79 protein-coding genes, 3 tRNA genes and 4 pseudogenes (1 of these 86 running past the window's edge) are annotated in these 115,343 nt (G+C 66.4%); 59 read left to right on the plus strand and 27 right to left on the minus strand.

The features are described from left to right. Nucleotides 1-110: 110 nt before the first annotated feature. Nucleotides 111-1,034: pseudogene (locus tag H7J89_RS17255) on the plus strand (IS256 family transposase); the annotation flags it as partial. 395 nt (nucleotides 1,035-1,429) lie between these two features. Here the strand turns inward: H7J89_RS17255 and H7J89_RS17260 are convergent. Together H7J89_RS17260 and H7J89_RS17265 are read right to left on the minus strand one after the other, a co-directional pair. Continuing rightward, a complete protein-coding gene (locus tag H7J89_RS17260) occupies nucleotides 1,430-2,200 on the minus strand; it encodes an aspartyl/asparaginyl beta-hydroxylase domain-containing protein (protein ID WP_264044919.1) in 771 nt (256 codons plus the stop codon). Between the two features lie 151 nt (nucleotides 2,201-2,351). Then, complete coding sequence (locus tag H7J89_RS17265) at nucleotides 2,352-5,429, minus strand: peptidase domain-containing ABC transporter (protein WP_264044920.1); 3,078 nt, start codon at nucleotides 5,427-5,429, stop codon at nucleotides 2,352-2,354. Between the two features lie 490 nt (nucleotides 5,430-5,919). On the opposite strand from H7J89_RS17265, the gene H7J89_RS17270 reads away from it, so the two are divergent. From H7J89_RS17270 to H7J89_RS26005, 5 genes and pseudogenes are all read left to right on the plus strand, one after another. Beyond that, complete coding sequence (locus H7J89_RS17270) at nucleotides 5,920-6,924, plus strand: zinc-dependent alcohol dehydrogenase (protein WP_264045061.1); 1,005 nt, start codon at nucleotides 5,920-5,922, stop codon at nucleotides 6,922-6,924. A 141-nt stretch (nucleotides 6,925-7,065) separates the two neighbouring features. Beyond that, nucleotides 7,066-8,826, plus strand: coding sequence for a carbamoyltransferase family protein (locus H7J89_RS17275; protein ID WP_264044921.1), 1,761 nt, complete (start codon nucleotides 7,066-7,068; stop codon nucleotides 8,824-8,826). 97 nt (nucleotides 8,827-8,923) lie between these two features. Further along, on the plus strand, nucleotides 8,924-9,133 hold the full coding sequence (locus H7J89_RS17280) for an MbtH family protein (RefSeq protein ID WP_264044922.1): 210 nt from the start codon (nucleotides 8,924-8,926) through the stop codon (nucleotides 9,131-9,133). Nucleotides 9,134-9,200: 67 nt separating this feature from the next. Next, nucleotides 9,201-26,204 (plus strand): annotated as a pseudogene (locus H7J89_RS25955) (non-ribosomal peptide synthetase); the annotation flags it as partial. Between the two features lie 162 nt (nucleotides 26,205-26,366). Beyond that, nucleotides 26,367-27,557 (plus strand): annotated as a pseudogene (locus H7J89_RS26005) (thioester reductase domain-containing protein); the annotation flags it as partial. Nucleotides 27,558-27,563: 6 nt separating this feature from the next. Here the strand turns inward: H7J89_RS26005 and H7J89_RS17300 are convergent. The 3 genes from H7J89_RS17300 to H7J89_RS17310 all read right to left on the minus strand — a co-directional run bounded on the left by H7J89_RS17300 (nucleotide 27,564) and on the right by H7J89_RS17310 (nucleotide 32,216). Beyond that, nucleotides 27,564-28,955: an aminotransferase class III-fold pyridoxal phosphate-dependent enzyme gene (locus tag H7J89_RS17300; protein ID WP_264044923.1), complete on the minus strand. Its 1,392-nt coding sequence runs from the start codon at nucleotides 28,953-28,955 to the stop codon at nucleotides 27,564-27,566. Nucleotides 28,956-29,027: 72 nt separating this feature from the next. Then, nucleotides 29,028-30,281 carry an amidohydrolase family protein gene (locus H7J89_RS17305; protein WP_264044924.1) on the minus strand — a complete coding sequence of 418 codons (1,254 nt, stop codon included), beginning with the start codon at nucleotides 30,279-30,281 and terminating at the stop codon, nucleotides 29,028-29,030. 153 nt (nucleotides 30,282-30,434) lie between these two features. Further along, nucleotides 30,435-32,216 (minus strand): carbamoyltransferase C-terminal domain-containing protein, encoded by a 1,782-nt coding sequence (locus H7J89_RS17310; protein WP_264044925.1) that lies wholly within the window; start codon nucleotides 32,214-32,216, stop codon nucleotides 30,435-30,437. Between the two features lie 477 nt (nucleotides 32,217-32,693). Here H7J89_RS17310 and H7J89_RS17315 point away from each other — a divergent pair, with 477 nt between their 5' ends. Beyond that, nucleotides 32,694-33,962 carry a glycosyltransferase gene (locus tag H7J89_RS17315; protein ID WP_264045067.1) on the plus strand — a complete coding sequence of 423 codons (1,269 nt, stop codon included), beginning with the start codon at nucleotides 32,694-32,696 and terminating at the stop codon, nucleotides 33,960-33,962. A 221-nt stretch (nucleotides 33,963-34,183) separates the two neighbouring features. Beyond that, the gene (locus H7J89_RS17320; RefSeq protein WP_264044927.1) at nucleotides 34,184-35,776 is read left to right on the plus strand and encodes a GMC oxidoreductase; all 1,593 of its coding nucleotides are present in this window, start codon (nucleotides 34,184-34,186) and stop codon (nucleotides 35,774-35,776) included. Here the strand turns inward: H7J89_RS17320 and H7J89_RS17325 are convergent. The 3 genes from H7J89_RS17325 to cmrA form a co-directional block, all read right to left on the minus strand. After that, the gene (locus tag H7J89_RS17325) at nucleotides 35,773-36,225 is read right to left on the minus strand and encodes a hypothetical protein (protein WP_264044930.1); all 453 of its coding nucleotides are present in this window, start codon (nucleotides 36,223-36,225) and stop codon (nucleotides 35,773-35,775) included. The genes H7J89_RS17320 and H7J89_RS17325 overlap by 4 nt on opposite strands. 75 nt (nucleotides 36,226-36,300) lie before the next feature. After that, on the minus strand, nucleotides 36,301-36,474 hold the full coding sequence (locus H7J89_RS17330; protein WP_264044932.1) for a hypothetical protein: 174 nt from the start codon (nucleotides 36,472-36,474) through the stop codon (nucleotides 36,301-36,303). A 2-nt stretch (nucleotides 36,475-36,476) separates the two neighbouring features. After that, nucleotides 36,477-37,283, minus strand: coding sequence for a mycolate reductase (gene cmrA / locus H7J89_RS17335; protein ID WP_264044934.1), 807 nt, complete (start codon nucleotides 37,281-37,283; stop codon nucleotides 36,477-36,479). A 74-nt stretch (nucleotides 37,284-37,357) separates the two neighbouring features. Here cmrA and H7J89_RS17340 point away from each other — a divergent pair, with 74 nt between their 5' ends. Continuing rightward, on the plus strand, nucleotides 37,358-38,698 hold the full coding sequence (locus H7J89_RS17340) for an MFS transporter (RefSeq protein ID WP_264044935.1): 1,341 nt from the start codon (nucleotides 37,358-37,360) through the stop codon (nucleotides 38,696-38,698). 5 nt (nucleotides 38,699-38,703) lie between these two features. Here H7J89_RS17340 and H7J89_RS17345 read toward each other — a convergent pair whose 3' ends face one another. Both H7J89_RS17345 and H7J89_RS17350 read right to left on the minus strand, forming a co-directional pair. Further along, complete coding sequence (locus tag H7J89_RS17345) at nucleotides 38,704-39,486, minus strand: MmpS family transport accessory protein (RefSeq protein ID WP_264044937.1); 783 nt, start codon at nucleotides 39,484-39,486, stop codon at nucleotides 38,704-38,706. 63 nt (nucleotides 39,487-39,549) lie between these two features. Then, nucleotides 39,550-40,206 (minus strand): SACE_7040 family transcriptional regulator, encoded by a 657-nt coding sequence (locus H7J89_RS17350; protein WP_264044939.1) that lies wholly within the window; start codon nucleotides 40,204-40,206, stop codon nucleotides 39,550-39,552. 191 nt (nucleotides 40,207-40,397) lie between these two features. On the opposite strand from H7J89_RS17350, the pseudogene H7J89_RS17355 reads away from it, so the two are divergent. From H7J89_RS17355 to H7J89_RS17395, 9 genes and pseudogenes are all read left to right on the plus strand, one after another. Further along, nucleotides 40,398-40,649 (plus strand): annotated as a pseudogene (locus H7J89_RS17355) (CoA-transferase); the annotation flags it as partial. Between the two features lie 2 nt (nucleotides 40,650-40,651). Next, a complete protein-coding gene (locus tag H7J89_RS17360; RefSeq protein ID WP_264044941.1) occupies nucleotides 40,652-42,238 on the plus strand; it encodes a carboxyl transferase domain-containing protein in 1,587 nt (528 codons plus the stop codon). 5 nt (nucleotides 42,239-42,243) lie between these two features. After that, nucleotides 42,244-44,250, plus strand: a complete 2,007-nt coding sequence (locus H7J89_RS17365; RefSeq protein WP_264044943.1) for an acetyl/propionyl/methylcrotonyl-CoA carboxylase subunit alpha — start codon at nucleotides 42,244-42,246, stop codon at nucleotides 44,248-44,250. Then, nucleotides 44,247-45,413, plus strand: coding sequence for an acyl-CoA dehydrogenase family protein (locus H7J89_RS17370; RefSeq protein ID WP_264044945.1), 1,167 nt, complete (start codon nucleotides 44,247-44,249; stop codon nucleotides 45,411-45,413). The genes H7J89_RS17365 and H7J89_RS17370 overlap by 4 nt, the downstream gene beginning before the upstream one ends. Next, the gene (locus H7J89_RS17375; RefSeq protein ID WP_264044946.1) at nucleotides 45,410-45,907 is read left to right on the plus strand and encodes a MaoC family dehydratase; all 498 of its coding nucleotides are present in this window, start codon (nucleotides 45,410-45,412) and stop codon (nucleotides 45,905-45,907) included. Before H7J89_RS17370 ends, H7J89_RS17375 begins: the two co-directional genes overlap by 4 nt. After that, nucleotides 45,904-46,725 (plus strand): HpcH/HpaI aldolase/citrate lyase family protein, encoded by an 822-nt coding sequence (locus H7J89_RS17380; RefSeq protein WP_264044947.1) that lies wholly within the window; start codon nucleotides 45,904-45,906, stop codon nucleotides 46,723-46,725. The genes H7J89_RS17375 and H7J89_RS17380 overlap by 4 nt, the downstream gene beginning before the upstream one ends. A gap of 203 nt (nucleotides 46,726-46,928) precedes the next feature. Then, the gene (gene pdhA, locus H7J89_RS17385) at nucleotides 46,929-48,029 is read left to right on the plus strand and encodes a pyruvate dehydrogenase (acetyl-transferring) E1 component subunit alpha (protein WP_264044950.1); all 1,101 of its coding nucleotides are present in this window, start codon (nucleotides 46,929-46,931) and stop codon (nucleotides 48,027-48,029) included. Further along, nucleotides 48,030-49,079: a 3-methyl-2-oxobutanoate dehydrogenase subunit beta gene (bkdB, locus tag H7J89_RS17390; RefSeq protein ID WP_264044952.1), complete on the plus strand. Its 1,050-nt coding sequence runs from the start codon at nucleotides 48,030-48,032 to the stop codon at nucleotides 49,077-49,079. After that, on the plus strand, nucleotides 49,076-50,239 hold the full coding sequence (locus H7J89_RS17395; protein ID WP_264044954.1) for a dihydrolipoamide acetyltransferase family protein: 1,164 nt from the start codon (nucleotides 49,076-49,078) through the stop codon (nucleotides 50,237-50,239). The genes bkdB and H7J89_RS17395 overlap by 4 nt, the downstream gene beginning before the upstream one ends. 4 nt (nucleotides 50,240-50,243) lie before the next feature. Here H7J89_RS17395 and H7J89_RS17400 read toward each other — a convergent pair whose 3' ends face one another. From H7J89_RS17400 to H7J89_RS25770, 3 genes are all read right to left on the minus strand, one after another. Then, nucleotides 50,244-50,528, minus strand: a complete 285-nt coding sequence (locus H7J89_RS17400) for an Mtp family mycobacterial-type pilin (protein WP_264044956.1) — start codon at nucleotides 50,526-50,528, stop codon at nucleotides 50,244-50,246. Between the two features lie 102 nt (nucleotides 50,529-50,630). Continuing rightward, complete coding sequence (locus H7J89_RS17405; RefSeq protein ID WP_264044958.1) at nucleotides 50,631-51,401, minus strand: enoyl-CoA hydratase; 771 nt, start codon at nucleotides 51,399-51,401, stop codon at nucleotides 50,631-50,633. A 396-nt stretch (nucleotides 51,402-51,797) separates the two neighbouring features. Then, on the minus strand, nucleotides 51,798-52,244 hold the full coding sequence (locus H7J89_RS25770) for a hypothetical protein (protein WP_308205131.1): 447 nt from the start codon (nucleotides 52,242-52,244) through the stop codon (nucleotides 51,798-51,800). Nucleotides 52,245-52,532: 288 nt separating this feature from the next. On the opposite strand from H7J89_RS25770, the gene H7J89_RS17415 reads away from it, so the two are divergent. The 4 genes from H7J89_RS17415 to H7J89_RS17430 all read left to right on the plus strand — a co-directional run bounded on the left by H7J89_RS17415 (nucleotide 52,533) and on the right by H7J89_RS17430 (nucleotide 56,317). Then, on the plus strand, nucleotides 52,533-52,784 hold the full coding sequence (locus tag H7J89_RS17415) for a hypothetical protein (RefSeq protein ID WP_264044962.1): 252 nt from the start codon (nucleotides 52,533-52,535) through the stop codon (nucleotides 52,782-52,784). 81 nt (nucleotides 52,785-52,865) lie between these two features. Further along, nucleotides 52,866-53,558 carry a type 1 glutamine amidotransferase domain-containing protein gene (locus H7J89_RS17420; RefSeq protein ID WP_264044964.1) on the plus strand — a complete coding sequence of 231 codons (693 nt, stop codon included), beginning with the start codon at nucleotides 52,866-52,868 and terminating at the stop codon, nucleotides 53,556-53,558. A 120-nt stretch (nucleotides 53,559-53,678) separates the two neighbouring features. Beyond that, nucleotides 53,679-55,142: a biotin carboxylase gene (locus H7J89_RS17425; protein ID WP_264044966.1), complete on the plus strand. Its 1,464-nt coding sequence runs from the start codon at nucleotides 53,679-53,681 to the stop codon at nucleotides 55,140-55,142. Then, on the plus strand, nucleotides 55,139-56,317 hold the full coding sequence (locus H7J89_RS17430; RefSeq protein WP_264044968.1) for a serine hydrolase domain-containing protein: 1,179 nt from the start codon (nucleotides 55,139-55,141) through the stop codon (nucleotides 56,315-56,317). Before H7J89_RS17425 ends, H7J89_RS17430 begins: the two co-directional genes overlap by 4 nt. A gap of 14 nt (nucleotides 56,318-56,331) precedes the next feature. On the opposite strand, the gene H7J89_RS17435 is transcribed toward H7J89_RS17430, so the two are convergent. Continuing rightward, a complete protein-coding gene (locus tag H7J89_RS17435) occupies nucleotides 56,332-56,613 on the minus strand; it encodes a hypothetical protein (RefSeq protein WP_264044970.1) in 282 nt (93 codons plus the stop codon). Between the two features lie 585 nt (nucleotides 56,614-57,198). Here H7J89_RS17435 and H7J89_RS17440 point away from each other — a divergent pair. Beyond that, nucleotides 57,199-58,125 (plus strand): cyclopropane mycolic acid synthase family methyltransferase, encoded by a 927-nt coding sequence (locus tag H7J89_RS17440; protein WP_264044972.1) that lies wholly within the window; start codon nucleotides 57,199-57,201, stop codon nucleotides 58,123-58,125. 76 nt (nucleotides 58,126-58,201) lie between these two features. Here H7J89_RS17440 and H7J89_RS17445 read toward each other — a convergent pair. Then, a tRNA-Arg gene (locus H7J89_RS17445) sits at nucleotides 58,202-58,275 on the minus strand. A gap of 187 nt (nucleotides 58,276-58,462) precedes the next feature. On the opposite strand from H7J89_RS17445, the gene lipQ reads away from it, so the two are divergent. From lipQ to H7J89_RS17470, 5 genes are all read left to right on the plus strand, one after another. Beyond that, on the plus strand, nucleotides 58,463-59,710 hold the full coding sequence (gene lipQ, locus H7J89_RS17450; RefSeq protein ID WP_264044974.1) for an esterase LipQ: 1,248 nt from the start codon (nucleotides 58,463-58,465) through the stop codon (nucleotides 59,708-59,710). Nucleotides 59,711-59,860: 150 nt separating this feature from the next. Then, the gene (locus H7J89_RS17455; protein ID WP_264044976.1) at nucleotides 59,861-61,330 is read left to right on the plus strand and encodes a WS/DGAT/MGAT family O-acyltransferase; all 1,470 of its coding nucleotides are present in this window, start codon (nucleotides 59,861-59,863) and stop codon (nucleotides 61,328-61,330) included. Next, nucleotides 61,327-63,069: an HAD-IB family hydrolase/lysophospholipid acyltransferase family protein gene (locus H7J89_RS17460; RefSeq protein WP_264044977.1), complete on the plus strand. Its 1,743-nt coding sequence runs from the start codon at nucleotides 61,327-61,329 to the stop codon at nucleotides 63,067-63,069. The genes H7J89_RS17455 and H7J89_RS17460 overlap by 4 nt, the downstream gene beginning before the upstream one ends. Next, a complete protein-coding gene (locus H7J89_RS17465; RefSeq protein ID WP_264044979.1) occupies nucleotides 63,066-65,414 on the plus strand; it encodes a glycerol-3-phosphate 1-O-acyltransferase in 2,349 nt (782 codons plus the stop codon). Before H7J89_RS17460 ends, H7J89_RS17465 begins: the two co-directional genes overlap by 4 nt. Before the next feature lie 29 nt (nucleotides 65,415-65,443). Continuing rightward, nucleotides 65,444-67,474 (plus strand): bifunctional copper resistance protein CopD/cytochrome c oxidase assembly protein, encoded by a 2,031-nt coding sequence (locus H7J89_RS17470; protein ID WP_264044981.1) that lies wholly within the window; start codon nucleotides 65,444-65,446, stop codon nucleotides 67,472-67,474. A gap of 84 nt (nucleotides 67,475-67,558) precedes the next feature. Here H7J89_RS17470 and H7J89_RS17475 read toward each other — a convergent pair whose 3' ends face one another. Next, nucleotides 67,559-68,806, minus strand: a complete 1,248-nt coding sequence (locus H7J89_RS17475) for an HNH endonuclease signature motif containing protein (protein WP_264044984.1) — start codon at nucleotides 68,804-68,806, stop codon at nucleotides 67,559-67,561. 228 nt (nucleotides 68,807-69,034) lie between these two features. On the opposite strand from H7J89_RS17475, the gene H7J89_RS17480 reads away from it, so the two are divergent. The 5 genes from H7J89_RS17480 (at nucleotide 69,035) to H7J89_RS17500 (ending at nucleotide 77,341) form a co-directional block, all read left to right on the plus strand. Then, nucleotides 69,035-69,541: a single-stranded DNA-binding protein gene (locus H7J89_RS17480; protein WP_264044986.1), complete on the plus strand. Its 507-nt coding sequence runs from the start codon at nucleotides 69,035-69,037 to the stop codon at nucleotides 69,539-69,541. A 91-nt stretch (nucleotides 69,542-69,632) separates the two neighbouring features. After that, a complete protein-coding gene (ettA, locus tag H7J89_RS17485) occupies nucleotides 69,633-71,309 on the plus strand; it encodes an energy-dependent translational throttle protein EttA (RefSeq protein ID WP_264044988.1) in 1,677 nt (558 codons plus the stop codon). A 121-nt stretch (nucleotides 71,310-71,430) separates the two neighbouring features. Continuing rightward, complete coding sequence (locus H7J89_RS17490) at nucleotides 71,431-76,272, plus strand: NAD-glutamate dehydrogenase (protein WP_264044991.1); 4,842 nt, start codon at nucleotides 71,431-71,433, stop codon at nucleotides 76,270-76,272. Beyond that, on the plus strand, nucleotides 76,269-76,682 hold the full coding sequence (locus H7J89_RS17495) for an acyl-CoA thioesterase (RefSeq protein ID WP_264044993.1): 414 nt from the start codon (nucleotides 76,269-76,271) through the stop codon (nucleotides 76,680-76,682). Before H7J89_RS17490 ends, H7J89_RS17495 begins: the two co-directional genes overlap by 4 nt. Further along, complete coding sequence (locus H7J89_RS17500; protein ID WP_264044995.1) at nucleotides 76,670-77,341, plus strand: DUF8185 domain-containing protein; 672 nt, start codon at nucleotides 76,670-76,672, stop codon at nucleotides 77,339-77,341. Before H7J89_RS17495 ends, H7J89_RS17500 begins: the two co-directional genes overlap by 13 nt. Before the next feature lie 53 nt (nucleotides 77,342-77,394). Here the strand turns inward: H7J89_RS17500 and H7J89_RS17505 are convergent, their stop codons facing one another. The 4 genes from H7J89_RS17505 to H7J89_RS17520 form a co-directional block, all read right to left on the minus strand. Next, entirely contained in the window at nucleotides 77,395-78,408 is a 1,014-nt protein-coding gene (locus H7J89_RS17505; RefSeq protein ID WP_264045068.1) for an FAD/NAD(P)-binding protein, read from the minus strand. A 100-nt stretch (nucleotides 78,409-78,508) separates the two neighbouring features. Beyond that, nucleotides 78,509-79,129: a DUF5134 domain-containing protein gene (locus H7J89_RS17510; protein ID WP_264044997.1), complete on the minus strand. Its 621-nt coding sequence runs from the start codon at nucleotides 79,127-79,129 to the stop codon at nucleotides 78,509-78,511. 178 nt (nucleotides 79,130-79,307) lie between these two features. After that, nucleotides 79,308-80,876, minus strand: a complete 1,569-nt coding sequence (locus tag H7J89_RS17515; RefSeq protein WP_264044999.1) for a glycoside hydrolase family 13 protein — start codon at nucleotides 80,874-80,876, stop codon at nucleotides 79,308-79,310. Nucleotides 80,877-80,905: 29 nt separating this feature from the next. Continuing rightward, the gene (locus H7J89_RS17520; RefSeq protein WP_264045000.1) at nucleotides 80,906-81,301 is read right to left on the minus strand and encodes a globin; all 396 of its coding nucleotides are present in this window, start codon (nucleotides 81,299-81,301) and stop codon (nucleotides 80,906-80,908) included. 142 nt (nucleotides 81,302-81,443) lie between these two features. Here H7J89_RS17520 and H7J89_RS17525 point away from each other — a divergent pair, with 142 nt between their 5' ends. The 3 genes from H7J89_RS17525 to H7J89_RS17535 all read left to right on the plus strand — a co-directional run bounded on the left by H7J89_RS17525 (nucleotide 81,444) and on the right by H7J89_RS17535 (nucleotide 82,849). Further along, a complete protein-coding gene (locus H7J89_RS17525) occupies nucleotides 81,444-82,091 on the plus strand; it encodes an HNH endonuclease (RefSeq protein ID WP_264045002.1) in 648 nt (215 codons plus the stop codon). 76 nt (nucleotides 82,092-82,167) lie between these two features. Further along, the gene (gene ctaJ / locus H7J89_RS17530; protein WP_264045070.1) at nucleotides 82,168-82,395 is read left to right on the plus strand and encodes an aa3-type cytochrome oxidase subunit CtaJ; all 228 of its coding nucleotides are present in this window, start codon (nucleotides 82,168-82,170) and stop codon (nucleotides 82,393-82,395) included. After that, entirely contained in the window at nucleotides 82,382-82,849 is a 468-nt protein-coding gene (locus H7J89_RS17535; protein ID WP_066958388.1) for a DUF5130 domain-containing protein, read from the plus strand. Before ctaJ ends, H7J89_RS17535 begins: the two co-directional genes overlap by 14 nt. Nucleotides 82,850-83,013: 164 nt before the next feature. Here H7J89_RS17535 and pepN read toward each other — a convergent pair whose 3' ends face one another. Then, on the minus strand, nucleotides 83,014-85,590 hold the full coding sequence (gene pepN, locus H7J89_RS17540; RefSeq protein WP_264045007.1) for an aminopeptidase N: 2,577 nt from the start codon (nucleotides 85,588-85,590) through the stop codon (nucleotides 83,014-83,016). A 105-nt stretch (nucleotides 85,591-85,695) separates the two neighbouring features. Between pepN and H7J89_RS17545 the strand changes: the two genes are divergently transcribed. The 3 genes from H7J89_RS17545 to H7J89_RS17555 all read left to right on the plus strand — a co-directional run bounded on the left by H7J89_RS17545 (nucleotide 85,696) and on the right by H7J89_RS17555 (nucleotide 87,745). Next, nucleotides 85,696-86,319, plus strand: coding sequence for an Rv2466c family mycothiol-dependent reductase (locus tag H7J89_RS17545; RefSeq protein ID WP_067211527.1), 624 nt, complete (start codon nucleotides 85,696-85,698; stop codon nucleotides 86,317-86,319). A 138-nt stretch (nucleotides 86,320-86,457) separates the two neighbouring features. Next, nucleotides 86,458-86,937, plus strand: coding sequence for a ribose-5-phosphate isomerase (locus H7J89_RS17550; RefSeq protein ID WP_264045010.1), 480 nt, complete (start codon nucleotides 86,458-86,460; stop codon nucleotides 86,935-86,937). Nucleotides 86,938-86,944: 7 nt separating this feature from the next. Beyond that, nucleotides 86,945-87,745, plus strand: coding sequence for an Fpg/Nei family DNA glycosylase (locus tag H7J89_RS17555; RefSeq protein ID WP_264045012.1), 801 nt, complete (start codon nucleotides 86,945-86,947; stop codon nucleotides 87,743-87,745). 21 nt (nucleotides 87,746-87,766) lie between these two features. On the opposite strand, the gene H7J89_RS17560 is transcribed toward H7J89_RS17555, so the two are convergent. Beyond that, nucleotides 87,767-88,945, minus strand: a complete 1,179-nt coding sequence (locus H7J89_RS17560; protein ID WP_264045014.1) for a serine hydrolase domain-containing protein — start codon at nucleotides 88,943-88,945, stop codon at nucleotides 87,767-87,769. Between the two features lie 32 nt (nucleotides 88,946-88,977). Beyond that, nucleotides 88,978-89,048, minus strand: a tRNA-Gly gene (locus tag H7J89_RS17565). Between the two features lie 148 nt (nucleotides 89,049-89,196). Here H7J89_RS17565 and H7J89_RS17570 point away from each other — a divergent pair. The 4 genes from H7J89_RS17570 to clpP2 all read left to right on the plus strand — a co-directional run bounded on the left by H7J89_RS17570 (nucleotide 89,197) and on the right by clpP2 (nucleotide 92,107). After that, nucleotides 89,197-89,273, plus strand: a tRNA-Pro gene (locus tag H7J89_RS17570). Nucleotides 89,274-89,339: 66 nt separating this feature from the next. Continuing rightward, nucleotides 89,340-90,749: a trigger factor gene (gene tig / locus H7J89_RS17575; protein ID WP_264045016.1), complete on the plus strand. Its 1,410-nt coding sequence runs from the start codon at nucleotides 89,340-89,342 to the stop codon at nucleotides 90,747-90,749. A 126-nt stretch (nucleotides 90,750-90,875) separates the two neighbouring features. Beyond that, nucleotides 90,876-91,466 (plus strand): ATP-dependent CLP protease proteolytic subunit ClpP1, encoded by a 591-nt coding sequence (gene clpP1 / locus H7J89_RS17580; RefSeq protein WP_066958374.1) that lies wholly within the window; start codon nucleotides 90,876-90,878, stop codon nucleotides 91,464-91,466. After that, nucleotides 91,463-92,107 (plus strand): ATP-dependent CLP protease proteolytic subunit ClpP2, encoded by a 645-nt coding sequence (clpP2, locus tag H7J89_RS17585; protein ID WP_067948328.1) that lies wholly within the window; start codon nucleotides 91,463-91,465, stop codon nucleotides 92,105-92,107. The genes clpP1 and clpP2 overlap by 4 nt, the downstream gene beginning before the upstream one ends. Before the next feature lie 9 nt (nucleotides 92,108-92,116). Here clpP2 and mmuM read toward each other — a convergent pair whose 3' ends face one another. Then, nucleotides 92,117-92,992, minus strand: coding sequence for a homocysteine S-methyltransferase (gene mmuM, locus H7J89_RS17590; protein WP_372513792.1), 876 nt, complete (start codon nucleotides 92,990-92,992; stop codon nucleotides 92,117-92,119). A gap of 319 nt (nucleotides 92,993-93,311) precedes the next feature. On the opposite strand from mmuM, the gene clpX reads away from it, so the two are divergent. From clpX to proB, 15 genes are all read left to right on the plus strand, one after another. Then, complete coding sequence (gene clpX / locus H7J89_RS17595) at nucleotides 93,312-94,592, plus strand: ATP-dependent Clp protease ATP-binding subunit ClpX (protein ID WP_066958367.1); 1,281 nt, start codon at nucleotides 93,312-93,314, stop codon at nucleotides 94,590-94,592. A 295-nt stretch (nucleotides 94,593-94,887) separates the two neighbouring features. Continuing rightward, nucleotides 94,888-96,861 carry a 2-oxoacid:acceptor oxidoreductase subunit alpha gene (locus H7J89_RS17600; protein WP_264045019.1) on the plus strand — a complete coding sequence of 658 codons (1,974 nt, stop codon included), beginning with the start codon at nucleotides 94,888-94,890 and terminating at the stop codon, nucleotides 96,859-96,861. Continuing rightward, the gene (locus H7J89_RS17605; protein ID WP_264045021.1) at nucleotides 96,858-97,949 is read left to right on the plus strand and encodes a 2-oxoacid:ferredoxin oxidoreductase subunit beta; all 1,092 of its coding nucleotides are present in this window, start codon (nucleotides 96,858-96,860) and stop codon (nucleotides 97,947-97,949) included. Before H7J89_RS17600 ends, H7J89_RS17605 begins: the two co-directional genes overlap by 4 nt. A gap of 1 nt (nucleotide 97,950) precedes the next feature. After that, nucleotides 97,951-98,556, plus strand: coding sequence for a molybdenum cofactor guanylyltransferase (gene mobA, locus H7J89_RS17610; RefSeq protein WP_264045023.1), 606 nt, complete (start codon nucleotides 97,951-97,953; stop codon nucleotides 98,554-98,556). A 1,056-nt stretch (nucleotides 98,557-99,612) separates the two neighbouring features. Further along, the gene (locus H7J89_RS17615; RefSeq protein WP_264045025.1) at nucleotides 99,613-100,131 is read left to right on the plus strand and encodes a transglycosylase family protein; all 519 of its coding nucleotides are present in this window, start codon (nucleotides 99,613-99,615) and stop codon (nucleotides 100,129-100,131) included. A gap of 79 nt (nucleotides 100,132-100,210) precedes the next feature. Beyond that, on the plus strand, nucleotides 100,211-101,467 hold the full coding sequence (locus H7J89_RS17620) for a saccharopine dehydrogenase family protein (protein WP_264045027.1): 1,257 nt from the start codon (nucleotides 100,211-100,213) through the stop codon (nucleotides 101,465-101,467). Nucleotides 101,468-101,532: 65 nt separating this feature from the next. Beyond that, nucleotides 101,533-104,187: a valine--tRNA ligase gene (locus tag H7J89_RS17625; RefSeq protein ID WP_264045029.1), complete on the plus strand. Its 2,655-nt coding sequence runs from the start codon at nucleotides 101,533-101,535 to the stop codon at nucleotides 104,185-104,187. A 10-nt stretch (nucleotides 104,188-104,197) separates the two neighbouring features. Further along, the gene (folC, locus tag H7J89_RS17630; RefSeq protein ID WP_264045031.1) at nucleotides 104,198-105,643 is read left to right on the plus strand and encodes a bifunctional tetrahydrofolate synthase/dihydrofolate synthase; all 1,446 of its coding nucleotides are present in this window, start codon (nucleotides 104,198-104,200) and stop codon (nucleotides 105,641-105,643) included. After that, nucleotides 105,640-105,990, plus strand: a complete 351-nt coding sequence (locus H7J89_RS17635; protein ID WP_264045033.1) for a DUF4233 domain-containing protein — start codon at nucleotides 105,640-105,642, stop codon at nucleotides 105,988-105,990. Before folC ends, H7J89_RS17635 begins: the two co-directional genes overlap by 4 nt. Before the next feature lie 71 nt (nucleotides 105,991-106,061). Continuing rightward, nucleotides 106,062-106,472 (plus strand): nucleoside-diphosphate kinase, encoded by a 411-nt coding sequence (gene ndk / locus H7J89_RS17640; protein ID WP_264045035.1) that lies wholly within the window; start codon nucleotides 106,062-106,064, stop codon nucleotides 106,470-106,472. Nucleotides 106,473-106,802: 330 nt separating this feature from the next. Then, nucleotides 106,803-109,646 (plus strand): ribonuclease E, encoded by a 2,844-nt coding sequence (gene rne, locus H7J89_RS17645; protein ID WP_264045037.1) that lies wholly within the window; start codon nucleotides 106,803-106,805, stop codon nucleotides 109,644-109,646. Between the two features lie 213 nt (nucleotides 109,647-109,859). Continuing rightward, nucleotides 109,860-110,171, plus strand: coding sequence for a 50S ribosomal protein L21 (gene rplU, locus H7J89_RS17650; protein WP_007169506.1), 312 nt, complete (start codon nucleotides 109,860-109,862; stop codon nucleotides 110,169-110,171). 15 nt (nucleotides 110,172-110,186) lie between these two features. Continuing rightward, a complete protein-coding gene (gene rpmA / locus H7J89_RS17655; RefSeq protein WP_085240239.1) occupies nucleotides 110,187-110,441 on the plus strand; it encodes a 50S ribosomal protein L27 in 255 nt (84 codons plus the stop codon). A gap of 96 nt (nucleotides 110,442-110,537) precedes the next feature. After that, nucleotides 110,538-111,980 carry a GTPase ObgE gene (obgE, locus tag H7J89_RS17660; protein WP_264045047.1) on the plus strand — a complete coding sequence of 481 codons (1,443 nt, stop codon included), beginning with the start codon at nucleotides 110,538-110,540 and terminating at the stop codon, nucleotides 111,978-111,980. Nucleotides 111,981-112,038: 58 nt separating this feature from the next. Then, entirely contained in the window at nucleotides 112,039-113,142 is a 1,104-nt protein-coding gene (gene proB / locus H7J89_RS17665) for a glutamate 5-kinase (RefSeq protein WP_372513791.1), read from the plus strand. Nucleotides 113,143-113,147: 5 nt separating this feature from the next. Here the strand turns inward: proB and H7J89_RS17670 are convergent, their stop codons facing one another. The 3 genes from H7J89_RS17670 to H7J89_RS17680 all read right to left on the minus strand — a co-directional run bounded on the left by H7J89_RS17670 (nucleotide 113,148) and on the right by H7J89_RS17680 (nucleotide 114,823). Continuing rightward, nucleotides 113,148-113,579, minus strand: a complete 432-nt coding sequence (locus H7J89_RS17670; RefSeq protein WP_264045049.1) for a DUF5313 domain-containing protein — start codon at nucleotides 113,577-113,579, stop codon at nucleotides 113,148-113,150. A 23-nt stretch (nucleotides 113,580-113,602) separates the two neighbouring features. Next, nucleotides 113,603-114,094 (minus strand): MarR family winged helix-turn-helix transcriptional regulator, encoded by a 492-nt coding sequence (locus H7J89_RS17675; protein ID WP_264045051.1) that lies wholly within the window; start codon nucleotides 114,092-114,094, stop codon nucleotides 113,603-113,605. Between the two features lie 78 nt (nucleotides 114,095-114,172). Beyond that, nucleotides 114,173-114,823, minus strand: coding sequence for a TetR/AcrR family transcriptional regulator (locus H7J89_RS17680; RefSeq protein WP_264045053.1), 651 nt, complete (start codon nucleotides 114,821-114,823; stop codon nucleotides 114,173-114,175). 105 nt (nucleotides 114,824-114,928) lie between these two features. On the opposite strand from H7J89_RS17680, the gene H7J89_RS17685 reads away from it, so the two are divergent. Next, a protein-coding gene (locus tag H7J89_RS17685; RefSeq protein WP_264045055.1) for a cytochrome P450 crosses the window boundary here: on the plus strand, nucleotides 114,929-115,343 show its beginning. 863 nt of this gene lie beyond the right edge of the window; the window shows 415 of its 1,278 coding nt (coding positions 1-415); its start codon is at nucleotides 114,929-114,931; its stop codon lies beyond the right edge, outside the window.

The following is a 115,343-nucleotide window of genomic DNA, read 5'->3' on the forward strand; positions in this document are numbered from 1 at the left end:
ACCACCGACGACGCCGTCAACTCGCCCTGGGCCGGTTGACCCCCGTCGAATTCGAAGCAATCATGACCCCACCGGCCGATCAGGCCGCGTAACTGGACATGTCACCTATTCGTGCAGCAGACCCCAACGGCTCACGGCCGCGCACACTGACTACGGTCGCCGGGGACCTGGAGCTACGCATCCCCAAGCTGCGCTCGGGGTCGTTCTTCCCGGCGTTGTTGGAGCGCTGACGCCGGGTCGATCAGTGCCTGTTCGCCGTGGTGATGGAGGCCTACCTGCACGGCACCTCCACCCGCAAGGTCGACGACCTGGTCAAAGCGCTGGGCGCCGACAGCGGGATCTCCAAAAGCGAGGTCTCCCGGATCTGCAAGGACCTCGACACCGAGGTCGCTGCGTTCCGGGACCGTCTCCTGGGTGAGCAGCGCTTTCCGTATGTGTTCCTCGACGCCACCTACTGCAAGGCGCGCGTGAATCACCGGGTGGTGTCCCAGGCGGTGGTCATCGCCACCGGGGTGGCCGCTGATGGGCGCCGCGAAGTCCTCGGCTTCGAGGTCGGCGATTCCGAGGACGGGGCGTTCTGGACGGCGTTTCTGCGGTCGCTGAAATCGCGCGGCCTGGCCGGGATGCAACTGGTCATCTCCGATGCCCACGCCGGCCTGAGGGCCGCCATTGAGGCAGTCCTCATCGGCTCAAGCTGGCAGCGTTGCCGGGTACATTTCCTGCGCAACCTGCTGGCCCAGGTGCCCAAGGGCTCCGCGGAGATGGTCGCCGCGGCGATCCGCACGATCTTCGCCCAACCCGACGCCGAGCACGTCCGCGAGCAGCTCGACACCATCGCCGGCATGCTCGGCCGCCAATTCCCCAAAGTCGAGACCATGCTGCGCCAGGCCGCCGAGGACATCACCGCGTTCGCGGACTTCCCGGCCGCGCACTGGAAGAAGATCTGGTCGACCAATCCCCTGGAGCGGCTGAACAAGGAGATCAAACGCCGCACCGACGTCGTCGGAGTGTTCCCTAACCCTGCCGCTCTGCTTGGCGGTTTGCTGCGGCGGTTGCGGCTTTCGAGGCGAGGGGCGCGACCATGAAATGTGTCGGGGCAACCTGGACGCGTCAGAGGGGTGGATGGCGGCCCGTCAGCGCCAGCAGTAGGGGAGAGGTCTCCGATCGCCGTCGCAATTTAAGAGATTTCGGAGCGGTAGGTTGACTGCGGTCACTCTAAGACGCCACCGAAGCCGGCGCTGAGCGCCCACGCCGGCCGGCCTGTCAGCCACCGCGCCCGTATCTCGAATGCCCGTGCCGGGGCCAGGGGAGGTCGACCCAGCGTCAAATCACGATCGGTACGAGGCGGCCGTGGTGGGGCTTTCGACCCGACTACAGTTGCACTGCAACGCATTTCGATTTGGATGATTTTCAACTTTGTTGCGCCAATTTACGGGCCGTACAAAAGACGCCTGCCGAACATGATCGCCCGCCTCTCGGTATCGGAGAGATCGGGATGCCAGACATCGAAGATCAGTACCAACCGCGTTCCGGTACCTTCGTGCCAAATTTCATGTTCAAACGAGTCATCGAAGATGATCACTTTGCTTTCAATCCAAGTGCGAGTTTCGCGCCCCACTCGAATGGAACACCCGGGAGGAACCTTCAATCCGAGGTGGCACCGCAGTCGAGCGTTGTTCGGGCCACAATGCGCCGCGAGATGTGTCCCGCCAGTAACGGCGGCACAAGAAACCAGCCCTGCGGTGTCAACACCTGGTATCCGGGCTACGGCGGCCGTCGTGACCGGCGCCAAAGCCCATGCATCCTCGTTTCGGGCGCCTTCTACATAAAGGCGATGGGACGTCCATGATCCCGTCTCCGCTATCCAGCGATCGCGCGGGTTATAGACTTCCGCGAAGACGTTACGCGCGAAGAGATCCGACATCTCGGCCGCAATTGTTGGTGCGTCTGCCTCAAGCGCGGGTACCCAATCGAATTGCGATGGATCGTGCCAGGCGCGAGCGTCCAGTCCGGGGTAGAACGTCAAGGGCTGTTGAAGCGGATCGGGTGGCTTTACTGGCAGATTACATCCGGTCCGTAAACCGGCTTCGACGAGTGCCGCCGCACGGATTTCATCGGCATTCGACGAAAAGTGTTGTCGTACTTGTGCACTGATCAATGCAATTCGGTCGTGCCCGGAATCAACCGTTTGCTCGGACATGTCGACTCCTATTATGTCGGACCAAAGAGCTCAGGCCCATTACAACGCGGCAACGTCAGGCTACGCTACGTCGCCGGCGTCGGTGCTGGCATTCTCGTCGCCGATCCGGGGTGCTGTCGACGCATTCGGGACGCCCGTGGGCATGGCCCGCTCACATGCCGAGTTGCTGGCTACACAGGTAGTAGTACAAGCCCTGGCGCGCCATCAACTCGTCATGTGTGCCACGCTCGACGAGCCGGCCCTGCTCGAGCACCAGGATCACGTCGGCGTCCCGCACCGTACTGAGCCGATGTGCGATCACAAACGAGGTGCGTCCCTGGAGCAGCTGGTCGAGATTCTGTTGGACCGCCCGTTCTGATTCGGTGTCGAGCGCGCTGGTGGCTTCGTCGAAGACCAGTACCGGAGGACGGTGATAGACCGCCCGCGCTATCGCGATCCGTTGACGCTGTCCGCCGGACAGCAAAAGGCCGGATTCGCCGATGCGGGTTTGGTAACCCAAGGGCAGGCGCTCGATGAACGCCGCGGCACTGGCCGCGCGTGCCGCCCACAGCACCCGCTCGGGATCAGGCTGCTCGGTGCCGAAAGCGATGTTTTCGGCGATCGTCGCGTCGAACATGTGATTCTCTTGCAGCACGACGCCGATCTGGCGTCGGAGATCGCGCAGGTTCAGGCCGGTCAATTCGTGACCGTCGTAGAGGATCGTTCCCCCGGTCGGTTCGAGCAGTCCGCACAGGCACTTGACGAGCGTGGTTTTGCCCGACCCGCTCCGGCCGACGATGCCAACCCTGGAGCCGGGCCGTACCTCGAAGTCGATCGCGTCGAGCACTCTTGTTTGAGCCGGCCCGGGATAGTGGAAACTCAAGTCCCGGAACTGAATATGGCCCGAAACGTATTTCACTGGCGCCAAAGCCGAATGATCCGCACCCTGCTCGGGCGTCCGCTCGAGCACATCGTTGAGGCGACCGAGTAGAACCACCATCTGCTGCAGCATGTCCCACGACAAAACGACCGTCACCAGGGGTTGATTGCTGAGCAGAACCAAAGCGTTGAAGGAGATCAACCCTCCGACGGTGAGGTTTTGGTGTAATACCTGCAGTGCGCCGAGCCACAAAAAAAGAGCCAGCGACAGAAAAGAAATCAGCTGGACTGCGCCGTTGTACAGCATGAGCACGACATCGGCCCGGTAGATCTTGTCGGAAAGTTCGTCGAACTCGTTGAGCATTGTCCGGCGCAGCGATTCCTCGGCACCCATGGCCTTTACGGTCTCGATACCCCTGATCGAGTCGATTTGCCGGGACTGGTATTTGCTCCAGCATTCCTCGAGGCCTTCGTAAGCCGGCAGCAGGCGAGCCTGCGCGTACCACATTAATAATCCGTACAGCGGAAGGGCGCTGAGCAGGTATACGAGCGTCAGACGCCAACTGAATGCCCACATGACCGCGACCGCGACCACAACCTGGGTAATGGCGGAGAGGCACCCTACGGCCCTGTTGATCGAGATCTCGCGCACCAACTGCAAGCCGCTGAGCCGCCGCCCGATGTCGCCGATGCGCCGGGCCCGGAAGTAGGTCATCGGCAGTGCCAGCAGCACCTGGGAAAGCGTGTTCAGCGAATCCCGGTCCACACGCACCGCGATGCGGCTGATCAACAGCCTCTGAACGATCGTGACCACGACGGATAAGAACAGCGCGCCGAACATGGCCAGCACCAGCTCGCTGAGCAGCCCGATGTCGTGTAGGTGGATCACCTTGTCGACGACGACCTTGCTCAACACCGGGATGAGCATCGAGCCGGCAGCCGAGAGGAACGCCAGCGCCAATGCCACGAGCAGCGTGCGCCGGTAGGGCTTGAAGAATCGGATATACCAGCTGACCGGCGAACGCTGCTCGGGGACCTCCATCAGCGCTTCGGTGGGCGCGATCAAGGCCGCGTAGCCCGACCAATTTGCCTCTACTTCGGCTCGCTCCAACCGGCGACGGCCGCGCGCCGGGTCCACCACCCACGCGTGCCGCGCATCGATGTGAAAGAGGACGACCCAGTTGTTATTGGTCAAATGCATCATCGCCGGCAGCGTCATCGAGTCCAGTCGATCCTCGGATACCTTTGCCGCGGACACCTTGAACCCGAGCGCCTTCGCGCCTTGGCTGATGCCCGACAGGCTGGTCCCGTCGACTGAGGTGTGAACAACCTCCCGCACGTGCGCCAACGACACCTTGCGGCCGTAGTACCTGCAGATCATCGCCAGGCAGGTGGCACCGGCCTCGGTGGAATCGTTCTGCAGAATCAAGGGAAAGCGGCGGATTCGTTTGCGGTGCCGGGCGAAGTCGTCGAACTGCTCGATTTCGCTGTCGCCCTCCGCCCACCATGGGTCCGCGGTCGCAGCGGCACGAGGAAGCTCTTCGCTCAGGACATCGGGTCCAGCGGCATCCGCCGGCAGCACCTCCTCAGCGAAATCAGGCGGGACGTGCGCGGAGCGGCGGTAGTCGTAGGCAGAGACACGCTGCTCGACGCCTTCTCGAAACTCGGGGAATTTGGCAGCGAGCTGGGCGAACAAATCCGGCTCCACCGCCCACAACTCGCAATCGGTGACTGCCTCGACGCTGGCGCTGCGCGCCGTGCCGCGCAGCAGCGACACCTCGCCGAAGAAATCTCCAGGGCGTAGATCCGGTGGCTGTTCGCGGGTGCAGTCGTCATCGGTATGAGCGCGCAGCCGGCCGTGGCGGATGATGTACATCGGGCCCGCCGGGTCGCCCTGGCGGATTATCAGCTCGCCGGCGCTGTGTGCTTCGGGGACCAGCCCGCACAGCAGCGCACGCATTCCGTCTGGGGGAAGGTCACCGAACGCGGCGTATCGGCCGAGGAAATCGCGCAACTCGCGGCGCCGCACGTCAAGTTGAACGTAGCGGCCCACCTCTGGCTCGGTATGGACCAAGGCCTGGAATTTCTCACGGTCCAGCCGCAGCGCCTGGACCGGGCTGGTGGCACGCACCGTGGCCGTACGGTGACGCTCGGGATCCAGGAGGCATCGTTCGCCGAACATGTCGCCAGAGCACAGAACGTCGAGCGGTAAATCTTTGCCGTGCTCACCGGTCTTGATCACCTGCGCGGTTCCGGACTGAATGACGAACATTGCGTCGGCGCGATCGCCTTCGGCGACGATCACCTCGCCGAAGCCGAAGCTCACTGGAGTAAACGACGGCTCCACCAGTTGACGAACATCTGCAGGCATCAATTCCAGCAATGGGACCCGTCGCAGGTTCGGCGGGGCGGTTGGCGTCAGCGGGCGATCAGAGACGGCCATAGCGGTTCACGGGCCGTCGGCCCCCGTCGGGCGGCGTGCCCGCTATCTCTTCGTGGAGATGCATCATGACCTCCCAAGTCCGTGTCCGCGCGTACGCGGCAACTTCCGCGCGCCAGTCATTGATCTGGACGTCTCGCGGCAAGAGCTAATTGACAAACTTGTCAACGATCAGCAATCGATGGTGACCTCCCGCGGCGATCAGCACATTGTGCCAGGCGCTGCAAATCCTCGGGGGTCGCTTGGAGATATAACTCACATCTCCGACACTTCTCGTAGCGCGCCCCGCTCGGCAAACGCGAGGGTAAGCTGGGCGCGGCCATTGGCACCGTTCGACGGGTCGCCGCAACCTCAGACCCTTACAGACCCCTAACGCCTGTAACAGACGTTTCACCCGGAAGGAATGCGCAGGGTGACGGAGATGTGGGCGGTGGTCAAGCAAGGGCCTTCCGTCCAGAGGTGTCGAGTGCCGATCCCTGAGCCGCAACCGGGAGAGCTACTCCTCCGGGTCGCAGTGGCGGGTGTATGCCGCACCGATGTCTACGTCGCTCAGGGAAGGATGTCGTCTGCCAACCCCCTGATTCTCGGGCACGAGCTAGCAGGCGTCGTCGCCGCTGCCGGGCGGGGCGACCATGGGTTCGCCGCAGGAGACCGGGTTACCGTGATGCCAGCCATCCCCTGCGGAGCGTGTCTGCGATGCACCAGCGGCATGCCAGAATGCTGCCCGCACCACGAATTTCTCGGAGTTGGCCGGGATGGAGCCTTCGCGGAGTACATGGCGGTGCCGGCTCAGGTGGTGCATCATCTTCCCGAGAAGATGTCCTTCAGGGAAGGCGCCTACACCGAACCGGTATGTGCCTCACTTGCAGTGCTGAAAGCCCAAATCCGGCCGGGAGATCGCGGCTTGATCTATGGAGACAACCGGATTGCGGAGCTGACTCGGCGAGTGCTTTCGGCGACCGGTTTTCCCGCGATTGAGACGCACCGAATGGATTCATCGGCACCGCTGGAAACCGATACCTACGACTTCGTCATCGAAACCCAACCCATCGCGCAAGCCTTCGACGACATCATCCGGGTCTTGCGTCCCGGAGGTCGGATCATTCTCAAGAGTCGGCCTCCCACCCCCGTGGCGATCGACCTTGCGGCGGCCGTGCGCAAGGAGGTGATACTCGAAGCGGTGTCCTACGCGACCTTCGCTGAATCCCTTGATTTCCTGACTCGCCACGACGTCGCCGACCTCTTCGGGGAGGTTCACCCATTGGAAGACTTCGCCACCGTGCTCGCCGCTGATGACGTTGGCGAGGACCTCAAGAGATTTCTGGCCCCCGATCCCGTCGATGCCGAGTGGACGCCGGTGCGCCTCGCAAGGGAGAAGGCGGCTCTCAGCGTCGACGAACCGGCGTTGTCGACGCCGTCCTCCTAATCCGCCTGCGGCTCAGATGATCTCGGCTACTGCGCCTCGACCAACTGGTCTTTGGTTTGACCACGAAAATCGTCGAGCATCGCCTGACATTTCTGCATCACGTGCTTGGGCACTGAACAGCGACGCGCAGGAATACTTGGCATGAATATCTTGGGAATCAGCGGCTTTGAGAATTCGATGCCGTTCAAGCGAGCCCATTGGCCCTCGCTCGACGAACGCGAGTATCGGATCTCCCAGGGCCACGATGCCGCTGCGGCCCTGGTGGTCGACGGGCGGGTCATCGCCGCCGCGGCAGAGGAGCGGTTCAATCGGGAGAAGCACAGCGCGCGGTTCCCTCTCCGGGCAATCGACTATTGCCTCTCGGAGGCCGGCCTGGCGCTCGAGGATGTCGATGAGTTGGCACACGGCTTTGACTACGAACCCTTCCAACCACTCTTCTCGCTCGACCCGGACGCCGCGGACCTGTACCGCGAAGTCTATTGTCGTGAAGCGCTTCTGCGTCTCGTCGAACGAGACCTACCGGGCTTTCCTGTGGAGCGCGTCCATCACGTCGGCCACCACCTCGCACATGCGGCGAGTTCGTATTTCACGTCCGGGTTCGATGAATGCTTGGTCGTCGTCATCGACGGAATGGGTGAGGTCGTCAGCGCCACCGTCTATCGAGCGAGGGCGAGACGGCTAGAGAAGCTTCATGAGATTTCAGCGGCTCATTCGATCGGGATCCTGTACTCGCTCGTGACGCTCCACCTCGGCTTCAATTTCGGTGCTGACGAGTACAAGATCATGGGGTTGGCACCCTATGGCGATCCGGAACGGTTCCAAGCGTTCTTCGAACAGGCAATTGACCTTCGTCCGAACGGTTCCATTCGCATCCCCCCGCTCGCACTCAACCGGTCCCGCGAAGAGCGGGAGAATCACCTGGCCACCCGTCGTCATCTCACCGAGCATCTAGGTCCGCCGCGGATGCCAGACGACCCGATCACCGACGACCACCGGGACGTCGCCGCAGGCCTACAGGCCGGTCTCGACCGGGCGATTGAGCATCTCTGCGGGCACTTCGGCCGCCAGACGGGGTTGCGCAAGCTGGCCATGGCCGGTGGTGTCGCACTCAACTGTACGTCCAATGGAAAACTGCGTCGGTCCGGCCTCTTCGATGACATCTACATTCAGCCTGCCGCGGGCGACGATGGTTCCGCGCTCGGAGCGGCTCTCTACCGGACATCGCTGCGCGACGGGGGCCTTCCGAATCGACGCTTCCCGGTTCCGTTTCTCGGGCCCGCCCCGACCCCCGACGCGATCGAATCAACGATCGCGGAGGCCGGCGACCGGATCGAGGTCCAGCGATTCGATGGCCTCGAACCGGCCTGCGAGCGTGCCGCCGAGTTGATTCGTGACGGTCACGTCCTTGCGTGGTATAGGGGCCGGATGGAGTTCGGTCCGCGTGCCCTGGGCCACCGAAGCATCCTGGCGGATCCTGGCCACCCGGAGATGCGGGACCGGATCAACTTGATGGTTAAAATGCGGGAAGCGTTCCGGCCGTTCGCTCCTGCGGTGACGATCGAGCAAGTGGATCGCTGGTTCGAGGTTCCACCAATGACGGAGCTCGCGTACATGATTATTACCGCCGATGTCCGACAAGAACATCGAGCCCAACTTCCGGCGGTCACACACGTCAACGGTTCGGCTCGCGTACAAACCGTAAGCAAGCAAGACAATGCGTCGTTCCACACGCTGCTGGGCGCTGTCGGCCGCGCCACGGGCCGAGAGATGGTGCTCAACACGAGCTTCAACGTAAAGGGCCAACCGATTGTTAACACACCCACGGAAGCTATGGAAACTTTTCTGGGCACCGGAATCGAGTATCTGTTCCTGGAGAACATCCTGATAAGCCGCGCAAGATGAGCATGTCGAGTTCTACTATCTGGTAGTAAGTAACTCACACCCGGGGGGCGACTCGCATTGACGCGGCCAAGAGCCGACAACCGAACGGGAATAACCCTTGATTACCAATCCCTTCGATAACGACAGCGGCACGTTCCTTTTCCTGGTCAACGACGAGGAACAGCACAGTCTGTGGCCGTTGTTTGCGGATGTCCCGGCCGGCTGGAGCGTGGTGTGTGGCGAGGCCGGCCGACAGGACTGCCTGGACTTCATCGAACAGAACTGGACGGACATACGGCCGAAGAGCCTGCGCGAGAGACTCGCCTAGGTAACGCGAAAGCCTCGGACAAGTGAACCGACCGAACCCGGGAGAGTCGGATGACCCCGGTAATCTGGCGGTGTTGACCGAGCCGTGGGCGGGCTCCTCGATCCCGGAGCTGTGGACCGCTCAGGTGGCGCGCGCCCCGGAGGCACTGGCCCTGACGTTCGAGGGCCGTTCGATGACCTACCGGGAGCTCGAACGCGCCGCCAACCGGTTAGCGCATTTATTGGCCGCCCGCGGGGTGGGCCCTGGTGGGTGCGTGGCGCTGCTGTTCACCCGATCATCCGATGCCGTTGTGGCGATTCTGGCGGTGCTCAAAACCGGCGCGGCATACCTGCCCATCGATCCGGCGGTACCGGCGGCGCGGTTGGCATTTATCATCAACGATGCCAGGTCGGACGCCGCGGTCACAACCATTGGGCTCGCGAAACAACTGGACGGTCTGGGACTGAAGGTCGTCGATGCCAACGACCGGGCCGCGGCCGCCCAACCCGATACTGCGCCCCCGGCGCCGGCCCCCGACGACGTCGCCCACATCATCTACACCTCCGGAACCACCGGCACTCCTAAGGGAGTGGCGGTCACTCATCGCAACGTCACCCGTCTGTTCGAGTCACTTGACACGGGTGCGGAGCTGGCGGGACAGGTATGGACCCAGTGTCACTCTTATGCGTTCGACTATTCCGTGTGGGAAATCTGGGGCGCACTTCTGCACGGCGGGCGGCTGGTCGTGGTGCCCGAATCGGTGACCAGCTCACCGCAAGATTTTCATGCCCTGCTAGTCGCGGAAGAGGTGAGAATCCTCAGCCTAACCCCTTCTGCGGCAGGCATGTTAACCCCGCAAGGACTCGAGTCGCTGGGCGTATTAGTGGTCGCCGCCGAGGCGTGCCCGGCCGAACTGGTGGATCGCTGGGCTCCGGGCAGGGTGATGATCAACGGCTACGGCCCGACCGAAACCACCGTGTATGCCTCGATCAGTGCGCCGCTGGTGGCGGGCTCGAGACAGGTGCCGATCGGCTCGCCGGTGCCAGGCGCCGCATTGTTCGTCCTGGATGAGTCACTACAAGTAGTTCCGGCCGGGGTGGTTGGGGAGCTGTATGTGGCCGGACGCGGCGTTGGCGTGGGGTACTGGCGGCGAGCAGGACTGACCGGCTCACGATTTGTCGCCTGCCCCTTCGGACCGCCCGGAACCCGGATGTATCGCACCGGCGACCTGGTGCGCTGGGCCCCTGACGGGCAACTGCACTACCTAGGCCGTGCGGACGACCAAGTCAAAATCCGCGGATTCCGAATCGAACTCGAGGAGATACGCCTGGCGCTGGCGGACCTGGACGCGGTGCAACAGGCGGCGGTGATCGCTCGCGAGGATCGCCCAGGCGATAAACGCCTCGTCGCGTACATCACCGGAACAGCCAGACCCGCGCTGCTACGCGCGCGGCTCGCCGAACGCCTGCCCGCCTACATGATCCCCACCGCGGTCGTCGTGCTTGACGCTTTACCACTGACGCCCAACGGCAAACTCGACAGACGGGCCCTCCCGATACCCGACTACCAGGGCGCCGATCATTTCCGCGCGCCCACCACGCCCGCCGAGGAGATCCTCGCCGACATCTACGCTCAAGTCCTCGGGCTGCAACGCGTTGGCGTCGACGACTCATTTTTCGACCTCGGCGGTGATTCGCTGCAGGCGATGCGCGTTATCGACGCGGCGCAGGAGTCCCTCGGTGCGCATCTGACGGTCCGCCACCTGTTCGATGCGCCAGCGGTGCGCCAGTTGGCCCGACAGGTCAGTGAGGTGGACAGCGGCCGGCCGGCGTTAGCGCCAGTTGTTCGTCCTCGGGCGATTCCGCTGTCGTTCGCTCAGCGCCGGTTGTGGTTCCTGCGCCAGATGCAGGGACCCTCGCCGGTGTACAACACGCCGACCGCCTTTCGGATTCGCGGGGTGTTGGATGTGGACGCGCTGAGCGCAGCCCTCGACGATGTCGTCGCCCGGCACGAATCACTGCGAACAGTGTTTCCCGCCAGCGGTGGCATGCCGTCGCAGGAAGTGTTGCCGGCGCGGCCCGGGATGTGGCGGCGCGGCGACCCAGCAGTGGTCTCGGTGGCCGAGCAGGATGTCATCGGTGCGTTGGCGGCGCTCGCGACGTATCGATTTGACTTGGCGGCAGAGGTGCCGATTCGCGCGCAGATCCTGGCCGTCGGACCCGAGCAGTATGCGGTCGCAATTGTGGTGCACCACATCGCGTTTGACGGCTGGTCACTAACTCCGATGTTCCGCGACCTGAGCGCTGCGTATCGGGCGCGTTGTATGGGTGGTGGTCCGGGGTGGGCACCGTTGGAGGTGCAGTATGTGGATTACACACTGTGGCAGCGTGAGTATCTGGGTGAGCTTGGGGATTCGGGTAGCGCGATAGCTGCGCAGTTGGGATATTGGGAGCAGGCGTTGGCCGGGATGGCCGAGCGGATGGCGCTTCCCACGGATCGGCCGTATCCCGTGGTGGCCGACTATCGCGGGGCTCAGGTGGCGGTGGGTTGGCCGGCGGAGTTGCAGCAGCGGGTGCGCACGGTGGCCCGGGAGTACAACGCGACCAGTTTCATGGTGTTGCAGGCGGCGCTTCTGGTGGTGCTGGCCAAGCTCAGTGCCAGTTCTGATGTGGCGGTAGGGTTTTCCATCGCCGGGCGCCGCGATCCGGCCCTCGATGAGCTGGTCGGGTTCTTCGTCAATACGCTGGTGTTGCGCGTCGATGTGACCGGAGACCCCACCGTCGCCGAACTGCTGACCCAGGTGCAGCGACGCAGCCTGGCCGCCTATGAGCACCAAGACGTGCCCTTTGAAGTTCTCGTCGAACGCCTCAATCCCACCCGATCAGTGACCCACCAACCAATCGTCCAAGTCATGTTCACCTGGGCGAACTTCCCGGGGCAGAACGCCAATCCCGGCGCCGGGCTGGCCCTGGACGACCTACAGGTCATCCCGGTGCCGGTGGACACCGGCACCGCCCGGATGGATTTGCTGTTGATCCTGGGCGAGCGTTGGACCGAGGGCGGTGAGCCCGCCGGGATCGGCGGGGCGGTGGAATTTCGTACCGATGTGTTCGATGCGGCCAGCGTCGAAACGCTCGTCGAGCGTTGGCGGCAAATGTTGGTGGCCATGGTCGCCGATCCGCTACGGCGGCTGTCGTCGCTCGATGTGCTCCATGAGGCCGAGCACGCCCGGGTCACCAGGTGGGGCAATCAGGCGGTGTTGACCCAACCCGCGACCACGTCGGCGTCGATCCCGGTGTTGTTCACCGCCCAGGTGGCCCGCACCCCCCAGGCCCCCGCGCTGAGCTTTGCCGGGCGCACCATGACCTACCGCGAACTCGAAACCGCCGCAAACCGATTGGCCCACCTGCTCGCACCACAGGGCGCCGGCCGGGGTACCTGTGTGGCGCTGCTGGTGTCCCGCTCGGCCGAGGCGATCGTGGCGATCCTGGCGATCCTCAAAACCGGGGCGGCCTATCTGCCGATCGACCCGACACTGCCCAGCACCCGCATCGAATTCATGATCGATGACAGCGCACCGATCGCCGCGGTCACCAGCGCTGACCTCGCCGAGCGCCTCGACGGGTTCGGCCTGCCGATCATCGACGTCAACGACCCCGTCGCCCACAGCCAACCCGGCACCCCACCACCGCCACCGGCAGCCGGCGACATCGCCTACTTCATCTACACCTCGGGCACCACCGGTGTCCCCAAAGGCGTGGCCATCACTCACCACAACGTCACCGAGCTGTTGCAGTCTTTGGCCACCGACCTGCCGCGCAGCGCGGTGTGGTCACAGTGGCATTCCTATGCGTTCGACGTCTCGGTCTGGGAGATCTTCGGGGCACTGCTCAGCGGTGGGCGGCTGGTCGTCATCGGCGACGCGGTAGTGCGCTCACCCCACGACCTGCACGCGCAGCTGATCGCCGAACACATCACCGTGTTAAGCCAAACCCCCTCAGCCTTTTACGCGCTACTGCCCGAGCTGGCCTGCCGGTCCAGTCTGCACACCGTGATACTGGCCGGCGAACCCCTCGCACCCCAACACCTTCAGACCTGGCTGCACACCCACCCGAACCCACCGCGGGTGATCAACATGTACGGCACCACCGAAACCACCGTGCACGCCTCGTTCCGCGAAATCACCGACCACGACACCCACAGCGCCGCCAGCCCCATCGGAGTACCGCTGGCACACCTCAGCTTCGCTGTCCTCGACATGTGGCTGCACCCCGTACCCGTCGGGGTCATCGGCGAGCTATACATCGCCGGCACCGGCCTGGCCCACGGCTACTGGCGACGAACCGTGCTGACCGCATCACGATTCGTCGCCTGCCCCCACGGACAACCCGGCACCCGCATGTATCGCACCGGAGACCTGGTGCGGTGGCGCCCCGACGGACACCTGGACTACCTCGGCCGCACCGACGAGCAAGTCAAAATCCGCGGCTACCGCATCGAACTCGGCGAAATACGCGCTGCACTCGCCGCCCATCCCGCGGTGTCGGAGGCGGTGGTCATCGCGCATGACGCCACCGCCGCGACCAATGCTGTTGAGGGCGTTGGCGACAAGCTGTTGGCCGGCTATGTGGTGCTGGATCCGGAGCCGATGCTGGTCCGGGAGGCGGAGCGGGAAACGCAGTTGGTGCACCAGTGGCAGGGCGTGTACGACGACCTGTATTCCGAGGTGATGGTTGCCGCCGATGCACCGGACCTGGTGGGGGAGGATTTCGGGGGCTGGAACAGCAGCTACACCGGCGCACCGATCCCGCTAGACGAGATGCAGGAGTGGCGGGCGGCCGCCGTGGATCGGATTCGGGAACTGCGCCCGACCCGGGTGTTGGAGATCGGGGTGGGATCGGGGCTGTTGCTTGCGCCGCTGGCGCCGACATGCGCCGAGTACTGGGGCACGGACTTCTCCGCACCTACCATCGAGACCCTGCGAGCGGGCGTGGCTTCGCAGCCTTGGGGAGAGCGGGTCCGACTGCGGATTCAGCCGGCGCACATCGCAGATGGGCTACCCGAGGGCTATTTCGATGTGGTGGTGCTCAACTCGGTGATCCAGTACTTCCCGAGCGTGGGGTATCTGCTCGACGTGCTGGAGGTGGCTACCCGCATGCTGGCGCCGGGCGGGGCGGTGTTTGTCGGCGATGTGCGCAACCTGTCGCTGCTGGCGGCGTTCGCCACCGGAGTGCTGTGCGCGGAGTCCACCGCGGTCGGAGACACCGCCGCGGTGCTACGGGAACGGCTGCGCCGCGAAATGCTTGCCGTGCAGGAGTTGCTCGTGACGCCGGAGTTCTTTGCGGCCTTGCCACACCGCCTCACCGAGGTCGTCGCGGTGGACATCCAGCTCAAAAGGATGCGCGCGGTCAACGAGCTCAGCGGTTACCGCTACGACGTGGTGCTGCGCAAGGCGCCGATACCGGTGCGGTCGCTCGCGGACCTCCCCGCCGAGCCGTGGCAGCGGTTCGCGAGCCTGGCCACACTCGGCGACTATCTTCGGTCCGAGGAGCTGCCAGAGCTGCGGGTCACTGGGGTACCCCACGCCGGGATTGGGCCCGATGTGGCGCTGGCGCAAGCACTCTCGCAAGCCGGTGACAAGGTACCCGTCAGCCAGTTGCGTGCCGACATATCCGGATCGGATGCGGTGTTGCCGCACGAATGTCATTGGCTCGGCGACGAACTCGGATACGCGACGGCCGTTACCTGGTCATCGACCCCCGGCCTGGTCGACGTGCTCTATACCCACCGCGTCGAAACGCTTGATGATCCGCACCCGGCGCTTTCGGACCTCTACACGCCCAACACCGCCATAAGTTCTTTGACCGACTACGTCAACGACCCATCGGTGATCGAACGGGTAGCCGAGCTGCGTCGCTTCGTTGCCGCCCGACTGCCCGAATTCATGGTCCCGGCCGCCATTACGGTGATGCCGTCAATGCCGTTGACAGCCAACGGCAAGCTTGATCACCGCGCACTGCCGGCCCCGGAATTCCTCAGCTCCATCGCCTACCGGGCGCCGCGTAACCGACGCGAGCGAGTGCTGGCCGCATTATTCGCCGAAGTCCTCGGAGTGGCCCGAGTCGGCGTCGATGACGGGTTCTTCGACCTGGGCGGTCATTCACTTTCCGCCACGCGACTGGTGGCCCGAGTCCGGGCCGAACTGGGAATCGAGGTGTCGATCCGAGCGGTGTTCGACGCGCCCACCGTCGCCGGGTTGGCCGAATGGATCAGCGCGCATGCCGGGAAACGCGCGGGCGTGCCGTTAACGGCACGCCCGCGGCCCGCTGTGATCCCGCTGTCGTATGCGCAGAACCGCCTGTGGTTCCTCGATCAATTCGACGGACCCTCACCGGTTTACAACATCCCGGTGGCGTTACGCTTGTGCGGCCAGTTGGACGTCGAGGCGTTGGGTGCGGCGCTGGCCGACGTAGTCGGCCGGCACGAAAGTCTGCGCACAATTTTTCCGGCCGTCGAAGGGGTGCCCCAGCAATGTGTCATCGCCGCCGACGCGGCAGATTTCAGCTGGGACGTCATCCATGCGGTCGGATGGTCGGCGACCCAACTCAGCGATGCCGTGGGATCGGTCGTGCGGTATGCATTCGACTTAGTCTCCGAGATCCCCATCCGCGCCAGCCTTTTCACAGTTGCCGATCGCGAGCATGTGCTAGTCCTCAGCATGCACCATATTGCCGCAGATGGTTGGTCGCTGACTCCGATGTTCCGTGATGTCAGCGAGGCGTATCGCGCGCGTTGTGCAGGCCACGCCCCGGGCTGGTCGCCGTTGGCGGTGCAGTACGTCGATTACACGTTGTGGCAACGTGAACATCTCGGCGAGCCAGGGGATCCCGGCAGTGCCATCGCCGCGCAGCTGGCTTTTTGGAAGCAGGCTCTGGTCGGAGTGCCCGAACGGCTCGATCTTCCCACTGATCGGCCCTACCCGGCAGCGGCCGACTACCGCGGCACCAAGGCTGAAGTGGCGTGGCCGGCGGACCTGCAGCAGCGGGTGCTGAAGGTCGCCCGAGAGTACAACGCGACCAGTTTCATGGTGCTGCAGGCGGCGTTGGCGGTTGTGTTGGCCAAAATCAGCAGCAGTACCGATGTGGCGATCGGGTTTTCGATCGCCGGCCGTCGTGACCTCGCACTCGATGACCTGATCGGATTTTTCGCCAACACGTTGGTGTTGCGGGTCGACATGGCCGGAGATCCCAGCATGGCCGAGCTGTTGGCCCAGGTGCAACAACGCAGCCTGGCCGCCTACGAGCACCAAGACGTGCCCTTCGAAGTGCTCGTGGAACGCCTCAACCCCACCCGATCGCTTACCCATCAGCCACTGGTGCAGGTCATGTTGGCGTGGCAAAACCTGCCCGGGCAAGACAGTGATCCCGCCGCCGGGCTGGCGCTGGGAGATCATCTGCAAGTCACCACGATGCCGGTGGATACCCGCACCGCCCGAATGGATTTGGCATTCTCACTCGGCGAGCGCTGGGGTCCGGGAGGTGAGCCTGCCGGGATCGGCGGGGTAGTGGAGTTTCGCACCGACGTGTTCGACGCGGCCAGCATCGAAACGCTCATCGAGCGCTGGCGGCGGGTGCTCGCCGCCATCACCGCCGAGCCGACCCGGCGGCTGTCGTCCATTGATCTGCTCGACGATGACGAACACGCGCGCCTCGGTCAGTGGGGCAACCGGGCAGCGTTGGCCGGATCGGCGCCCTCTGCGGTGTCGATTCCGGTGTTGTTCGCCGCGCAGGTGGCCCGCACGCCCGACGCTTTGGCCCTGACATTCGAGGGCGACTCGATGACCTACCACGAACTGGACCAGGTCGCCAACCGGTTAGCGCAGCTTTTGGCTAGCCATGGCGCGGGCCCGGGGGCATGCGTGGCACTCCTTTTCGAACGTTCGGCGCAGGCGGTCGTCGCGATTGTGGCAGTGCTCAGGACCGGGGCAGCCTATCTGCCCATCGATCCAGCGCTAGCGGCTCCCCGGATCGAATTCATGGTTGCCGATGCCGCCCCGATCGCCGCAATCACCACCACCGACCTTGCCCATCGGCTGGACGGATGCAACCTTCCGGTCATCGACGTCAATGTTTTCGAGCACCCCGCCGCCAAGGCCCCGCCCGACGTCACACTACCGGCGCCGGCTCCCGACGACATCGCCTACGTGATCTACACCTCTGGGACCACCGGTGTACCCAAAGGGGTTGCTATCACTCACAACAACGTCACGCAGCTGATGGTTTACCTGAAAGAAAGCTTGTCGGCTGGTGGGCAGGTGTGGTCGCAGTGGCATTCCTATAGCTTCGACATCTCCGGCTGGGAAATCTTCGGCGCACTGCTCAGCGGTGGGCGGCTGGTCGTGATACCCGACTCGGTGGCCCGCTCACCGCATGATTTCCATGCCCTACTGGTGAGCGAGCAGGTCGACGTCCTATGTCAAACCCCGTCGGCGGTGCGGGCGCTTTCACCGGATGGGTTGGAGTCGGTGACCTTGCTGGTAGGGGGTGAGGCGTGCCCGCCCGATCTGGTGGATCGCTGGGCGCCCGGGCGCGTGATGATCAATGAGTACGGCCCCACCGAAACGACGATGTGGGTGAGTTTGAGTGCGCCTCTCGCGGCGGGGTCGGGTGTGGTGCCGATCGGTGCGCCGGTGCCCGGGGCGGCGTTGTTTGTGCTGGATAGTTGGTTGCGTCCGGTGCCGGCCGGAGTGGTCGGGGAGTTGTATGTGGCCGGTGCCGCAGTAGGCGTTGGGTATTGGCGCCGGCCGGGTTTGACAGGATCACGGTTTGTGGCCTGCCCCTTCGGGACGCCAGGAACACGCATGTATCGCACCGGGGACCTGGTGCGCTGGCGTCCCGACGGGCAGCTGCACTATCTCGGACGCGCCGACGAACAGGTCAAGATCCGCGGCTACCGCATCGAACTCGGCGAAATACGAGCCGCACTAACCGGGCTGGCCGGGGTGGACCAGGCGGCGGTAATCGCCCGCGAAGACCGCCCCGGCGACAAGCGTCTGGTCGGCTATGTCACCGGCACAGCCGACCCGGCATGTGCGAAAAGCGCTCTGGTAAAACTACTTCCGCCGTACATGATTCCGGCCGCCGTGGTGGTGATCGACACGATGCCCCTGACCGTCAATGGCAAACTCGACACCCGCGCCCTGCCGGCACCGGAGTATCAGGACAGCGATCGCTACCGCGCCCCGGGTAGCGCGGTCGAAGAGATCCTGGCCGGGATTTACGCCCAGGTGCTCGGACTCGAGCACGTCGGGGTGGACGAGTCGTTTTTCGAGCTGGGTGGCGACAGCATTTTGTCGATGCAAGTGGTGGCGCGGGCCCGGGCGGCCGGTGTGCTGTGCCGGCCGCGCGATGTTTTCGTCGAGCAGACGGTGGCGCGGCTGGCCCGGGTGGCCGACGTTGGCGACGGCGCAGCCGGCCTGATCGACGAGGGTGCTGCGTCCGATGTTACGCCCGCCTGGCTGACCCAGCAGCAGCTCGACGAGCTCCGTCAGGGCGACGACGTCGCGGACGTTTTGCCGCTGACCCCACTGCAACAGGGCCTGCTCTTTCATGCCAACACCGTGCAGGGCGATGACGGCGATTTATATTCGGTGCAACTGGATTTCACCGTTTCCGGCGCCATTGATCCCGACCGGCTACGCGATGCGGTGCATGCGCTGGTCCGCAGGTATCCAAACCTGGCCGCGCGATTCGTCGACCGGTTCGACGAGCCGGTGCAGATCATCCTGGCCGATCCCGTCGCGGGGTGGCAGTTCGTCGATCTCAGCGACAGCCGGCTTGATGTCGACGAGCAGATCTTGCGGATATGCGCCGCCGAACGAGCGGCCGTCTGCGACATCGGCGGTCGGCCCGCATTTCGGGTATCGCTGATCCGCATCGCATCAGAGCGCCACCGGTTGGTGTTGACCAATCACCACATCGTGCTCGATGGCTGGTCGCTACCGATCCTGCTGGGGGAGATCTTCGCCGGCTATCGCGGGCAGCGGCTCGCGCCGGCGGGGTCGTATCGGACATTTCTTTCGTACCTGGCCGACCGTGATCTTGACGCCGCCCGCACCGCCTGGCGCGAAGCGTTGGCCGGCTTCGACGTCCCGACTCTCGTAGATCCGCGGAACCGGTTGGGCCTGGGCGCTCGCGGTGTGGCATCGTTTCGGTTGTCCGCCAACAGCACTCAGGCCATGAGCGAGCTGGCGCGCTCGTGCCGCGCCACCGTCAACGCCGTGCTGAATGCTGCATGGGCGCAGCTGCTGACATCGCTGACCGGCCAGCATGACGTCGCATTCGGCACCACCGTCTCTGGTCGGCCAGCCGAACTGGCCGGTTCGGAAACGATGGTGGGACTGTTCATCAACACGGTGCCGGTGCGTGCGACGATCGGGCCGGGAACCACTACCGCAGACCTGCTGGAACAGCTGCAACGCGCCCACAACCACACCCTCGAGCACCAGCACTTGGCGCTGACCGAGATCCACCGCGTCACCGGTCAGGACAGATTGTTCGACACGCTTTTCGTGTACGAGAACTACCCGATCGACACCACCGCACTGCTTGGCGGCCAAGAAGTCACCGTCACCGACTTCGTCAGCCGCGACTCCACGCACTACCCGCTGACGGTCGCGGTCTTGCCGGGCACCGAATTCGAGTTTCGCCTGAAATTCCGCACCGACCTGTTCGACACCGACCGCATCGACGTGCTGATCCAGCGCTTCCGTCGGGTGTTAGCCGCAATGACGGCTGATCCCACGCGGCGGCTTTCGTCGATAGATCTGCTGGCTGGGCGTGAGCGCGCGCAACTGGATGAGTGGGGCAACCGGGCAGTGTTGACCCAACCCACGGTGACGGCCGCATCGATTGCGGAGCTTTTCGCCGCACAGGTGAACCGCACCCCAGATGCCGTCGCGCTGACCGCCGCGGCTCACTCGATGACCTACCTCGAGCTCGACAGGTCGGCTACCCGGTTGGCGCGCGTATTGGTCGCCCGTGGCGTAGGTCCGGGTAGCTGTGTGGCACTATTGTTTTCCCGGTCGGTCGAGGCGATCGTGGCGATCGTGGCGGTGCTCAAGATCGGGGCCGCCTATTTGTCGATCGACCCGATGTATCCCGACGGGCGGATCAGATTCATGATCGCCGATGCCGCACCCATTCTCGCGATCGCCGCTAGCGAGGTGGCCGATCGGCTCGACGGCCTCGACCTGCCGGTCATCGATATCGGTGACATCGGGGACGCCGCTCTCGACACCGCGCCACCGGCGCCCCGCCCCGACGACATCGCTTACTTTATCTACACCTCGGGCACCACCGGCGTCCCCAAAGGCGTTGCCATCACCCACCACAACGTCACACAGCTGATCGAGACGCTGCTCGAGCACGAACATGTGTCCCAACCCGCGGCCGTCTGGGCCCAAGGCCATTCCCATGGCTTCGATGTCTCGGTCAAGGAGATCTGGGGCGCGCTGCTGCGCGGCGGACGGCTGGTGGTGGTGCCCGAATCGGTGGCCAGCTCACCCCAGGACTTGCACACCCTGCTGGCAGCGGAACGGGTCAATGTGCTCACCTCGACCCCGCGTGGGCTGGCGGCGTTGTCGCCGCAGGGGTTGGAGTCGGTGACAGTGCTCGCGGTCGGCGGGGAGCCGTGCGCGGCCGAGCTGGTGAACCGGTGGGCGCCCGGTCGGACCGTGATCAACGCCTACGGCCCGACCGAGACCACGGTGCGTGCGTCCGGAAGTGCGCCGTTGGTGGCGGGCTCCGGGGTGGCGCCGATCGGCCGGCCGGTGCCGGGGGCGGCGTTATTTGTGCTCGACGCGTATCTGCGTGCAGTGCCGGCCGGTGTGGTCGGGGAGTTGTATGTCGCGGGGCGCGGCGTGGGTGTGGGGTACTGGCGGCGAGGAGGGTTGACCGGATCACGGTTTGTGGCTTGCCCGTTCGGGCCGCCCGGAACACGCATGTATCGCACCGGGGATCTCGTGCGCTGGCACGCCGACGGCCAACTCGAATATCTTGGGCGCGCGGATGAGCAGGTCAAAATCCGGGGCTACCGCATCGAACTCGGTGAGGTGCGCGCCACACTGGCCGCTTTGGCCGGGGTCACGCAGGCCGCGGTCATCGCCCGCGAGGACCGCCCCGGTGACAAACGCTTGGTCGGTTACGCAACGGGGACAGCACATTCCGGCGACATCCGCACCCAGTTGGCTGAGCGGCTGCCGGCGCACATGGTGCCGGCAGCGATCGTGATGCTCGACGTGCTACCGCTGACATCCAATGGCAAACTCGACACCCGCGCCCTGCCCGCGCCGGAATACCAGCATCGCGATCGTTACCGCGCCCCGGCGACCAACGCCGAAGAGGTTCTGGCCGGCATCTACTCCCAGGTACTCGGACTGCAGCGCGTCGGAGTCGACGACTCATTCTTCGAACTCGGCGGGGACAGCATCTTGTCGATGCAGGTGGTGGCGCGGGCGCGCACGGCCGGGTTGCTGTGTCGACCGCGGGATATTTTCGTCGAGCAGACCGTTGCGAAGCTGGCCCGGGTCGCCGGGTATGCCGGTGCCGAGAGCGACCCACCAGACGACGGTGTCGGTGAGGTGACGCCGACACCGATCATGTCCTGGTTGGCCGGCGTCGACGCCGCCGGCGTGACCGGCCCGGTCGCATGGTTCTGCCAGATGGCTTCCGTGTCGGCTCCGGCGGGTGTCTCCGAGGCCGACGTGGCAATCATGTTGCAAGCCTTGGTGGATCGACATGCCATGTTGCGGTTGCGGGTCGACGACGCCGGCGCAGGCAACTGGTCGTTGGCCGCACGGCCGCCCGGGTCGGTGACGGCGCGCGCCTGCCTGCACGCTGTGGTGACGTTGTCCGGCGAGGCGTTGATCGAGACGCGGTCGCGGTTGAATCCGGCCGCTGGGGTGATGCTCAGTGCGTTGTGGGTGACGTCCACGGCGCAATTGGTGTTGGTGATCCACCACCTAGCCGTTGATGCGGTGTCGTGGCGGATTCTGGTTGACGATCTGAATACGGCGTGGAGCCAATACCTTTCGACCGGCGCGGTGGATTTGCCGACGCCGGGCACCTCGTTTCGTCGGTGGGCGTCGATGCTGGCCCAGCAAGCACGCTCGGATACCGTGGTCGATCAGTTGGCGGCGTGGCGGGGGATCGCCGCGATACGTGGTGCAGTGGCCGCCGTCGATCCCGGGGCCGATACCCATGCCAGCGCCGGGCAACTGTCGGCGTCGCTGGACATCGACACCACCCGGATGCTCCTCGGAGAGGTCCCGGCGGCGTTTCATGCTGGGGTACAAGATATTTTGTTGATTGCGTTCGGGTTGGCGTGGGTGGAATTTTTGGGTGGCTGTGGCCCGATCACTCTCGACGTCGAGGGTCACGGCCGCGAGGAGGATCTGGCCCCCGGCGTGGACCTGTCGCAGACGGTCGGCTGGTTCACCGTCAAGTATCCGGTGTGTCTGGCGCTTGATCGGTTGCCGTGGCCCCACGTGCTGGCCGGGGACGCGGTGTTGGGGGCCGTTGTCAAGGGGGGCAAAGAGCAGCTTCGGGCGGTGCCTGACGGCCACACTTACGGGATGTTGCGCTACCTCAATGGCGAGGTGGATCTGGCCGGGCTCGATCCACCGATCGGGTTCAATTATTTGGGCCGTGCGGGCGGACCCCGAGATTCCTCGACGGCTGCCGACGGCTGGGAGATATCGCGGTCGGATACGTTGTTAGCCGAGGCGGCGCGTGCCGGGTGGCCGATGCCGTTGGGCCACACGGTGGGAGTCAACGCGGTCACCCTGGACACCGAAGCCGGCCCGCAGTTGCGGGCCACCTGGACGTGGGCCTCCTCGAAATTCGATGCTGTACAAGTAAAATCGCTGAGCCGGCTGTGGTTCGAAGCCCTGTCCGGGATCTGTGCGCATGTGCGCCGCGGTGGGGGCGGCTTCACCCCGTCGGATTTCACGCTGATCGGCGTGACCGCCGAGCGGCTCGAGACCCTGCAACGCACCTACGACATCGCGGACCTGTTGCCGTTGACGCCATTGCAGCACGGACTGCTGTTCCACACCAGTGAGCCGGACAACGGGGCCAATCCCTATGCGGTGCAAGTCGATATCACCCTGACCGGTCGGCTGGACGAGGATCGTCTACACGCCGCCGTCCAGGCCGTCGTTCGGCGCCACCCCAACCTTGCGGCCCGATTTGTCAACCAACGACTCGACGGACCGGTACAGGTCATCCTGAAGGATCCGGTATTGCCTTGGCGCTACGTCGATCTCGTCGGCGACGACGCCGACGCCGATGAGTGCATCGAGCGGGTCTGCGCCGCAGAACGTTCCGCGGTGTACGAGGTGGCCTACCAGTCGCCGCTGCGCGCGGTGCTGTTTCGAACCGACCAGGAGCGATATCGGTTGGTGCTGACCATCAATCACATCGTGTGCGATGGATGGTCCGGGCAGATCATCTTGCGCGAAATCTTTTCGGTTTACGATCGCCAGCCCGTGCCTGCCCCGGTCAGCTACCGCAGCTTCCTGTCCTGGCTGGCCGACCGGGATCGCGACGCCGCTCACGCAGCGTGGCGCGAGGCGCTGGCCGGCATCGACGGCCCGACACTGGTGGGTCGGCCGGATCGGTCGAGGCCGGGCGCCCGAGGTGCCGCATCGTTTCGGGTGCCCGCCGAGACCACGCAGGCCCTTGACGAGCTGGTCCGCGCCCGCCACACCACCGTCAACGTAGTCTTGCAGGGCGCCTTCGCGCAGCTCCTGACGTGGCTGACCGGTCGGCACGATGTGGTCTTCGGCAGCACGGTCTCGGGTCGGCCGGCCGAGCTCGCCGGGGCGGAATCGATTGTGGGCCTGTTGATCAACACGATCCCGGTGCGGGCCACCATCACACCGACCACCACCACCGAAGAACTACTCGACCAACTGCATGCGGCGCACGTCTTCACCCTCGAGCACCAAAGCCTCGGGTTGGCGGACATCCTGCGCAGCTCCGGTCACGCCGCCCTGTTCGACACCCTGTTCGTCTATGAGAACTATCCCGTCGACACGTCGGTGCCGCGCGGCGGTCGCGATCTGAGCGTCGCCGCGATCAGCGGCCGCGAATCCAATCACTACCCGCTCACGGTGGTGGCCCAGCCTGGCAGTGAGTTGGAGATTCATGTCGAGTACGCCACCGACGTGTTCGACACCGACAGCATCACGACGCTCATCGGGCGGTTCGAGAAATTATTGGTCGCGATGACCGCCGGTCCAACCCGGCTGCTGTCGTCGGTGGACCTGCTCGACGACGCTGAGCATGTTTGCCTGGGCCGGTGGGGTAATTGGGCGGTGTTGGCCGGGCCGGTGGCGGAGGACGGTCTCGGGGTGCTGTGGGCCGCGGCGGTGGATCGGGCGCCGGACGCGGTGGCGCTGTGTTGTGCGGACGCGTCGATGACCTACCGAGAGGTGGATCTGGCGGCGAGTCGGGTAGCGCAACGGTTGGCCTCGGATGGGGTGGGTCGGGGTGACTGTGTGGCGTTGGTGCTTCCCCGCTGCGCTGAGGCGATCGTCGCGATCGTGGGGGTGCTCAAAACCGGGGCCGCCTACCTGCCGATCGACCCCGCGGTGCCCGCGGCCCGGCTGGAGTTCATCCTCGACGACGCCGCCCCGAGCGCTGCGATCAGCAACACCGAGCTCACCGGACGCTTGAGCGGGTTCGGCGGTCTTGTCTTTGACGTCGCAGATATCGACGACCACGCGCTCGGCGAGCTACCCGAGATCGCGCTGGACGCAACGGGTCCCGAGGATATCGCGCACATCATCTACACATCCGGAACCACCGGGGTGCCCAAAGGAGTGGCGGTCACCCACCGCAACATCACCCAACTGTTCACCGCACTCGACCCGGGCTTCGAGTGGACCGGGCAGGTCTGGACGCAGTGCCACTCGTACGCTTTCGACTTCTCCGCGTGGGAGATCTGGGGTGCGCTGCTACACGGTGGACGCCTGGTGGTGGTGCCCGAAGCGGTGAGCGCCTCGCCACCGGACCTGGCCGCCCTGCTGGCCGCAGAACGCGTCAGTGTGTTCAGCCACACCCCTTCGGCGCTGGCGATGCTGCCCCCACCGAACCCGCCATCCCTGCCGGTGGTGGTGGTCGCCGCCGAATCCTGTCCCACCCACCTCGTCGAACGCTGGGCCCCGGGCCGGCTGCTGATCAACGGCTACGGCCCCACCGAAACCACCGTGTATGCCACCATCAGCGCACCCCTTACCCCTGGCACCGCCACGGTGCCGATCGGATCACCAGTCCCCGGGGCGGCGCTGTTTGTCCTCGATGCAGCATTGCGCCCCGTCCCGCCCGGCGTCGTGGGGGAGCTATACATCGGCGGACACGGCGTTTCGCTGGGCTACTGGCGGCGGCCCGCGCTCACCGGATCACGATTTGTGGCCTGCCCGTTCGGGCCGCCCGGCACCCGGATGTATCACACCGGAGACCTGGTGCGCTGGCGCCCGGACGGACAACTGGATTATCACGGCCGCGCCGACGAACAAGTCAAAATCCGCGGCTACCGCATCGAACTCGGCGAAATCCGCACCGCCCTCGCCAAACTCGACGGCGTCGACCACGCCGTCGTCATCACCCGCGAAGACCGCCCCGGAGACGAGCGCCTGATCGGCTACATCACCGGCACAGCGGAACCCGCCCAGCTGCGCGCCCAGCTAGCCCAACAGCTGCCGACCTACATGATCCCCGCCGCCATCGTCACGCTCGATGCCCTCCCGCTGACGCCCAACGGCAAACTCGACACCCACGCCCTACCCGCACCCGACTACCACCACACCCAGCACCACCAACTCCCCAGCACACCCACCGAAGAAATCCTCGCCGACATCTACGCCCAAATCCTGGGACTCCCACACGTCAGCACCACCGACTCCTTCTTCGACCTCGGGGGCGATTCGCTCACCGCGATGCGGGTGATCGCCACAATCAACCTGAGCCTCGACGCCCACCTTTCGGTCCGCCATCTTTTCGACGCGCCTTCGGTACAAGGCTTGAGCCAATGCCTCGCCGATGGCCTGAGTTTCACCTCCGTATGCGGCCTCGACGGTGCCGAACTGCGCGCCAGTGATCTCACGCTGGACAAGTTTATTGACGCCACGACGATCACCACCTCGTCGACGCTGCCAAGACCCCACGACGAGGTGCGGACGGTCCTGCTCACCGGCGCGACCGGTTTCCTCGGGCGCTACTTGGCACTTCAATGGCTGGAACGGATGGCCGCGGTCGGCGGGAAGCTGATCTGCCTGGTGCGCGCCGAGTCCCGGGAGCGGGCAAGGCGCCGACTGCGTGACGCCTTCGACAGCGGCGACCCCGAATTATTGCGGCATTTCCAGGAACTGGCGGCTGATCACCTGGAGGTGATCGCGGGTGACAAGGGTGAAACCAACCTGGGCCTGGACCACGAAACGTGGCAGCGCCTCGCCGAAACAGTCGATCTCATCGTCGATTCCGCGGCGGTGGTCAACCACGTGCTGCCCTACAGCCAGCTGTTCGGGCCCAACGTCGTGGGCACGGCCGAGCTGATCCGCATCGCGCTTACCGCAAAGATCAAGCCCTATGCGTTCGTGTCGACCGCCGACGTGGGTCGACAGATCGAGGCATCGGTGTTCACCGAGGACGCCGACATCCGGGCCATCAGCCCCATCCGCACAAGCGACAGCGGTTACGTCAGAAGCAAGTGGGCCGGCGAGGTGCTGCTGCGCGAAGCGAACGACCGGTGCGCGCTACCGGTCACGGTGTTTCGCTGCGGAATGATCCTGGCTCACGCCACGCACGTGGGCCAACTCAATGTGCCCGACAACTTCACCCGAATGCTGTTCTCCCTCTTGGTCACCGGCATCGCGCCGGCCTCGTTTTACCAACTCGACGCCGACGGCAACCGACAGCGCGCCCACTTCGACGGGCTGCCAGTGGAATTCGTCGCCGAGGCGATATCGAGTCTGGGCGCCAGTATGGTCGACGGATTCGAGGCCTACCACGTGATGAACCCGCACGACGACGGTATCGGATTCGACGAGTACGTCGACTGGCTGATCGACGCCGGCCACCCGATACGGAGGATCGACGACTTCGGGGAGTGGTTGCAGCGGATGGAGGCTGTCCTGAGCGCGTTACCGGAACGGCAGCAACGTCATTCGGTGCTGTGGAGATTGCCGATGCACAGCCCACATTCCCATCACTTGCAGCCCGAAGAGCCGATCTGCGGATCGCTTGGGTCGACGGATCGGTTCCACGCCGCAGTCAGAGACGCGAAAATCGGCCCTAACAAGGACAACCCAGACATCCCCCACGTCTCGGCGCCCAATATCGTCAAATACGTTGCCGACTTGAAACTGCTCGGACTGCTCTAGTCGACCTCACCAAAACCCGTCTTTCCGCAGCCCCGCAAGCGATTCGGTCACCGCGTCGCACACGGTGTCCATGATGTCCGCGGTGTGAGCGTAGGTGAAGAACGGATAGAGCAGTTCGGGGAGGTGGACACCCGCCGCACGCAGGTAGTAGGTCCACATGTACTCGGCGACGACGTTTCGGTCGGGATGACCGAATTCCGGAAAATAATCCGGCGACATGGCACCGAAGAACGGTCGCACGAGGGACTCGTACCGCCGCAGCACGATCGGATACCCCTCCTCGTCGCGCAGCCGCTCGAGGTGACCGGCGAATCGATCGGCGGCCGCGCTGATGCCTCCGTAGACCTCGTCCTGGTGATCACGAACGTATTCGAGCTGCGCCAGGCCGGCCGTGCACGCTACGACGTTGCCGCAGAAGGTTCCCAGGACGTGCGTTCGGGTCTGGATGTCGCGCGTGAGTTCGCCGGTTGTGACGGCCATTTTGATGATCTCGGACCGCCCCAGCGTCGCGCCGATGGGTAATCCGCCGCCAATAATCTTGCCGAATGTAGCCAGGTCCGGGGTGACGACTTCGTCGTCGACGGCCCCACCGAAGCGAAACCGAAACCCCGAGAGCGTTTCATCGAACACCAGCACGACGCCGTGTTCCATCGTCACTTGCCGCAGACCGACCAGGAACTCTCGATCGAGTCGCGGCCAACTCGATCGGATGGGCTCGACCATTACGCACGCCAAGTCCGAGGCACATTCGGAGATCGCGTCGAACGCTCGTTCGTCATACGGAAGCACCGTCGTCGACGACGCTACCGACGGCGCGACGCCCGGCATACTCGGCCGAGTCGAGCCATCGGGCAGCCTGGTTACAAAGACATCGTTGTGATGTCCGTGGTAGCTATGCTCGAACACCGCGACATCAGGCCGGCCGGTGAATGCCCGTGCGAGCTTGAGGGCATGCATGGTGGCTTCGGTGCCGGAGTTGCTGAGAAATCCGCCGTCCGCCCAGCGTACTGTGTCGAGAAGCAGACTCAGGAGTGCGGTCTCGACTTCGTTACCGGCCGCGACCGTAAAACCGTTGCCGAGCGTCGATCCGACAGCGCCGGTGACGACTTCGGACGAATGCCCAAGGAAGTTGACCCCCCTGCCACTGTCCAAATCGACGAATTCATTGCCGTCCAGATCAGTGATGAACGGACCGTGCGCCCGCGCGGCGATCATCGGGATGATGCGGGGCAGCCCGTCGACGAAATTACTGAAGACGCCCTTGCTGGCCCGCGCAACGCCAGCGGCGATGGTCTTCGGTTGCCGCTCCGTCAAGTCTTGAATGCAGTCGAGCGCCCGCGTCCGCGCGAGGAACTCGGTGGTGTTCTCCACGAACATCTCGGTGGTGGTCTTGACCATGGCATCTATCCTGCCTCGTTGCGCACCAGCTGTTTTCGGGTGCTTCCGCCGCCCCGGCTCAACCGAGTGCCGTCAGTCATGCCCGTCGTTCGCGGTCGCGCCAACAGGGCTGACGTGGGTCACGACGTCGACGTCGGTTGCCAGCGCCCGAAGATCTCCGACCCGGGCGCGCTCCTTGGGTATGTGCTGGAACGGGTCGAAAGAGTATGCGGCCATGGCGTTTTCGTGGGTGATCTTATTGATGACAGCGTCGTCGAGGTGTCCCATCGTCTCGATGACGTCCTCCGGGGCAAGGGGCCAGCTGCCGTCCGAGTGCGGGTAGTCCGATTCCCAGCAGAGCATGTCTTCGTTGAACCACCCCATGTTTTGCACACCGACCTTATCGCTGATGAAGCACGCGTAGATATGCCGTCTGAACACGTCGCCCGGGCCGTCGTAGCCCTTCGGCAACGTGTCACGGGTCCAACCCAGGTGACGATTCCGCACGTGTTCGGCGCGCCAGAGGAAGTAGGGCATCCAGCCCAGGTCGCCCTCCGTCAGCGAGAACTTGAGTTCGGGGAAGTCCTTGAAGAACTCGGCCCAGATGAGTTCGAGGAACGCGTAGATGCTCATCATCTGCGTGCCCGTCATGTTTACGCTCAACGGAGCACCCGTGGAAAACGTCGATTCGCGTCCTGATGACCCGACGTGCATGCACAGCACGGTCTTGTTCGCACAGGCAGCCTCGAACAGCGGATACCAGTACTTCTGGTGGATGCTCGGCAGGTTGAGCGCTTCGGGGTTCTCGGAGAACGCCACCGCGTGACAGCCCTTGTCCGCCAAGCGTTTTACCTCCTTGGCCGCCTCTTGGACGTCATAAAGCGGCAGGATCCCGCAGGGGATGAATCGGCCTGGGTGGGCACCGCACCATTCGTCGACGTGCCAGTCGTTGTACGCCTTGATCATGACCAGATTCACCTCGGGGTCTGGCCCCTTGCTGAGGGCCTCCCCGCAGAATCCGGGCCAGTTCGGCAAGTTGAGTCCGGCCAGCTGACCGCCGGCGTTCATGTCACGTACTCGTTCGTCGACGTCGAAGCAACCCGGTCGCATCTCGCCGTAGGTCGGTGCCTCGTCCGCGTACTCTTCTGTTGGCTTGCCCGCGGCCGCGTTGAGGCCCGTGGTCCAATCGCGGTAGTCGCCATAGCGCCATTCCCGCTTGCCGTCCGGCTTCTGTACGACGCGAGGGGCGTACTGCTTGAAGGCGGCGGGCACATGAGCGTCGAACATATCCGCCGGCTCGAAGATGTGGTCATCGACGCTGATCAAGATCAGATCATCTTTGTTCACGTGCGCTCCTCGGACGATCCGGTGATACCCGACTATAGACAGTGATGCCGATCACGGCATGACGATTTGCCACTTGCCGCGATCGCGCATCGACCAAGCCTTCGCGAAGTCAGTCCAATGGGTCGAGGCGTTCACCGTCCGGCTACCAATTGGTCAGCGCAACCCACGCTCGGCGGCCTTGCGTTTCCACGCCTCCTTCCACTCCGGCTCGGTGGCGCCAATCTGTCGGCCGTACGGAAGCTCATCAGGTGCGGCGGCCCAAGTGTCCGGCCCGGTGTTCGCTGACGAGTACAAGATGCCATCCGACCAGATATAAGCAGTGCGCCCCCATTCCATCGCCGACCCCACGTCGGGGAAAAACCCGCGCCCGTTGTAGTTAGCGCTGGTGTTGCACAACACGGGAATCCCCGACCGCGCAGCGAAGGCACGGACAATCGCCGTCGCCAGCGGTGCGGTGTGGTCGTCGACTGTTTGCAGCCGAGCAGTGCCGTCAACATGTCGGACTGCCGGTATCCGGTCCACCCAGTTGGGCCGGATGTGGTGGTCGAATAGCATGAACGGGTCGGCGCCGCCCGGGTCGAAGATCTCTGATGAGTACTCCTCCAAGCACATTGGAGCAACTGGCCGATACGACTCGCGACCCTTGATCTGGTTCAGGATGCCTTTGGTGCGCTCTTGACGGGGCGAGGCCAGAATGCTGCGGTGTCCTAACGCCCGGGGTCCTAGCTCGGCGCGGTCGGACAGCACGACCACCGGTTCCTCCGTTGTTGCCAGTAGGGCACCGAGCTCTTCAACCGAACATTTTTCGCCATGCCACCCGGGCCTCAGCTGGGTAGCTCTCAGTGCGGGTCCGCCGTAGACGCTCCACTCCAGCGGACCGAATGCGCCGCGGTGCATCAGCGACGCGCATGCGGTGCCAATCGCCGCGCCGCTGTCATTCGGAAACGGGGGCACCCAGACGGTGTCGAAGAGACCGCTGTCACGAATCGCGCTGTTCCACTTGATGTTCAGGGCGCTGCCGCCGGCGAAGCACAAAGTCCTCACCCGACCGTTAAGCGGCTTGACTGCATCCGCCAGCCGCTCGACCAGCAGCCGGGCGAGGGCTTCATGGAAGCTGGCCAGTACGGATGCATCATCAACGTCCATTCGGCGGATTGCCGGCTCAACCTCCTGGTAGAAGAGGTCGGTGCCGAAAATGTCCCAGCGGCCGTCCAGCGCATCCAGTGCCCGGCGAATCTCGCGGACCAGGGGTTCGCTGGCGGTGCCTAGTCCCGCATACGCCATGACCTTTCCACAATTGGACATCTGAACATGCCACTTCTTCACCTCGTCCCACTGCGGGTCGAGAACGAACGGGGGCACGTTGCGGCTGAAAAACTCGTAGATGCCGCCGAGTATGCCGAACAGCCAGCCACGGTAGTGCACCGTGCGCTCTACCGGATCCACGAGATACACGACCGGAAATGAATTGGCGTCCCAAACCAGTACAAGGGCGGGCAGGCGCTCAGCCGCCGCTGGACTGGTCAAATAGGCGCTGGCCAGATGTGACTCGACGTGACGATAGCTCTCATAGCTGCGCGGCCTGCCGGCCAGTGTCAGCGATGAACTGGGTTGATAACAGTGCAGGACCGGAGTGCTGTCGTCGGATTGCCGGAACGGGGCGGTATGGATCAGTTCGCGGCCGTCCGCGGTCCAGATCTGAAAGCCGTCGCCGACCCAGCCGTCCACCACGAACCGATTGACTTCGTCAACCCCATGCCCGAGTTGCTCGAAAAGATGCTCGATCAAACCGGCGTCAAACAAGGCATCGTGGCGCCAGCGGTTGTCGTGTTTCTCCACCTCGGTGGCCGCGACAAGCCGCGCCCCCGACGGAGTCGCCTCCACCAACGCCAAGCTGCCGTCATGCTCTAGCTTCAATCCACAGATCAATGCCATGCCGGACCGTCCGGTGCCAAATACGTTGCCCGCCGCATGATCACAGGTTTGCCGTCCTCAATCGCAGGGAGGCCCACATCTTCCGCCGACGTGTACCCTCAGCCAGATGGCACCCGTAGGAGCCTCGGTAGGTCCTCCGAGGATATCGTGGCAATCCACATCAGGCCCGACATTCGTCGACAAGGCCGGCGAAAGTATGTGAGCAAAATGAACGACGGGAAAAACTCGGGTTGCTGTGCCGGTCCCGCGAATCGGTCTCGTCTCCGACTTATTTGGGGGCCGGGGACTGCCGTGGCTACTCAATCGAACCCCCGGCGACAGGGCGCTTCACGGGGGATGGATCGCGGCCGACGTCACGACGCGACGACAGGCCTGACGTGTGATGTGAGCTGCACGCGACGATGATGCTGCCGGCGGATGCGAGGCTGCGAAGTCATCTGGCAGGACGCGCTGACAGGTGAAAGGCTTAGATTCGCGATGAGGTTTGTGCTGGCGATGTGGGGAACCCGCGGCGATGTCGAGCCCTGCTGCGCCATCGGTCGGGAGCTGCTGCGCAGGGGTCACGACGTGTGCATGGCCATCCCGCCAGACTTTGTTGGCTTCGTCGAGTCGACGGGGGTTGCGGCGGTCGCCTACGGGGCGGAGCCGCAATACTGGCTCGACGCCCACCGCAACTTTTTCCGCAATCTCCTCTACAACTTCTGGAGGATTCTGGATCTGCGCAGGTTATGGCGCGATGCTGCGGAGTCAGCTGTTTCGTGCTGGGGCGAAATGAGCACGGTGTTGGTATCGCTGGCGGACGGGGCCGACGTGATTCTCACCGGTATGGCGTATCAGGAAATCGCTGCAAACGTCGCCGAGTACTACGACATTCCCTTGTCGATCCTGCATTTCGCCCCGGTGCAACCCAACGGAAGGCTGCGGCCCTACTTGCCGGCATGGTTCGTCAGCTTTGTGACGACTGGGGCCGAATGGCTGATGTGGCCCACGCGGAAGAACGTCGAAGAAGCACAGCGTCGCGACCTCGGCTTGCCGAAGGAAACCAGGCCCGCATTTCGACGGATCATCGAACGCGCACAACTGGAAATCCAGGCTTACGACGAGATGTGCTTTCCCGGGCTGGCGGCCGAATGGGCGAGATGGAATGGCAGACGGCCCTTCGTCGGAGCGCTCACCCTGGAATTGCCGACGGATGACGACGAGGAGGTCGCGTCGTGGATTGCCGCGGGAACACCGCCCATCTACTTCGGGTTCGGCAGCGTAGCGATCGAATCGCCCTCTGACACGCTCGCCATGATCAGCGCTGCCTGCGCGCAGTTGGGCGAACGCGCGTTGGTATGCGCCGGCGGGACCGACTTCGGCGACCTCCCTCGATCCGGGCATGTCAAGGTGGTGGACACGGTGAACCACGCGGCCGTCTTTCCGTCCTGCCGCGCGGTCGTTCATCATGGTGGCGCAGGTACCACGGCCGCGGGCCTGCGCGCCGGGGTGCGCACAGTGGTCTTGTGGCGGGGCTTCGATCAGCCGCATTGGGGCGCCGTGGTCAAACGGCTGAAGATTGGTACCGCTCGGCGCTTTTCGCGTACAACGCAGAAGTCACTGGTCGCTGACCTGCGTACCGTCCTCACCCCGCAATACGCCGCCCGAGCCCGCGAGATCGCCCCCCGGATGACCGAACCCACCGCCAGCGTCGCGGCCGCCACCGCGCTTCTGGAAAACCTCGCCGGCGCGAGGCCTGTTGGCTGATCGGCGAGGGTGGGCCCGCCAAGACTCTTACTGCCGTCGCCCGCGCTGCGCCGCAGCCTCGGTTGTACCCAACCCGGAACCAGCGTGCACCACGTTCACGTGCGCTAGGATCAAAGGCCTTGCCGCCTGAGCCCGCGAGATAGCCACCCGGATGACCAAACCCACCGCCAGCGTCGTGGCCGCCACCGATCCTGCGAAACAACTCACCCGGAGACGCACGCATGTCCGGCTCTGAATCCAGGTATGACGCCATCGTCGTCGGCTCCGGCGCGTCTGGCTCGTGGGCTGCCAAGGAACTGTCGGAAGGCGGGATGAGGGTTGTCCTGCTCGAAGCCGGCCGGAACGCGGAGACCGACGCTGAGTTGCCGAGCGGCGCGGACACCGGCGGGATGGGGATTGTCGGCCGAGCCAAATCGGCCGTCCAGGGTCAGCACGTCCAGATTCGTTGTCCGGCCTTCTCCGAGAACACCAAGAGGTTCTTCGTCAACGACAGGGAAAATCCCTATACGACAGCGCCGGGAAATACATTCGTCTGGATCAGGGGGCGGCAACTTGGCGGTCGCCTTCACTTGTGGCTCGGGCACGCACCGCGCATGTCGAATTCAGAGTTCAAGGCCGCGAGTGTTCGCGGAGACGGCGTCGATTGGCCACTGACCTACGAAGACGTGGCGCCGTATTACGACATCGTCGAGCGAACACTCGGTGTCTACGGGGAGCCCGCGGGCATTCCCAACTGTCCCGACGGGCAGTTCATCGGGCCGCTGAAAACGACAAAGATCGAGGACGCGTTCCTGACCAACGTCGAGAAACGGCTGCCGAACGTTCGCGTAACGTCCGCGCGAAAGGTCAAGCGCGACGCCGATAGAGTTCCGCTTCCGCTCAGACTCGCCCTCGCCACTGGCCGCCTCGACATTTGGACAGACGCAGTCGTGAGCCGACTATTGGTCGAAGCGCGATCTGGTCGGGCGACCGGCGTCGAGTACATCGACCGATTGACGAAGACCACGCAGGTAGTTCACGGAAAGGTCGTCGTTCTCTGCGCGTCGGCAATCGAGACCGTACGAATCCTATTGAACTCCAGATCCGCAACGCATCCGTCCGGGGTCGGTGATTCGTCAGGCCAGCTCGGCCGTTATCTCTGTGACCACGTTGCGCACATCCGGAGCGGCAAGGTGTCCGAGAAGGATGTCGAGTCCGACTTCGCCGTGCCCGGCGCGGGACTGTACATTCCGAGTTTCTGCGACAATGAGTCGAAAAACTTTCCTGGTGGCTACGGCGTCGAGGTCCAGATAGGCCGCGGTATCCCGGTCTGGGTCATGGGGGCGTATGGCGAGATGCAGCCCCGCTACCAAAACCACATATCACTAGACCCAAACGTCAAGGACGCGTGGGGGATTCCTGTCGCCAAGATCGAGTGCAGCCACTCCCAGAACGAGCTGAACATGATTGCCCACATGAGCCGTATGTTGCCGGAGATTGCCCGGGCCGGCGGCCTACCGGTCGACGAGAATCGCGATCGCCGTGCCAGAGGCAATATCTCCGATCGGCTGCTTCGATCCCTGTTCCTCACCAACTACCGCGCCTTCCGGCCCGGGGGGGCCATTCACGAGACCGGTGGCGCGCGCATGGGCGACGCACCGGACAACTCGGTCGTGAACTCTTACTGTCAATGTTGGGATGCCGACAATGTTTTCGTGACAGATGGCGCGTGCTTCGTATCCTCCGGATTCCAGAATCCCACACTGACGATGATGGCTCTCACGGTTCGAGCATGTCGGTTCATCGTTAGTGATTATGCAAAGTGCGCGAACTAGTGGATAACGTACCCGACCAGCGATCGCGTACCCGCAAGGAAGCCGTCCGGAATCCTGCCTCCCGTTCGGGCGGCCTCGACGGCATCCGGGGCCAGCAGCAGACCTCTGCCGAATGACACATCCGACGGATCGACCAACGCGGGGAACCAAAATCCCGCGGCCACACGCGGCCACAGCAGATAGGCGGCCAGGCTCAAGAGCCCCGTCCCGACGACTGCCAGGGCGCTCCACCGCCACTGTCGGGCAGCCAGCAACGCCACAATCAGCACGACGAACGGCGGTTTGAGCAGCGCGGCCAGGATCACGATGATCGTGACGAGGCCCCACCGCCGTCGACATAACGCCACCAAGAACACCAGCCCGATCGGGGCCACGAAGCCCACCGAGTTGCCCCGATCGATCACAGCCCACGCTGGGATGGCCGCGGCGCTCAACGCCACGGACACCATCACCCGCTCCATGCCACGTGCCCCCCGGGCCGCCCAGATCGCGGGCGAAATGACCGCGATCGTCAGCGCGAACAGTTAGCCCACCAGCCCCACCCGCGGCGCGCCCAGCCATTTCGCGGGAAGCCCGAACAACAGATTCGGCAACATTGCCGCGGGCGGCAACTGCGTCCGCAACGGCTGATAATCCGGAGGCAGGAGCAACGGGTACGGGTCCCACGGATTGGGCCGAATCCCGGGGTCTACGACCATCGCTAGCTGCCGCCGAGCTTCTTGTAGAAGCGGCCGACGATGGGCGCGACGATAGCGCGCGGCGCGTAGCCGCTGGCCACCGACATGGCCTTCGACGTCAGGCCCGGAACCACCCGCATCTTGTTGCGCGCCAAGGCATCCAGCGACACCTGTGCGGTGTGTTCGGTGGAGATCCACAGGAATTCCGGCACCATCCGTTCGACCAGCGACCGTTCGGCGTCGTCGGGCAGGTCGGTGCGCACCGGTCCGGGCGCCAGCAGCGTGACGTGCACACCCGAGTGGCGCAGCTCACCGCGCAGCGACTCGCTGAAGGTGTTCGCGAACGCCTTGCTGGCCGCATAGGTGGCGTTGTACGGAATCGGCGAATTGCCCGCCGCCGAACCGGAAATCAAAATACCGCCGGCCTTTCGTTCGACCATGCCGGGCAGCACCGCCAACGTAAGGTCGTGCACGCCCAGCACATTCAGCTGCAGCTGGGCTTTCTCGCCTGCGGGGTCGAGCGTGGCCACCGGACCGAAGGTCGCGGTGCCGGCATTGGCGCACAGGATCGAAATGGGCCGGGCGGCCAGTTCATCGCACAACTTGGCCCGTTCCCCGGGATCGGCAAGGTCGGCGGGTCGCACGTCGACCGTGACGCGGTACTTGTCGCTCAGCCGGTCGGCCAGCTCGTTGAGCAGGTCTTCGCGTCGCGCGGTGACGATCAGGCTGTGCCCGCGAGCGGCCAGTTCGGTGGCCAGCGCCTCGCCGATGTTCTGCGAGGCCCCGGTCACCACGGCACGCGCGTCTGGGCTGGGAGCGGGAATCGGCATGAGCCAATCGTAGACAGCGAGCGCGGCGGAGCCGGGCGCGGCGGGTCGGCTGCGGAACAAATAGAGTGCCGGGCATGGGCCAGCCGTCGTCGCGTTCACTCACGCCGGTGCCATCCCGGGTGGTGGCGTGGGCGCTCTGGGACTGCGGCTCCACCGGCCTTAACGCGATCGTGGCAACCTTCGTCTTCTCGGTGTATCTGACCAGCAGCGTGGGGGTGGGCATCTCCGGTGCCACCACGCCGGCAAGCTGGTTGGGGCGCGCCGCCGCGATTGCCGGGTTGACGGTCGCGGTGCTGGCGCCGGCCGTCGGCGTCTGGGTGGAGTCCCCGCATCGCCGGCGGGTGGCCTTGAGCGTGTTGACCGCTTTGGCCGTCGCGTTGACGTGCGCGATGTTCTTCATCCACGACCGCCCCGGCTACCTGTGGGCAGGGCTGGTGTTGATGGGGGCGACAGCGGCCTGCGGCGACCTGGCCAGCGTCCCGTATAACGCTATGCTGCGCCAACTTTCGACGCCGCAGACCGCCGGCCGGATTTCCGGGCTGGGCTGGGGGGCCGGTTACGTCGGCAGCGTCCTGCTGCTGCTCGTGGTCTACAGCGGGTTCATTTCCGGGAAGGGTGCCGGGCGGGGCGCGACGCGTGGGTTCTTGCAGGTGCCCGTTCACGACGGCCTCTACGTCCGGGAGGCGATGCTGGTCGCGGCGGCCTGGCTGGCGATCTTTGCCCTGCCGCTGCTGTTCGTCGCGCATCGGCTTCCCGACTCGGCCGAGGTGTACGAGCCGACGAGCATGCTCGGCGGCTATCGCAAGCTGTGGACCGAGGTCTCCGCGGAGTGGCGGCGAGACCGAAACCTGGTCTACTTCCTGTTCGCCAGCGCGCTTTTCCGCGACGGGCTGACGGCGATCTTCGCCTTCGGCGCCGTGCTCGGCGTCAACGTGTACGGCATCTCGCAGGGCGACGTGCTGGTGTTCGGGGTGGTGGCCAGCGTGGTGGCGGCCGTGGGCGCGGTGCTGGGCGGGTTCGTCGACCACCGGGTCGGGTCGAAACCCGTCATCGTGGCGTCGCTGGCAGCGATCGTCGTCCTGGGCATCACCCTGATGCTGCTGTCGGGGCCGATGGCGTTCTGGATCTGCGGGCTACTGCTGTGCATGTTCATCGGGCCGTCGCAGTCGTCCTCGCGCGCCCTGCTGCTGCAGATGGCCAAACACGGCAGGGAAGGCGTCGCCTTCGGCCTCTACACGATGACCGGGCGGGCGGTGGCGTTCGTCGCGCCCTGGCTGTTCTCGGTATTCGTGGACATATTCGGCGCCGTGCGCGCGGGTCTGGGGGGCATCTCGCTGGTGCTGCTCGCTGGTCTGCTGGCCATGCTGGCGGTCCGGGTTCCGGCACGCGGCGCTCTCGCGGCCGAACCGACGTAAGGCGCTCAGCTCCGCGAGTCGCAGATCGTCAGGCCCACGCCGACGCGCTTGCTCATCTGGACGCCGTCGACGGTGACGGAGCACGTGACGTTGTGGCCGATGTTGACGATCGTCACGTTGGCCGGGTGCGCGGCCGTCTTGGCCAGGCTGACCTCTTTGGTCCAGGGCAGCGCGACGTTGAATTCGGTTTGGATCAGATCGCCGGTGTCGATGTACATGATGCTGATTGCCCGGCCCTCGCCGGCGACGCTGTAGACGATGTCCTGCATCGCGGCCGGCCCGGTGGACTCTGTGGGTGTCGGGGAGCCGCCGGTGGGCGGCACCGGGGCCGGAAGGCTCGGCGTCGACGTGCGTGTCGACGGGCTCGGCACCGCCGTAGTCGTCTCCGGCATGGCGGGCAGCGGCGGGACGGCGGTCTGAGTCTTGATCGCGTCATTCACCAGCACCAGGGCAATGACCAGGGCGACCACCAGCAGCACAGCCGCGCCGGCGACGATCCACAGCCACCGCGGCGGAGGTTTCGGGCCGTCTGGCGGTGGGAGAGCCGAACCCGGGGGTCGTCCCGACGGAGGCATCTCGTGCTGCCAGTACGCCGGCAACTCTGTGGTGGTGTTGGTCTCGCTCATGTTGGGTGCCCACGGCGGCGGAGCCTGCCCGCCATAGGTGGGCGCGTAGCGGGCCTGATCGGCGTAGGCGGGGTCGGCGGGCGGATACCACGGGCCCTGCGGCAGCGATGCCGGCAGAGAGGGGCTGAACCGCTCGGTGGGACGTGAATCGTTCATGTCCACCTCATGGATTGCAGAGTACCTGCGCCGGGCGCCCGAACGGCGAATCACCTCACCAGCGGTGACTCAGAGGCACTGGTTCCCGGCGGCCAGCGCCGCGACCGTCATCGCCCGCATGACGGCGCGCGAGCGAGCGGTGCGGGCGGACTTGCTGCGCGAGGTGTCGGGCGATTTCATGCTGTGCGGCGTCGAATTGAGCAGGCCGAAGACGGCGTGGGCCGCCAGCCGGGCGTCGGCCTCGGCCAGGTCGGGGTCCAGCTCGCGCAGCACCCCGACCCACACCTCGACGTATTGGCGTTGCGCCTTGCGCACCTGCTTTTCGGCCGTTTCGGGCAGGTGCGCGAGGTCGCGGTCCTGGATGCGGATCAGGTCGGGCTCGCCGAACGCGAAGTCCAGGTGGAAATCGACCAGGCCGTCCAGCGCCGTGGCCGCGTCGGAGCTGCGGTCCCGTACCTCCCGGGCTCCCGCGAGCAGCCGCGCGCTGATGCCCACCAGCAGCTCAACCAGCAGCGACTCCTTGTTGGGGAAGTGCCGGTAGATCGCCGGACCGCTGACGCCGGCGGCGGCGCCGATGTCTTCCAGCCGCACGGCGAGGAAGCCGCGCTCGGCGAACAGGCGCTCGGCGGCCGCCAGCAGCTGCAGGCGTCGGTCGGATTTCGACTGGCTGCGTCGATTTGGGGCATCCGCTGGGCCCGGCTGGCCGTCCGAGGTGGACGTTGTCATGACGAATCCCCGTCCAGTTGGTTAATCGTCACTAACTTAGCACGAGCCTTCCACCGGTTAACCTGCCCCAATTGTGGCGACGGCCCGATGTCGTCGTCCCTGGACCGGCGGGATCGAGGGTGGTATTGTCACCGTGAGTTAATGAGCATTAACTCAAAACCCCGCCCGACGGCAAGGAGGCTGCTGCGGCGATGGACAGGGTGGTGACCTCTCCTAACGCGGCCGCTGAGGCCGTTGCCGACATCACCGACGGGTCGTGCCTGGCGGTCGGGGGTTTCGGGTTCTGCGGCATTCCCGAGGCCTTGATCGCCGCCCTGGTCGACACCGGCGTCCGCGACCTGGAGACGGTGTCCAACAACTGTGGCGGCTAGGGCGTCGGACTGGAGACGCTGTTGCACCACCAGCGAATTCACCGCGCCGTCGCTTCGTACTTCGGGAGGCATCCATGAGTTCATCCGTGATGACCGCTCCATCGTTCGCCGATGAGCACCGCCGGTTGGTCGGCGAGTTGAACGCCAGGCTCGCGGCAGCGGCACTGGGCGGCAATGAGCGCGCGCGGGAACGCCACGTCAGCCGCGGCAAGTTGCTGCCCCGTGAGCGGGTGGATCGACTGCTCGACCCGGGCAGCCCGTTCTTGGAGCTCGCCCCGCTGGCCGCCAACGGCATGTACGACGACGAGTCGCCGGGGGCCGGGATCATCACCGGGATCGGCCGGGTGTCGGTGCGCGAGTGTGTGATCGTCGCCAACGACGCCACGGTCAAGGGCGGCACCTACTACCCGATGACGGTCAAAAAGCACCTGCGTGCACAGGAAGTCGCGCTGCAGAATCGCTTGCCCTGCATCTACCTGGTGGACTCCGGCGGCGCCTTCCTGCCGCGCCAGGACGAGGTGTTTCCCGACCGCGAGCACTTCGGCCGAATCTTTTACAACCAGGCGACCATGAGTGCCAAGGAAATCCCGCAGGTGGCCGCCGTCCTCGGTTCGTGCACGGCGGGCGGCGCTTACGTGCCGGCCATGAGCGATGAGGCCGTCATCGTCCGCGAACAGGGCACCATCTTCCTCGGCGGTCCGCCGCTGGTGAAGGCGGCGACCGGTGAGATCGTCTCGGCCGAAGACCTCGGCGGCGGCGACCTGCACTCGCGGGTCTCCGGGGTCACCGATCACCTTGCCGACGACGACGAACACGCGTTGCGGATCGTCCGCGCCATCGCGGCCACCTTCGGCCCGCGCGAGCCCAGCCAATGGGACGTGCTGCCTACGGTCGAGCCCAAGCACGCGCAGGGCGAGCTCTACGATGTGGTGCCGCCGGATCCGCGCGTGCCCTACGACGTGCACGAAGTCATCGTGCGCCTGGTCGACGGCGGCGAATTCAGCGAATTCAAGGCCAACTACGGCAAGACGCTGGTGACCGCCTTCGCGCGCATCCATGGGCATCCCGTCGGCATCATCGCCAACAACGGCGTGTTGTTCAGCGAATCCGCTTTGAAGGGAGCCCATTTCATCGAGCTGTGCGACAAGCGCAAGATCCCGCTGCTGTTTCTGCAGAACATCGCCGGGTTCATGGTGGGCCGCGACTACGAGGCCGGCGGCATCGCCAAGCACGGCGCCAAGATGGTGACCGCCGTGGCCTGCGCCCGGGTGCCCAAACTGACCGTCGTGATCGGCGGATCGTATGGCGCGGGCAACTATTCGATGTGCGGACGGGCATACTCCCCGCGCTTCCTGTGGATGTGGCCCAATGCGCGCATCTCGGTCATGGGCGGCGAGCAGGCCGCCTCGGTGCTTGCCACGGTGCGCGGTGAGCAACTCGCCGCGGCCGGCAAACCGTGGCCGCCCGACGAGGAAGAGGCGTTCAAGGCGCCGATCCGCGCGCAATACGAGGACCAGGGCAACCCGTACTACTCGACCGCGCGCCTGTGGGACGACGGCATCATCGACCCGGCCGACACCAGAACGGTTGTCGGGCTGGCGCTTTCGGTATGTGCCCACGCCCCGTTGGAGCCGGTCTCCTACGGCGTCTTCCGGATGTGAGGACCATGTTTGAAACCGTATTGGTAGCCAACCGCGGTGAGATCGCCGTCCGGGTGATGCGGACTCTGCGCCGGCTGGGCATCCGGTCGGTGGCGGTGTACAGCGACCCCGACACCAGCGCCCGGCATGTCCTGGAGGCCGACACGGCCGTCCGCCTGGGTCCCGCCGCGGCCCGCGAGAGCTACCTCGACATCGGCAAGGTGCTCGATGCGGCGGCACGCACCGGAGCTCAGGCGATCCATCCCGGCTACGGATTTCTCTCCGAGAACGCCGAATTCGCCGCCTCCTGCGAGCGGGCCGGCGTGGTGTTCCTGGGCCCGCCGGCGGGGGCAATCCAGGTGATGGGCGACAAGATCACCGCGAAGAACGCGGTCGCCGCCTTCGACGTCCCGGTGGTGCCCGGTGTGGCCAAGCCCGGATTGAGCGACGACGAGTTGGTCGCGGCCGCCGAAGAAGTCGGATATCCGGTGTTGATCAAGCCGTCGGCGGGCGGTGGTGGCAAGGGCATGCGGCTGGTGGACGACCCGAGCCGGCTGCGCGACGCCCTGCTGGGCGCCCGGCGGGAGGCCGCCTCGTCGTTCGGCGACGACACCCTGTTCCTCGAGCGATTCGTATTGCGCCCCAGGCACATCGAAGTGCAGGTTCTCGCCGATACCCATGGCAACGTGGTGCACCTCGGCGAGCGCGAGTGCAGCCTGCAACGCCGCCACCAGAAGGTGATCGAAGAGGCACCCTCGCCGTTGCTCGACCCGCAGACACGCGCCCGCATCGGGGCGGCCGCCTGCAACACCGCCCGCAGTGTCGACTACGTCGGCGCGGGCACGGTGGAGTTCATCGTGTCCGCCGACCGGCCGGACGAGTTCTTCTTCATGGAGATGAACACCCGGCTTCAGGTGGAACATCCGGTCACCGAAGCGGTTACCGGCCTGGACCTGGTGGAGTGGCAGCTCCGGGTGGCCGCGGGCGAGAAGCTGGGGTTCACGCAGGACGACATCGAACTGCGGGGCCACGCCATCGAGGCCCGGGTGTACGCCGAGGATCCCGCGCGGGGATTCCTCCCCACCGGCGGCCGGGTCCTGCAGGTCGCCGAACCCTCCGGCGCCGGGGTGCGGGTCGACTCTTCGCTGCTGGCGGGCACGCAGGTCGGCAGTGACTACGACCCGATGCTGAGCAAGGTGATCGCCCACGGGGAGGACCGCGACGAGGCGCTGGCGAAGCTCGACGGGGCGCTGGCGCGAACCACCATCCTGGGTGTGCAGACCAACATCGAATTCCTCCGGTTCCTGCTCGCCGACGAGCGAGTGCAGGCCGGTGACTTGGACACGGCGCTGCTGGACGAGCGCGTGGCGGACTTCGCGCCGCTGCCCGCGCCCGACGACGTACTCGCCGCCGGAGGCCTCTACCGCCAGTGGGCCCTGGCCCGTCGTGCCGCGGGCAAACCGTGGGCGGCGCCGACCGGATGGCGGGTCGGGGGCGCCCCGGCGCCCGTACGCACCGAAATGCAGACCCCGCTGCGCAGCGAGACCGTGTCGGTATGGGGACCGCCGAACGACGCCCGCGTGCAGGTCGGTGTGGGTGAGACCCATTCCGCGAGTGCGCAAGTCGACGGCGCGCGGATGGACGTCACGCTGGACGGGGTGCGCCGCGAATACCGATGGGCGGAGGCCGACCGTCACCTGTGGATTGCCGACGAGCGGGGCGCGTGGCACCTGCGCGAGGCCGAGGAGCACAAGATCCACCGCGCCGCCGGTGCGCAGCAGGCCGAGATCCTCAGCCCCATGCCCGGCAGTGTGATCGCGGTCCAGGTCTCCTCCGGCGCCGAGGTTGCCGAGGGCGACGTGGTGGTGGTCGTGGAGGCGATGAAAATGGAACACTCGCTCTCCGCACCCGTTTCGGGACGAGTGGAGCTCTTGGTGTCCGTCGGCGATCAGGTCACCGTTGACCAGGTGCTGGCCCGGCTGGTTCCCGAAGAGCCCGAAGCAGCAGCCGATTCGAGTAAGGACGAAACATGACCACATCGATTACCGCGGGAACGCTACCCAAGGAATACCAGGATCTTCGCGACACGGTGGCCGAGTTCGCGCGCAGCGTCGTCGCCCCCGTATCGGCCAAGCACGATGAAGAGCACAGCTTCCCGTACGAAGTCGTCGCCAAGATGGGCGAGATGGGATTGTTCGGCCTGCCGTTCCCAGAGGAATACGGCGGCATGGGCGGTGATTACTTCGCGCTATCGCTGGCGCTCGAGGAACTCGGCAAGATCGACCAGTCGGTCGCGATCACGCTGGAGGCCGGCGTCAGCCTCGGCGCAATGCCGATCTACCGCTTCGGCTCCGATGAACAGAAGGCTAGATGGCTGCCTGACCTGACGGCCGGCCGGGCCCTGGCCGCCTTCGGGCTAACCGAGCCGGGCGCCGGTTCCGACGCGGGCGCCACCCGGACCACTGCCCGGCTCGACAACGGCGAGTGGGTGATCAACGGCAGCAAGCAATTCATCACCAATTCCGGTACCGACATCACGAAGCTGGTCACCGTCACCGCGGTCACCGGCACTGTTGCCGATGGCAAAAAGCAGATCTCGACGATCATCGTGCCCAACGGCACACCGGGATTCACCGTCGAACCGGTCTACAGCAAGGTCGGCTGGAACGCCTCGGACACCCACCCGTTGAGCTTCGCCGACGCGCGCGTCCCGGAGGAGAACCTGTTGGGACCCCGCGGCAGCGGCTACGCGAACTTCCTGTCCATTCTGGACGAGGGCCGCATCGCGATCGCCGCGCTGTCGACCGGCGCCGCGCAGGGCTGCGTCGACGAGAGCATCAAGTACGCCAAGGAACGCCATTCCTTCGGGCAGCCGATAGGCTCGTATCAGGCGATCAGCTTCAAGATCGCGCGGATGGAAGCACGCGCTCATGTCGCACGGACGGCCTACTACGATGCGGCCGCAAAGATGTTGGCCGGCAAGCCGTTCAAGAAGGAGGCGGCCATCGCGAAGATGATCGCCTCGGAAGCGGCGATGGACAATGCGCGCGACGCCACGCAAATCCACGGCGGGTACGGCTTCATGAACGAGTATCCGGTGGCGCGTCACTACCGCGACAGCAAGATCCTCGAAATCGGTGAGGGGACCACCGAGGTCCAGCTGATGCTGATCGCTCGATCGCTGGGGCTGTCATGACGGACCGCAAGTCAATCATCCAGCGGGGCTTGTGGTTCGAGGAATTCGAGATCGGCACGACGTATTTGCACCGGCCCGGCCGTACCATCACCGAGGCCGACAACGTCTTGTTCACCACACTGACCATGAACACCCAGTCGCTGCACCTCGACGCGGCCTGGGCCGCAGAGCAGCCCGGCTTTCGCGGCGAGCGGCTGGTGAACTCGATGTTCACCCTGTCCACAATGGTCGGACTGTCGGTGTCGCAGCTGACGCTGGGCACCATCGTCGCGAACCTCGGATTCTCCGAGGTCTCGTTTCCCAAGCCGGTCTTCCACGGCGACACCCTGTACGCGGAGACCGTGTGCACCGCTAAGCGGGAGTCGAAGAGCCGGCCCGGCGAAGGGATCGTCACCCTCGAGCACACCGGGCGCAACCAGCACGGCGACATAGTCGCACGAGCCGCGCGCACAACTCTGGTCCAGAAACGCCCGAGCGACGAGGAGGCCGAGTGAACCTGCAAACCGCCGGCCCGGGTTGGCTGTTCTGCCCTGCGGACCGGCCCGAGCGGTTCGCGAAGGCCGCCGCCGCGGCCGACGTGGTGATCCTCGACCTCGAGGACGGCGTGGCCGAAGCGGACAAGCCCGCCGCGCGCAAGGCGCTGCGGGAGACCCCGCTGGATCCCGAGCGCACTGTGGTGCGCATCAACGCTTCCGGCAGCGAGGAGCACGGCCGCGACCTGGACGCCCTGGCCGAGACCCCCTACACGACGGTGATGCTCTCCAAGACCGAATCGGCCGCGCAGGTGTCGGCGCTGGCGCCGCGTGACGTCATCGCCCTGATCGAGACGCCCCGTGGTGCGGTCTTCAGCACCGAGATCGCCGCCGCCGAGGGGACCGTCGCAATGATGTGGGGCGCCGAGGATCTCGTCGCGGCCCTCGGCGGCAGCTCCAGCCGCCTGGCCGACGGCACCTACCGCGACTTCGCCCGCCACGTCCGATCCACCGTCCTGCTGGCGGCGTCCACCTTCGGCCGGGTCGCGCTCGACGCGGTGCATCTGGACATCCGCGACATCGACGGTTTGCGCGCGGAAGCCAACGACGCCGTCGCGGTGGGGTTCCACGGGACCGTCTGCATCCACCCAACCCAGATTCCGGTGGTGCGCGATGCCTACCGCCCCAGCGAGGAGAAAGTCGACTGGGCGCGAAGGGTATTGGAGGCGGCGCGGACCGAGCGCGGCGTCTTCGCGTTCGAGGGACAGATGGTGGACTCGCCGGTGCTCAAGCATGCGGAAATGCTGGTGCGCCGGGCGGAGCAGTCCGCCGCCGGGTGACGGCCGAAAGCCGCCAGGCCCGCGTGGCCGCTGGGCGCGACACGTGTGCAATCACCGCGGTCTCTTCTCATTTGAGCGCATAATGGTGGGTACGCCAGTGTCGCGGCGAGCGGAGCCTTTCGTGTAGCTGGCGATCGGCTTCGGCATCGCGGTAGGTCCCGGCTGAGACTGTGACCCCTGCGGCACCGAGGTAGGGAGACGGTATGGCGACGGTGCCTCAACTGCCGATGAGCGTCGACCTCGAGCCGGTGCAACTCGTCGCCGCGGATGGGACACCGACGCCCGAACCCCGCTATGGCCGTGACCTTCCCGCGGAGACACTGTGCTGGCTCTACGAGATGATGGTTGTCACCCGCGAGCTGGATACCGAGTTCATCAACCTGAAGCGCCAGGGAGAGCTGGCGTTGTTCGCGTCGTGCCGCGGTCAGGAAGCCGCCCAGGTGGGCGCGGCGGCCTGTCTGCGCAAGACGGACTGGCTGTTTCCGCAATACCGTGAGCTCGGCGTCTATCTCGTACGTGGCATCCCGCCCGGCCACGTCGGCGCGGTGTGGCGTGGAACCTGGCATGGCGGACTGGAATTCACCAAGAAGTGCTGCGCCCCGACCGCGATCCCGATCGGCACCCAGACCCTGCACGCAGTCGGGGCGGCGATGGCCGCGCAACGCCTCGGCGAGGATTCGGTCACGGTGGCCTTCCTCGGCGACGGCGCGACCAGCGTGGGCGACGTACATGAGGCGCTGAACTTCGCGGCCGTGTTCGCCACGCCGTGTGTGTTCTTCGTGCAGAACAACCAATGGGCGATCTCGGTGCCGATTCACAAACAGACCGCGGCACCATCCATCGCGCACAAGGCAATCGGCTACGGCATGCCCGGGATCCGGGTGGACGGCAACGACGTGCTGGCCTGCTACGCGGTGATGGCCGAGGCCGCCGCCCGCGCCCGGGCCGGCGGTGGCCCGACCCTGATCGAGGCGGTCACCTACCGGCTTGGCCCGCACACCACCTCGGATGATCCCAGCCGCTACCGGAGCCAGGAGGAGGTTGACCGCTGGTCGGCGCTCGACCCGATCCCGCGCTACCGCACCTACCTGCAGCACCAGAGATTGTGGTCGAACCGCCTGGAGGACCGCGTCGCTGCCCGCTCCAAGCGCATGCGCGCCGAACTGCGCGACGCGGTGTTCGACGCACCCGATTTCGACATCGACGAGGTCTTCACCACGGTATACGCCGAGATCACGCCCGGGCTGCACGCCCAGCGCCAAGCGCTGCGGGCCGAACTCGACCGAAGCGATGGGGAGGCCTGAATGACTCAGCTTGCTGATCGCCCGGCCAGTCCCGACGACACCCTCACCGCCACAACGGAGAAGGTCGGTGCGCAATCGCTGACCATGGTGCAGGCGCTCAACCGTGCTCTGCATGACGCGATGGCCGCCGACGACCGGGTGCTGGTGTTCGGCGAAGACGTCTCGGTCGAGGGTGGGGTGTTCCGGGTGACCGAAGGGCTGGCCCAAACGTTCGGCGAGCAGCGCTGTTTCGACACGCCGCTGGCAGAATCCGCCATCATCGGGATCGCGGTGGGACTGGCGCTACGCGGCTTCGTGCCGGTGCCGGAAATTCAGTTCGACGGCTTTTCCTACCCGGCCTTCGATCAGGTGGTCAGCCATCTGGCCAAATACCGCACCCGCACCCGCGGCGAGATCAACATGCCGGTGACGGTGCGGATCCCGTCCTTCGGCGGAATCGGTGCCGCCGAACACCATTCGGATTCCACCGAATCGTATTGGGCGCATACCGCGGGCCTGAAGGTGGTGGTTCCGTCCAGCCCGGCCGACGCGTACTGGCTGCTTCGCCATGCCATCTCTTGCCCGGACCCGGTGATGTATCTCGAGCCGAAGCGCCGCTATCAGGTCCGCGGCACCGTCGACACCGAGCGGCCGGAACCGCCGATCGGGCGGGCGGCGGTGCGCCGGCCCGGCTCCGACGTCACCGTGGTGACCTACGGCAGCTTGGTCAGCACCGCGGTCGGCGCCGCGGAAGAGGCGCAGCGCCAACGTGGTTGGAGCCTGGAAGTCATTGACCTGCGGTCACTGGTCCCGTTGGACTTCGATACGGTGGCGGCGTCGATCCATCGGACCGGACGTTGTGTGGTGATGCACGAGGGGCCGCGCAGCCTGGGATATGGCGCCGGGTTGGCCGCCCGGATCCAAGAGGAGATGTTCTACGAGCTGGAGGCGCCGGTGTTGCGCGCCTGCGGGTTTGACACTCCGTACCCGCCCGCGCGACTGGAGCGATTGTGGCTACCGGGGCCCGACCGGCTGTTGGATTGCGTCGAGCGTGCGTTGGGGCAGCCGTGAGCGCCGACGAGCGAGTCAAGTCGTTCCGGGTTCCCGACCTCGGCGAGGGATTACAGGAAGTGACGGTGACGCACTGGAATGTTGCCGCGGGCGACGACGTCGAGCTCAACCAGGTGCTCTGCTCCGTCGAGACCGCCAAGGCGGAGGTGGAACTGCCCAGCCCGTATGCGGGCCGCATCGTCGAAACCCACGGCGGCGAAGGCGATGTGCTTCCGGTGGGCGCGGTGCTGGTCCGCATCGACACCGCACCGCTGAACGGCGACATCCCCGCGCCCTCCGGGCAGGTGCCCACGCTGGTCGGTTACGGCGCGGACGCCGACATCGATGTGAGCCGGCGGAGCAGCCGCCCACGCGCGGCCCCGCCAACCCGCAAATTGGCCAAGGAGCTGATGGTCGACCTGCGCTCGCTGCAGCGCGATCCCGCCGAGATCATCACCCGCGCGGACGTGCTGGCGGCGGCTGACCAAAACGGGGCCGACGTTCGACCCGTCCGCGGCGTGCACGCCCGGATGGCCGACAAAATGACGGCCTCGCACCGGGAGATCCCGGCCGCCAAAGTCAGCGTCGCGGTCGACTGTACCGAGTTGTTGAGGCTGTCCCACCTGGCGTCGGCAGAGCAGAAGATCACGCCGTTCGTCCTGACAATGCGAATGCTGTTAATTGCGCTGCGCCACAACGAAATTCTCAACTCGGCGTGGGTCGACTCGCCCGAGGGCCCGCAGATTCGCATCGAGCATCGAGTGCACCTGGGATTCGGCGTGGCCACCACACGCGGGCTCCTGGTTCCCGTGATCACGGACGCGCACAACATGACCACCCGCCAACTGGCTACTCGGGCAGCCGAATTGATCACCGGCGCACGGGAAGGCACGCTCACGCCGGGGGAGTTGCGTGGCTCCACCTTCACCGTGTCGAACTTCGGGGCACTGGGCGCCGACGACGGCGTGCCGGTGATCAACCATCCCGAAGCGGCCATTCTGGGGATGGGTTCGATCAAGCCGCGCCCGGTGGCCGTCGGTGATCAGGTCGTGGTGCGCCCGACGATGACGCTGACGTGCGTGTTCGACCACCGCGTCGCCGACGGCGCCCAGGCCGCCCGGTTCGTCACCGAGTTGAGGGACCTGGTCGAGTCACCCGCGACCGCGTTGCTCGACCTTTAAAGGCTCAGGGGTGCGGCGGTACGGGGCACCAGAACAGGCCGCAGTTGAAATTGGGCGCGCGCGAAGGAGGCGGGGGTGGGTAGTTCGGTGGGTTATCGGTGTCCCAGCACTGATTCCAGTACTTGTTCTCGCCCCATGCCGGGTTCCACGGTTGATTGGGGCACCAGTAGACCTGCGGCGCAGGGCTCGGTTGTGCATGGGCGGTGCCGGCAGCCAGTGCGAATCCGGCCGTGGCGAGTCCGCTGGAGAGCAGAGCCCCGGCGGCGATGCGGGTGAGGGCGATGTTCACGGTGCGTGTCCTTTGTCCATGCGCCAGGTCGGTTGGCGTCGTCGCAGCAAGCACACAACGTTCGCTCTGCTACCGATCCCAACCTGCTAGCCCATGATGGCACTACCGGCGCTGCGCCGCAGCCAGTCGCTGGGCAAATTCCGGCGACTGGATGGAGTAGGCCTGCGGACCGAGCTCCGTGCGCATGGCGAAGACGTGTTGCTCATGGTCCAGCGATCCCGGGCTGACAGTGGCGCGCATAGTGGCCTTCGTCGCCAGCACGACCTCGCGCGGGGCGGCCGCGGGCCCCGCGGCGAGCTCCAGCGCTGCGGCGACCGGATCGTCGGCGACGGAGAGCGCCAAGCCGTGGTGCACGGCGGCCTCAGCGTCGAAACGCATGCCGAAGAGCAGGGCCACGCGGGCCACCTGCGGGCCCACCGACCGCTGCAGCATCCAGGTCGCACCCCCGCCGGGATGCAGCCCGAGCTTCTGGAACCGGGCGTCGAACAGCGCCGCCGGACCGGCGATTCGCACGTCGGCCGCCAGTGCGAGATTCAGACCCGCGCCGACGGCCGCACCGTTGACCGCGGCGATGGTGGGCAGCCGACAACTGCCGACGGCCATGAAGCCGTCGTAGAGCTGCTGCAGGCCCGCCTCGGCCTTATCGCCGCCCGCGGCGCCGAGAGCGCTGAGGTCCGCGCCGGCGCAGAACGCCTTGCCGGCCCCGGTGACCACCAGGGCGTGCACGTCTGGATCGGCCTCGGCCCGCTCCACGGCGGCGCGCAGGCGCGCCGACATCTCGGCGGTCACCGCGTTGCGCCGATCGGGGTCGTTGACGGTGATGAGCGCGACGCGTTTGTCGACGGTGAACAAGACGAGATCGGATTGGGCCATCGGGCACCTCCGCGGCTTGGGTTTGGCGGGTCCGGGCGACGCACGATGCTGTGCCGTCGGCTGCGACTCCGGGGCACGGTAAGGGTACTGCGCGACCTGCTCGCGGATGGCAACCGGTATGAGCGCGGTCGCTGCGAGTTTCGCCCGATCGGAACCAGCGGGAACCCTTTAATGCCTTCGCATTCGGTCTTGACCGGCAGGGGATTCGCTTCCCCACAAGACGCGAACGCTATTGGAGGCCGGCTAAGGGCATTTCCAAAGAATGGTTGTGAAAAGCCGAATACGTTTGCCGCTAGGCGCTTGAAAGGACGCCGGGACACACCCCGTCGTTAATGACGGGGATGTGATTCAGGACCGTGAATGCGCCACCGCGCTTGACCGACGCCGCAGGAGGCGTCACGCATTGAGCCTGGAGCCTTGACTGGTTTGCTCACCCGCATCGGGTCTGGCCAACCTCTTCGCCAGTTGATCGAGCGCGGCTTGGCGCCGTCTGACGGCACACGCTCGTTGATCCCGCTGCGTTCCTTGGATCACCGGGGTTGGCAACGCGTCGTAGCGCAACCTCGTATTCGCATAGTGGATTGCCGCATCGATCATTTCGATGTAACGCTCCGCTTCGTCCACGGCGCACGTGCCCTCGATGCGCTGGACCTCATCCCAACAAGGATAAGAGGAGTACCGGGCATCGAGCCGTTGCTGCGAAACCTGGGAACCGAAGTAGCCGCGCCAGTCTCGGCTTAGCCACCCCCGTGTCTTGACCTCAACTTTGATCCTGTTCCCTAGCCCGGCTACGAACTTGGGTTCTCCAACTCGTACCATCGGTTGCCAGTCGTCCGACGTCACATCGACCACCCCTCGAATAGAGACGCCCTAAGTCATATTCCCCCGACCAGCGTCATCTGCTCGCACGACACGCCAATTGTCGTTCCCTAACCGTCCATTTGGCAAACTTTTGGCGACCGGCGGTAACGCTGCACTTGTTGAGAGCCTTTAACAGCGTTGGGTCGTGCGGCGCAGCGACGGTGAGCGACGGCACCAAGGAGCCTTTGAGAATCCGCCAAGCCCGACCGCTGATGCTGATACCGGGCCGCAGAGAGCGCCCGCGCAAAGCGCCGATGGCAGGAGCACTCAATGCGAATCATGGCGGAGCAGATGACAGCAGACAAGAAAATCGGTTACGTCCGCCTGGCGATTGTCTCTGCCGTAGTCGCAGGTCTGATCGGGCTTGGTCTGGGTCTCATCTCCGCGAACAGGCCCGCCGCGGGTCACCCGTGTTCCATGCGGAATGTGACCGCGAAGGACGCGACCGGCCACACGGTGTCGTGCGACCGCACGACCGCCAGTGCGCGTGACCTCGTCTGGCAGCTCGCACCGGCGTCGTAGTGGCGGTGCGCGGTTGCACGCCGGGCACGGGATGGACGCTTGGGCGGGTCGATCCGGTGCACGCTAACGAGGGGAAGCGCGATGGCGAAGGTTTTGTTCGTCGTGACCGGAGCAAGTTACTGGACGCTCGCCGACGGCACGAGGCATCCGACAGGCTATTGGGCCGAGGAGTTTGCCGCCCCGTACCGCGAGCTCACCAACGCCGGTCACCAGGTCGTGGTGGCCACACCCAAAGGCGTTGTGCCGCATGTGGATGTGATGAGCCTGCGTCCGTCGATGGCCGGTAGCGAAGAGATCGCCCAAGAGCTGGAGGAGATCCTGCGCTCCGCTGAGGAATTGCGCCGCCCAATCGAGTTGGCCAATGCCCGACTCGAGGACTACGACGCCGTCTACTACCCGGGCGGGCACGGCCCGATGGAGGACCTGTGGCAGGACGCGGACTCGGGTCGGCTCCTGATCGCGGCGCTCACTTCCGGCAAGCCGCTGGCCATTGTCTGCCACGCGCCGGTCGCCATGATGGCTACTCGTCGAAACGGGGTTTCACCGTTCGCCGGCTACAAGGTCACGGCCTTCACCAACGACGAGGAGGACGCCGTCGGGCTGCGGGAAAGGGCGCGATGGACCGCCGAGGACGAGCTGGTGAAGATGGGCGTCGACTTCTCGCGCGGCGAACTCTGGAAGCCCTACACGCTGAGAGACCGCAACCTCTTCACCGGCCAGAACCCCGCCTCCGCTGGGCCTCTGGCGAAGGAGTTCATGAAGGAACTCGGTTAAGGGAGTGCCGCAGGCCATGCGGGTTCACACTTGTGCAATGAACATGTGTGACTGCATTGCCGACGCGCTGACCCCGTCGCCCCTGCCCCTGGCGTCGACCTCAGCACGGGTGGCGTGAACATGGCCGAGCCGGAGCCGCGCCGCCCGTTGACCGGCCTCTCGGATATACGCGCGTTCTTTCACACCAACAAGGTGCCGCTGTACTTCATCTCGCCGACCCCGTTCAACCTGCTGGGCGTCGACCGTTGGATACGAAACTTCTTCTACCTCACCTACTTTGACTCTTTCGAGGGCACCCACTCGCGCGTGTTCGTGCCACGGCGACGTGACCGCCGCGACTTCGACTCGATGGATGAGGTGTGCAGCCACCTCCTGTCCGACCCCGAGACGCTCGAGTTCATCGCCGGTAAAGGTCCCGGCGGCAAGTGCTGCTTTGTGATGATGAACGAGGAAATCCAGGCCCTCGCGCGGTCCGCGGGCCTCGAGGTCATGCACCCGCCGATCGAGCTGCGCAATCGCTTGGGCTCCAAGATCGTCATGACGCGCCTGGCCAGCGAGGCGGGGGTGCCGAGCGTGCCAAATACGATCGGGCGGGCCGGCTCCTACGACGAACTGCTGGCGCTCGCACAAAACGCCGGCTTGGGAGACGACCTCGTCATCTCGATCGCGTATGGCAATGCCGGCAGCGGGACCTTCTTCGTGCACGGTCAACGCGACTGGGACGAGCATGCCGGTGACCTGGTCGGGCAGGACCTCAAGGTCATGAAGCGCATCCGCAATGTCGAGGTGTGCCTCGAGGGGGCCGTGACCCGCCACGGCACTGTGGTCGGCCCAGCGATGACCAGTCTCGTCGGTTATTCGGAGCTGACGCCGAGCCGGGGCAGCTGGTGTGGCAACGACATCTGGCACGAGGTGCTGCCGCCCGCCCAGACGCATGCCGCGCGAGAAATGGTGACAAAGCTGGGCGACGTCATGCGCCGCGAGGGTTATCTCGGTTACTTCGAGGTGGACCTACTGCACGACCTCGACTCCGACGAGCTCTACCTCGGCGAGGTGAATCCGCGCCTGAGTGGCGCGAGTCCGATGACGAACTTGACCACCGAGGCCTACGCCGACATGCCGCTGTTCCTCTTCCACCTGCTCGAGTACATGGGCGTGGAGTACGAGCTCGACATCGACGAGATCAACTCCCGCTGGGAGCGCGGATACGGCGAGGACGAGGTCTGGGGCCAGGTGATACTCACCGAGACCTCGCCGGATATCGAGATCTTCACCGCGACGCCACGCACCGGGGTATGGCGCATCGACGACGACGGCCGGGTCTCCTTTTCGCGGACCGCCAACGACTGGGCCACGCTGCTCGATGGCTCCGAGGCCTTTTACATGCGGGTCGCGGCGCCCGGCGACCTGCGTTCCGAGGGCGCCCAACTCGGCGTGCTCGTCACCCGCGCACACCTGCAGACGGACGACTATCAGCTCAGCGAGCGCTGCCAGCGCTGGGTCAAGGGTATGAAGGCGAAGTTCACCTCAACGCCCCTGACGCCCGCCGCGCCGATCGTCTCGCGACTCGTCGCGCGCGCGTGAGCCGCCCGGCCGGTATCGCATTGCACAACTGGCTGTCGCCGCCGTACGCGCGGTGGTCCTTCCAGCATGTCGAAGACATGGTGCCGACCGCGGTAATCCCCCGGGGGGCCGGGCCGGTCGCGCGCCTGCCGGCCGCCCGTGCTCCCGTGGCCGAAATTCCGGTGACCAACACCAACGGGACGGCCACCACCGTCGCCGCGGTGATGGCCGCCACCGTCACCGACGGGTGGGCCGTCGCCCACCGCGGCTCGACGGTGGCCGAGGAGTACCTGGACGGCATGACGGCCACCACCCGGCACCTGCTGTTCTCGGTGAGCAAGTCGATGGTGGCGGCGGTGGCAGGCGGGTTGCACGGCTCCGGTGCGATCGATCTTGATGCGCCGGTCACGAGATACGTTCCCGCCCTGGCCAATTGCGGCTACGCCGGCGCGACGGTGCGCCACTTGCTGGACATGAGGTCGGGCATCGCCTTCTCCGAAAATTACGACGATCCGGCCGCCGAGATCCACCGCCTCGACCAAGCGATGGGGTGGGCACCCAAGAGCGGCCCGGACGTCCCTGCCACGCTGCACGACTTCCTGCTGACCCTGCGGCAGAAGTCGGCTCACGGCGGACCGTTCGAATATCGCTCGTGTGAAACGGACGTCCTCGGCTGGATCTGCGAGGTCGCTGCCGGCCAGCGGATGCCCGAGTTGATGTCGGAACTGCTGTGGAGCCGGATCGGCGCCCAAAGCGACGCCACCATTGCCGTCGACCCGGTCGGTACCGGGTTTTGCGATGGCGGCATCAACGCCACCCTGACCGACATGATCCGGTTCGGCTCGCTGTTCCTGCGCGACGGTGTCTCGTTGACCGGCGAGCAGGTGGTGCCGGCGGCGTGGATCGCCGACACTCTCGACGGCGGTCCCGACTCCCGTCAGGCGTTCGCCGCCAGCCCCGACCACGACACCGATCTGCCCGGGGGGATGTACCGAAACCAGATGTGGTTCCCTTACCCGGGCAACAACGTGGTGCTTTCCCTGGGCATGTGCGGCCAGATGGTCTACGTCAATCGCACCGCGGAGATGGTCGCCGCCAAGGTGTCCACGCAGCCGCACTCCCATGAGCCGCATATGTTGGACACGTTGCGCGCCTTCGACGCGGTGGCACACGAACTGGCCGGAAACGCGGGTTAGTACCTGTGGCGGCGTCAGGTGTGAACGATCCAGCCGGCTTCGGTGTAAGGAGCGGGTTGCGAGGGATCGTTGATCGTGATGTACAGGTCGCCGCCCGGCGGCATAACGAAACCGACGAATCCATGTGTGGTCTGCCCGTCGTGCAGGCCGCCCATAGCCAGCGGGGGCATCTTGTCGAGCCTCTGGTAGTCGACCGCAAACGTCGCCGGCTGCGGCTGATTGAAGCCGCCGTAACTGGCGAACATGTGGTTCTGGTCGAACTGGAAGAACCGGTGCGACGTCGCGGTGATAGTCACTTCGACGACGTTGCACCCGGAGTCACCCGCCGGATTCGCAAAATGAGAGGCGCACCCCGGCGGTAACCACGTTGCACTGTTGACAGTGCTGTCGGCGGTCGCGCCGCCGGCCGCCCGCGCGTGCACGGGTGCGCCCAACTGACCGATCGGAAACGGTGCATTCTCGGATGGGGGGTCAGCCGAAGCGGCGGGACACGTGCATGCGGCAATCGCCACGGCGACCGCGGGTGCGGCAATTACGGATTCCGCGCGCACCCAGGGGGTTACCCGAAGTGCCGCCGCACCAAAACGCCTCTGACAAGTTGGCCGGGCCATCCCTCTTCGGAGCGCACGACGCATGCATGACCATCCATGTCACATTCGGGGGTCAGGGTCTGGACACTATGTCAGGACCGGTATGCAATTTGGGCTCTTTCACAGTCGGCGTCGTCACCGACGATTACCCATGGCGCCCCGGCACCACTAGGGAAAGTTTGACCTCGGGAGAGCAATGCGTTTTTACCTAGACTTTTATGGGGTAAGGATCACTGTGACCACCGGAAACCTTGGTCATCCGTATCCGCAGGGAAGTTGGGGGCGTTGTAGATGTCCGCTGAGGGGAACGCGGGAAGCCCGCGACTGAAGCCGCCGGTCGAGAAGGTCCGTTCGCATTACGACAAGTCGAACGAGTTCTTCAAGCTCTGGCTTGACCCGTCGATGACCTACAGCTGCGCCTATTTCGACGAAAATCCGGACCCGCAGAATCTGACCAAGACGCTGGAGGAGGCGCAGTACGCCAAGCGCAAGCTATCCCTGGAAAAGCTCAACCTCGAGCCCGGCATGACGCTGCTCGACATCGGGTGCGGCTGGGGTTCGACGATGCGGCATGCGGTGTCCGAGTACGACGTCAACGTCATCGGCCTGACGCTCAGCGAGAACCAGTACGCACACGACGTGGAGAAGTTCAAAGAGATCGACAGTCCCCGCCGCATGGAGGTGCGGATCCAGGGCTGGGAGGAATTCCCCGACGAACCGATTGACCGAATTGTTTCGCTGGGCGCGTTCGAGCACTTCGCCGACGGCGCGGGCGATGCCGGATACGAGCGGTACGCCGTCTTCTTCAAGAAGTTCTACGACCTGCTGCCCGACGACGGCAGGATGCTGCTGCACTCGATCGTCGTGCCCACCACCGAAGAGGTCAACGCGCTCGGCCTGAAGACGACGATGACCCTGCTGAGGTTCATCAGCTTCATCCTCAAGGAGATTTTCCCGGGCGGTAGGTTGCCCCAGGTTCACCAGATCGACCGGTACGCGACGGAGGCGGGATTCACGATCGAGCGCCATCACTTCATCGGCAAGAACTACGTTCCGACGCTGACGACCTGGGCGGACGCTCTCGAGGCGCACAAAGAAGAGGCGATCGCGCTGAAGGGGCAGGAGACCTACGACATCTACATGCACTACCTGCGGGGGTGCTCGGATCTCTTTCGCGACGGTTACACCAACGTTTGCCAGTTCACGATGGTCAAGTAGTCGCCCGCTGAGACTCGCCAGGCATCACCCGACGACAAAATGTCAACCATCAGCCGACGTCATACAGTGTAACGGGTGCCCCCGGCACGACTCGAACGTGCGACCTAGGGATTAGAAGGCCCTTGCTCTATCCACCTGAGCTACGGAGGCAATGTGCAGGTCAGTCTATTCCAACGGCGTGTCGCAAGACGACTCGCCGCCGCGACGCGCGCGAAAAGCGTTCCCGCGCCGCGGTTATCGGCTATGGTTGGGACCCTCGACACACGTACAACACCGGCCGGTAATCGGCCGTTTACCGCAACGAGGCGTGTGCAGACCGTCGAGGGGTGGCGTTGCTATGAGCGTGACCACGCACCTGACTTCACGGTGCTCATGGGCTGGTACCCAGGCAGCACGCCTGGCGGGCGACGCGATGGATGCCTACCGGGCCGGCACCCTGTTGCTGCGCGGCTCGCCATTCGCGCTGGGCTGCCTCGTAGGCTGGCTTTCGACGGAGTTTCCACCACACGTCGTGACCGGGCACGCGTTGTCGCGGGTCGCGCACCCGTCCATCGGCCGCGTCGGCACATCCTGGGCCGCGCAGCGGGCGGATAGGGCGCTGACCGCTGCGCTCGAGGAATCGTTCGGTCCGGACTTCCGCGAACAGGTGTGCCACCCGACCGGCATCAAGCCGGTCTGCGCGCCACGCAGCGGCATGTTGAACAGGCCAGGGCCGCATCGCCGGTACGCGGCGCAGACGTCAAACATCTCCTACGGTCCCGGTGGGCGCGACAACCTGCTCGACATCTGGCGCCGCCATGACCTGGCGCCGGGGCGGCGGGCGCCGGTGCTGATCCAGGTTCCCGGCGGGGCGTGGACCGTCGGCGACAAACGAGTGCAGGCCTACACGTTGATGAGCCGCATGGCCGAACTCGGCTGGATCTGCGTCTCGATCAACTACTGCAAGAGCCCCCGTTCGACGTTTCCCGCGCACCTCATCGACGTGAAGAGGGCGATCGCGTGGGTCCGCCAAAACATCGCCGACTACGGGGGCGATCCCGACTTCATCGCGATCACCGGGGGCTCGGCCGGCGGACACCTGGCCTCACTGGCAGCGCTCACCCCGAACGACCCGGCGTTCCAACCCGGATTCGAAGGCGCCGACACGACGGTTCAGGCCGTCGCGCCCTATTACGGCGTCTACGACTTCACCGACTCCGAGAACATGCACGACTTGATGCTGCCGTTCCTGGAACAGTTCGTCGTGAAGGCCCGCTACGCCGACCAGCCCGAGCGGTTCACGGCGGCGTCACCGGTCACGTACGTGCACAGCGACGCGCCGCCCTTCTTCGTGCTGCACGGCGAAAAGGACGAGTTGGTTCCCAGTGGCCAGGCCCGGGGCTTCTGCGCGGCGTTGCGCGCGGCCGGCGCCGCCACGGTGGCCCACGCGGAGCTCGCCAATGCGCACCACGCATTCGACATCCTCTCCACGGTTCGATCGCGGCTGGCCGCCGACGCCGTCGCCGATTTCTTGGGCGTCATCTACGGCCGGCGCGTCAGCTCCCTGCTGGACTTGGACCAGCTGGCAGCCACGTCGGCCAGCTGAGCCCGGGCCCTCGGTCACCGGCGCCGCGGTCCGACCGCTCCTTTCACCAGCGCGGCAACCCGACTAGCGTTGTGTTAGCTATGGGGTTGGCGGGGCCGAGGCAGGAGGCTTGATCGACGGTGACAGGGCTGGCGCGTCGGGCGGAGGACCATGACTGAGTCCGTCGAGGTCGTGAAATTGTCCGACCAACTTGGACCGGTCGACTATCTGATGCATCGTGGTGAAGCGAATCCCCGGACTCGGTCGGGGATCATGGCGCTGGAACTTCTCGACACGACGCCGGACTGGGATAAGTTCCTGACCCGATTCGAGAACGCTTCCCGACGGGTGTTGCGGCTGCGCCAGAAGGTTGTCGTGCCGACCCTGCCGACCGCGTCGCCGCGCTGGGTGGTGGATCCCGATTTCAACCTCGAGTTCCACGTGCGCCGGATGCGGGTGGCCGAACCCGGCACACTGCGCGACGTTTTCAACCTCGCCGAGGTGATCCTGCAGTCGCCCATGGACATCTCCCGTCCGCTGTGGACGGCCACCCTGGTCGAGGGTCTGGCCGACGGCAAAGCCGCCACGCTGCTGCACGTCAGCCACGCGGTCACCGACGGCGTTGGCGGTGTCCAGATGTTCGCGGAGATCTACGACCTGGAGCGCGACCCGCCAGCCAAGCCGACGCCCCCGCTGCCCATCCCGCAGGACCTCACGCCCAATGACCTGATGCGGCAAGGCATTAACCACCTGCCCACCGCCGTGGTCGGCGGTGTCGTGAGTGCGGTGTCCGGTGCGGTGTCGGCGGCCGGACGGGCAGTCTTGGAACCGGGGTCCACCGTGTCCGGGATCGTGGGCTACGCCATGTCCGGGATGCGGGTGCTGAACCGGTCAGCCGAGCCGTCTCCGCTGCTGCGGCGCCGCAGCCTGGCCACCCGCACCGAAGCGATCGACATCCCGCTCTCCGACCTGCACCGGGCCGCCAAGGCCGGCGGCGGATCGATCAACGACGCCTACCTCGCCGGCTTGTGCGGCGCCCTGCGGCGCTACCACGAGGCGCTCGGCGTGCCGATCAGCACGCTGCCGATGGCGGTGCCGGTGAGCCTGCGGGCCGACGCCGACACGGCGGGCGGCAACCGGTTCACCGGCGTCAACCTGGCCGCGCCGGTGGGTACCATCGACCCGGTTTCGCGGATGAAGAAAATCCGCGCGCAGATGACGCAGCGCCGCGACGAGCCCGCGATGAACATCATCGGTTCGGTCGCACCACTGCTCAGCGTCCTGCCGACCGCGGTGCTCGAGGGGCTCACCGGTTCGGTGATCGGCTCCGACGTGCAGGCCAGCAACGTCCCGGTGTACCCCGGAGACACGTACATCGCCGGCGCAAAGGTGTTGCGGCAGTATGGGATCGGTCCATTACCGGGGGTGGCGATGATGGTGGTGCTGATCTCGCGGGGCGGGTGGTGCACCATCACCGTGCGCTACGACAGGGCGTCGGTGCGCAACGAGCCACTCTTTGCTCAATGCCTGCTGGAGGGTTTCGACGAAATTCTGGCGCTGGCCGGTGAGGGAGCACCCCACGCGGTGCCCGCCTCGTTCACCGAACCGGCGACTTCGGCACGGAGGGTGTCGGGCTCATGAGCGCCGCCAAGGACCAGGGAGACGAGCGCGGAGGGGGCGGGTCGGACATGCGTTTGCCGGGCTCGGTCGCCGAAATCATGGCCAGCCCACCGGGTCCGAAGATCGGGGCGTTCTTCGACCTGGACGGGACGCTGGTGGCCGGCTTCACGGCGGTGATTCTCACCCAGGAGCGACTGCTGCGCCGTGACATGGGCGTGGGTGAGCTGCTCGGCATGGTCCAGGCCGGCCTGAGCCACACGCTCGGGCGCATCGAGTTCGAGGACCTCATCGGCAAGGCCGCCGCCGCGTTGGCCGGCCGCCTGCTGGACGACCTGGAGGAGATCGGCGAGCGGCTGTTCGTGCAGCGGATCGAGTCGCGGATCTACCCGGAGATGCGCGAGCTGGTGCGGGCGCACGTGGCTCGCGGGCATACCGTGGTGCTGAGCTCGTCGGCACTGACCATCCAGGTGAACCCGGTGGCGCGGTTCCTGGGCATCTCGAACATGCTCACCAACAAGTTCGAGACCACCGAAGACGGAATACTCACCGGCGGTGTGCAGAAGCCGATCCTGTGGGGTCCCGGCAAAGCTGCTGCGGTGCAACGGTTTGCCGCCGAGAACGGCATCGACCTGAAGGACAGCTACTTCTACGCCGACGGGGACGAGGACGTCGCCCTGATGTACCTGGTCGGTAACCCGCGCCCCACCAATCCCGAGGGCAAGATGGCCGCCGTGGCCAAACGCCGCGGCTGGCCGATCCTGCGGTTCAGCAGCCGCGGTCCGGTGGGCCTGCGCCGGCAGATCCGCACCCTCGCCGGGTTCGGCTCGATGTTTCCCGTCGCCGCCGGCGCCGTGGGCATCGGCGTGCTGACCCGCAACCGGCGGCGCGGGGTCAACTTCTTCACCTCGACCTTCTCGCAGCTGTCACTGGCGATCGCCGGGGTGCAGCTCAACGTCATCGGTCAGGAGAACCTGACCGCGCAGCGACCGGCGGTGTTTATCTTCAATCACCGCAACCAGGTTGACCCGGTCATCGCCGGTGCGCTGGTGCGCGACAATTGGATCGGCGTGGGCAAGAAGGAGTTGAAGAAAGACCCGATCATGGGCACGCTCGGCAAGCTGCTCGACGGCGTCTTCATCGACCGGGACGATCCCGTCGCCGCGGTGGAGACGATGCACGAGATCGAAGACCGGGCGCGGAGGGGACTGTCGATCGTGATCGCGCCGGAAGGCACCCGCGTCGACACCACGGAAGTCGGGCCCTTCAAGAAAGGACCGTTCCGCCTGGCCATGGCGGCCGGCATCCCGATCGTCCCGATCGTGATCCGCAACGCGGAAATAGTCGCCGCCCGCAACTCCACCGTGGTCAATCCCGGCACCGTGGACGTCGCCGTCTTTCCGCCGATCTCGGTGCAGGACTGGACTGTCGAGAATCTGCCGGAGCGCATCGCCGAGGTTCGGCAGCTGTATCTGGACACGCTGGCCAACTGGCCGATCGACGAGCTGCCCCAGGTCGACCTGTATGCCGAGAAGAAGGCGGCGACGAAGGCCAAGGCTCCCGCGAAAAAGACTGCGGCTAAGGCTGTTTCGAAGACGCCAGCGAAGAAGGCCGCGCCGAAGAAGGCCCCCTCGAAAGCCAAGCCCGCCAAGGCGAATCCCCATGAATCCCAGGCCGCCCTCAAAGACGGTGAGGCACACCGGCCCGCCGAGACCACCGCCGGCGCGGAGCCGCCGCAATCCGCGCCCGAAGGGCGGCCGTGACCGAAGCGGCCGCGGATACCACCGCGGTCCTCACCGGCCAAGACTCGCTGGTGTTGGCGTCCATGGCCTCGCCGGTCGAGCGGGAACTGGTGACGGCCTGGATGGCTCAACAGCGCGTGGACAAGCCCGAGGCGAGATTCGACGTGCTGGAACTGCCGCCGCCCACCGCGCCCCCCGATGCGCTGACCGCGTTGATCGAACAGCTCGAGGCAGGCGGCGACGACCGTTCCGTCGTCCCGGTGCGGGTGTTTTGGCTGCCGCCACCGGATCGCGGCAGAATCGCCAAGCTGGCCGGCCTGCTACCGGGGCGAGATCCCTACCACCCCAACGAACGTCAGCAACTGCAGATCATGCGCAATGCTCCCCAGCGGGCGCGGGTGGTGGCCGGCGAACCCGCGAAAGTTTCCGAACTGCGCGAGCAGTGGCGCGACATCACCGTGGGCGAGAATGAAAGCGACTTCGCCCGATTCGTCATCCGGCGCGCGCTGCTGGCGCTGGAACGCGTCGAGTATCGGATCCTGGGGCCGCAGTACAAGTCTCCGCGCTTGGTAAAGCCGGAGATCCTGGAGTCCAGCCGATTTCGTGCCGGGCTTAAGAAGATCCCCGGCGCGACAGTCGACGAAGCGGGGGAGATGCTCGACGAACTCTCCACCGGCTGGAGCCGGGTATCCGTCGACCTCGTTTCCGTCCTCGGCAGGATGCTCAGCCGCGGGTTCGATCCGGAGATCGACTACGACGGATATCAGGTCGCGGCGATGCGCGCCGCGCTGGAGGCCCACCCGGCGGTGCTGCTGTTCTCGCATCGCTCCTACATCGACGGCGCGGTGGTGCCGGTGGCGATGCAGGAAAACCGGCTGCCGCCCGTGCATGTGTTCGCCGGCATCAACCTGTCGTTCGGTGCGATGGGCCCGCTGCTGCGCCGGTCCGGCGTCATCTTCATCCGCCGCAACATCGGCGAAAACCCGCTCTACAAATACGTTCTCCGCGAATACGTCGGCTACATCGTCGAAAAGCGGTTCAACCTGAGTTGGTCCATCGAGGGCACGCGCTCGCGCACCGGCAAGATGTTGCCGCCAAAACTCGGCCTGCTGGCCTACGTCGCCGACGCCTACCTGGACGGCCGCAGTGAGGACATCCTGCTGCAGCCGGTGTCCATCAGCTTCGACCAGTTGCACGAGATCGCCGAGTACGCGGCCTACGCCCGCGGCGGGGAAAAAACGCCCGAAGGCATTGGTTGGCTGTACAACTTCATCAGAGCGCAGGGCGAACGCAACTACGGCAAGATCTACGTCCGCTTCCCGGAGGCCGTTTCGATGCGCCAGTACCTGGGCCCGGCGCACGGCACGCTGACTCACGACCAGGATGCCAAACGGCTTGCGCTGCAGAAGATGTCGTTCGAGGTCGCGTGGCGGATACTGCAGGCGACACCCGTGACGGCGACCGGCCTGGTGTGCGCGTTGCTGCTCACCACCCGCGGCGCGGCGTTGACGCTCGATCAGCTGCACCACACCCTGCAGGACTCGCTCGACTATCTGGAACGCAAACAGAACCCGATGTCGACGAGTGCGCTGCGGCTGCGCTCGCGCGACGGTGTGCGGGCGGCGGTCGACGCGTTGTCCAACGGGCACCCGATCACCCGGGTCGACGGTGGCCGGGAACCGGTGTGGCACATCGCCCCCGACGAGCAACACGCGGCGGCGTTTTACCGCAACTCGCTGATCCATGCCTTCCTGGAGACCTCGATCGTCGAATTGGCGCTGGCGCATGCCCGGCACGCCGGGGGCGATCGGATGCGCGCCTTCTGGGAACAGGCGATGCGGCTGCGTGACCTGCTCAAGTTCGACTTCTACTTCGCGGACTCGGCGGCGTTTCGGGACAACATCGCCGAAGAGATGGCCTGGCACGACGATTGGGAAGCCCACGTCAGCGCCGGCGGCGAGGAGATCGACGCGCTGCTGTTCGCCAAGCGTCCGCTGATGGCGGACGCGATGCTGCGGGTGTTCTTCGAGGCCTACGAGATCGTCGCAGACGTGTTGCGGGATGCGCCGGCCGACGTCGGCCAGAAGGACCTGACCGAGTCGGCGCTCGGCGTCGGCCGCCAATACGTGGCGCAAACCCGGGTCCGCAGCAGCGAATCGGTGTCGACGCTGTTGTTCGCCACGGCCTATCAGGTCGTCGTCGACCAGGATCTCATCGCGCCCGCGCCGGACCTCGCCGAACGCCGGGCCGCGTTTCGGGGGGAACTGCGGGACATCCTGCGGGATTCGGATTACGTCGGGCGGATAGCGCGCGACCAGTTCGTCGCCCGCGAGGTCAGGGCGCGTCGGGAGCGCCTGGCTCGGTAGTCCCCGGTCGGTGCTCATACCCTGGCTGTATGACGGTCGATCGGTCGGTGACGCCACCCCGCGCGCGGGTGTGGCCGCTGCTGGTCGGTGTCGCGCTGCTGGCCGGCTGCACGGCGGCAGGTATCGGGGCGCTCTCGCTGGCCGACGCGCTGACCGCCACGGGTTTGCCGAACCCGGGTCCGGCCACCACGCTGGGGCTACCGTTCGTCCGGGCGGCGGGGGAGATCGCCGCGGTGCTGGCCGTCGGGTCGTTCCTGTTCGCGGCGTTTCTGGTGCCGCCGCAACGCAGCGGCGTCCTGGACGCCGACGGGTACCGGGCGCTTCGCCTGGGGACCGTGGCGTCGGGCGTCTGGGCGGCGTGTGCGGCGCTCTTGGTTCCGCTGACCATTTCCGACGTGTCGGGCCGCCCGTTGGTCGCGCTGTTGAATCCGGTGCGGATCTGGTCGATCGCTGGCCTGGTCACTACCGCCTCGGCGTGGCGCTGGACCGCGGCGCTGGCCGCGCTGGTGATGCTTGCCAGCCTCTCGGTGCTGCGCTGGTCGTGGACGCCGCTGCTGTTCGCCGGCGCGCTGCTGACGCTCATCCCACTCGGGCTGACCGGCCATTCGTCGGCGGGCGGTTCACACGACCTGGCGACGAACAGCCTGCTGATCCACCTCGTGGCCGCGGGCGTGTGGGCCGGCGGCCTCCTGGCGTTGACCGCCTACGGACTGCGCGGCGGCGGGCACGTCGCCCTGGCGGCGCGGCGGTTCTCCGCAATCGCGCTGTGGTGCTGGGTCGCGATGGCGCTCAGCGGTCTGGTGAACGCCGCGGTGCGCGTCCCGCTGGGCGACCTGCTGACCACCGATTACGGCCGACTGGTGGTCGGCAAGTTCGCCGCGTTGTGCGTGCTGGGGGTGATCGGCTGGCGCCAGCGGCGCTCGTCGGTCGCCGGTTTGCAAGCGCAACCGGCTCAGCCGGAGCCGCGCCGCGCCCTGCTCCGGCTGGCGCTCGCCGAGGCCGCGGTCTTCGGCCTCACCTTCGGCGTCGCCGTCGGGCTGGGTCGCACCCCGCCGCCACCGCCGCCGAGCCGGCTGCCCTCGATTCCCGAAGCCGAGATCGGCTACGACTTCAGCGGTCCGCCGACCCCGGCGCGGATCCTGTTCGACTGGCGCTTCGACTTGATCTTCGGCAGCGCCGCCATCGTCTTCGCCGCCCTCTATGTGGCCGCCATGGTCCGCCTGCGCCGCCGCGGTGACGCCTGGCCGCCGGGGCGGACCGTGGCCTGGCTGCTCGGCTGCCTGGCGCTGCTGTTCGTCACGTCCTCGGGAGTCGGTCGCTACATGCCGGCGATGTTCAGCGTGCACATGGTCGCCCACATGGGCCTGTCGATGCTGGTGCCGATCCTGCTGGTGCTGGGCGCCCCGGTGAGCCTGGCCCTGCGGGCGTTGCCCGCCGCCGGCCGCGACGACCCGCCCGGTATGCGGGAATGGCTATTGGCCGCCCTGCACAGCCGGCTGTCGCGGTTCCTCACCAACCCGGTCGTGGCCACCGTGCTCTTCGTCGCCGGCTTCTACGGGCTGTACCTGTCGAGCCTGTTCGACATCGCCGTGGGCAGTCACGCGGGGCACCTGGCGATGAACCTGCACTTCCTGCTCAGCGGCTACCTCTTCTACTGGATCGTCATCGGGGTCGACCCCACGCCGCGCCCGATCCCGCCGCTGGCCAAGGTGGGCGTGGTGTTCGCGTCGTTGCCGCTGCACGCGTTCTTCGGGGTGGTGTTGATGGGCACCCGCAGGGTGCTCGGCGCCGACTACTATCGCTCGCTTGGATTGACCTGGCACACCGACCTGATCGGTGACCAGCGGTTGGGTGGCGGCATCGCCTGGGCGGCGGGGGAGCTGCCGCTGGTGATCGTGATGCTGGCGCTGCTGGTGCAGTGGGCGCGCAGTGACGACCGCACCGCCCGGCGGTTGGACCGCGCCGCCGACCGCGATGACGACGCCGAGCTGGTCGCCTACAACGCGATGCTCGCCGAGCTGTCGCGGCGCGACACACCGGGACATGCGAAGCCGCGGTGACAAGGTGCTCCAGTTGCTGAGCTCGAGCGGCTCTTTTCGGTTCAGGGTTCTGCGGCCCTGGCGACACGCCTTTTATACGCCGGGCTAGTTCCTGGACGGCGGTGGTTGGGCTCGGAAGGGGTCGTACCACCACCAGTCGGCGCGTTCGCCGATCGGTCCGGGGCACGGTGGGACGGCGGGCGGCGGTCGGGTGGGTCGGCGCGCCAGCGATCCCGGACTCAATGTGCGTCCGGCGCCGTCGGTGACGGTCAGATCGTGTGCGGGCCCGACGATGGTGATGCCCCCGGAGTGGTGCAGCCGGTGGTGATAGGGACAGACCAGCACCAGGTTGGTCAGCTCGGTGGGGCCGCCGTCTTCCCAGTGCCGGATGTGGTGAGCGTGCAGACCCCGCGTCGCGCAGCAGCCTGGCACAGCGCACGTGCGGTCGCGGTGCTCCAGCGCGCGGCGCAGTCGTCGGCTGATCAGGCGGGTGGTTCGGCCGGCGCCGATAAGCTGGCCGCCGCGGTGGAACCACACCTCACAGGCGGCATCACAGGTCAGGTAGCGGCGTTCGGCGTCGGACAGCAGCGGGCCCAGATGCAATGCCGCGGTGCGCTTCTCGGCGTCGACGTGCATCACCACCGTGGTGTGCTGACCGTGCGGCCGCCGCACCGCCTCAGCATCCCAGCCGGCCTCGACCAGCCGCATAAACGCTTCGACGGTGCCCGGCGGCGGCGGCGCGGCCTCGGCGCCTTCGCATTGGGTGCGGTCGTGTTTCCATTCGGCGATCAGCGCGTCCCGGTGCGACGCCAACGCGGCGTCGAACTTCGCGGCGTCCGGAGGCGGGAGGGTGATCCGGTAGCAGCTGCCCTGCTCGGTAGAAGTCTTCGTGAATGAGCGCTCGGGCTCGGGCTGGGGACCGGGTTCATGGCGCGGTTCGAGGCTGATCGCGGTCCGCAGCTGGTGCACCGTGGCCACCCGCGCCAGCTCCGCATAGTGGGCGTCGGAGCCTTCGCCGGCGCGTGCGCTGATGACGCCCACCTGATCCAGCGACAGCCGCCCCTCGCGTAGGCCCTGGGTGCAGCGGGGGAACTCGTCGACCCGGCGCGCGACGGTGGCGATCGTATGCGCGGTGGCCGCGGACAACCCCAGCTTCCAGGCAACCAACGCCGCCACCGAGCGCGCGCCGGTCATGCCGCACAGGTCATCACGCTCGATTTCGGCGACCAGGTTGACGATGCGCCCATCGATCACGTTGCGCTGACCGGCCAACTCCGCCAGCTCCTCGAACACCTCGTCCAAACGCTCGGCAGGACTCGCCACCACAGCGCCAACGGATGCGGTCGAAGACATGGACCTATCATCGCAGCGGGGTACGACAAGTTTGCGCTGCGATTCCGCGCTGGGCCCAGCGGTTAATCGCGATCGCAATTACCGGCGAACTACTCCACAGTCCCCCCTCTTTCCACAGGGCCGCCAGCCGAGAGCCGGTTTGGGCCCCACTCATGCGCGGTCCGTCGGTTGCGGCGAGGTCAATGGTCACCACGCCAGAGAAATAGCAACCGAGAAGGGATCATTCCAATGTTCGAAACCCCGCTTACCGTCGTCGGACACATCGTCAACCACCCCGAACGCCGACAGGTCGGCACCCAGGAGGTCATCAAGTTTCGCGTCGCCAGCAATTCCCGCCGGCGCACGGCAGACGGCAGCTGGGAGCCGGGTAACTCGCTGTTCATCAACGTCAACTGCTGGGGCAAGTTGGTCACTGGCGTCGGTGCCGCGTTGGGCAAGGGCGCCCCGGTGATCGTGGTCGGCCACGTCTACACCAGCGAGTACGAGGACCGGGACGGCAACCGCCGCTCATCACTGGAGATGCGTGCGACCTCCGTCGGGCCCGACGTGTCCCGCGCGATTGTGCGGATCGAGAAGCCGGGCTACACCGGTCCCAATCCGGAGCAGGCGGCCGCCAACGGAACTTCGATGGCGGCCGTCGACGTTGGTGGTGACGAGGACCTGAAGGCCGGCGAGGACCCGGCCGACTCCGGTGACGCCGCCGCTGACCGCGCCCCGCTCTCCGTGCCGGCTTGACGCTCGGCTTGGGGGCGGCCCGGCGGTTGTCGGCCGGTGCCTAGGATGGTCCGCGAGATCACTCTGCAGACCAGAAAGGCACAACAGCGGCATGGCTGAGTTCATCTACACGATGAAAAAGGTCCGCAAGGCGCACGGCGACAAGGTGATCCTGGACGACGTCACGTTGAGCTTCTATCCGGGCGCCAAGATCGGTGTCGTCGGCCCCAACGGCGCCGGCAAGTCGAGCGTCTTGCGGATCATGGCCGGGCTGGACAAGCCGAACAACGGCGAGGCCTTCCTGGCCACCGGGGCCACCGTCGGCATCCTGCAGCAGGAGCCGCCGCTGAACGAAGAAAAGACGGTGCGCGGCAACGTCGAAGAGGGGCTCGGCGAGATCAAGGTCAAGCTGGACCGCTTCAACGAGGTCGCCGAATTGATGGCCACCGACTACTCCGACGAGTTGATGGAGGAAATGGGCCGGCTGCAGGAGGACCTCGACCACGCCGACGCCTGGGACCTCGACTCGCAGCTGGAGCAGGCCATGGACGCCCTGCGCTGCCCGCCGCCCGACGAGCCGGTGACCAACCTCTCGGGCGGTGAGCGGCGCCGCGTCGCGCTGTGCAAGCTGCTGCTGAGCAAACCCGACCTGCTGCTGCTCGACGAGCCGACCAACCACCTCGACGCTGAGAGCGTGCAGTGGCTCGAACAGCACCTGGCCGCCTACCCTGGCGCGGTATTGGCGGTGACCCACGACCGGTACTTCCTGGACAACGTCGCCCAGTGGATCCTCGAGCTCGACCGCGGCCGTGCGTATCCCTACGAGGGCAACTACTCGACATATCTGGAGAAGAAGGCCGAGCGGTTGGCGGTGCAGGGCCGCAAGGACGCCAAGCTGCACAAGCGGCTCACCGAGGAGCTGGCCTGGGTGCGGCAGGGAGCCAAGGCGCGGCAAGCGAAGAACAAGGCCCGCCTGCAGCGCTACGAGGAGATGGCCGCCGAGGCGGAGAAGACCCGCAAGCTCGACTTCGAGGAAATCCAGATCCCCGTCGGGCCGCGACTGGGCAACCTGGTCGTCGAAGTCGACCACCTCGACAAGGGCTACGACGGGCGGACCCTGATCAAGGACCTCTCCTTCACCCTGCCCCGCAACGGCATCGTCGGCGTGATCGGCCCCAACGGGGTGGGCAAGACGACGCTCTTCAAGACCATCGTCGGGCTGGAACAGCCGGACAGCGGGACGGTCAAGGTCGGAGAGACGGTCAAGCTCAGCTATGTCGACCAGTCCCGCGCCGGCATCGATCCCAAGAAGACTGTGTGGGAAGTCGTCTCGGATGGCCTCGACTACATCGAGGTCGGCCAGAACGAGATCCCGTCGCGCGCCTATGTCTCGGCGTTCGGGTTCAAGGGTCCCGACCAGCAGAAGCCGGCTGGCGTGCTGTCCGGTGGCGAGCGGAACCGGCTGAACCTGGCGCTCACGCTCAAAGAAGGCGGCAACCTCCTTCTGCTCGACGAGCCCACCAACGACCTCGACGTCGAGACGCTGGGCTCGCTGGAGAATGCCCTGGAGAAATTCCCGGGCTGCGCGGTGGTCATTTCCCACGATCGCTGGTTCTTGGACCGCACCTGCACGCACATCCTGGCCTGGGAGGGCGACGACGACAACGAGGCCAAGTGGTTCTGGTTCGAGGGCAACTTCGGCGCGTACGAGGAGAACAAGGTCGAACGGCTCGGTGTTGACGCGGCCCGGCCGCACAGAGTGACCCACCGGAAGCTCACGCGCGACTAGTGTCAGCTGCGCAGCACCCCGACGATGCGGCCCGGACGGCCGCGGCGGGTGCACCCCGCTTGCGGGGGGAGAGTGGGCGGTTGAGGACAGTGGCGTTCGTCACCAGTTGGGAGCCATCGGCATGACGATCGATCCCGGAGCCAAGCAAGCCCTCAAGCCGTGGACCGCCTTCACCCAGCGACGGGACATTCCCGACTGGATCGCGAAGGCCTATATCGAGAGCTATCGCGGCCCGCACGGCGACGAACCCGGGGCGGAATCCGGCCCTATCGACCTGACCGTCCCGAGCGCCATCGTGACCCCCGCCATGCTCGGCGCGCACTATCGGCTCGGCGAGCACCGTCCCGCCGGCCAAAGCCGGGTCGCGGTCTACCCTGCGGACGACCCGGCCGGATTCGGGCCCGCGCTGCAAGTCGTCACCGACCACGGCGGCATGCTGATGGACTCCGTCACGGTGCTGCTGCACCGGCTCGGTGTCCCCTACGCGGCCATCATGACCCCGGTGTTCGAGGTGCACCGCAACCCAGCGGGCGACCTGGTCAGCGTCGAGTCGAAACCGCCCGGCGCCCCGCAGTACGTGGGCGAGGCGTGGATACACGTGCAACTGCTGCCGGCGGTCGACAGCAAGGGCCTCGCCGAGGTCGAACGGCTGTTGCCCAAGGTCCTGTCCGACGTGCAACAGGTCGCCAGCGACGCGGGCGCGTTGATCGCCACCCTGAGCGACCTGGCCGCGGACGTGGAAACCGATGCGCAGGGCCATTTCTCGGCACCCGACCGCGCCGATGTCGCGGCGCTGCTGCGCTGGCTGGGCAACGGGAACTTCCTGCTGCTCGGCTATCAACGTTGCCGCGTGCACGACCGTCTCGTCTCCGGCGACGGGTCGCCCGGGCTGGGCGTCCTGCGCGCCCGTACCGGTTCCCGCCCCCGGCTGACGGATGACGACAAATTGCTGGTGTTGGCGCAATCGGTTGTCGGCAGCTACCTGCGCTACGGCGCCTACCCGTATGCCGTCGCGGTTCGGGAAAATGTCGGCGGCGACGACGGCGTCGTCGAGCACCGCTTCGTCGGGCTCTTCACAGTCGCCGCCATGAACGCGGACGTTCTGGAAATCCCGACGATCTCGACCCGGGTGCGCAACGCACTCGCGCTGGCCGACAGCGACCCGATCCACCCCGGGCAGCTGCTGCTCGACGTCATTCAAACCGTTCCACGCTCAGAGCTGTTCACGTTGAGCGCCGAACGGCTCTTGGCGATGGCCAAAGCGGTGGTGGATCTGGGATCCCAGCGGCGGGCGTTATTGTTCCTGCGCGCCGATCGGCTCCAATACTTTGTCTCGTGCCTGGTCTACCTGCCCCGCGATCGCTACACCACGCAGGTCCGGCTGCAAATCGAGGACATTCTGGTTCGCGAGTTCGGTGGCACGCGGCTGGAATTCACCGCTCGTGTCAGCGAATCACCCTGGGCTCTCATGCATTTCATGGTCCGGTTGCCGGAAGATGCGGCGCCGGTCGACGTCTCCGAAGGCAACCGGGTCCGCATCCAGGGATTGCTGAGCGAAGCGGCGCGGACCTGGACCGACCGGTTGATCGGAGCCGCCGCGGAAGGCTCCGTCGAACAGGCCGATGCCGAGCACTACGGCACCGCTTTCTCCGAGGTCTACAAGCAAGCCGTCACCCCGGCCGATGCCATCGAGCACATCGGCATAATCGAAGGGCTGCATGATAATTCGGTCAAGCTGGTGTTCTCCGAGCGAGGCGAGGACGGGGCAGCACAGCTGACCTGGTTTCTGGGCGGGCGCACAGCCTCGCTGAGCCAGCTGTTGCCCATGCTGCAGAGCATGGGCGTGGTGGTGCTCGAGGAGCGACCGTTCACCGTCACCCGCCCGGACGGGCTGCCGGTGTGGATCTATCAGTTCAAGATTTCGATGCACCCCACGATCGCGCCGGCTACGACCACGGCGGACCACGACGCGACCGCGCAGCGGTTCGCCGATGCGGTCACCGCGATCTGGCAAGGTCGCGTCGAGATCGACCGGTTCAACGAGCTGGTGATGCGCGCCCGGCTGACCTGGCAGCAGGTCGCGCTGCTGCGTGCATACGCGAAATACCTACGACAGGCAGGCTTTCCGTACAGCCAGTCCTACATCGAGTCCGTGCTGAACGAGCATCCGTCCACCGCGCGATCGCTGGTGGCCCTGTTCGAGGCGCTTTTCGATCCCCGGCCGTCGGGCGCGTCAACCAACCGTGACGCACAAGCGGCGGCGGCCGCGGTAGCCGCCGACATCGACGCGCTGATGAGCCTGGACACCGACCGCATCCTGCGGGCGTTCGCATCGCTGGTTCAGGCGACGTTGCGCACCAATTACTTTGTTACGCGCGAGGGTTCGGCCCGCGCGCGAAATGTCCTGGCACTCAAGCTGAATGCACAGCTCGTCGACGAGCTGCCGCTGCCGCGTCCCAAGTACGAGATCTTCGTCTATTCGCCCCGCGTCGAAGGCGTGCACCTGCGGTTCGGCCCGGTGGCGCGCGGCGGGCTGCGCTGGTCGGACCGCCGCGATGATTTCCGCACCGAGATCCTCGGCCTGGTCAAGGCGCAGGCGGTGAAGAACGCCGTCATCGTGCCGGTCGGCGCCAAGGGCGGCTTCGTCGTCAAGCGGCCGCCGCTGGCGACCGGCGACCAGGCGGAGGACCGCGACGCCACCCGCGCCGAGGGCATCGCCTGCTATCAGCTGTTCATCTCCGGGCTGCTCGACGTCACCGACAACGTCGACCACAAAACGAAGAAGGTCAGCCCGCCGCCCGAGGTGATCCGGCGCGACGGCGACGACGCCTACCTGGTGGTGGCCGCGGACAAGGGCACCGCCACCTTCTCCGACATCGCCAACGACGTCGCAAAGTCCTACGGATTTTGGCTGGGTGACGCGTTCGCGTCCGGCGGATCGGTGGGCTACGACCACAAGGCCATGGGTATTACCGCCAAGGGCGCGTGGGAGGCCGTCAAGCGGCATTTCCGGGAGATGGGCGTCGACGCCCAGACCGAGGACTTCACGGTGGTGGGCGTCGGCGACATGAGCGGCGACGTGTTCGGCAACGGCATGCTGCTTTCCAAGCACATCAGGCTGATCGCCGCGTTCGATCACCGGCACGTGTTCCTCGATCCCGACCCCGACCCCGCGACCTCGTGGGTGGAGCGCCGGCGGATGTTCGACCTGCCGCGATCCAGCTGGGACGACTACGACAAGGGATTGATCAGCGACGGCGGCGGCGTGTACAGCCGCGAGCACAAATCCATCCCCGTCAGCGCGCAGGTGCGCGACGCGTTGGGCATCGACGGCGAGATCACCGAGATGACCCCGCCTAACCTGATCAAGGCGATCCTGCAGGCGCCGGTCGACCTGCTGTTCAACGGCGGCATCGGCACCTACATCAAGGCCGAGTCCGAGTCCGACGCCGACGTCGGCGATCGCGCCAACGATCCGGTGCGGGTCAACGCAAGTCAGGTGCGCGCCAAGGTGCTCGGCGAGGGCGGGAATCTGGGGGTGACCGCCCTGGGCCGGGTCGAGTTCGATCTGTCGGGCGGGCGCATCAACACCGACGCGATGGACAACTCCGCCGGCGTGGACTGTTCGGACCACGAGGTGAACATCAAGATCCTGATCGACTCACTGGTCACGGCCGGCAGGGTCGACCCCGACGAGCGCAAAGAGTTGCTGGAGTCGATGACTGACGAGGTCGCGCAACTGGTGCTCACCGACAACGAGGACCAGAACGACCTGATTGGCACCAGCCGCGCCAACGCGGCCAGCCTGCTGCCGGTGCACGGCAGGCAGATTCAGTACCTCGTCGACGAGCGGGGGCTCAACCGCGAATTGGAAGCCCTGCCGTCGGAGAAGGAGATCGACCGGCGGTGTGAGGCCGGCATCGGCCTGACGTCGCCCGAGCTGTGCACCCTGATGGCGCACGTCAAACTTGGGCTCAAAGAGGAGATGTTGAACACCGAACTGACCGAGCAGGATGTGTTCGCATCCCGGTTGCCGCAATACTTTCCGACGCCATTGCGGGAGCGGTTCACCCCGGAGATCCGCACCCACCAGCTGCGCCGTGAGATCGTCACCACCATGCTGATCAACGATCTGGTCGACACCGGGGGCATCAGCTACGCCTTCCGGATCGTCGAGGACGTGGGCGTGGGTCCGGTCGACGCGGTGCGGACGTACGTCGCCACCGACGCCATCTTCGGCGTCGGGGAGATCTGGCGGCGGATCCGCGCGGCGAATCTGCCGGTCGCGATGTCGGACCGGCTCACGCTCGACACCCGGCGGCTGATCGACCGCGCCGGCCGCTGGCTGCTCAACTACCGTCCGCAACCGCTGGCCGTCGGTGCGGAGATCAACCGGTTCGCCGCGAAGGTCAAAGTCCTGACCCCGCGGATGTCGGAGTGGCTGCGCGGCGACGACAAGGCGATCGTCGAGAAGGAAGCCGCCGAATTCTCTTCGCAGGGTGCACCCGGCGACCTGGCGTACATGATCGCCGCCGGTCTCTACCGCTTCAGTTTGCTGGACATCATCGACATCGGCGACATCAACGACATCGACGCCGGCGAGGTCGCGGACACCTATTTCGCCCTGATGGACCGGCTGGGCACCGACGGCCTGCTGACCGCGGTATCCGAACTGCCCCGCAACGATCGCTGGCATTCCCTGGCGCGCTTGGCGATTCGCGACGACATCTATGCCTCGCTGCGATCGTTGTGCTTCGATGTGCTCGCCGTGGGCGAGCCGAACGAAAGCGGCGAGGAGAAGATCGCCGAGTGGGAACACCTGTCCGCGTCACGGGTGGAGCGGGCCCGCCGCACCCTCATCGAAATTCAGGAAAGCGGGGAGAAGGATCTCGCGACGCTGTCGGTGGCCGCGCGTCAGATCCGGCGCATGACCCGCACCAGCGGAAGAGGATCCTCGAGTTGAGCATCGGCTTCGTCGCCCCCGTGCCGGTGCGCTGGTCGGACATCGACATGTACCAGCACGTCAACCACGCCACCATGGTCACGATCCTGGAGGAGGCCCGGGTCCAGTTCCTGCGCGAAGCGTTCGAGGTCGACATCTTGACCATCGGGCTGCTGATCGCCGAAGTCAAGGTGACCTACAAAGGTCAACTGCGGCTGGTCGATTCGCCGCTGCAGGTGACGATGTGGACCAAGCGGTTGCGGGCGGTGGACTTTACGCTCGGCTACGAAGTGCGCTCGGTCGGCGCCGATCCCGAGTCTAAGCCCGCCGTCATCGCCGAGTCGCAGCTGGCCGCCGTTCATATCGAGGAGGAGCGCTTGGTGCGCCTCTCCGCACACCATCGGGAGTACCTGCAACGGTGGATTCGGTAGTTGACCGCGGGCTCTGGCTGGGGCCATCGGACCGGGCCGCCCAGCGCAGGGATCTGGCCGCGTTCGTCGATTATGCGCTGCGCCTCGACGACGCGGCGGTCATTCGCCTCCGCACTCGATCGCCCGGGCTGCTGACGGCCTGGGTGGCAACGGGTTTCGACGTCCTGGCCAGTCGGGTGCTGAGTGGCGAGGTGCGGCCCGAAGACCTGTCGGTGGGCGCGGACGCCCTGGCGCGCGGCCTGGCCGCGATGGACGCCTCGGGCTACGTCGATCCCGGCTTCGCGATGGACTCCGCGTGGCGGGGTGCGTTGCCCCCGGACACCGGCTTCACCCATCTCGACGACATACCCGCCCGGGTGATGCTCGACCTCGCGCAGCGCGGCGCACAACTTGCCAAGGAACACAGCAGTTCGCACGGCCCTCCCGTATCCCTGCTCGACCAGGAGGTCATCCAGGTGAGCTCCTCCGATGCGAGTGTGGGAGTGCCCATGCGATGCGTGTTCGCCTTGACCGCAATGGGTTTCCTGCCGCAGTCGCCGGATGCCGTCGGCGCCGACGAAATGATCAGGGTCCGGATACTGCCGACCTGGTTGCGCATCGACGCCCGGTTCGGCTCTGTGTACCGGCGGCGCGGCGACTCGGCGCTGCTGCTGCGCTGACTCGTATCACGTTCCGAATCATCTTGAGCCAAACCCCGGCATGGGGCGAGTCGTCACGTGCTGTACACCATCCACAGCGGAAGAACCGAGTCCAGGTAATCCATGAACTTCTTGAGGCCCACGCGGTATTGCCCGTAGCCGTACGGATCTTCGGCGTACTCCGGGAAGGCGATGCCCAGCCCGAACAGGCCGGGGGCAAGGATTCCGTTCATCCGGTTGTATTGCAGCGGGCCCCACTGGGGCGTCTCGGGCAGCCTCCGCTGCTCGAATCCAACGGTGTAGACGACGTGGTCGCACTCGGCGATCTTCGCGTCGAAGTCCGGGTCGGCAACCCAGCACCTCTCCAACCGTTCCGGGTGCACGCCGTCGATGTTCTCGCGGGCCCACACGGCGGCTCGGCCCTTGAGGCCGGTATCATCGAAAAGTATCCAATCATCCAGATAGACAGCGTATTTGAGTGGGCTGCGGTAGAAGTTGATCACCCTGCCAACGGGCAGCCGCAGCAGGTGCGGTAACGCGATCATCGACGAGTGCGACGAGCCGAAGACGCCAACCGTCGCGCCCTCCAGCGGCACCTCGGCGAGCTTGTCGGCATCGAGCGCGACCTCGACCGGAATCTCGTCGAGGGGATAGTCGAGCCTCTTGGGGGCCGCGCCGATGGCGAGGATCACGTTGTCCGAGGCCAGCTCCGGATCCTGCGTTTCGACCCGCCACTGCCGTCGCTGCAGCGACAGGGTGGTGGCCGTCGTCTGGAAGGTGTGCACCCGTTCGCGCAGATGCGCGGTGACCCACACCAATGGGTCGGCGACCAGGGCAAGGGCGCAGGTCTCCTCCGGGTCCACTTCGGCCAGCGGCATCGGCGGGGCTTGGGAGAACCGAAAGGCCGCAGAACCATTCAGGAAACTCATGAACGTCCCGGCAATGGTGTTGCTGGACACCGACCGCCACTTGCCGCCCAGGTCTCCCGCGGCGAAGGCGGGATCGATCCAGGCGATCTTGTCAGGCGGTACGCCCCGATCGAGCAGCCTGCCGACCGCGGCAATTCCGGCGGGTCCGGCTCCGATCACTGTCCACGCGTAGGTCGCCATGTACTAGGTATAGAGGAGCGACAGGCCAAACGCTGAGTCGCAAGGACGGCCGAACGGCGCGAGCCGAGCGCGCATCCGCTCAGACGATGTCGGCGAACATCAGTGCCGTGCCGGCGGCGGTCACCGTTTGAGTCACGATTTGTGCGTGCGTGAGCCGAACGGCGGCCGGCATCAGGTTCGTCCAGCGCCGCGCCATCCAGCGATACGCCCAATAGATCGCCACCGCGCCGAACCCGAGGGTCGCGGTCCAGTTCACCACGGCGACCCAGTCCGGCGCGGCCTGGGCCATGTGGTGCCCTGCGTGCTGCTCCCCGGACGCGGTCATGGCCATCGCGTCGCCGCCGGGGTGGTCGGACCTGCCCGGCAGGCTGCCGTTCATCGCCCCGTACATCCAGGCCATCGCCACCATCATCGCGGCGTAGTAGTAGTTCGTCAGACGGCCATCGACGGCCCACGGCGCATGGCCGGCAATGCCGGCAAACCAGGCCCCGCCCAGCAGGAAGCACACCGTCGCCGCGACGGTGGGCAAAGTCATTCCCACGCCCCATGCCATCAAGATCATCACGGCCGACATCGCCAGGTGTAGCAGCTGGCTGACCACGCCCGTCCAGCAGCGGCGTTGGGCGACAAGAAAATACGCGTAGGCTGCGAAGCTGACGGCGAACAGCGCCGTCACCGCCCATCGCAACGTGTTATCCACTAACCCGCCTTCCGCCGGTGGGCTCGCCCGGCATCAGCTCAAGGCGTAAAGCCGGCTCCGATCGCTGTCATCGCACGACAGTACCCCCACAGGGTATCGCTCCCTAAGCGACACCCCGGGCAGTCGGCCAAGTGCAATGCGAAACCGAATGCTCCGCCACGCCTTTGGGGTCTGCCGTTCAGGCCAGCCAGGCCGCGCTGTCAGGCGCGAGTTTGCCGTCGACCAGCGGGGCGCTGGCGGCGATGAGCTCTCCGGGCGGCAGGGGGATCGGCCGGCGGCCGGCGTTCACTACGCACACCGCCCCGCCCCCGCGACGCCGGAAGATCAGCGCATGGCGGGGCGCGTCCAACCAATCGATCTCCTCGCCGTCGAATTCGGTGCGCTCCTTGCGCACTTTGATGACGTGCTGGAAGAACGCGAATGTCGACTGGGGGTCCGCGAGCTGCCTCTCGACGGTCAGCGCCGCCCAGTCCTGCGGCATCGGTAGCCACGTGTCGGGCGATGCAGAGAACCCGAACGGGGGAGCGTTGCCCGACCACGGGATCGGGACCCGGCACTTGTCCCGGCCGCGTTCGGTATGCCCGGAGCGTTCCCACGTCGGGTCCTGCAGCACCTCGTCGGGCAGCTCCACGTCCGGGAGCCCGAGCTCTTCGCCGTTGTAGACGAACACCGCGCCCGGCAGCGCCAGCATCACCATCGCCATGGCGCGCGCCCGGCGCAGCCCGATCTCACCGCCCCCGTAGCGGGTGACCTCGCGGCCCACGTCATGGTTGGACAACGTCCACGTGGGGGTTGCGTTCTCAATTGCCGTGGCCGCCAACGAGTTTTCGATCGCGTCGTGAATCTCGGCCGCGTCGAAGTCGATCTGCGCCAACCGGAAATTGAAGCCGAGGTGGAGTTCGTCGGGCCGCAGATACTCCGCCCAGCGCATGTTGTCGGTCACCCACACCTCGCCGACGGTCACCGCCTCGGGGTAGTCGTCGACGACCGAACGAATGCCGCGGTGGATCTCGTGCACGCTCGGGTGATTGAAGCGCGGGTCGTCGTCGTTGTGGTGTAACACCCTGCTGTCGCCCCGCGCGTCCGGCAGTCCCGGCGGTTTCGCCATGCCGTGCGCCACGTCGATCCGAAACCCGTCGACGCCGCGTTCCAGCCAGAAGCGCAGTGTCTTCTCGAAGTCGTCGAAGATGTCCGGTTGCTCCCAGTTCAAGTCCGGCTGTTCGGCGTCGAAGAGGTGCAGGTACCACTGGCCGGGATTACCGTCCGGTTCGACCACCCTGGTCCAGGCGGGCCCACCGAACACCGACTTCCAGTTGTTCGGCGGCAGCTCGCCGTGGGCGCCGCGGCCGTCGCGGAAGAAATAGCGGTCCCGTGCCTCGGCGCCCGGACCGGCTGCCAGCGCGGCCTGGAACCAGGGGTGCGCTGAACTGCTGTGGTTCGGCACCACGTCCATGGTGATCTTGATGCCCCGTTCGTGCGCGGCCGCCACCAGCCGCTCGAAGGCCGCCATCCCGCCGAACAGCGGGTCGATGTCGCGGGGATCCGCCACGTCGTAGCCGTGGTCGGCCATCGGCGAGACGGTGACCGGGTTGAGCCAGATCGCGTCGACACCGAGCCGTTCCAGGTGGTCCAGCCGGGCAGTCAGGCCGTCCAGATCGCCGACGCCGTCGCCGTTGCTGTCGGCGAACGACCGCGGATACACCTGATAAAAGACCGCGCTTGACCACCACGGCTTGGAGGAGTTCATCCCACCCCGCTCAGTTTCGTGGGCCGACATCACAGCGCCGCATTGACCAGCGAGTGGGCGGCCATCTCAAGGTAATCGAGCAACTGACGTCGGTGCTCGTCGTCGAGCGTCTGAGAGTCGATCGAGGCGACGGCGATGTGCATGCAGCGCAGCCAGGCGTCGCGCTCGATGGGAGTGATCCGGAACGGGACGTGGCGCATCCGCAGCCGCGGATGACCCCGCCGGTCGGAGTAGGTGCGGGGGCCGCCCCAATACTGCTCGAGGAACATGCGCAACCGTTCCTCGGCGCCCGCCAAATCGTCTTCGGGGTACAGCTGGCGCAAAATTTCGTCCTCGGCGACCTGGGCATAAAAGCGCGACACGATCGCATGAAAAGTTTCGGCACCGCCGACGGCGTCATAGAAGGACTGTGGCTCGGAATCCATCGCCTCCATTGTGGTCCATCACGGCGGCGGCGGTCTGAGCCGGGCCGAGGGCACAACCGCTGTTCACCCGGGCGACATGCCGTTCACCTGCAATAGGGGTGCGATTGGCGGCGAATCATGGTGGACTATCCGCGGAGGATCTATGGCGCAGGGCAAGAGACGCCGCAGCCACCGCAGTTCTGGTGCCGCGGCAGGGTTAACCGGGCCCCCGACCGCGTCATGCCTGCATAGCGTCGATACCCATCCCCCCACCCGCCAAGACAGCGCATCCCTGTGGAGTCGCCGGCGGGTGCTGCTGCTGAATTCGACTTACGAGCCGCTGACTGCGCTGCCGATGCGGCGGGCCATCGTGATGGTCATCTGCGGGAAGGCCGACGTGGTCCACCACGACCCGGCCGGACCCGTTATCCACTCGGCCACCAGCTCGATCATGGTGCCCTCGGTGATTCAGCTGCGGACTTATGTCCGCGTCCCGTACCGGGCCCGCGTCCCGATGACCCGGGCAGCGCTGATGCACCGGGACCGATTCTCCTGCGCGTATTGCGGGGCCAAGGCCGACACCGTCGACCACGTGGTGCCACGCAGCCGCGGCGGCGACCACTCGTGGGAGAACTGCGTCGCGTGCTGCTCGACGTGCAACCACCGCAAGGGTGACAAACTGCTCACCGAACTCGGCTGGGCCCTGCGCCGGACGCCGCTGCCGCCGACGGGGCAGCACTGGCGACTGCTGTCGACGGTCAAGGAGCTCGACCCGGCCTGGGCGCGCTACCTCGGCGAGGGAGCGGCATAGCGCCCGGATCGCTCGACACCCTGTGTCCGAGTGCGCCGACGGAACCGCGTGGGATACGGTTTTCGTCGTGAGCCTTCTGCAGATTCACCTGTACTTCATCGGGATACCGTTGCTGCTGGTGGCGGTGCTGGCGGTGCTGATCTGGTCGCACAAGGGACCGCACCCGGCGGCCTACAAGTTGGGCGAGAAGTGGACGCATTCGCCGATCCTGTGGGCGGCCACGGACGAAGACGTCGGCCACACCCACGGCGGGCACGGCGGACACGAGTTCTCAGTTGGAGGTGGCGCCAGTGGCACATGGTGATGTGGCGACGATCGAGCCCGGCGAGCTGCCCAACGGGTGGGTGATCACCACCAGCGGACGGCTCTCCGGAGTCACCGAGCCCGGCGAGCTCTCCGTTCATTTCCCGTTCCCGACCAAGGACCTCGTCGCCATCGACGACGCGCTGAAGTTCGGTTCCCGGGCATCGAAGGCACGGTTCGCCATCTACCTCGGTGACCTGGGCAGCGACACCGCCGCCCGGGCTCGCGAGATCCTGGCCAAGGTGCCCACGCCGGACAACGCGGTGCTGCTGGCGGTCTCGCCCGACCAGAAGGTCATCGAGGTGGTGTACGGCTCCCAGGTCCGCGGCCGCGGCGCCGAGTCGTCCGCGCCGTTGGGCGTCGCCGCCGCATCGTCGGCCTTCGAGCGGGGCGACCTGGTGGACGGACTGGTCAGCGCGATCCGCGTCCTCAGCGCGGGGATCTCCCCGGCCTAGTGGCGATCGCGAGCGCGGCGTAGCCGGGTGCTGCGGGTCGCCACCGTTGGTTTTAGTGGCGATCGCGAGCGCGGCGTGGCCGGGTGCTGCGGGTCGCCACCATTGGGTCTAGTGGCGATCGCGAGCGCGGCGTGGCCGGGTGCTGCGGGTCGCCACCATTGGGCCTAGTCGGCCGCGTCGAACGTGCGGGCCCGCAAGGCCCGCTTGACCCCGGCCTGGCCCTCCAGCACCAGCCGCCGCAACGCCGGCGGTACCTCCGGGGCGGACAGGAACTTGTCGGCGGCCGCGATGCCGGCCTCACCGATGTTCCAGTGCGGGTACAGGCCGATCACTACCGTTTGCGCGACTTCGCTGGACCGCCGCGCCCACACGCCGGGTATCGCCTCGAAATAGCGTTCGGTGAACGGCGTGAGCAATTCATGCTGTCCGGCCGGGGCGAAGCCCGCGATGATGCTCCGGGCGGTGATGTTTGCCAGGGTGTCGTCTTCGATCACCGTGGTCCAGGCGTCCTCTTTGACCTTCGGCTGCGGCCGCGCCGTCGCCGCCTGGGCGCCGTGCCGCTTGCCGGCGGCCGTCGGATCGCGCTGCACCTCCGCGTCGATGAAGGGCGTGGCGGGTCCGTCGGCGTCGATTTCCCCGGCGCTGGCGAGCGCGGTCACGATGCGCCACCGTAGGTCGGTGTCGATCTCGAGGCCGGCCAGGCCCAACTCGGCCGGGTCGTGGTCGAGCAGGTCCGCCAGCACCACGACGTGCCGGGTCGACAGCATCGACGAACACAGGGTGTTGACGAAGGCGAGCTGGTGATCGGAGCCGGGGTCGGCGGCGCGCGCCAGCTCCAGCAGCCGATCGGCGAACTGCGGCCACCCATGCTCGCGCGCCCAGCTCGGCTCGGCGTAGGAGCCCAGCGCCGTCTGCGCCTGCAGCAGCAGCCGCTGCGCCACCCCGACCTCGGTTTCGGCGTGCACCCCGTCCGAGACCAGCGCCACGAAGTCGCGGGCGCGTAGTTCGGCCTCGCGCGTCATCTCCCACGCCGCCGACCACACCAGGGAGCGCGGGAGTGGCTCGGCGATGTCGGCGATCCGCTGCAGCGCCGTCTGCAGCGACTTGCCGTCCAGCCGCAGTGAGCAATACGTCAGATCGTCATCGTTGACCAGCACCAGCTGACCGCGCGAAACACCAACGAGGGCAGGCACTTCCGTGACGGGACCCTCGACGTCGAGTTCTTCGCGCCGGACCCGCACCAGCTTGCCGGCGCCGTCATCGTCGTAAATCCCGATCGCCAGCCGGTGCACTCGGGTTTCACCTGCCCCCGGGGCGGCGCCACTCTGTGTCACGGCGAACCGGGTGAACCGGCCGTCTGCGTCGACGTCGAAATCCGGCCGCAGCGTGTTCAAACCGGTCGTCTTCAACCATTGCCGGCCCCAGTCGGACAGGTCCCGGCCCGACGCGTTCTCCAGCGCGGCGACCAGGTCGTCGAAGGTCGCGTTGCCGAACGCGTGACTGCGGAAGTAGTCGCGCAGCCCGGCCAGGAAATGCTCCAGCCCGACGTAGGCGACCAGCTGCTTGAGGACGGAGGCGCCCTTGGCGTAGGTGATGCCGTCGAAGTTCACCTCGACCGCGGCCAGGTCGGGGATGTCCGCGGCGATCGGGTGCGTGGACGGCAGTTGGTCCTGACGGTATGCCCACGACTTCTCGACGGTCGCGAAAGTCGTCCAGGCCTCGGTGAATTCGGTGGCCTCGGCCTGGCACAGCACCGAGGCGAACGTCGCGAACGACTCGTTGAGCCACAGGTCGTCCCACCAGGTCATGGTGACGAGGTCGCCGAACCACATGTGCGCCATCTCGTGCAGCACGGTTTCGGCGCGCCGCTCGTAGGAGGCCCGGGTGACCTTGCTGCGAAAGACGTAGTCCTCCAGGAAGGTCACCGCGCCCGCGTTTTCCATTGCGCCGGCGTTGAATTCGGGCACGAACAGCTGGTCGTATTTTCCGAACGCGTAGGGCATCCCAAAGTTCTTGTGGTAGAAGCCGAATCCCTGCTTGGTCCGGGTGAACAGCCGCTCGGCGTCCATGTGGCGCGCCAACGATTCCCGGCAGAAGATGCCCAGCGGAATCTCGCCGTGTTCGTCGGTGTAGCTGTCCTTCCACTCGGCGTACGGGCCGGCGATGAGGGCCACCAGATAGGTGCTCATCCGCGGGGTGGTGGCGAAGACGTGCACGCCGTCTTCGATGGACACCGTCGCGCCGTTGGAAACCACTTTCCAGTGTTTGGGCGCCGTCACCCGCAGGTCGAACGTCGCCTTGAGGTCGGGTTGGTCGAAGCAGGCGAACATGCGCTTGGCGTCGGCGGTTTCGAATTGCGAGTACAGGTACGTCTCGTTGTCGACCGGGTCGACGAAGCGATGCAATCCCTCGCCGGTGTTGGAGTAGCGGCAGTCGGCGTCGACCACGAGGACGTTGCGTTTCTCGAGACCGCGCAACGCGATGCCCGTCGATTCGTCGTATCCGGACACGTCCAGGTCGTGGCCGTTGAGGCTGGCGCCGCGCACCGTCTCGGCGGCGAGGTCGATGTACGACTCGGCGCCGGGAAGCGCGTCGAACACCACCGTGGTGGTGGACCGGAACGTCCGTTCGCCGGGTGCGCCGGAGCCATCGGTGACATCGAGGTCGATCTGGTAGCTGTCGACGGTGATCAGGGAGGCGCGTTCGACGGCCTGGTCCCGGGTGAGATTAGGAAGGGCCACGCGTCCAACTTACGTGCCCGTCCCGCATCTGGGTCAGTGCGGGAACAGGGGCGCGGCGCCTACGGTTGTGCTGAAGGGCGTACCGACCGACGAGAGGACTGCACTATGGCTGAGAAGGCTGCCGAGAAGGACCAAGCCGACTTCTGGTTCGATCCGCTGTGTCCGTGGTGCTGGATCACTTCGCGCTGGATCCTCGAGGTGGAGAAGGTCCGCGACATCGACGTGCACTTCCACGTGATGAGCCTGGCGATCCTCAACGAGAACCGCGAAGGCCTGCCCGACAAGTATCGCGAGATGATGAAGCACGCCTGGGGTCCGGTACGGGTGGCGATCGCCGCCGAGCAGGCCCACGGGGCCGCGGTCCTCGACCCGCTCTACACCGCGATGGGCACCCGGATTCACAACGAGGACAACAAGAATCTCGAAGAGGTCATCAAGTTGTCGCTGGCCGACGCCGGCCTGCCCGCCGAGCTCGCCGAGGCCGCGACCAGCGAGGCCTACGACGATGCGCTGCGTAAGAGCCACCACGCCGGCATGGACGCCGTCGGCGACGACGTCGGCACGCCGACCATTCACGTCAACGGTGTGGCGTTCTTCGGGCCGGTGCTCTCGAAGATTCCCCGCGGCGAGGAGGCCGGCAAGCTGTGGGACGCGTCGGTGACCTTCGCGTCCTACCCGCACTTCTTCGAGCTCAAGCGGACTCGCACCGAGAAGCCCGAATTCGACTGATGAGTCGGGCGGCGACCCGCGGCGCCCGGCTTCGCCGCGCTTGCGATCGCCGACTGATGCGTCGGGCGGCGACCCGCGGCGCCCGGCTTCGCCGCGCTTGCGATCGCCGCGGCGAGCGGCTGTGTAAGGATTGCGGGCATGCGCGTCTACCTCGGCTCTGACCACGCCGGATTCGAGCTCAAGCAGCAGATCATCGAGCACCTCAAAGCATCCGGGCACGAGCCGATCGATTGCGGCGCCTTCACCTATGACGCCGAGGACGACTATCCGGCGTTCTGCATCGCGGCCGCGACGCGCACGGTGGCCGACCCCGGCAGCCTGGGCATCGTGCTGGGCGGTTCGGGCAACGGCGAACAGATTGCGGCCAACAAGGTGCCGGGCGCCCGTTGCGCGCTCGGGTGGAGCGTCGAGACGGCGACCCTGGCCCGCCAGCACAACAACGCCCAGTTGATCGGGATCGGCGGTCGCATGCACACCGTCCCCGAGGCGTTGGCCATCGTGGATGCCTTCCTGAGTGCGCAATGGTCGAAAGCCGAACGCCACCAACGGCGTATCGACATCCTCGCCGAGTACGAGCGCACTCACCAGGCGCCGCCGGTGCCCGGCGCGCAGGGCTGAGACGCCCATGCCCGAAGGGCATACCCTGCACCGGCTGGCCCGGCTGCATCAGCGCCGCTTCGGTGGGGCGCCCGTCGCGGTATCGAGCCCGCAGGGCCGCTTCGCCGATTCGGCCGTGGTGGACGGCCGCGTGCTGCGCCGCACCAGCGCTTGGGGCAAACACCTGTTCCACCACTATGACGGCGGACCGATCGTGCACGTGCACCTGGGCCTCTACGGTGCCTTCACCGAATGGCCACGCGCGGACGCGGTCCTGCCCGACCCGGTCGGGCAGGTGCGGATGCGGATGGTCGGCGCCGACTACGGCACCGACTTGCGGGGCCCCACGGTCTGCGAGGTGATCGACGAGGGCCAGGTGTCTGACGTGCTGGCCAAGCTCGGTCCCGATCCGCTGCGTAACGACGCCGATCCGTCCTGGGCGTGGAGTCGAATCACGAAGTCCCGCAGACCTATTGGCGCGCTGCTGATGGATCAGACCATCATCGCCGGCGTGGGCAACGTCTACCGCAACGAACTGCTCTACCGCCACCGCGTCGACCCGTTCCGTCCCGGCCGGGACATCGGCGAGGCGGAGTTCGATGCGGCCTGGACCGATCTGGTGGCGCTGATGAAGGTCGGCTTGCGCCGCGGCAAGATCATCGTGGTGCGGCCCGAGCACGACCACGGAGCGCCGTCGTACCGGGCCGGGCGGCCCCGGACGTACGTCTACCGGCGCGCCGGAGAAGCCTGCCGGGTCTGCGGAGATTCGATTCGCACGGCCGTGTTGGAGGGGCGAAACGTGTTCTGGTGCCCCAGCTGTCAGAAATGACCCGCCGCGCCCGTCGGCGAACTAGGTGACGCCCAGCGCGGCGTAAACCTCGTTGCTCAGGGCGAGGCTGCGCGGGTCCGCGTTGGCCTTGGTGGCGTCGAAACGGTTCATCACATACGCATAGCCGATCCGGTGTTCCAGATCGACGAACCCGAAAGAGCCGCCCAGGCCACCGTGACCGAAGATCCGCGGGTTGGGCCCGTTGACGCACCGCTGGTTGAGCATGTAGCCCAAACCCCAGCCGTGATCGGCGACCCGTGGCCCGAGCACCAAGTCGGTCTCCAGGCCGCCCTGGCACTCCCGCACCAGGTCCATGTGCTCGCGGCTGAGCACCTTCTCCTGGGCGAGCGCGTTGTAGAACGTCGCCAATCCCAGGGCCGACACCTGCCCGTTCGTGCCGGGGAACTCGAGTTGGCGCCACAGCTGCAGGTCGTGGGAGCCCAGCTCGTCGTCGGGGGCGAACCCCATGGAGATCGACAACCCCGCCTTGGGGTGCTCGGCCAGGCTGGCCGGGTAGCCGGGCGCCTGCGCGTCGGCCAGCAGGTCGCGGGCGTGTGGCTTGTTGACCCGCTCGGCGCAGCGGCGTTGATCGGGCAGGGACAGCCCGATGTGGACGTCGGCGCCGAACGGTTCGGCGATCTCGGTGCGCAGGTACTGGCCGATCGTCCGGCCCGTGACCCGGCGGAACACCTCGCCGAGGATGAAACCGAAGGTGGTCATGTGGTAGCCCTGGGCGGTGCCCGGCTCCCAGTAAGGTTCGGCGGCGGCCAGCTGTGCGCAGACGAAGTCCCAGTCGGCGACGTCTTCCCAGCGCAGCCGCGTGCGGGGGCCGATCACGCCGGACCGGTGGCTCATCACCATCGCCAGCGTGATGTCTTGTTTGCCCGCCTGCCCGAACTCGGGCCAGTAGTGCGCCACCGGGGCCCGCAGGTCCAGCTCGCCGCGGTCGGCCAGCTGGTGGACACAGGTGGCCGACAGGCCTTTGGTGCCGGACAACACCGTGGTCAGGGTGTTCTGCTGCCAGGGCCGGGTACGGGCGGCGTCGGCCCAGCCGCCCCAGAGATTGACGACGAGAGACCCGTCCACCCACGCAGCGACGGCCGCGCCAACTTCATCGCCCAGCGTGAAGTTGCGCTCGAACGCGTCGCGCACTCCGACGAAGTCCGACGCGCATGAGCCATGGATTTTGACGTCGCTCATGGCGCCTCTCTATGGAGCAGATCCTTACCCCGAGCGGGCGACGGGAATCGAACCCGCGTAGCTAGTTTGGAAGACTAGGGCTCTACCATTGAGCTACGCCCGCATGTGCTAGTCGAGCGTGACTGTAGCTGTCGACGAAGATCAAATCTAATCGACGCGGTCTTGTGATCGCTCCGTGAGGGTCCGCGAGGTCGCCGCGAAGCCCGTGGCCAACCCGCACGTGAGGGGCCTTAGGATCATCGAGGTCAGCGCGGGGTGTAGCGCAGCTTGGTAGCGCATCCGCTTTGGGAGCGGAAGGCCGCAGGTTCAAATCCTGTCACCCCGACCAGCACGACCCCGTGCCGCATGCACACGGCCCACCGAACGCCAGGAACGACCACCGAGGAGCACCCCCGTGAAGAGCACCGTCGAGCAGTTGAGCCCCACCCGGGTCCGCATCAATGTGGAGGTGCCGTTCTCCGAACTCGAGCCCGATTTCCAGCGCGCCTACCGGGAGCTGGCCAAGCAGGTGCGGCTTCCCGGTTTCCGGCCGGGCAAGGCGCCGGCGAAGTTGCTGGAGGCCCGGTTCGGCCGGGAGGCCCTGCTCGACCAGGTCGTCAACGAGGCGTTGCCCGCTCGGTACGGGCAGGCGGTCGTCGATTCGGAAGTGCAGCCCCTCGGCCAGCCCGAGATCGAGGTCACGAAGAAGGAGTACGGCGAGGAGCTGGCGTTCACCGCCGAGGTCGACGTCCGCCCCAAGATCGAGCTGCCGGACCTCGGCGCGCTGAAGATCTCCGTGGACCCGATCGACGTCAGCGACGAGGACGTCGACGCCGAATTGCAGTCGCTGCGCGCCCGGTTCGGCACCCTGACCGGCGTCGACCGACCGGTGGCCATCGGCGACTTCGTCTCCATCGACCTGTCGGCCACCATCAACGGCGAAGAGGTGCCGGGGGCCGCCGCGGAGGGACTGTCCCACGAGGTCGGGTCGGGCCGGCTCATCGCCGGCCTCGACGACGCCCTGGTCGGCCTGTCCGTCGATGAGTCCCGGGAGTTCACCGCCCAGATGGCGGCCGGTGAACACGCCGGGCAGGACGCGCAGGTGACTGTCACGGTCAAGTCGATCAAGCAACGGGAGCTCCCCGAGCCCGATGACGAGTTCGCCCAATTGGCCAGCGAGTTCGACACCATCGAGGAGCTGCGGTCGAGCCTGCGCGACCAGGTGGGGCGGGTCAAGCGCGCCCAGCAGGCCGACCAGATTCGCAACGCAGCGCTGGACACCCTGCTCGAACAGGTCGACGTGCCGCTGCCGGAAGCGATCGTCAAGGCGCAGGTCGACAGCTCGCTCCACGACGCGCTGCACAGCCTCGACCACGACGAAGCCAAGCTCGAAGAGGCGCTCGCCGGGCAGGGAAAGACACGCGAAGAGTTCGAGACCGAGACGCGCACCGCGGCGGAGACGGACGTCAAGAGGCAGCTGCTGCTGGATGCGCTCGCCGACGAGCTGGAGGTCCAGGTCGGCCAGGACGACTTGACCGAACGACTGGTCGCGACGTCGCGGCAATACGGCATCGAGCCGCAGCAGCTGTTGGGCTACCTGCAGGAGAACAACCAGCTGCCGGCGATGTTCGCCGACGTGCGACGCGGGCTCACCATCGCCGAGGTGGTGCGGGCGGCGACGGTCACCGATACCGATGGAAACGCGATCGACACCAGTGAGTTCTTCGGCAAGCGTTCGTCGGCCGACGATGCCGAGCCGACAGGCGAGGCCGAGGAAGCCGAAGACGCCGGCGAAGCTGAGGCCCCCGGCGACGAAACGGAGTGACCGGTTTGACGCTGTGAGCGAAAGCGCCCAATTGAGGGGGAGCGTGGCCGCGAAACAGTGGGCTCGGTTGGTTAGTGTCGGTGCATAGAAGAACTCGAGAAAGCAGGTAACCCAGTCGTGTCTGACATGCGTTCGCCCTCGCAAGGGCTCAACCTCACGGACTCGGTCTATGAGCGCTTGCTCTCCGAGCGCATCATCTTCCTGGGTTCGGAGGTGAACGACGAGGTCGCCAACCGGCTGTGCGCGCAGATCCTGCTGCTCGCCGCCGAGGATGCCGACAAGGACATCTCGCTGTACATCAACTCACCGGGCGGATCGATCAGCGCCGGCATGGCCATCTACGACACCATGGTGCTGGCACCCTGCGACATCGCCACCTACGCGATGGGCATGGCGGCCTCGATGGGCGAGTTCCTGCTCGCGGCCGGCACCAAGGGCAAGCGCTACGCGCTGCCGCACGCGCGCATCCTGATGCACCAGCCGCTCGGCGGGGTGACGGGCAGCGCGGCCGACATCGCCATCCAGGCCGAGCAGTTCCACGTCATCAAGAAGGAGATGTTCCGGCTGAACGCGGAATTCACCGGGCAGTCGATCGAACGCATCGAGGCCGATTCCGATCGTGACCGCTGGTTCACCGCCCCCGAAGCACTGGAATACGGGTTCGTCGACCACATCATCACGCGCGCCGCCCACATCACCAACGGAGAAGCCCAGTGAGTACTCAGCACCCTCAGACCCAGCCGCAGGCGCGCTACATCCTGCCGTCGTTCATCGAGCACTCCAGCTTCGGTGTCAAGGAGTCGAACCCCTACAACAAGCTGTTCGAAGAGCGCATCATCTTCCTCGGCGTCCAGGTGGACGACGCTTCGGCGAACGACATCATGGCGCAGCTGCTGGTGTTGGAGTCGCTGGACCCCGACCGCGACATCACCATGTACATCAACTCGCCCGGCGGCGGATTCACCTCGCTGATGGCGATTTACGACACCATGCAGTACGTGCGCGCCGACATCCAGACGGTGTGCCTGGGCCAGGCGGCCTCTGCCGCGGCGGTGTTGCTGGCCGCGGGCACTCCCGGCAAGCGGATGGCGCTGCCCAACGCGCGGGTGCTGATCCACCAGCCGTCGCTTCAGGGCGTGATCCAGGGCCAGTTCTCCGACCTGGAGATCCAGGCCGCCGAGATCGAGCGGATGCGCACGCTGATGGAGACCACGTTGGCCCGCCACACCGGCAAGGACGCCGCGACGGTCCGCAAGGACACCGACCGGGACAAGATCCTGACCGCCGAAGAGGCAAAGGACTACGGGATCATCGACACCGTCCTGGAATACCGGAAGCTCTCCGCGCAGAACGCGTAGGTCTGTCGGTCACGCCGTCCGCAAGGCGGCCGCGACGTCGGCGATGTCCGCCGGCCCCACCCGGCAGCAGCCGCCGACGATGCGTGCCCCGGCCGCCACCCACTGCCTGGCCAGCCGCGCGGAGAACGAACGCCGCCCCGCCCAGCTGTGGCCGTCCCAGCGCTCGCCGCTGTTGGGGTAGACGATCACCGGCTTGCCGATTGCCGAGGCGATCTCGATCGCCGGCAGCACGTCCCCGGGTGCACAGCAATTGACGCCGATCGCGACAATGTCGCGCACCCCGGCGGCGACGGCGAACGCCTCGGCCAGCGGTTGCCCGGCCCGGGTCCTGCTGCCGTCGATGGTGTAGCTCAGCCAGGCCCGCGCGCCGACCGAACCGACCAGATCGACCAACGCCTCGGCCTCGTCGATGTCGGGCACGGTCTCGCACGCCAGCACGTCGGCGCCGGCGCCGGCCAGGATCTCCAGCCGGGGTCGGTGCCATCTCCGCAAAGCAGCCACGGACAGGCCGTAGCGTCCGCGGTATTCCGATCCGTCGGCCAGCGCGGCGCCGTACGGGCCGACCGAGGCGGCGACGAGCCCGCCCGCGCCCGCGTGGTCACGCGCGGTCTTCGCAAGTTCGACGCTGCGACGTAGCAGCCCGGCGGTTTCGGCTCGGTCGATCCCGCGGGAAGCGAAGCCCTCGAACGACGCCTGGTAGCTGGCGGTCGTCGCGATCGTGGCACCGGCGCGATAAAACGCGTCGTGAACGGAGACGATTTCGTGCGGGTCGTCCGCCAGTAACCTCGCCGACCACAACGGGTCCGAAAGGTCATGCCCGCGCGCTTCGAGCTCGGTGGCCAGGCCGCCATCGTTGATCAGGACCGACCCGCTGTTCAGAGCCAATTCCACCCGGCCACTGTAGGGTGATTTCTTGGGGATCTGCCCGTGCTCTACCGGGGTCGGCATCTCCAGCGGAAGTGGGGATCGGTCGGCGCACCAGCCTCGGTTGGGTAACGACCGCGACACGCCAAAGACACGCAAAGCGCGTCTTTCGCGAATGACGGGCGCCGTCTGGCTATATGTTTCATGCAGACGGACAGCATGAATACCACCGACGCGATTCGGCCTTAATGGTCGCGTCGGGCCCGATCTAGCGGGTAGCGTCGGGGCATACATGCGGACAGCAAGACGAACGGCGAAAAGGAAGTAGGCCCTCAGCACCATGGCGCGCATCGGAGACGGCGGTGACCTGCTGAAGTGCTCGTTCTGCGGGAAGAGCCAGAAGCAGGTCAAGAAGCTCATTGCTGGCCCCGGTGTGTACATCTGCGACGAGTGCATCGACCTCTGTAACGAGATCATCGAAGAGGAGCTGGCCGACGCCGACGACGTCAAACTCGATGAACTCCCCAAGCCGGTTGAGATCCGGGAGTTCTTGGAGGGCTACGTCATCGGGCAGGACACCGCCAAGCGGACGCTGGCCGTCGCCGTTTACAACCACTACAAGCGCATCCAGGCCGGGGAGAAGGGCCGCGACTCCCGGCACGAGCCGGTTGAGCTGACCAAGTCCAACATTCTGATGCTCGGTCCCACCGGCTGCGGCAAGACCTACCTGGCCCAGACGCTCGCCAAGATGCTCAACGTGCCGTTCGCCATCGCTGACGCCACCGCGCTGACCGAAGCCGGTTACGTCGGTGAGGACGTCGAGAACATTCTGCTCAAACTCATTCAGGCCGCTGACTACGACGTCAAGCGCGCCGAGACCGGAATCATCTACATCGACGAGGTCGACAAGATCGCCCGCAAGAGCGAGAACCCGTCGATCACCCGCGACGTCTCCGGCGAGGGCGTTCAGCAGGCGCTGCTGAAAATCCTGGAGGGCACGCAGGCGTCGGTTCCCCCGCAGGGCGGCCGCAAGCACCCGCACCAAGAGTTCATCCAGATCGACACCACCAACGTGCTGTTCATCGTCGCGGGCGCGTTCGCCGGCCTGGAGAAGATCATCTACGAGCGCGTCGGCAAGCGGGGCCTGGGCTTCGGCGCCGAGGTCCGCTCGAAGGCCGAAATCGACACCACCGACCACTTCTCCGACGTCATGCCCGAGGACCTGATCAAGTTCGGCCTGATTCCCGAGTTCATCGGCCGGCTGCCGGTGGTCGCATCGGTGACCAACCTGGACCGGGAGTCGTTGGTCAAGATCCTGTCCGAGCCGAAGAACGCTCTGGTCAAGCAATACACCCGGCTGTTCGAGATGGACGGCGTGGAGCTCGAATTCACCGACGACGCGCTGGAGGCGATCGCTGACCAGGCCATCCACCGGGGCACGGGCGCCCGGGGTCTGCGCGCCATCATGGAAGAGGTCCTGCTGCCGGTGATGTATGACATCCCGAGCCGCGACGACGTCGCCAAGGTCGTGGTGACCAAGGAGACCGTGCAGGACAACGTGCTGCCGACGATCGTGCCCCGCAAGCCGTCGCGCACCGAGCGCCGCGACAAGAGCGCCTGACACCCCCGGCGGCCGGAAACGGCGCCCAGAGAATTGGCCGCCGCCGCGCAAGAGTGACCAATACCACACTTTTGCTGGTCGGCGTCACCGTCCCCCGGCTGACATCGGTTTTAGGTGAAAACCGCTGCGTGTAATGGTTTAGAGACGGCCATTCTCGTCTTAGAGTCTCTTAAAGAAGTGCCATAATTGGTACCACCAGTGACACACAGCGCGAGGGCGCGGGACTCGCTTGAACAGCGCGTAACCTGAAGCTTCAGCGAAGTGCCTATCCGGATGACGAATGGAAGGCGGATACGTGGATCCGAACGGCAGCGGAGCCGGGTCTGATTCTCACAACGGCTCGAACGGGTCGCCTTCCGGTGGCGGGTCTGACCGCCAACGTCTGGAACAAGTCGTCATTCGATTCGCCGGCGACTCCGGCGACGGCATGCAGCTGACCGGTGACCGGTTCACCTCGGAGGCAGCGCTTTTCGGAAACGACCTGGCGACCCAGCCGAACTATCCCGCGGAAATCCGCGCCCCCGCAGGCACCCTGCCCGGGGTCTCGTCCTTCCAGATCCAAATCGCCGACTACGACATCCTGACCGCCGGTGACCGCCCCGACGTGCTCGTCGCGATGAACCCGGCGGCGCTCAAGGCCAACCTGGGCGACCTGCCGCGCGGCGGCATGGTGATCGCCAACTCCGACGAGTTCACCAAGCGCAACCTGACCAAGGTGGGCTACGTAACGAACCCCCTCGAGTCCGACGAGTTGGCCGACTACGTCGTGCATTCCGTCGCGATGACCACGCTGACGCTGGGCGCCGTCGAGGCGATCGGCGCGTCGAAGAAGGACGGCCAGCGCGCCAAGAATATGTTCGCGCTGGGTCTGCTGTCGTGGATGTACGGCCGCCCGATCGAGACCAGCGAGAAGTTCATCCGGGAGAAGTTCGCCCGCAAGCCCGACATCGCGGAGGCCAACGTCTTGGCGCTCAAGGCGGGCTGGAACTACGGCGAAACGACCGAGGCGTTCGGCACCACCTATGAAGTCTCGCGGGCGACCTTGCCCTCTGGCGAATACCGGCAGATCTCCGGCAACACCGCGATGGCCTACGGCATCGTCGCGGCGGGTCAGCTAGCCGACATTCCCGTGGTGCTCGGCAGCTACCCGATCACGCCGGCGTCGGACATCCTGCACGAGCTGTCCAAGCACAAGAACTTCAACGTCATCACCTTCCAAGCCGAGGACGAGATCGGCGGCATCTGCGCGGCAATCGGCGCCTCGTACGGCGGTGCCCTGGGCGTCACGAGCACGTCGGGACCCGGGATCTCGCTGAAGTCGGAAGCTTTGGGTCTCGCGGTGATGACCGAATTGCCCTTGCTGGTCATCGACGTTCAGCGGGGCGGGCCCTCGACCGGCCTGCCGACCAAGACCGAGCAGGCCGACCTGCTGCAGGCGTTGTACGGCCGCAACGGGGAGTCGCCGGTTGCCGTGCTGGCGCCACGCTCGCCGTCCGACTGCTTCGAAACCGCGCTCGAGGCGGTGCGCATCGCGGTCTCCTATCACACCCCCGTGATCGTGTTGTCCGACGGCGCGATCGCCAACGGCTCGGAGCCGTGGCGCATTCCGGACATCGGCACGCTGCAGCCGATCAAGCACACGTTCGCCAAGCCGGACGAGCCGTTCCAGCCGTACAACCGCGATCCGGAGACGCTCGCGCGCCAATTCGCCGTGCCGGGCACCCCGGGCCTCGAGCATCGGATCGGTGGCCTCGAGGCGGCTAACGGCTCGGGCGCCATCTCCTATGAGCCGGTCAACCACGACCTCATGGTTCGGTTGCGCCAGGCCAAGATTGACGGCATCGCGGTTCCCGATCTCGAGGTCGACGACCCGACCGGAGACGCCGAGCTGCTGCTGATCGGCTGGGGCAGCTCCTACGGCCCGATCGGTGAAGCCTGCCGGCGTGCGCGGCGCAAGGGCGTCAAGGTCGCGCACGCCCACCTGCGCTACCTGAACCCGTTCCCGGCGAACCTGGGCGATGTGTTGCGGCGTTATCCGATGGTGGTGTGCCCGGAGATGAACCTGGGCCAGCTCGCCCTGTTGCTTCGCGGCAAGTACCTGGTCGACGTGCAATCGGTCAGCAAGGTTCAGGGTGTCGCGTTCCTCGCCGACGAGATCGGGCGTGTCATCCGCGCTGCGCAGGGCGGCACGCTGGCCGAAATCGAGCAAGACAAGACGATGGTCGCCAGAATGGCGGCAGCAACGGTTGGAGCGGGAGCTATCGAATGACCGACCTGATGGGAAATCTGGCGGGCACCGACCTTGGGCTGACCCCGAGGCTGAAGAAGAACGACGGTGTGCCCACCACGGACCAGCCGCAGAAGGGCAAGGACTTCACCAGTGACCAAGAGGTCCGTTGGTGCCCCGGGTGTGGGGACTACGTCATCCTCAACACCATCCGCAACTTCCTGCCCGAGCTCGGGCTGCGTCGCGAGAACATCGTGTTCATCAGCGGCATCGGTTGCTCGAGCCGGTTCCCGTATTACTTGGAGACCTACGGATTTCACTCGATCCACGGGCGTGCGCCGGCCATCGCGACCGGTCTGGCGCTGGCCCGCGAGGACCTCTCGGTGTGGGTGGTCACCGGCGACGGCGACGCGTTGTCGATCGGCGGCAACCACCTGATCCACGCGCTGCGCCGCAACGTCAATATCACGATCTTGTTGTTCAACAACCGGATCTACGGGCTGACCAAGGGCCAGTACTCGCCGACGTCGGAGGTCGGCAAGGTCACCAAGTCGACCCCGATGGGATCGCTGGACCACCCGTTCAATCCGGTGTCGTTGGCGCTGGGTGCCGAGGCGACGTTCGTCGGCCGCGCCCTCGACTCCGACCGCAACGGACTGTCCGAGGTGTTGCGCGCCGCCGCCGAGCACCGCGGCGCCGCGGTGGTCGAAATCCTGCAGGACTGCCCGATTTTCAACGACGGCTCCTTCGACGTGCTGCGCAAGGAGGGCGCCGAGGAACGGGTGATCAACATCCGCCACGGCGAGCCGATCACCTTCGGCGCCGACGGCGAGTACTGCGTCGTGAAGTCCGGCTTCGGCCTCGAATTCGCCAAGACCGCCGACGTGTCCGTCGACGAGATCATGGTGCACGACGCACACACCGACGACTCTGCCTACGCCTTCGCGCTGTCGCGGCTCTCCGATCAGAATCTCGATCACACCGTGCTCGGGATTTTCCGGGATGTCAGCCGGCCCACTTACGACGACGCGGCGCGCTCGCAGGTGCAGGCCGCCCGCGCCGCGAAGCCGTTCGACGACGCCGCCCTGCAGTCGCTGCTGCGTGGGCGCGACACCTGGACCGTCGACTGACGTGGGCGAAACGAGTTCACTGGCCGGCGTAGTGCTCGCCGGCGGCGCATCACAGCGGATGGGGCGCGACAAAGCGAGCCTGCCCGTCCCCGGATCCGCCGGCTCCGATGCAACCACGATGGTCGAACACGTCGTCGGCATTCTCCAACAGCGTTGCGACCCAGTCCTTGTCATGGCCGCCCAAGGGCAGCCATTGCCCGAACTGCACGCTCGGGTCATGCGCGACGAGCTGCGCGGCCTGGGCCCGTTGCCGGCGACGGGGCGGGCATTGCGCGCGGCCGCCGATGCCGGCGCCCGCCTCGCCTTCGTCTGCGCCGTCGACATGCCGTTCCTGGCCGTCGAACTCATCGACGATCTCGCCCGCCGGGCGCTGGAGACCGGTGCGGAAGTGGTGCTGCCGTGGGATGGCCAGGACCACTATCTCGCCGCGGTGTACCGGACGGACCTGGCCGACCGTGTCGAGGCGTTGGTGGCCGCCGGCGAGCGCAAAATGCGCGCTTTGGTGGACTCATCGGACGCCCAGCGCGTGGTGACGTCGGATTCGCGGTGGCTGACCAACGTCAACACCGACGCTGAGCTCCGCGCCCTCGCACAGCCCCGCAGCTGACGGCAATCTCGCGAGCCGGCCGCGGCGAAATCGCGTCGGATAAATTCTGCGTAAATTCGTTCACCGACCACGTCCGAGAATGCGCAAGCCTATTCGACATACGACGAGTTGCTCCTCCTCGCTTCGATATCGGCTAAGCGACTCGCCGTTGACGGAATATGCAATGGCGGCGAATCGTGATCTGTTGGCACACCGCAGGTTTCGGGTCCATTGCGAGCCAAATTCATCGGAAGCTGCAGTGTCTATGCACCTGGCGTCGACCGAAACCGCAGTTCCCATGAGCAAATTGGCACGGCCGAATTGGACGGCGTGCCGGGGGCGCTCGGCGGCGCGATCGCCCTCTGCGGTGGTGGCTCCGATCGGGGCCGCGTTATGACCGAAAAGCATTATGCGGGTGTATTTTTCAGCTTACTGCCGCATCCGGCGGGGCGGCGCCCGCCGGTGTCCGCGCCCGTTATTCGAATGATGCAAGTTAGCCAGCAGCACAACACAATTCGCTCACGAGGTCGGGCGTGGCGCCCGGCGAAGCGACGTAACTTGTTGTAGGCTGCGCTGCTTCGCGACAGCGGACCCGAGTCCGTGGGACCCGAATCGGGCAAAACGCGGTAGCGCAAATACGTGCGCCACTTCACAAAATGGGCGTGATTCGGCTCACGATTTGAAAGGCCGCACGATTGTTGGGTACTTCTCGAAATCGCGGGGCTGACCTGCTGAAATGGCGGCGGTATTGCGCCGTGATCACCCCGTTACCGAAACGAGATGGCCGTTTACCCAAGATGACGAACGCGGCTGGTTCTCGTACGGTCCCTGTTAGCCCGCAACGGGTTACGGAAGAGTAACTGAAAACAGAATCACGGACCCGCGTGTGAGCGGGGCTGCGGACGGCGAAGACCAGTCCGCGGCCGGCGGGCAGCAGTCCGCCGGGCGATTCGAGCCCACCGCTGTCGTGCCGAAAAAAGTCGGCACGTTCCGAAGCAGGTTTCCGCACCAACCAGAGACCGCCAGCCCACCCCCGTGGGCTTGCTTTGGCGCGCGCGCACCGCGAAAGGAAAGATATTGAAGAACGTCCGTAAGACGCTCGTTCTTGCCGCGATCACGGGCACCCTCGTGACCATCCCGTCGGCCACCGCGACTGCGGAGCCGATGGGTTTCGACCCCAACATGGCGCCCGCCCCGGCTCCGGACGCGCCCCCGCCGCCCCCGGCTCCGGACGCCCCGCCGGCTCCGGACGCGCCCCCGCCGCCCCCGGCACCCGACGCCCCGCCGCCGGCACCCGCGGGCTTCGACCCCAACCTGCCGCCGCCTCCTGGCCCGGAGGCGCCGCCGCCTCCGCCGGTCCACGCGTACAGCGTGAACTGGGACGCCATTGCGCAGTGCGAGTCGGGTGGCAACTGGGGGATCAGCACCGGTAACGGCTTCTCCGGGGGCCTGCAGTTCACCCCGAGCACCTGGCGCGCCAACGGCGGGTCGGGTTCCCCCTCCGGCGCCAGCCGTGAGGAGCAGATCCGGGTGGCCGAGAACGTGCTGCACTCGCAGGGCATCGGCGCATGGCCGGTCTGCGGACGTCGCGGCTGACGATCTACAACGCAGTAGTAAGTAGTGCCGGGCCACAGGCCCGGCACTACTTATCTGCGGGTCCGGTAGCGTCGGGCCCGTGAGCGCAACGCCGCGCGAATTCGACATCGTGTTGTACGGGGCCACCGGCTTCGTCGGCAAGTTGACCGCCGAATACCTGGCCCGGTCCGCCCCTGGCACGCGGGTGGCGCTCGCCGGCAGATCCACCGACCGCTTGCGGGCCGTCCGCGACACACTGGGTGAGTCCGCTCAGGCCTGGCCGCTGGTCGCCGCCGACGCATCGTCGCCGTCGACACTAAATGAGATGGCGGCCCGCACCCAGGTCGTCATCACCACGGTCGGCCCCTACACCCGCTACGGGCTGCCGCTGGTCGCCGCGTGCGCCGCGGCGGGCACCGACTACGCCGACCTGACCGGCGAGCCGCCATTCATCCGCAACAGCATCGACCAGTACCACAAGCAGGCCGCCGATACCGGTGCCCGCATCGTGCACGCGTGTGGATTCGATTCCGTCCCCTCGGATCTCACGGTGTATGCGCTGTACCTTGCGGCACGCGACGACGGCGCGGGTGAGCTTGCCCAGACCGATTTCGTGGTGCGCTCCCTCTCCGGTGGACTGTCCGGCGGCACAATCGCTTCGCTGCTGGAAGTTCTCGCAGCCGCCTCGGGGGATCCGGACATCCGTCGCCAGTTGACCGATCCCTACACGCTGACCAGCGATCGCGCCGCCGAACCAGAGTTGGGCCGCCAGCCCGATTTACCCTGGCGTCGTGGTCGCGAGATCGCACCCGAACTGGCCGGGCTGTGGACCGGCGGATTCATGATGGCGCCGGCCAACACGCGAATCGTCCGGCGCAGCAATGCGTTACTGGACTGGGCCTACGGTCGGCGGTTCCGATACACCGAGAGCATGAGCCTGGGGTCATCGCCTTTGGCGCCGGTGGGATCCGCCGTCTTGAGCGGCGTGGGCAACGCGAGCATGGAATTGGGCAGCCGCTATTTCAAGTTGTTGCCGCGCCGGCTGGTGGAGCGCGTCATCCCGAAGCCCGGAACCGGCCCCAGCGCGGCGGCGCGCGAGCGCGGCTACTACAAGATCGAGACCTACACCACGACAACCACCGGCGCCCGCTACGTGGCGCGCATGGAGCAGCGCGGAGACCCCGGCTACAAGGCGACCTCCGTGCTGCTGGGCGAGTGCGGCCTTGCCCTGGCTTTCGACCGTGACAAGCTCTCCGACCTGCGCGGCGTCCTGACTCCCGCGGCCGCCATGGGTGACGCGCTGCTGGCCCGGTTCCCCGCCGCGGATGTGACGCTGCACGTCGACCGACTGGCATAGTGAGCCAACTCACCTGCGATTTGGGCACTTACAGCGGGGTAAACGGCGCTCCCTAGAATTGACGGGTGACCGCCAGCCGCAGCCCCGCCACCGACCTGCCCAAGTCGTGGGATCCCGCTGCCGCTGAAAGCGCGATCTACCAGAAGTGGCTCGACGCGGGCTACTTCGAGGCCGACCCGACGAGTGCCAAACCGGGATACTCGATCGTGCTGCCGCCGCCGAACGTGACCGGCAGCCTGCACATGGGCCACGCGCTTGAACACACCATGATGGATGCCCTGACCCGCCGCAAACGGATGCAGGGCTATGAGGTGCTGTGGCAGCCGGGCATGGACCACGCCGGTATCGCGACGCAAAGCGTGGTGGAAAAGCAGCTTGCGGTCGACGGTAAGACCAAAGAGGACTTCGGCCGCGAGCTGTTCGTCGAAAAGGTCTGGGACTGGAAACGCGAGTCCGGTGGTGCGATCAGCGGCCAGATGCGCCGGCTCGGCGACGGGGTGGCCTGGAGCCGCGACCGGTTCACCATGGACGAGGGCCTGTCGCGGGCGGTGCGCACCATCTTCAAGCGGCTCTACGACGCCGGCCTGATCTACCGCGCCGAGCGGTTGGTCAATTGGTCGCCCGTGCTCGAAACCGCGCTCTCCGACATCGAAGTCAACTACGAAGAGGTCGAGGGCGAGCTGGTGTCGTTCCGCTACGGCTCGCTCGACGACTCGCAACCCCACATTGTGGTCGCGACCACGCGGGTCGAGACGATGCTCGGCGACACCGCCATCGCGGTCCACCCCGGGGACGAGCGGTACCGCCATTTGGTCGGCACCACCCTGCCGCACCCCTTCGTCGACCGGCAGCTCCTCATCGTCGCCGACGAACACGTGGACCCCGAATTCGGCACTGGCGCGGTCAAAGTCACGCCCGCCCACGATCCGAACGACTTCGAAATCGGCCTGCGGCACCAACTGCCGATGCTCTCGATCATGGACACCAAGGGCCGGATCGCCGACACCGGAACGCAATTCGACGGCATGGACCGATTCGAGGCCCGGGTCGCGGTGCGCGAGGCGCTGGCCGCCGAAGGCCGTGTCGTCGCGGAGAAGCGCCCATACCTGCACAGCGTCGGGCATTCGGAACGCAGCGGCGAGCCGATCGAGCCTCGGCTGTCCCTGCAATGGTGGGTCCGGGTGGAATCGCTGGCCAAGGCCGCCGGTGATGCGGTTCGCAACGGGGACACCGTGATTCACCCCGCCAGCCTGGAGCCACGCTGGTTCGCCTGGGTCGACGACATGCACGACTGGTGCATCTCGCGGCAGCTGTGGTGGGGCCATCGCATCCCGATCTGGTACGGGCCCAACGGGGAGCAGGTGTGCGTCGGCGCCGATGAGACGCCACCGGAGGGCTGGGAACAAGACCCCGACGTGCTGGACACCTGGTTCTCCTCGGCCTTGTGGCCGTTCTCCACGCTGGGCTGGCCGGAACAGACCCCCGAGCTGGAAAAGTTCTATCCGACAAGCGTCTTGGTCACCGGATACGACATCCTGTTCTTCTGGGTGGCCCGCATGATGATGTTCGGCACCTTCGTCGGCGGCGACGACACCATCACACTCGACGGTCGCCGCGGCCCACAGGTGCCGTTCAGCGATGTGTTCCTGCATGGGCTGATCCGCGACGAATTCGGACGCAAGATGAGTAAGTCCAAGGGCAACGTCATCGACCCCCTGGACTGGTTGGACACGTTCGGGGCCGACGCGCTGAGGTTCACGCTGGCCCGCGGCGCCAGTCCCGGCGGCGACCTGGCCGTCGGCGAGGACGCCGTCCGGGCGTCGCGGAACTTCTGTACCAAGCTGTTCAACGCCACCCGCTACGCGTTGCTCAACGGTGCGCACGTCGCACCGTTGCCTGCGCAGGACGAGCTGACCGATGCCGACCGCTGGATCCTGGGACGGCTGGAAGAGGTTCGCGCCGAAGTCGATTCGGCCCTGGACGGGTACGAGTTCAGCCGCGCCTGCGAGGCGCTCTACCACTTCGCGTGGGACGAATTCTGCGACTGGTACGTCGAATTGGCGAAAACCCAGCTGGCCGAGGGGAACGCACACACCACCGCCGTGCTGGCCGCCGTGCTGGACACGCTGCTGCGGTTGTTGCACCCCGTCATTCCGTTCCTCACCGAGGCGTTGTGGCAGGCCCTGACCAACCAGGAGTCGCTGGTGATCGCCGACTGGCCGGAATCGTCGGGTATCGGCCTGGATCCGGTTGCCACTCAACGGATCAGCGACATGCAGAGGTTGGTCACCGAGGTCCGCCGGTTCCGCAGCGATCAAGGCCTGGCCGATCGGCAGAAAGTGCCGGCCCGGCTCAACGGGATGGACAGCGCCGATTTGAGCACCCAGGTGGCCGCGGTGACATCGCTGGCCTGGCTCACCGCGCCGGGCGATGCGTTCGAGCCGTCGGTGTCGCTGGAGGTGCGGCTCGGTCCGGGCATGAACAGCACGGTCGTCGTCGAGCTCGACACCTCGGGCACCATCGATGTCGCCGCCGAGCGCCGCCGACTGGAGAAAGACCTCGCCGCGGCGCAAAAGGAATTGGCGTCGACCACCGCCAAATTGGCCAACGAGGACTTCCTGGCCAAGGCCCCGCAGAAGGTCGTCGACAAGATCCGCGACCGCCAGCGGGTGGCGCAGGAGGAGACCGACCGCATCAACGCGCGGCTGGCCGGGCTGTGATGAGTGTTCGATGACCGAGCCCCCCGACTGGCCCGAGCGCGGCGAGGTCACCAGCCTCGCGCCCACCCCGGACGAGATCGCCTCCCTGCTACAGGTCGAACACCTGCTGGACCAACGCTGGCCGGAGACGAAGATCGAGCCCAGCCTGACCCGGATCAGCGCGCTGATGGACTTGCTGGGCTCACCGCAACTGGCCTATCCGTCGATCCACATCGCCGGCACCAACGGCAAGACCTCGGTGGCGCGCATGGTCGACGCGCTGGTGACCGCGCTGCACGGTCGTACCGGGCGAACCACCAGCCCGCACCTGCAGTCGGCGGTTGAGCGGATCGCGATCGACGGTCGGCCGATCACCCCGGCGCAGTACGTCGCGACGTATCGGGAGATCGAGCCCTTCGTGCAGATGATCGACGCGCAGTCGCAGGCCGCCGGGGGCCCGGCGATGAGCAAGTTCGAGGTGCTGACCGCCATGGCGTTCGCCGCGTTCGCAGACGCGCCCGTCGACGTCGCGGTCATCGAGGTCGGCATGGGCGGGCGGTGGGACGCCACCAACGTCGTCAACGCCCCGGTGGCGGTGATCACCCCGGTCGGCATCGACCACGTCGAATACCTCGGCGACGACCTCGCCGGCATCGCCGCCGAGAAGGCCGGCATCATCACGAAGGCTCCCGAAGGCGCACCCGACACCGTCGCCGTCATCGCGCGCCAGGCGCCCGAAGCGATGGAAGTGCTGCTGGCCCAGACCGTGCGGGCAGACGCCGCGGTGGCCCGCGAGGATTCGGAGTTCGCGGTTCTGGAGCGTCGGGTCGCGATCGGCGGGCAGGTGCTGCAGCTGCAGGGCCTCGGCGGGGTGTATTCCGACATCTACCTTCCGCTACACGGCGAACACCAGGCGCACAACGCGGCCGTGGCACTGGCGGCGGTGGAAGCGTTCTTCGGCGCCGGGGCGCAGCGGCAACTCGATGTCGAGGCGGTGCGGGTCGGGTTCGCCGCGGTCACCAGCCCCGGCCGGCTGGAACGCATGCGCAGCGCGCCCACCGTCTTCATCGACGCCGCGCACAACCCGGCCGGTGCGGCCGCGCTGGCGCAGACCCTGAGCGACGAATTCGACTTCCGCTACCTGGTCGGTGTGCTCAGCGTGCTGGCCGATAAGGACGTCAACGGCATCCTCGCGGCGCTCGAGCCGGTTCTGGATGCCGTCGTGGTGACCCACAACGGGTCGCCGCGGGCTCTGGACGTCGAGTCGCTGGCGCTGGCGGCGGGCGAGCGGTTCGGGCCCGACCGGGTGTTTTCCGCCGAGAACCTGCGCGACGCCATCGACGCCGCGACCGCCCTGGTCGACGACGCGACGGTGGACGGGGAACCCGAAGCCTTCTCCGGCGCGGGAATCGTCATCACCGGCTCGGTCGTCACCGCGGGGGCGGCACGGACCCTGTTCGGTCGGGACCCGGAATGACCGACCAGAACCGGCCTGACCCGTGGAAGAGCTTCGGGGCGGTGATGGCCGCCACGCTGCTCCTCGAAGCGATCGTGGTGCTGCTCGCGATTCCGGTGGTCAGCGCCGTCGGCGGTGGACTGACGCCGGTGTCCCTGGGCTACCTGGTCAGCGTGGCCGGGCTGCTCATCGTGCTGGGCGGGGTGCAGCGCAAACCCTGGGCGATTTGGGTGAACCTGGGTGTTCAAGTCCTCCTGCTCGCCGGCTTCGCCGTGTACCCCGGCGTCGGGATCATCGGGTTGCTGTTCACCGGATTGTGGGCGTTGATCGCGTACTTCCGGGCTGAGGTACGGCGCCGCCAGCGTTAGGGCCGGCCCCTAAGGGCCCCGCCGCACTCGCCGCCCGACCGACCGCCGCCCGGTTCTGTACGCTGTGCGCCGTGACCGAACGGACACTGGTACTGATCAAGCCGGATGGCGTCGAGCGGCAGCTGGTAGGGGAAATCATCGGCCGCATCGAGCGGAAGGGTCTGGTCATCGCCGCGCTGGAGCTCCGGCGCGTCAGCGAGGACCTGGCCGCCGAGCATTACGCCGAGCACGAGGGCAAGCCGTTCTTCGGCTCGCTGCTGGAGTTCATCACCTCGGGCCCGGTGGTGGCGGCAATCGTCGAAGGACCGCGGGCGATCGCCGCGTTTCGGCAGCTCGCGGGCGGAACTGACCCGGTGGAGAAGGCCACGCCCGGCACGATCCGGGGGGATTTCGGGCTGGAGACGCAGTTCAACCTCGTGCATGGCTCCGATTCGATCGAGTCCGCAAAGCGCGAAATCGCGCTCTGGTTTCCCGACGCGTAGCGCCCCGGCTAACGGGGCCGCGCCGCGCCGCTGACGGGCCGTTCGCTCACGGGTTTGTGGGGCTCGCCGAGTGATGTGGGATACTGACGGAGGGTGAACGTCGCCGGACCGGCTTCGGACACTCGAATGAAGACTTAGACAAGCGCGATCATCGCCACCCGGCGTTGATGCGCGGCATGTCAGGCCATCATTCAGCACGGCGCCGAGTGCATTCCCCGCGAACCGCTCGGGGCGAGACCATCACAAGCCCGGGGGAAGTTGGCCGGGCCCATAGCGAAGCCCTCGCGTGGCCGCGTCGCAAGGACGCGCCCGGGGGCTTGAGGAGAATACGTGGTAGACGGTGCACCATCCGCAGAGTCATCCGAAGAGCCGACCCGGCACGACGAACTGCCGGACCGCCTGAGAGTCCATTCGCTGGCCCGAACGCTGGGAACGACCAGTAAGCGGGTGCTGGATGCGCTCAGCGCCCTGGACGGACGGATACGCAGCGCGCACTCCACCGTGGACCGTGACGACGCGGTCCGGGTACGCGATCTGCTGGCCGCCCAGCCCGAGGGGGGCGCCGAGGATGCCGAAGCCGGCGGCGAGAAGCTCCAAGCCGCGGCCGAGGAACCCGAATCCCGGCTGATGTTGGAGACGGCGGTCGAGCGGCCGCATTACATGCCGCTGTTCGTCGCGCCGCAGCCGGTAAGCGCTGAGGAAGACGAAGGCAACGCCGACGACGACGCCGAGTCCGACGATTCCGACGCCGACGACGAAGACGACGAGCAGGCCGATCGACCGGCCAACCGGCGGCGCCGCCGGGGTCGTCGCGGGCGCGGCCGCGGCCGGGGTGAGCAGGGCGGACCCGACAACCAGAACGACTCGGGCGACGACGACGAGCCGCAACAACGGGGCCAGAAGGCGGGAGACGCCGACTCCTCCGACGCCGAGGACGACGACGGCGAAGACGACGAATCCGATGACTCCGACACCGGTGACGACGGTTCGGCGGAGGGCGGAAATCGCCGCCGCCGCAGGCGCCGGCGACGCAAGTCGGGCTCGGGCGACGACGGTGATGAAAACGCATCTTCCGACGACCCGCCGAACACGGTGGTGCACGAGCGGCCGCCCCGCGGCGGGAAGAACGGCGGCAATGGCGGAAACGGCTCGTCAAACGCCGAGATCAAAGGCATCGACGGGTCCACCCGGCTGGAGGCCAAGCGCCAGCGGCGCCGTGACGGCCGCGACGCCGGACGGCGTCGTCCGCCGGTACTGAGCGAAGCGGAGTTCCTGGCGCGCCGCGAGGCCGTCGAACGGATCATGGTCGTGCGGGACAGGGTCCGCACCGAGCCGCCGCATCAGGGGGCGCGCTACACCCAGATCGCCGTGCTCGAGGACGGCATCGTCGTCGAGCACTTCGTGACCTCGGCCGCGTCCGCCTCGCTGGTGGGCAACATCTACCTCGGGATCGTGCAGAACGTCCTGCCGTCGATGGAGGCGGCGTTCGTCGACATCGGCCGCGGCCGCAACGGCGTGCTCTACGCCGGCGAGGTCAACTGGGAAGCCGCCGGCCTGGGCGGGTCCGACCGCAAGATCGAACAGGCGCTCAAACCGGGCGACTACGTCGTGGTACAGGTCAGCAAGGACCCCGTCGGGCACAAGGGCGCCCGGCTGACCACCCAGGTGTCGCTCGCCGGCCGGTATCTGGTCTACGTGCCGGGCGCGTCGTCGACCGGGATCAGCCGCAAGCTGCCCGACACCGAACGCCAGCGGCTCAAGGAAATCCTGCGCGAAGTGGTGCCGTCCGATGCCGGGGTGATCATCCGCACCGCGTCCGAGGGCGTCAAAGAGGACGACATCCGCGGCGACGTCACCCGGCTGCAGGAGCGCTGGAAGCAAATCGAGGCCAAGGCGGCCGAGATCACCGAGAAGGCCGCCGGCGCGGCGGTCGCGCTCTATGAAGAGCCCGACGTGCTGGTCAAGGTCATCCGTGACCTGTTCAACGAGGACTTCGCCGGCCTCATCGTCTCCGGCGACGAGGCGTGGACGACGATCACCGACTATGTGAATTCCGTTGCGCCCGACCTGGTTTCAAAGCTGAACAAATACGAACCGCCCAGCGGCGCCGACGGTCAGCCGGGACCCGACGTCTTCGCGGTGCATCGCATCGACGAGCAACTCGCCAAGGCGATGGAGCGCAAGGTCTGGCTGCCCTCGGGCGGCACGCTGGTGATCGACCGGACCGAGGCCATGACGGTGGTCGATGTCAACACCGGCAAGTTCACCGGGTCCGGCGGCAACCTCGAGCAGACGGTCACCAAGAACAACCTGGAGGCCGCCGAGGAGATCGTCCGCCAGCTCCGGCTGCGTGACATCGGCGGCATCGTCGTCATCGACTTCATCGACATGGTCCTCGAGTCCAACCGCGACCTGGTGCTGCGGCGGCTCACCGAGGCGCTGGCCCGCGACCGCACCCGCCATCAGGTGTCCGAGGTGACGTCGCTGGGTCTGGTCCAGCTCACCCGCAAACGGTTGGGTACCGGACTGATCGAGGCCTTCTCGACGTCGTGCACCCACTGCGGCGGCCGGGGGATCGTGCTGCACACCGACCCGGTGGATTCGGCCCCCTCGAACGGACGCAAGTCGGAGTCCGGTGGTCGCCGCGGCAGGCGCTCCAAGAAGAAAGGGGCCGAGGAGCCGGTGGTGGCCAAGGTGCCCGCGCACGCTCCCGGCGAGCACCCGATGTTCAAGGCGATGGCCGCCGGCGGGTCCGCGCAGTCCGACCGTGACGACGAAGACTCCGACGAGTCCGCCGAGGAAGCGACCGACGAGCTCGACGAGCGGAAGCAACGGGACCTGTCCGACGTGGACGACACCGACCAGGAGGACTTCGAGGAGTCTGACGAAGACACCGACGAAGACACCGACGAGGACTCCGAGGACGATCTCGACGACGACGACGAGGACCTCGACGACGAGGAAGACCTCGGCGAGGACGACGAGGACCTCGAGATGGACGACGACGACCTGGACGTCGAGGACGATTCCGACTCCGATGATTCCGATGACTCCGATGACTCCGATTCCGACGAGGATTCCGACGGGTCCGTCAACGGCGGACCGGGCTTTGGACGTCCGCGGCGGCGCCGCGCGGCAGGCAGACCGGCGGGCCCGCCCATCCACGCGGATTGACCTGGACCGGTTTGACCCTGTAGCCGCTGGTCAAGTACCCTAGGACAGTTGTCGTCAGGCCGGGTGGACGTTGGCCGGCGACAGCGGGACTCCCGGGCAGCCGGCGCAGACCCGCAACCCAGACCCACTTAGCTTGTCCGAGCGCACCGCCGGTGGCTCGCGCGCGAAGAGCCGAAGAAGCGGCTGAGCACAGGAAAGAAGGCAGGAGCAACGATGGCGACCTACGCAATCGTCAAGACGGGCGGCAAGCAGTACAAGGTCGCCGTCGGGGACGTGGTCAAGGTCGAGAAGCTCGACTCCGACCCGGGCGCGAACGTGTCGCTGCCCGTCACGCTGGTCGTGGACGGCGCGAAGGTGACCACCGACGCCGCCGCGCTGGCCAAGGTGGCGGTGACCGGCGAGGTGCTCGAGCACACCAAGGGCCCCAAGATCCGTATCCACAAGTTCAGGAACAAGACCGGCTACCACAAGCGTCAAGGGCACCGTCAGCAGCTGACGGTCCTGAAGGTCACCGGGATCAAGTAGCGGGAGGCGACAGACATGGCACACAAGAAGGGCGCTTCCAGCTCGCGCAACGGCCGGGATTCCGCCGCTCAGCGGCTCGGCGTGAAGCGGTTCGGCGGCCAGATCGTCAAGGCGGGCGAGATCATCGTTCGCCAGCGTGGCACGAAGTTCCACCCCGGCGTGAACGTCGGGCGTGGCGGTGACGACACGTTGTTCGCCAAGGCCGCCGGAGCCGTCGAGTTCGGCATCAAGCGCGGCCGCAAAACCGTCAGCATCACGCCCCAGGTCTAGGCCTCACGAGCCGGGGGCACCGCCCCCGTGCGGGGAACGTTGCGGCGGCTTCGCGAGGTATTCGGCCTGGCGTGACATTCGAAGGGCTGGTATTCGATGCCTCGATTTGTCGATCGGGTCGTCATCCACGCGCGCGCGGGTTCCGGCGGTAACGGCTGCGCGTCGGTCCATCGCGAGAAATTCAAGCCGCTGGGCGGCCCCGACGGCGGCAATGGCGGCCGGGGCGGCAGCATCGTGTTCGTCGTCGATCCGCAGGTCCACACCTTGCTGGACTTCCACTTCCATCCGCACGTCACCGCGCCGTCGGGCAAACAGGGGATGGGCAACAACCGCGACGGTGCGGGAGGCGCGGACTTGGAAGTCAAAGTCCCCGACGGCACCGTGGTCTTGGACGAAAACGGCCGGCTGCTCGCAGATCTGGTGGGTGCGGGCACCCGCTTCGAAGCCGCGGCCGGTGGCCGTGGCGGCCTGGGCAACGCCGCACTCGCGTCGCGTGCCCGCAAGGCCCCCGGCTTCGCGCTGCTCGGTGAGCAGGGCGAAGCGCGGGACCTGACGCTCGAGCTCAAGACCGTCGCCGACGCCGGCCTCATCGGTTTTCCGTCGGCCGGGAAATCGTCACTGGTGTCGGCGATCTCGGCGGCCAAACCGAAGATCGCGGACTACCCGTTCACGACGCTGGTGCCCAACCTCGGTGTGGTGTCGGCGGGCGAGCACACCTTCACCGTCGCCGATGTGCCGGGCCTGATTCCCGGCGCGTCGCAGGGCCGTGGCCTCGGCCTGGATTTCCTCCGGCACATCGAGCGCTGCGCCGTGCTGGTGCACGTCGTCGACTGCGCCACCGCCGAACCGGGCCGCGACCCGGTGTCCGACATCGACGCGCTGGAAGCCGAACTCGCCGCGTATACGCCCACCCTGCAAGGCGATTCGGCGCTGGGAGATCTCGCCGAGCGGCCACGGGCGGTGGTGCTCAACAAGATCGACGTGCCCGAGGCGCGGGAACTCGCCGAATTCGTCCGCGACGACATCGCCGAACGCGGCTGGCCGGTGTTCCTCGTGTCGACGGTGTCGCGGGAAGGCCTGCAGCCGTTGATTTTCGGGCTGTGGCGGATGATTTCGGAATACAACGCCGCCCGACCGCCGGTCGTGCCGCGTCGGCCGGTCATCCGGCCGGTTCCCGTCGACGACAGCGGCTTCACCGTCGAGCCGGACGGCGAGGGCGGCTTCGTGGTCACGGGCGCCCGGCCCCTGCGTTGGGTCCGGCAGACCAACTTCGACAACGACGAAGCCGTGGGCTACCTCGCCGACCGCCTGGCCCGGTTGGGTGTCGAGGATGAACTGCTGCGGCTTGGCGCGCAACCGGGATGCGCCGTGACCATCGGGGACATGACATTCGACTGGGAGCCGCAAACGCCTGCGGGACAACAGGTTGCGATGTCTGGGCGAGGCACCGATGTGCGGCTGGAACGCAGCGAGCGCACCGGGGCCGCGGAGCGCAAGGCGGCCCGCCGTCAGCGCCGCGAACGCGGTGACGAGTCGTGAGCGCGCCGGCGACGATGCAGTGGGGACACCGCCCGCTCGCGGGGGAGAGCGGCGCATCGTGACCACGCACCGTGAAGCCATCCGGACCGCGCGCCGCCTGGTGGTCAAGGTCGGGACCAACGCGCTGACCACGCCGTCCGGGGTGTTCGACGCGGGCCGGCTGGCCGGGTTGGCCGACGCCATCGAAACGCGCATGAAGGCGGGCACCGACGTCGTCATCGTCTCTTCGGGCGCCATCGCCGCCGGCATCGAACCGCTCGGATTAACCCGTCGCCCCAAGGATTTGGCGACCAAGCAGGCCGCGGCCAGCGTCGGGCAGGTCGCGCTGGTGAACGCGTGGAGTGCGGCGTTCGCGCGGTATGGCCGCACGGTGGGGCAGGTGCTGCTGACCGCGCACGATATCTCCATGCGGGCCCAGCACACGAACGCCCAGCGCACCCTGGACCGGCTGCGGGCCCTGCACGCGGTGGCGATCGTCAACGAGAACGACACGGTGGCGACCAACGAGATTCGGTTCGGCGACAACGATCGGCTTTCGGCACTGGTGGCTCACCTGGTCGGGGCCGAGGCCCTCGTGCTGCTCTCCGACATCGACGGCCTGTACGACTCCGATCCCCGAAAAACCCAGGGCGCCCGATTCATTGCGGAAGTCTCCGGCGCAGCGGACCTGACCGGTGTGGTTGCCGGGCCGGGCAGCGACCTCGGTACCGGGGGGATGGTATCCAAGATGTCGTCCGCATCGCTGGCCGCCGACGCGGGAGTGCCGGTCCTGCTGGCCGCCGCGACCGACGCCGCGACCGCCCTGACCGATGCCTCGGTCGGCACGGTGTTTGCCGCCCGGCCCCTTCGGATGTCGGCCCGCCGGTTCTGGGTGCGGTATGCCGCCGAGGCGGCGGGCGCGCTGACCCTGGACGAGGGCGCGGTGCGTGCGGTGGTGTCCCAGCGTCGCTCGTTGCTGGCCGCCGGCATCACCGCGGTGTCGGGCCGGTTCTACGCCGGAGACGTCGTCGAACTGCGCGGCCCGGACGCGGCCATGGTGGCCCGCGGCGTGGTCGCCTACGACGCGACCGAGCTGGCGAGCATGATCGGCCGGTCGACCTCCGAGTTGCCGGGGGAGTTGCGCAGGCCCGCGGTGCATGCCGACGACCTGGTGGCGGTTTAGCGGGGCTAGCTGAACGGGTTGCTGTTGTCCTGCCACACCGCTGATTCGGGACGCGGCCCGTAACGCAGGGCGTAGTCCTCGTGCATCTTCGCTTGCTTCTTGTTCTTGAGCACGTCGACCAGGTTCGGGTTCAGGCCATGCTGCGCCAGCCGGTGCCGACGCCAGACCTTGTTCAACGCAAGCGATATCAGCAGGGCCCAGGTGTAGAGCGGAACGGTCATCTCGGTGTGCACATACAGCGAAGCGGGCAGCAGCCAGAAGGGTGCGAGAACCAACAGGGGTGGGATGGCCCACCGGATCATGTGCCGGCGCACGGCTCCCTTGCCCGCCAGATCGTTGGCGACCCAGTCGCGCATCGAGCTGGGCAGGCACCGACCGTACGAGTAGGCGATGTACTGCCAGAAGTTGGGTTTGGTGGGGGTCTCGGGATCGGTCACAGTGGCTCCTATGGGCGGCGGGTTCAGGACTGCAATGCGCCCGCTGCCAAGGCGGCCGCGTTGATGCGGGTCAGCACCTGGTGCAGGTGCTGAAGTTCGGCGATGTCGACGCCCAGACGCGCGACCACCGCGGGTGGAATCTTAAGCGCACGGCGACGCAAGGCGGTGCCGCTGTCGGTGAGTTTGACGTCAGTGGAGCGCTCGTCGACGGTGCTTCGCGTCCGGGTGATGAGGCCGAGTGCCTCCAAGCGCTTGAGCATCGGCGACAGCGTGGCCGGATCCATCTGCAACGTGGTCGCGATCTCCTTGACCGACAGCGCTTTTCGCTGTCCCGTTGCCGCCCGCTGGTGATCCCAGAGCGTCAGCATCACCAGATACTGTGGGTGAGTCAGCCCCAACGGTTCCAGCAGTGGCCGGTAGACCGCCAAAACGGCGCGGTTGGTCACGCTCAGCGCGAAGCAAACCTGCTGTTCGAGGGAAAGCGGGTCGATCTCCAGTGCGGTCAGCGGCGCCATATTTACATAATAGTCCAATAATTAGCGCCCTAACTATGTTGCTCTCGTCACAGACGGCCACCGACGTTCCCGGGCGCATCAGCGCACCGAGGTGGCCTTGAGATACAGTGCGCCCCAGACGATCTCGGTCAACGTGGCGGCCAGTTCCGCATCATAGTCGGGTGGGTTCACCGGGAGGTTCTGCTGGCAGGCCCGCTCGACCATCCAGGTCAGCGCGTTGGCAGTGGTGGCCGCGGACAATTGCGGCCGGATCGAGCCATCGGCCTGCCCCTCCTCGATGACCCGGGTCATCCGCCCGGTGACCGCGGTCAACAGGTTGCGGTAGGTCGCAGCGACCAGCGGGTCATAGCCCGCCATCTCGTTGAGGGCGACCAGCACCGGTTGGTGCCGCCGATAGCTGGCGATGATGCCGTCCATTGCGGCGCGGACGTCGCCCGGATCGTGCCGCCCGGCCACGCTCCACCAGCGATCAGCGCTGTCGGCGAGGTCGGCGAACACCTGGTTGGCCAGGCGGCGCAGCAGGTGCCCTTTGTCCTCGAAGTAGATGTAGAAGCTCGCGCGGGAAATGCCGGCTGCGCCAGACAGCCGGTCCACGCTGAGCTCGGTGAAACTGGCGCCGTCGCGCATCAGCCGCTCGGTGGCGTCGAGCAGCCGGCGCTCGATCTGCTCCCGCCGCTGCTGACGTTCCTGTTCGCGGTTGGCCTGCGGCTTCCGGGTTACCGATGGCATCTTCCCAGCATAGAACGCGGTTTGACGTCTTGACTAGACACTATGTCTAGGAATAGTGTCGCGGGGAGTCTGTGACCGACGTCATACGCAACGGAGGGATCACCAATGACCGTCATGACCGGGGTGTCGGGGACCGGGAAGCCCGGGCGTGCCTACGACCCCATCGACCTGTCCTCACGGGCGTTTTGGTCAACCACCGCGGCCGATCGCGAGCGTTCGTTCGCGGTGCTGCGGGCCGAACGCCCGGTCAGCTGGCACCCACCCGTCGAAGACGCCCTGATGTCCGATCCCGACGATCCCGGCTACTGGGCGGTCACCCGGCGCGCGGACATCGTCTCGGTCAGCCGCAACAACGAGGTGTTCCTGTCCGGCAAAGGCGTCATTTTCGAGAACGTTCCCGTGGAACTGCTCGAGGCGTCGCAATCCTTCCTGGCAATGGACCCACCGCGGCACACCAAGCTGCGCAAGCTGGTCAGCGCGGCGTTCACCCCGCGGCAGGTCCGCCGCATCGAGGACTCGA

This window comes from Mycobacterium paraffinicum (assembly GCF_025822865.1).
GTDB classification, from domain to species: domain Bacteria; phylum Actinomycetota; class Actinomycetes; order Mycobacteriales; family Mycobacteriaceae; genus Mycobacterium; species Mycobacterium paraffinicum.

Excerpts from the sequence above, each read along its gene's own strand:
- H7J89_RS17515 (WP_264044999.1), bottom strand. The coding sequence starts at position 80,876 with ATGAACTCCTCCAAGCCGTGGTGGTCAAGCGCGGTCTTTTATCAGGTG.
- H7J89_RS17550 (WP_264045010.1), top strand. The coding sequence starts at position 86,458 with ATGCGCGTCTACCTCGGCTCTGACCACGCCGGATTCGAGCTCAAGCAG.
- H7J89_RS17420 (WP_264044964.1), top strand. The coding sequence starts at position 52,866 with ATGGCGAAGGTTTTGTTCGTCGTGACCGGAGCAAGTTACTGGACGCTC.
- H7J89_RS17555 (WP_264045012.1), top strand. The coding sequence starts at position 86,945 with ATGCCCGAAGGGCATACCCTGCACCGGCTGGCCCGGCTGCATCAGCGC.
- H7J89_RS17680 (WP_264045053.1), bottom strand. The coding sequence starts at position 114,823 with ATGCCATCGGTAACCCGGAAGCCGCAGGCCAACCGCGAACAGGAACGT.
- H7J89_RS17490 (WP_264044991.1), top strand. The coding sequence starts at position 71,431 with ATGACGATCGATCCCGGAGCCAAGCAAGCCCTCAAGCCGTGGACCGCC.
- H7J89_RS17350 (WP_264044939.1), bottom strand. The coding sequence starts at position 40,206 with ATGACAACGTCCACCTCGGACGGCCAGCCGGGCCCAGCGGATGCCCCA.
- H7J89_RS17470 (WP_264044981.1), top strand. The coding sequence starts at position 65,444 with ATGACGGTCGATCGGTCGGTGACGCCACCCCGCGCGCGGGTGTGGCCG.
- H7J89_RS17265 (WP_264044920.1), bottom strand. The coding sequence starts at position 5,429 with ATGCCTGCAGATGTTCGTCAACTGGTGGAGCCGTCGTTTACTCCAGTG.
- H7J89_RS17675 (WP_264045051.1), bottom strand. The coding sequence starts at position 114,094 with ATGGCGCCGCTGACCGCACTGGAGATCGACCCGCTTTCCCTCGAACAG.
- H7J89_RS17375 (WP_264044946.1), top strand. The coding sequence starts at position 45,410 with ATGACGGACCGCAAGTCAATCATCCAGCGGGGCTTGTGGTTCGAGGAA.
- H7J89_RS17325 (WP_264044930.1), bottom strand. The coding sequence starts at position 36,225 with ATGGTGTCCGTGGCGTTGAGCGCCGCGGCCATCCCAGCGTGGGCTGTG.
- clpX (WP_066958367.1), top strand. The coding sequence starts at position 93,312 with ATGGCGCGCATCGGAGACGGCGGTGACCTGCTGAAGTGCTCGTTCTGC.
- H7J89_RS17275 (WP_264044921.1), top strand. The coding sequence starts at position 7,066 with ATGAATATCTTGGGAATCAGCGGCTTTGAGAATTCGATGCCGTTCAAG.
- H7J89_RS17370 (WP_264044945.1), top strand. The coding sequence starts at position 44,247 with ATGACCACATCGATTACCGCGGGAACGCTACCCAAGGAATACCAGGAT.
- H7J89_RS17460 (WP_264044977.1), top strand. The coding sequence starts at position 61,327 with ATGAGCGCCGCCAAGGACCAGGGAGACGAGCGCGGAGGGGGCGGGTCG.
- H7J89_RS17480 (WP_264044986.1), top strand. The coding sequence starts at position 69,035 with ATGTTCGAAACCCCGCTTACCGTCGTCGGACACATCGTCAACCACCCC.
- H7J89_RS17300 (WP_264044923.1), bottom strand. The coding sequence starts at position 28,955 with ATGGTCAAGACCACCACCGAGATGTTCGTGGAGAACACCACCGAGTTC.
- cmrA (WP_264044934.1), bottom strand. The coding sequence starts at position 37,283 with ATGCCGATTCCCGCTCCCAGCCCAGACGCGCGTGCCGTGGTGACCGGG.
- H7J89_RS17425 (WP_264044966.1), top strand. The coding sequence starts at position 53,679 with ATGGCCGAGCCGGAGCCGCGCCGCCCGTTGACCGGCCTCTCGGATATA.
- H7J89_RS17405 (WP_264044958.1), bottom strand. The coding sequence starts at position 51,401 with ATGGCCCAATCCGATCTCGTCTTGTTCACCGTCGACAAACGCGTCGCG.
- H7J89_RS17545 (WP_067211527.1), top strand. The coding sequence starts at position 85,696 with ATGGCTGAGAAGGCTGCCGAGAAGGACCAAGCCGACTTCTGGTTCGAT.
- H7J89_RS17560 (WP_264045014.1), bottom strand. The coding sequence starts at position 88,945 with ATGAGCGACGTCAAAATCCATGGCTCATGCGCGTCGGACTTCGTCGGA.
- bkdB (WP_264044952.1), top strand. The coding sequence starts at position 48,030 with ATGACTCAGCTTGCTGATCGCCCGGCCAGTCCCGACGACACCCTCACC.
- H7J89_RS17365 (WP_264044943.1), top strand. The coding sequence starts at position 42,244 with ATGTTTGAAACCGTATTGGTAGCCAACCGCGGTGAGATCGCCGTCCGG.
- H7J89_RS17310 (WP_264044925.1), bottom strand. The coding sequence starts at position 32,216 with ATGGCATTGATCTGTGGATTGAAGCTAGAGCATGACGGCAGCTTGGCG.
- H7J89_RS17320 (WP_264044927.1), top strand. The coding sequence starts at position 34,184 with ATGTCCGGCTCTGAATCCAGGTATGACGCCATCGTCGTCGGCTCCGGC.
- H7J89_RS17340 (WP_264044935.1), top strand. The coding sequence starts at position 37,358 with ATGGGCCAGCCGTCGTCGCGTTCACTCACGCCGGTGCCATCCCGGGTG.
- obgE (WP_264045047.1), top strand. The coding sequence starts at position 110,538 with ATGCCTCGATTTGTCGATCGGGTCGTCATCCACGCGCGCGCGGGTTCC.
- H7J89_RS17635 (WP_264045033.1), top strand. The coding sequence starts at position 105,640 with ATGACCGACCAGAACCGGCCTGACCCGTGGAAGAGCTTCGGGGCGGTG.
- clpP1 (WP_066958374.1), top strand. The coding sequence starts at position 90,876 with ATGCGTTCGCCCTCGCAAGGGCTCAACCTCACGGACTCGGTCTATGAG.
- folC (WP_264045031.1), top strand. The coding sequence starts at position 104,198 with ATGACCGAGCCCCCCGACTGGCCCGAGCGCGGCGAGGTCACCAGCCTC.
- H7J89_RS17455 (WP_264044976.1), top strand. The coding sequence starts at position 59,861 with ATGACTGAGTCCGTCGAGGTCGTGAAATTGTCCGACCAACTTGGACCG.
- H7J89_RS17260 (WP_264044919.1), bottom strand. The coding sequence starts at position 2,200 with ATGTCCGAGCAAACGGTTGATTCCGGGCACGACCGAATTGCATTGATC.
- H7J89_RS17475 (WP_264044984.1), bottom strand. The coding sequence starts at position 68,806 with ATGTCTTCGACCGCATCCGTTGGCGCTGTGGTGGCGAGTCCTGCCGAG.
- H7J89_RS17330 (WP_264044932.1), bottom strand. The coding sequence starts at position 36,474 with ATGGTCGTAGACCCCGGGATTCGGCCCAATCCGTGGGACCCGTACCCG.
- lipQ (WP_264044974.1), top strand. The coding sequence starts at position 58,463 with ATGAGCGTGACCACGCACCTGACTTCACGGTGCTCATGGGCTGGTACC.
- H7J89_RS17605 (WP_264045021.1), top strand. The coding sequence starts at position 96,858 with ATGACCGACCTGATGGGAAATCTGGCGGGCACCGACCTTGGGCTGACC.
- H7J89_RS17520 (WP_264045000.1), bottom strand. The coding sequence starts at position 81,301 with ATGGATTCCGAGCCACAGTCCTTCTATGACGCCGTCGGCGGTGCCGAA.
- H7J89_RS17360 (WP_264044941.1), top strand. The coding sequence starts at position 40,652 with ATGAGTTCATCCGTGATGACCGCTCCATCGTTCGCCGATGAGCACCGC.
- H7J89_RS17270 (WP_264045061.1), top strand. The coding sequence starts at position 5,920 with ATGTGGGCGGTGGTCAAGCAAGGGCCTTCCGTCCAGAGGTGTCGAGTG.
- H7J89_RS17525 (WP_264045002.1), top strand. The coding sequence starts at position 81,444 with ATGGCGCAGGGCAAGAGACGCCGCAGCCACCGCAGTTCTGGTGCCGCG.
- rplU (WP_007169506.1), top strand. The coding sequence starts at position 109,860 with ATGGCGACCTACGCAATCGTCAAGACGGGCGGCAAGCAGTACAAGGTC.
- pdhA (WP_264044950.1), top strand. The coding sequence starts at position 46,929 with ATGGCGACGGTGCCTCAACTGCCGATGAGCGTCGACCTCGAGCCGGTG.
- rpmA (WP_085240239.1), top strand. The coding sequence starts at position 110,187 with ATGGCACACAAGAAGGGCGCTTCCAGCTCGCGCAACGGCCGGGATTCC.
- H7J89_RS17415 (WP_264044962.1), top strand. The coding sequence starts at position 52,533 with ATGCGAATCATGGCGGAGCAGATGACAGCAGACAAGAAAATCGGTTAC.
- H7J89_RS17315 (WP_264045067.1), top strand. The coding sequence starts at position 32,694 with ATGAGGTTTGTGCTGGCGATGTGGGGAACCCGCGGCGATGTCGAGCCC.
- H7J89_RS17440 (WP_264044972.1), top strand. The coding sequence starts at position 57,199 with ATGTCCGCTGAGGGGAACGCGGGAAGCCCGCGACTGAAGCCGCCGGTC.
- ettA (WP_264044988.1), top strand. The coding sequence starts at position 69,633 with ATGGCTGAGTTCATCTACACGATGAAAAAGGTCCGCAAGGCGCACGGC.